At 68.2% G+C, this 112,597-nt stretch carries 103 protein-coding genes and 1 pseudogene (1 of these 104 running past the window's edge); 51 read left to right on the forward strand and 53 right to left on the reverse strand.

Annotated features, from left to right (window positions below; translation table 11 throughout):
* A protein-coding gene (aceE, locus tag ACSION_RS00265) for a pyruvate dehydrogenase (acetyl-transferring), homodimeric type (protein ID WP_435304341.1) crosses the window boundary here: on the reverse strand, window positions 1-2,337 show its 5' portion. The gene continues 357 nt to the left of window position 1, outside the view; 2,337 of the gene's 2,694 nt are visible here — the first part of the coding sequence; the start codon lies at window positions 2,335-2,337; its stop codon lies beyond the left edge, outside the window.
* 246 nt (window positions 2,338-2,583) lie between these two features.
* Here aceE and ACSION_RS00270 point away from each other — a divergent pair, with 246 nt between their 5' ends.
* From ACSION_RS00270 to ACSION_RS00285, 4 genes are all read left to right on the forward strand, one after another.
* Window positions 2,584-4,581, forward strand: a complete 1,998-nt coding sequence (locus tag ACSION_RS00270) for a SpoIIE family protein phosphatase (protein WP_435304342.1) — start codon at window positions 2,584-2,586, stop codon at window positions 4,579-4,581.
* Window positions 4,553-4,990 (forward strand): ATP-binding protein, encoded by a 438-nt coding sequence (locus ACSION_RS00275; RefSeq protein ID WP_435304343.1) that lies wholly within the window; start codon window positions 4,553-4,555, stop codon window positions 4,988-4,990. Before ACSION_RS00270 ends, ACSION_RS00275 begins: the two co-directional genes overlap by 29 nt.
* Complete coding sequence (locus ACSION_RS00280; protein ID WP_435304344.1) at window positions 4,987-5,373, forward strand: STAS domain-containing protein; 387 nt, start codon at window positions 4,987-4,989, stop codon at window positions 5,371-5,373. The genes ACSION_RS00275 and ACSION_RS00280 overlap by 4 nt, the downstream gene beginning before the upstream one ends.
* A gap of 103 nt (window positions 5,374-5,476) precedes the next feature.
* Window positions 5,477-5,860, forward strand: coding sequence for an STAS domain-containing protein (locus tag ACSION_RS00285; protein WP_435304345.1), 384 nt, complete (start codon window positions 5,477-5,479; stop codon window positions 5,858-5,860).
* Window positions 5,861-6,018: 158 nt separating this feature from the next.
* Here ACSION_RS00285 and ACSION_RS00290 read toward each other — a convergent pair whose 3' ends face one another.
* The 4 genes from ACSION_RS00290 to ACSION_RS00305 form a co-directional block, all read right to left on the reverse strand.
* Window positions 6,019-8,316, reverse strand: a complete 2,298-nt coding sequence (locus tag ACSION_RS00290; protein ID WP_435304346.1) for an NADP-dependent malic enzyme — start codon at window positions 8,314-8,316, stop codon at window positions 6,019-6,021.
* A 115-nt stretch (window positions 8,317-8,431) separates the two neighbouring features.
* Window positions 8,432-9,739 (reverse strand): hypothetical protein, encoded by a 1,308-nt coding sequence (locus tag ACSION_RS00295; protein ID WP_435304347.1) that lies wholly within the window; start codon window positions 9,737-9,739, stop codon window positions 8,432-8,434.
* Window positions 9,740-9,756: 17 nt separating this feature from the next.
* The gene (locus ACSION_RS00300; protein ID WP_435304348.1) at window positions 9,757-12,837 is read right to left on the reverse strand and encodes a TonB-dependent receptor domain-containing protein; all 3,081 of its coding nucleotides are present in this window, start codon (window positions 12,835-12,837) and stop codon (window positions 9,757-9,759) included.
* A gap of 38 nt (window positions 12,838-12,875) precedes the next feature.
* Window positions 12,876-14,231, reverse strand: coding sequence for a dicarboxylate/amino acid:cation symporter (locus ACSION_RS00305; protein ID WP_435304349.1), 1,356 nt, complete (start codon window positions 14,229-14,231; stop codon window positions 12,876-12,878).
* Window positions 14,232-14,369: 138 nt separating this feature from the next.
* Between ACSION_RS00305 and ACSION_RS00310 the strand changes: the two genes are divergently transcribed.
* Both ACSION_RS00310 and ACSION_RS00315 read left to right on the forward strand, forming a co-directional pair.
* Complete coding sequence (locus ACSION_RS00310) at window positions 14,370-17,012, forward strand: hybrid sensor histidine kinase/response regulator (RefSeq protein ID WP_435306626.1); 2,643 nt, start codon at window positions 14,370-14,372, stop codon at window positions 17,010-17,012.
* 22 nt (window positions 17,013-17,034) lie between these two features.
* On the forward strand, window positions 17,035-17,949 hold the full coding sequence (locus tag ACSION_RS00315; protein WP_435304350.1) for an AEC family transporter: 915 nt from the start codon (window positions 17,035-17,037) through the stop codon (window positions 17,947-17,949).
* A 1-nt stretch (window position 17,950) separates the two neighbouring features.
* On the opposite strand, the gene ACSION_RS00320 is transcribed toward ACSION_RS00315, so the two are convergent.
* On the reverse strand, window positions 17,951-18,595 hold the full coding sequence (locus ACSION_RS00320; protein WP_435304351.1) for a LuxR C-terminal-related transcriptional regulator: 645 nt from the start codon (window positions 18,593-18,595) through the stop codon (window positions 17,951-17,953).
* Between the two features lie 48 nt (window positions 18,596-18,643).
* A complete protein-coding gene (locus ACSION_RS00325; RefSeq protein ID WP_435304352.1) occupies window positions 18,644-19,879 on the reverse strand; it encodes a flavohemoglobin expression-modulating QEGLA motif protein in 1,236 nt (411 codons plus the stop codon).
* A 103-nt stretch (window positions 19,880-19,982) separates the two neighbouring features.
* On the opposite strand from ACSION_RS00325, the gene gltS reads away from it, so the two are divergent.
* On the forward strand, window positions 19,983-21,185 hold the full coding sequence (gene gltS / locus ACSION_RS00330; protein ID WP_435304353.1) for a sodium/glutamate symporter: 1,203 nt from the start codon (window positions 19,983-19,985) through the stop codon (window positions 21,183-21,185).
* Window positions 21,186-21,199: 14 nt separating this feature from the next.
* Here the strand turns inward: gltS and rsgA are convergent, their stop codons facing one another.
* Window positions 21,200-22,333 carry a ribosome small subunit-dependent GTPase A gene (gene rsgA, locus ACSION_RS00335; protein ID WP_435304354.1) on the reverse strand — a complete coding sequence of 378 codons (1,134 nt, stop codon included), beginning with the start codon at window positions 22,331-22,333 and terminating at the stop codon, window positions 21,200-21,202.
* Between the two features lie 91 nt (window positions 22,334-22,424).
* On the opposite strand from rsgA, the gene ACSION_RS00340 reads away from it, so the two are divergent.
* Window positions 22,425-23,705 carry a pyridoxal phosphate-dependent aminotransferase gene (locus ACSION_RS00340; protein WP_435304355.1) on the forward strand — a complete coding sequence of 427 codons (1,281 nt, stop codon included), beginning with the start codon at window positions 22,425-22,427 and terminating at the stop codon, window positions 23,703-23,705.
* Between the two features lie 95 nt (window positions 23,706-23,800).
* Window positions 23,801-24,454 (forward strand): SGNH/GDSL hydrolase family protein, encoded by a 654-nt coding sequence (locus ACSION_RS00345; protein WP_435304356.1) that lies wholly within the window; start codon window positions 23,801-23,803, stop codon window positions 24,452-24,454.
* A 3-nt stretch (window positions 24,455-24,457) separates the two neighbouring features.
* Here the strand turns inward: ACSION_RS00345 and ACSION_RS00350 are convergent, their stop codons facing one another.
* Window positions 24,458-25,270: a polysaccharide deacetylase family protein gene (locus ACSION_RS00350; RefSeq protein WP_435304357.1), complete on the reverse strand. Its 813-nt coding sequence runs from the start codon at window positions 25,268-25,270 to the stop codon at window positions 24,458-24,460.
* 65 nt (window positions 25,271-25,335) lie between these two features.
* Between ACSION_RS00350 and grxD the strand changes: the two genes are divergently transcribed.
* Window positions 25,336-26,265, forward strand: coding sequence for a Grx4 family monothiol glutaredoxin (gene grxD, locus ACSION_RS00355; RefSeq protein WP_435304358.1), 930 nt, complete (start codon window positions 25,336-25,338; stop codon window positions 26,263-26,265).
* A gap of 157 nt (window positions 26,266-26,422) precedes the next feature.
* On the opposite strand, the gene ACSION_RS00360 is transcribed toward grxD, so the two are convergent.
* From ACSION_RS00360 to ACSION_RS00370, 3 genes are all read right to left on the reverse strand, one after another.
* Entirely contained in the window at window positions 26,423-26,962 is a 540-nt protein-coding gene (locus tag ACSION_RS00360; protein ID WP_435304359.1) for a DUF924 family protein, read from the reverse strand.
* A 31-nt stretch (window positions 26,963-26,993) separates the two neighbouring features.
* Window positions 26,994-27,362 carry a VOC family protein gene (locus ACSION_RS00365; protein WP_435304360.1) on the reverse strand — a complete coding sequence of 123 codons (369 nt, stop codon included), beginning with the start codon at window positions 27,360-27,362 and terminating at the stop codon, window positions 26,994-26,996.
* Window positions 27,363-27,451: 89 nt separating this feature from the next.
* Window positions 27,452-28,228, reverse strand: a complete 777-nt coding sequence (locus ACSION_RS00370; protein WP_162335905.1) for an AMP nucleosidase — start codon at window positions 28,226-28,228, stop codon at window positions 27,452-27,454.
* Between the two features lie 113 nt (window positions 28,229-28,341).
* Between ACSION_RS00370 and ACSION_RS00375 the strand changes: the two genes are divergently transcribed.
* On the forward strand, window positions 28,342-29,763 hold the full coding sequence (locus ACSION_RS00375; protein ID WP_435304361.1) for an amidohydrolase: 1,422 nt from the start codon (window positions 28,342-28,344) through the stop codon (window positions 29,761-29,763).
* A complete protein-coding gene (locus ACSION_RS00380; RefSeq protein WP_435304362.1) occupies window positions 29,760-31,028 on the forward strand; it encodes an amidohydrolase family protein in 1,269 nt (422 codons plus the stop codon). The genes ACSION_RS00375 and ACSION_RS00380 overlap by 4 nt, the downstream gene beginning before the upstream one ends.
* 15 nt (window positions 31,029-31,043) lie before the next feature.
* Here the strand turns inward: ACSION_RS00380 and ACSION_RS00385 are convergent, their stop codons facing one another.
* The gene (locus ACSION_RS00385) at window positions 31,044-32,726 is read right to left on the reverse strand and encodes a sensor domain-containing diguanylate cyclase (RefSeq protein WP_435304363.1); all 1,683 of its coding nucleotides are present in this window, start codon (window positions 32,724-32,726) and stop codon (window positions 31,044-31,046) included.
* 261 nt (window positions 32,727-32,987) lie between these two features.
* Between ACSION_RS00385 and ACSION_RS00390 the strand changes: the two genes are divergently transcribed.
* Genes ACSION_RS00390 through ACSION_RS00400 form a run of 3 tightly spaced genes read left to right on the forward strand, consistent with a single transcriptional unit; the run spans window position 32,988 to window position 35,072 of the window.
* Complete coding sequence (locus tag ACSION_RS00390) at window positions 32,988-33,935, forward strand: DegV family protein (RefSeq protein WP_093488624.1); 948 nt, start codon at window positions 32,988-32,990, stop codon at window positions 33,933-33,935.
* A 55-nt stretch (window positions 33,936-33,990) separates the two neighbouring features.
* A complete protein-coding gene (locus ACSION_RS00395) occupies window positions 33,991-34,335 on the forward strand; it encodes a hypothetical protein (protein WP_093488626.1) in 345 nt (114 codons plus the stop codon).
* A complete protein-coding gene (locus ACSION_RS00400; protein ID WP_435304364.1) occupies window positions 34,332-35,072 on the forward strand; it encodes an ATP-binding protein in 741 nt (246 codons plus the stop codon). The genes ACSION_RS00395 and ACSION_RS00400 overlap by 4 nt, the downstream gene beginning before the upstream one ends.
* A gap of 8 nt (window positions 35,073-35,080) precedes the next feature.
* Here the strand turns inward: ACSION_RS00400 and fghA are convergent, their stop codons facing one another.
* From fghA to ACSION_RS00420, 4 genes are read right to left on the reverse strand one after another with little or no spacing between them, the layout of a single operon-like run.
* Window positions 35,081-35,911 (reverse strand): S-formylglutathione hydrolase, encoded by an 831-nt coding sequence (gene fghA / locus ACSION_RS00405; protein WP_435304365.1) that lies wholly within the window; start codon window positions 35,909-35,911, stop codon window positions 35,081-35,083.
* Between the two features lie 4 nt (window positions 35,912-35,915).
* A complete protein-coding gene (locus ACSION_RS00410; protein ID WP_435304366.1) occupies window positions 35,916-36,461 on the reverse strand; it encodes a GrpB family protein in 546 nt (181 codons plus the stop codon).
* Between the two features lie 8 nt (window positions 36,462-36,469).
* Window positions 36,470-37,579, reverse strand: a complete 1,110-nt coding sequence (locus ACSION_RS00415; RefSeq protein WP_435304367.1) for an S-(hydroxymethyl)glutathione dehydrogenase/class III alcohol dehydrogenase — start codon at window positions 37,577-37,579, stop codon at window positions 36,470-36,472.
* Between the two features lie 55 nt (window positions 37,580-37,634).
* Window positions 37,635-37,910: a metal/formaldehyde-sensitive transcriptional repressor gene (locus ACSION_RS00420; RefSeq protein WP_435306627.1), complete on the reverse strand. Its 276-nt coding sequence runs from the start codon at window positions 37,908-37,910 to the stop codon at window positions 37,635-37,637.
* 125 nt (window positions 37,911-38,035) lie between these two features.
* Here ACSION_RS00420 and ACSION_RS00425 point away from each other — a divergent pair, with 125 nt between their 5' ends.
* The 5 genes from ACSION_RS00425 to arsN2 are packed head-to-tail and all read left to right on the forward strand — an operon-like array spanning window position 38,036 to window position 40,353.
* Entirely contained in the window at window positions 38,036-38,374 is a 339-nt protein-coding gene (locus tag ACSION_RS00425; protein WP_435304368.1) for an ArsR/SmtB family transcription factor, read from the forward strand.
* On the forward strand, window positions 38,371-38,859 hold the full coding sequence (locus ACSION_RS00430) for an ArsI/CadI family heavy metal resistance metalloenzyme (RefSeq protein WP_435304369.1): 489 nt from the start codon (window positions 38,371-38,373) through the stop codon (window positions 38,857-38,859). The genes ACSION_RS00425 and ACSION_RS00430 overlap by 4 nt, the downstream gene beginning before the upstream one ends.
* Window positions 38,860-38,867: 8 nt before the next feature.
* The gene (locus ACSION_RS00435; RefSeq protein ID WP_435304370.1) at window positions 38,868-39,251 is read left to right on the forward strand and encodes an arsenate reductase ArsC; all 384 of its coding nucleotides are present in this window, start codon (window positions 38,868-38,870) and stop codon (window positions 39,249-39,251) included.
* Window positions 39,251-39,925, forward strand: a complete 675-nt coding sequence (locus ACSION_RS00440; RefSeq protein ID WP_435304371.1) for an aquaporin — start codon at window positions 39,251-39,253, stop codon at window positions 39,923-39,925. Before ACSION_RS00435 ends, ACSION_RS00440 begins: the two co-directional genes overlap by 1 nt.
* Window positions 39,922-40,353 carry an arsenic resistance N-acetyltransferase ArsN2 gene (arsN2, locus tag ACSION_RS00445; protein ID WP_435304372.1) on the forward strand — a complete coding sequence of 144 codons (432 nt, stop codon included), beginning with the start codon at window positions 39,922-39,924 and terminating at the stop codon, window positions 40,351-40,353. The genes ACSION_RS00440 and arsN2 overlap by 4 nt, the downstream gene beginning before the upstream one ends.
* A 21-nt stretch (window positions 40,354-40,374) precedes the next feature.
* Here the strand turns inward: arsN2 and ACSION_RS00450 are convergent, their stop codons facing one another.
* Both ACSION_RS00450 and ACSION_RS00455 read right to left on the reverse strand, forming a co-directional pair.
* On the reverse strand, window positions 40,375-41,673 hold the full coding sequence (locus ACSION_RS00450; protein WP_435304373.1) for an amidohydrolase family protein: 1,299 nt from the start codon (window positions 41,671-41,673) through the stop codon (window positions 40,375-40,377).
* An 89-nt stretch (window positions 41,674-41,762) separates the two neighbouring features.
* The gene (locus ACSION_RS00455; RefSeq protein WP_435304374.1) at window positions 41,763-43,127 is read right to left on the reverse strand and encodes a glutamate--cysteine ligase; all 1,365 of its coding nucleotides are present in this window, start codon (window positions 43,125-43,127) and stop codon (window positions 41,763-41,765) included.
* Window positions 43,128-43,309: 182 nt separating this feature from the next.
* Here ACSION_RS00455 and ACSION_RS00460 point away from each other — a divergent pair, with 182 nt between their 5' ends.
* Window positions 43,310-44,026, forward strand: a complete 717-nt coding sequence (locus ACSION_RS00460; protein ID WP_435304375.1) for a VIT1/CCC1 transporter family protein — start codon at window positions 43,310-43,312, stop codon at window positions 44,024-44,026.
* A gap of 3 nt (window positions 44,027-44,029) precedes the next feature.
* Here ACSION_RS00460 and yihA read toward each other — a convergent pair whose 3' ends face one another.
* On the reverse strand, window positions 44,030-44,629 hold the full coding sequence (yihA, locus tag ACSION_RS00465; RefSeq protein ID WP_435304376.1) for a ribosome biogenesis GTP-binding protein YihA/YsxC: 600 nt from the start codon (window positions 44,627-44,629) through the stop codon (window positions 44,030-44,032).
* Window positions 44,630-44,759: 130 nt separating this feature from the next.
* Here yihA and ACSION_RS00470 point away from each other — a divergent pair, with 130 nt between their 5' ends.
* From ACSION_RS00470 to ACSION_RS00485, 4 genes are all read left to right on the forward strand, one after another.
* Window positions 44,760-45,539 (forward strand): c-type cytochrome, encoded by a 780-nt coding sequence (locus tag ACSION_RS00470; protein ID WP_435304377.1) that lies wholly within the window; start codon window positions 44,760-44,762, stop codon window positions 45,537-45,539.
* 125 nt (window positions 45,540-45,664) lie between these two features.
* On the forward strand, window positions 45,665-46,321 hold the full coding sequence (locus ACSION_RS00475; protein WP_435306628.1) for a thiol:disulfide interchange protein DsbA/DsbL: 657 nt from the start codon (window positions 45,665-45,667) through the stop codon (window positions 46,319-46,321).
* A gap of 96 nt (window positions 46,322-46,417) precedes the next feature.
* Window positions 46,418-47,245, forward strand: coding sequence for a thiol:disulfide interchange protein DsbA/DsbL (locus ACSION_RS00480; RefSeq protein WP_435304378.1), 828 nt, complete (start codon window positions 46,418-46,420; stop codon window positions 47,243-47,245).
* A 23-nt stretch (window positions 47,246-47,268) separates the two neighbouring features.
* Window positions 47,269-48,045 carry an endonuclease/exonuclease/phosphatase family protein gene (locus ACSION_RS00485; protein ID WP_435304379.1) on the forward strand — a complete coding sequence of 259 codons (777 nt, stop codon included), beginning with the start codon at window positions 47,269-47,271 and terminating at the stop codon, window positions 48,043-48,045.
* A gap of 12 nt (window positions 48,046-48,057) precedes the next feature.
* On the opposite strand, the gene ACSION_RS00490 is transcribed toward ACSION_RS00485, so the two are convergent.
* On the reverse strand, window positions 48,058-49,398 hold the full coding sequence (locus ACSION_RS00490; RefSeq protein WP_435304380.1) for a putative bifunctional diguanylate cyclase/phosphodiesterase: 1,341 nt from the start codon (window positions 49,396-49,398) through the stop codon (window positions 48,058-48,060).
* 64 nt (window positions 49,399-49,462) lie between these two features.
* Entirely contained in the window at window positions 49,463-50,260 is a 798-nt protein-coding gene (locus tag ACSION_RS00495; protein WP_435304381.1) for a sulfite exporter TauE/SafE family protein, read from the reverse strand.
* A gap of 64 nt (window positions 50,261-50,324) precedes the next feature.
* On the opposite strand from ACSION_RS00495, the gene ACSION_RS00500 reads away from it, so the two are divergent.
* Together ACSION_RS00500 and ACSION_RS00505 are read left to right on the forward strand one after the other, a co-directional pair.
* Window positions 50,325-52,301: a transglycosylase SLT domain-containing protein gene (locus ACSION_RS00500; RefSeq protein WP_435304382.1), complete on the forward strand. Its 1,977-nt coding sequence runs from the start codon at window positions 50,325-50,327 to the stop codon at window positions 52,299-52,301.
* 28 nt (window positions 52,302-52,329) lie between these two features.
* The gene (locus ACSION_RS00505) at window positions 52,330-53,556 is read left to right on the forward strand and encodes a multifunctional CCA addition/repair protein (protein ID WP_435304383.1); all 1,227 of its coding nucleotides are present in this window, start codon (window positions 52,330-52,332) and stop codon (window positions 53,554-53,556) included.
* Between the two features lie 18 nt (window positions 53,557-53,574).
* Here the strand turns inward: ACSION_RS00505 and ACSION_RS00510 are convergent, their stop codons facing one another.
* Genes ACSION_RS00510 through ACSION_RS00520 form a run of 3 tightly spaced genes read right to left on the reverse strand, consistent with a single transcriptional unit; the run spans window position 53,575 to window position 56,235 of the window.
* Window positions 53,575-54,222, reverse strand: coding sequence for an MliC family protein (locus ACSION_RS00510; RefSeq protein WP_435304384.1), 648 nt, complete (start codon window positions 54,220-54,222; stop codon window positions 53,575-53,577).
* A 55-nt stretch (window positions 54,223-54,277) separates the two neighbouring features.
* Window positions 54,278-55,546, reverse strand: coding sequence for a sensor histidine kinase (locus tag ACSION_RS00515; protein WP_435304385.1), 1,269 nt, complete (start codon window positions 55,544-55,546; stop codon window positions 54,278-54,280).
* Window positions 55,543-56,235 (reverse strand): response regulator transcription factor, encoded by a 693-nt coding sequence (locus ACSION_RS00520; RefSeq protein ID WP_435304386.1) that lies wholly within the window; start codon window positions 56,233-56,235, stop codon window positions 55,543-55,545. Before ACSION_RS00520 ends, ACSION_RS00515 begins: the two co-directional genes overlap by 4 nt.
* A 137-nt stretch (window positions 56,236-56,372) precedes the next feature.
* On the opposite strand from ACSION_RS00520, the gene ACSION_RS00525 reads away from it, so the two are divergent.
* The 5 genes from ACSION_RS00525 (at window position 56,373) to ACSION_RS00545 (ending at window position 61,698) form a co-directional block, all read left to right on the forward strand.
* Entirely contained in the window at window positions 56,373-58,091 is a 1,719-nt protein-coding gene (locus ACSION_RS00525; RefSeq protein ID WP_435304387.1) for an ArnT family glycosyltransferase, read from the forward strand.
* A 129-nt stretch (window positions 58,092-58,220) separates the two neighbouring features.
* Window positions 58,221-58,940: a phosphatase PAP2 family protein gene (locus ACSION_RS00530; protein WP_435304388.1), complete on the forward strand. Its 720-nt coding sequence runs from the start codon at window positions 58,221-58,223 to the stop codon at window positions 58,938-58,940.
* The gene (locus ACSION_RS00535; protein ID WP_435304389.1) at window positions 58,937-60,604 is read left to right on the forward strand and encodes a phosphoethanolamine transferase; all 1,668 of its coding nucleotides are present in this window, start codon (window positions 58,937-58,939) and stop codon (window positions 60,602-60,604) included. The genes ACSION_RS00530 and ACSION_RS00535 overlap by 4 nt, the downstream gene beginning before the upstream one ends.
* A 24-nt stretch (window positions 60,605-60,628) precedes the next feature.
* Entirely contained in the window at window positions 60,629-61,363 is a 735-nt protein-coding gene (locus ACSION_RS00540) for a glycosyltransferase family 2 protein (RefSeq protein WP_435304390.1), read from the forward strand.
* Entirely contained in the window at window positions 61,360-61,698 is a 339-nt protein-coding gene (locus ACSION_RS00545) for a lipid-A-disaccharide synthase N-terminal domain-containing protein (RefSeq protein ID WP_435304391.1), read from the forward strand. Before ACSION_RS00540 ends, ACSION_RS00545 begins: the two co-directional genes overlap by 4 nt.
* On the opposite strand, the gene ACSION_RS00550 is transcribed toward ACSION_RS00545, so the two are convergent.
* From ACSION_RS00550 to ACSION_RS00575, 6 genes are all read right to left on the reverse strand, one after another.
* The gene (locus ACSION_RS00550; RefSeq protein WP_435306629.1) at window positions 61,699-62,769 is read right to left on the reverse strand and encodes a PQQ-dependent sugar dehydrogenase; all 1,071 of its coding nucleotides are present in this window, start codon (window positions 62,767-62,769) and stop codon (window positions 61,699-61,701) included.
* Between the two features lie 263 nt (window positions 62,770-63,032).
* Window positions 63,033-64,103 (reverse strand): acyltransferase family protein, encoded by a 1,071-nt coding sequence (locus ACSION_RS00555; RefSeq protein ID WP_435304392.1) that lies wholly within the window; start codon window positions 64,101-64,103, stop codon window positions 63,033-63,035.
* 10 nt (window positions 64,104-64,113) lie between these two features.
* Complete coding sequence (nagA, locus tag ACSION_RS00560; RefSeq protein ID WP_435304393.1) at window positions 64,114-65,259, reverse strand: N-acetylglucosamine-6-phosphate deacetylase; 1,146 nt, start codon at window positions 65,257-65,259, stop codon at window positions 64,114-64,116.
* Window positions 65,256-66,293, reverse strand: coding sequence for an SIS domain-containing protein (locus ACSION_RS00565; RefSeq protein WP_435304394.1), 1,038 nt, complete (start codon window positions 66,291-66,293; stop codon window positions 65,256-65,258). Before ACSION_RS00565 ends, nagA begins: the two co-directional genes overlap by 4 nt.
* Window positions 66,290-67,357: a LacI family DNA-binding transcriptional regulator gene (locus tag ACSION_RS00570; RefSeq protein ID WP_056880252.1), complete on the reverse strand. Its 1,068-nt coding sequence runs from the start codon at window positions 67,355-67,357 to the stop codon at window positions 66,290-66,292. Before ACSION_RS00570 ends, ACSION_RS00565 begins: the two co-directional genes overlap by 4 nt.
* A gap of 11 nt (window positions 67,358-67,368) precedes the next feature.
* Window positions 67,369-68,685, reverse strand: a complete 1,317-nt coding sequence (locus tag ACSION_RS00575) for a sugar MFS transporter (RefSeq protein WP_435304395.1) — start codon at window positions 68,683-68,685, stop codon at window positions 67,369-67,371.
* Between the two features lie 372 nt (window positions 68,686-69,057).
* Here ACSION_RS00575 and ACSION_RS00580 point away from each other — a divergent pair, with 372 nt between their 5' ends.
* From ACSION_RS00580 to ACSION_RS00590, 3 genes are all read left to right on the forward strand, one after another.
* Window positions 69,058-70,098: a glucokinase family protein gene (locus tag ACSION_RS00580; RefSeq protein ID WP_435304396.1), complete on the forward strand. Its 1,041-nt coding sequence runs from the start codon at window positions 69,058-69,060 to the stop codon at window positions 70,096-70,098.
* A gap of 114 nt (window positions 70,099-70,212) precedes the next feature.
* Entirely contained in the window at window positions 70,213-72,903 is a 2,691-nt protein-coding gene (locus tag ACSION_RS00585; protein WP_435304397.1) for a TonB-dependent receptor, read from the forward strand.
* A gap of 103 nt (window positions 72,904-73,006) precedes the next feature.
* Window positions 73,007-75,343: a family 20 glycosylhydrolase gene (locus tag ACSION_RS00590; protein ID WP_435304398.1), complete on the forward strand. Its 2,337-nt coding sequence runs from the start codon at window positions 73,007-73,009 to the stop codon at window positions 75,341-75,343.
* A 51-nt stretch (window positions 75,344-75,394) separates the two neighbouring features.
* On the opposite strand, the gene ACSION_RS00595 is transcribed toward ACSION_RS00590, so the two are convergent.
* Both ACSION_RS00595 and ACSION_RS00600 read right to left on the reverse strand, forming a co-directional pair.
* A complete protein-coding gene (locus tag ACSION_RS00595; protein WP_435306630.1) occupies window positions 75,395-75,820 on the reverse strand; it encodes a VanZ family protein in 426 nt (141 codons plus the stop codon).
* Window positions 75,808-76,992 (reverse strand): class I SAM-dependent methyltransferase, encoded by a 1,185-nt coding sequence (locus ACSION_RS00600; protein WP_435304399.1) that lies wholly within the window; start codon window positions 76,990-76,992, stop codon window positions 75,808-75,810. The genes ACSION_RS00595 and ACSION_RS00600 overlap by 13 nt, the downstream gene beginning before the upstream one ends.
* Before the next feature lie 119 nt (window positions 76,993-77,111).
* On the opposite strand from ACSION_RS00600, the gene ACSION_RS00605 reads away from it, so the two are divergent.
* Both ACSION_RS00605 and ACSION_RS00610 read left to right on the forward strand, forming a co-directional pair.
* Window positions 77,112-77,945 (forward strand): 20S proteasome subunit A/B, encoded by an 834-nt coding sequence (locus tag ACSION_RS00605; protein WP_093488690.1) that lies wholly within the window; start codon window positions 77,112-77,114, stop codon window positions 77,943-77,945.
* Between the two features lie 6 nt (window positions 77,946-77,951).
* Window positions 77,952-78,143 carry a hypothetical protein gene (locus tag ACSION_RS00610; RefSeq protein WP_435304400.1) on the forward strand — a complete coding sequence of 64 codons (192 nt, stop codon included), beginning with the start codon at window positions 77,952-77,954 and terminating at the stop codon, window positions 78,141-78,143.
* Window positions 78,144-78,148: 5 nt separating this feature from the next.
* Here the strand turns inward: ACSION_RS00610 and ACSION_RS00615 are convergent, their stop codons facing one another.
* Together ACSION_RS00615 and ACSION_RS00620 are read right to left on the reverse strand one after the other, a co-directional pair.
* Window positions 78,149-79,090, reverse strand: a complete 942-nt coding sequence (locus ACSION_RS00615; RefSeq protein ID WP_435304401.1) for an alpha-E domain-containing protein — start codon at window positions 79,088-79,090, stop codon at window positions 78,149-78,151.
* Window positions 79,090-80,547: a circularly permuted type 2 ATP-grasp protein gene (locus ACSION_RS00620; RefSeq protein WP_435304402.1), complete on the reverse strand. Its 1,458-nt coding sequence runs from the start codon at window positions 80,545-80,547 to the stop codon at window positions 79,090-79,092. The genes ACSION_RS00615 and ACSION_RS00620 overlap by 1 nt, the downstream gene beginning before the upstream one ends.
* 184 nt (window positions 80,548-80,731) lie before the next feature.
* Between ACSION_RS00620 and ACSION_RS00625 the strand changes: the two genes are divergently transcribed.
* On the forward strand, window positions 80,732-81,472 hold the full coding sequence (locus ACSION_RS00625) for a pteridine reductase (protein WP_435304403.1): 741 nt from the start codon (window positions 80,732-80,734) through the stop codon (window positions 81,470-81,472).
* Between the two features lie 4 nt (window positions 81,473-81,476).
* On the opposite strand, the gene folK is transcribed toward ACSION_RS00625, so the two are convergent.
* Genes folK through tsaD form a run of 3 tightly spaced genes read right to left on the reverse strand, consistent with a single transcriptional unit; the run spans window position 81,477 to window position 83,427 of the window.
* On the reverse strand, window positions 81,477-81,968 hold the full coding sequence (gene folK / locus ACSION_RS00630) for a 2-amino-4-hydroxy-6-hydroxymethyldihydropteridine diphosphokinase (protein ID WP_435304404.1): 492 nt from the start codon (window positions 81,966-81,968) through the stop codon (window positions 81,477-81,479).
* Between the two features lie 2 nt (window positions 81,969-81,970).
* Window positions 81,971-82,330: a dihydroneopterin aldolase gene (folB, locus tag ACSION_RS00635; RefSeq protein WP_056880159.1), complete on the reverse strand. Its 360-nt coding sequence runs from the start codon at window positions 82,328-82,330 to the stop codon at window positions 81,971-81,973.
* A gap of 56 nt (window positions 82,331-82,386) precedes the next feature.
* A complete protein-coding gene (gene tsaD / locus ACSION_RS00640) occupies window positions 82,387-83,427 on the reverse strand; it encodes a tRNA (adenosine(37)-N6)-threonylcarbamoyltransferase complex transferase subunit TsaD (RefSeq protein ID WP_435304405.1) in 1,041 nt (346 codons plus the stop codon).
* A 134-nt stretch (window positions 83,428-83,561) separates the two neighbouring features.
* On the opposite strand from tsaD, the gene rpsU reads away from it, so the two are divergent.
* The 4 genes from rpsU (at window position 83,562) to ACSION_RS00660 (ending at window position 85,839) form a co-directional block, all read left to right on the forward strand.
* On the forward strand, window positions 83,562-83,777 hold the full coding sequence (gene rpsU / locus ACSION_RS00645) for a 30S ribosomal protein S21 (protein ID WP_002808376.1): 216 nt from the start codon (window positions 83,562-83,564) through the stop codon (window positions 83,775-83,777).
* A 112-nt stretch (window positions 83,778-83,889) separates the two neighbouring features.
* The gene (locus ACSION_RS00650) at window positions 83,890-84,351 is read left to right on the forward strand and encodes a GatB/YqeY domain-containing protein (protein WP_093488706.1); all 462 of its coding nucleotides are present in this window, start codon (window positions 83,890-83,892) and stop codon (window positions 84,349-84,351) included.
* A gap of 41 nt (window positions 84,352-84,392) precedes the next feature.
* A complete protein-coding gene (locus ACSION_RS00655; protein ID WP_435304406.1) occupies window positions 84,393-84,887 on the forward strand; it encodes a GNAT family N-acetyltransferase in 495 nt (164 codons plus the stop codon).
* A 58-nt stretch (window positions 84,888-84,945) separates the two neighbouring features.
* Entirely contained in the window at window positions 84,946-85,839 is an 894-nt protein-coding gene (locus tag ACSION_RS00660; RefSeq protein WP_435304407.1) for a YihY/virulence factor BrkB family protein, read from the forward strand.
* A 3-nt stretch (window positions 85,840-85,842) separates the two neighbouring features.
* Here ACSION_RS00660 and dld read toward each other — a convergent pair whose 3' ends face one another.
* A complete protein-coding gene (gene dld, locus ACSION_RS00665) occupies window positions 85,843-87,531 on the reverse strand; it encodes a D-lactate dehydrogenase (protein WP_435306631.1) in 1,689 nt (562 codons plus the stop codon).
* Between the two features lie 71 nt (window positions 87,532-87,602).
* Here dld and dnaG point away from each other — a divergent pair, with 71 nt between their 5' ends.
* Window positions 87,603-89,333, forward strand: coding sequence for a DNA primase (dnaG, locus tag ACSION_RS00670; RefSeq protein ID WP_435304408.1), 1,731 nt, complete (start codon window positions 87,603-87,605; stop codon window positions 89,331-89,333).
* Between the two features lie 12 nt (window positions 89,334-89,345).
* The gene (locus ACSION_RS00675) at window positions 89,346-89,849 is read left to right on the forward strand and encodes a fused DSP-PTPase phosphatase/NAD kinase-like protein (RefSeq protein ID WP_435304409.1); all 504 of its coding nucleotides are present in this window, start codon (window positions 89,346-89,348) and stop codon (window positions 89,847-89,849) included.
* Between the two features lie 4 nt (window positions 89,850-89,853).
* Here the strand turns inward: ACSION_RS00675 and cyoE are convergent, their stop codons facing one another.
* The 4 genes from cyoE to ACSION_RS00695 are packed head-to-tail and all read right to left on the reverse strand — an operon-like array spanning window position 89,854 to window position 93,271.
* Complete coding sequence (cyoE, locus tag ACSION_RS00680) at window positions 89,854-90,762, reverse strand: heme o synthase (protein ID WP_435304410.1); 909 nt, start codon at window positions 90,760-90,762, stop codon at window positions 89,854-89,856.
* A gap of 1 nt (window position 90,763) precedes the next feature.
* Entirely contained in the window at window positions 90,764-91,924 is a 1,161-nt protein-coding gene (locus ACSION_RS00685) for a COX15/CtaA family protein (protein ID WP_435306632.1), read from the reverse strand.
* Window positions 91,925-91,949: 25 nt separating this feature from the next.
* Entirely contained in the window at window positions 91,950-92,522 is a 573-nt protein-coding gene (locus tag ACSION_RS00690; protein WP_435304411.1) for a hypothetical protein, read from the reverse strand.
* A gap of 26 nt (window positions 92,523-92,548) precedes the next feature.
* Window positions 92,549-93,271 (reverse strand): SURF1 family protein, encoded by a 723-nt coding sequence (locus ACSION_RS00695; RefSeq protein ID WP_435304412.1) that lies wholly within the window; start codon window positions 93,269-93,271, stop codon window positions 92,549-92,551.
* Between the two features lie 102 nt (window positions 93,272-93,373).
* On the opposite strand from ACSION_RS00695, the gene ACSION_RS00700 reads away from it, so the two are divergent.
* The gene (locus ACSION_RS00700) at window positions 93,374-93,595 is read left to right on the forward strand and encodes a twin transmembrane helix small protein (RefSeq protein ID WP_093488724.1); all 222 of its coding nucleotides are present in this window, start codon (window positions 93,374-93,376) and stop codon (window positions 93,593-93,595) included.
* A 96-nt stretch (window positions 93,596-93,691) separates the two neighbouring features.
* Here the strand turns inward: ACSION_RS00700 and ACSION_RS00705 are convergent, their stop codons facing one another.
* From ACSION_RS00705 to ACSION_RS00730, 6 genes are read right to left on the reverse strand one after another with little or no spacing between them, the layout of a single operon-like run.
* Window positions 93,692-94,570 (reverse strand): cytochrome c oxidase subunit 3, encoded by an 879-nt coding sequence (locus ACSION_RS00705; protein WP_435304413.1) that lies wholly within the window; start codon window positions 94,568-94,570, stop codon window positions 93,692-93,694.
* Between the two features lie 27 nt (window positions 94,571-94,597).
* Window positions 94,598-95,176: a cytochrome c oxidase assembly protein gene (locus ACSION_RS00710; RefSeq protein ID WP_435304414.1), complete on the reverse strand. Its 579-nt coding sequence runs from the start codon at window positions 95,174-95,176 to the stop codon at window positions 94,598-94,600.
* On the reverse strand, window positions 95,173-95,307 hold the full coding sequence (locus ACSION_RS00715; protein ID WP_255412347.1) for a hypothetical protein: 135 nt from the start codon (window positions 95,305-95,307) through the stop codon (window positions 95,173-95,175). Before ACSION_RS00715 ends, ACSION_RS00710 begins: the two co-directional genes overlap by 4 nt.
* A gap of 19 nt (window positions 95,308-95,326) precedes the next feature.
* Complete coding sequence (gene ctaD / locus ACSION_RS00720) at window positions 95,327-96,940, reverse strand: cytochrome c oxidase subunit I (RefSeq protein WP_093294544.1); 1,614 nt, start codon at window positions 96,938-96,940, stop codon at window positions 95,327-95,329.
* A gap of 35 nt (window positions 96,941-96,975) precedes the next feature.
* Entirely contained in the window at window positions 96,976-97,908 is a 933-nt protein-coding gene (gene coxB, locus ACSION_RS00725) for a cytochrome c oxidase subunit II (RefSeq protein WP_435304415.1), read from the reverse strand.
* A gap of 18 nt (window positions 97,909-97,926) precedes the next feature.
* Window positions 97,927-98,403 carry a DUF2244 domain-containing protein gene (locus ACSION_RS00730; protein WP_435304416.1) on the reverse strand — a complete coding sequence of 159 codons (477 nt, stop codon included), beginning with the start codon at window positions 98,401-98,403 and terminating at the stop codon, window positions 97,927-97,929.
* A 251-nt stretch (window positions 98,404-98,654) separates the two neighbouring features.
* Here ACSION_RS00730 and putA point away from each other — a divergent pair, with 251 nt between their 5' ends.
* The 3 genes from putA to ACSION_RS00745 all read left to right on the forward strand — a co-directional run bounded on the left by putA (window position 98,655) and on the right by ACSION_RS00745 (window position 104,238).
* Complete coding sequence (gene putA, locus ACSION_RS00735) at window positions 98,655-101,870, forward strand: bifunctional proline dehydrogenase/L-glutamate gamma-semialdehyde dehydrogenase PutA (RefSeq protein ID WP_435304417.1); 3,216 nt, start codon at window positions 98,655-98,657, stop codon at window positions 101,868-101,870.
* A gap of 243 nt (window positions 101,871-102,113) precedes the next feature.
* Complete coding sequence (locus ACSION_RS00740) at window positions 102,114-103,274, forward strand: diguanylate cyclase domain-containing protein (RefSeq protein WP_435304418.1); 1,161 nt, start codon at window positions 102,114-102,116, stop codon at window positions 103,272-103,274.
* A 13-nt stretch (window positions 103,275-103,287) separates the two neighbouring features.
* Window positions 103,288-104,238, forward strand: coding sequence for an SMP-30/gluconolactonase/LRE family protein (locus ACSION_RS00745; protein ID WP_435304419.1), 951 nt, complete (start codon window positions 103,288-103,290; stop codon window positions 104,236-104,238).
* A 61-nt stretch (window positions 104,239-104,299) separates the two neighbouring features.
* Here ACSION_RS00745 and ACSION_RS00750 read toward each other — a convergent pair whose 3' ends face one another.
* Window positions 104,300-105,682, reverse strand: a complete 1,383-nt coding sequence (locus ACSION_RS00750) for an OmpP1/FadL family transporter (RefSeq protein ID WP_435304420.1) — start codon at window positions 105,680-105,682, stop codon at window positions 104,300-104,302.
* Between the two features lie 224 nt (window positions 105,683-105,906).
* Between ACSION_RS00750 and ACSION_RS00755 the strand changes: the two genes are divergently transcribed.
* From ACSION_RS00755 to ACSION_RS00765, 3 genes are all read left to right on the forward strand, one after another.
* Entirely contained in the window at window positions 105,907-106,599 is a 693-nt protein-coding gene (locus tag ACSION_RS00755; protein WP_093488742.1) for a rhomboid family intramembrane serine protease, read from the forward strand.
* A 24-nt stretch (window positions 106,600-106,623) separates the two neighbouring features.
* Window positions 106,624-106,944 carry a DUF1820 family protein gene (locus ACSION_RS00760; RefSeq protein ID WP_435304421.1) on the forward strand — a complete coding sequence of 107 codons (321 nt, stop codon included), beginning with the start codon at window positions 106,624-106,626 and terminating at the stop codon, window positions 106,942-106,944.
* A gap of 93 nt (window positions 106,945-107,037) precedes the next feature.
* Window positions 107,038-108,303: a cation:proton antiporter gene (locus ACSION_RS00765; RefSeq protein ID WP_435304422.1), complete on the forward strand. Its 1,266-nt coding sequence runs from the start codon at window positions 107,038-107,040 to the stop codon at window positions 108,301-108,303.
* Window positions 108,304-108,315: 12 nt separating this feature from the next.
* On the opposite strand, the pseudogene ACSION_RS00770 reads toward ACSION_RS00765, so the two are convergent.
* The 3 genes and pseudogenes from ACSION_RS00770 to gpmI form a co-directional block, all read right to left on the reverse strand.
* A pseudogene (locus tag ACSION_RS00770) lies at window positions 108,316-109,659 on the reverse strand (S41 family peptidase); the annotation flags it as partial.
* A 115-nt stretch (window positions 109,660-109,774) separates the two neighbouring features.
* Window positions 109,775-111,031 (reverse strand): murein hydrolase activator EnvC family protein, encoded by a 1,257-nt coding sequence (locus ACSION_RS00775; RefSeq protein ID WP_435304423.1) that lies wholly within the window; start codon window positions 111,029-111,031, stop codon window positions 109,775-109,777.
* A complete protein-coding gene (gpmI, locus tag ACSION_RS00780) occupies window positions 111,031-112,578 on the reverse strand; it encodes a 2,3-bisphosphoglycerate-independent phosphoglycerate mutase (protein ID WP_435304424.1) in 1,548 nt (515 codons plus the stop codon). Before gpmI ends, ACSION_RS00775 begins: the two co-directional genes overlap by 1 nt.
* Between the last annotated feature and the right edge of the window lie 19 nt (window positions 112,579-112,597).

Consider the following 112,597-nt stretch of genomic DNA (forward strand, 5'->3'; position numbering starts at 1 on the left):
GTCGAAACCATCGCGACGCAGCTCGTTGAAGCTCGGGCAGGACCAGATGTCGGCGGTGACGCCGAAATCCTTGTCCAGCAGCTCGGCCGCCGCGATCGCCTCGCGCAGGATGGTGCCGCTGCCCATCAGCTGCACGCGCAGCTCGCCCTTCTTCGGCTTTCCGGCATCGGTGAGCAGGTACATGCCCTTGATGATGCCGTCGGCCGCGCCTGCCGGCATTTCCGGATGGCTGTAGTTCTCGTTCATCAGGGTGACGTAGTAGTACTCGTCCACCTGCTCCTGCAGCATCTTCTGCATGCCGTGCTGCAGGACCACCGCGACTTCGAAACCGAAGGTCGGGTCGTAGCTGCGCACGTTCGGGATGCTGCCGGCGATGACGTGGCTGAAACCGTCTTCGTGCTGCAGGCCTTCACCGTTGAGCGTCGTGCGGCCCGCGGTGCCGCCCAGCAGGAAGCCGCGCGTACGCATGTCCGCCGCCTGCCACGCGATGTCGCCGATGCGTTGGAAGCCGAACATCGAGTAGTAGATGTAGAACGGCAGCATCGGCACGTTGCTGACCGAATAGCTGGTACCCGCCGCCATCCACGACGACATCGCGCCCGGCTCGCTGATGCCCTGCTGCAGCACCTGGCCGGACTGGTCTTCGCGGTAGTACATCAGCTGGTCGGCATCGACCGGCTTGTACTTCTGGCCGAACGGCGCGTAGATGCCGATCTGGCGGAACATGCCTTCCATGCCGAACGTGCGCGCCTCGTCGGCGACGATCGGCACCAGGCGCGGGCCGACCTGCTTGTCGCGCAGCGCGATGTTCAGGCCCTGCACGAACGCCATCGTGGTGGAGATCTCGCGGTCGCCGGTGCTCTTCAGCAGGCGGTCGAACGCCTCGAGCTTCGGCGTCTCGAACGACTCGCTGGCCTTGCGGCGACGCTGCGGCAGGTAGCCGCCGAGCGCGGCGCGGCGCGACTTCAGGTACTGGATTTCCGGCGAGTCCTCGCCCGGGTGGTAGAACGGCACCTGCGCCGATTCTTCCAGCTGCTTGTCGCTGACCGGGATGTTGAAGCGGTCGCGGAACGTGCGGATGGCTTCGTCGTCCAGCTTCTTGGTCTGGTGGGTCGGGTTGAGCGATTCGCCCGCCGAGCCCATGCCGTAGCCCTTCACCGTCTTGGCCAGGATCACCGTGGGCATGCCCTTGGTGTTCACCGCCTCGTGGTAGGCCGCGTAGACCTTGTGCGGATCGTGGCCGCCGCGGTTGAGGCGCCAGATGTCGTCGTCGGACAGGTTGGCAACCATGGCCGCCGTCTCCGGGTACTTGCCGAAGAAGTTGTCGCGCGTGTACTTGCCGCCGAACGCCTTGCAGTTCTGGTACTCCCCGTCGACGGTTTCCATCATCAGCTTCTTCAGCACGCCGCTGGTGTCGCGCGCGATGAGCGGATCCCAGTAGCTGCCCCACAGCAGCTTGATGACATTCCAGCCGCCGCCGCGGAACACGCCTTCGAGTTCCTGGATGATCTTGCCGTTGCCGCGCACCGGGCCATCGAGGCGCTGCAGGTTGCAGTTGACGACGAAGATCAGGTTGTCGAGGCCTTCGCGGCCGGCCAGCGCGATCGCGCCGAGGGTTTCCGGCTCGTCGCTCTCACCGTCGCCGATGAAGCACCACACCTTGCGGTCGGACTTCTCGATCAGGCCGCGGTGCTCCAGGTACTTCATGAACTGCGCCTGGTAGATCGCCGCCAGCGGGCCCAGGCCCATCGAGACGGTCGGGGTCTGCCAGTAGTCCGGCATCAGCCACGGATGCGGGTAGGACGAGATGCCCTGGCCGTCGACTTCCATGCGGAAGTTGTCGAGCTGCTGCTCGTTGATGCGGCCTTCCAGGTACGAACGCGCGTAGATGCCCGGCGCGCTGTGGCCCTGGATGAACAGCAGGTCGCCCGGATGGTTCTCGCTCGGCGCGCGCCAGAAGTGGTTGAAGCCGACGTCGTACAGCGTCGCGCCGGAGGCGAAGCTGGCGATGTGGCCGCCGAGGTCGCCGGGCTTGCGGTTGGCGCGCACGACGGTGGCCATCGCGTTCCAGCGGATGATCGAACGGATGCGCCATTCCAGCGCGGCGTCACCGGGGCTCTTGGCCTCGTTCTGCGGCGCGATGGTGTTGACGTATTCGGTGGTCGGCGAGAACGGCAGGTAGGCGCCGGCGCGGCGGGTGACTTCCACCATGCCTTCGAGCAACTGGTGAGCACGCAGGGCGCCGTTCTTCTCGATCACCGCCTGCATGGAATCGATCCATTCGCGGGATTCCTGCGGGTCCGGATCGCTCTGCAACATCTCGTTCAACCAGTTCATTCCCACTCCTGTTGCGCCGCGCGTGGGGCGTGGCGTCGCCGATTCTTGTAGACCCTGAAGTGTAACGCACGCACCCCGCGGCAGACCTGGCTACGCAGGCGTATGGAACGGACACTACGTCGCTGTCCCGGGACAACAAAAGCACCAAAATAAGACCTTTGCCGTATTGCAACATTCCAGTGCGCTTATGATCGGCGCGGGGGAAGGCTCGGGGGCGGCATGCAAGACGCAGTGCCAGGGAACGTCGTGCCAGATGCTGCCGGTGCCTCGCACTGGCGCAGCAGCCTGCGCACGCGCATCGCCGTGTGGGCGGGCCTGGTGAACGTGGTGCTGCTGGTGCTGCTGGTGGTGGCGACGTCGTGGTACGCGCGGCGCATGATCCTGGACAACGCACGCCGCGATACCCAGGCCAGCGCGCAGGAAGCCGTGCAACGGCTGGACAACGCGATGCGCGTGGTCACCATCACCACGCACGGCATCTCCGACCTGGTCGGCTCGGCCAACCTTGCGCCCGACGAACTCACCGCCACGCTGCGCGCGATGGTCAAGGCCACGCCCGGCTGTGCCGGCGGCCTGCTGGTGCTGGAGCCGCGCACGCGCGACGACACGCCCTTCGCCCGCTATGTGGCGGCGAACGGACACGACCGCGACCTCGTCGCCGACGGTTATCCCTATCGCGACCAGGGCTGGTACCAGCGCACCGTGGCATCGCCCGGCGGCTGGTGGTCCGAGCCCTACCTCAACCAGACCGCGGGTGCGGTGTGGATGGTCACCTACAACATGCCGCTGCGCGAACCCGGCCGTGGTGCGCGCACCCGCGGCATGGTCAGCCTGGACCTGCCGCTGGCCAACCTGACCGACATGGTCGAGTCGCTGGCGAACCTGCCGGGTTGGCGGGTGACGCTGGTGGCCCCGGCCGGCACGCTGGCGCTCAATCCGGAGGTGGGGGTCGACCGGCTGGAAACGCTGGACGAGTACATCCGTCGCGCCGGTCGTGCCGACCTGCAGGAAGCGGCGCAGGCGGTCAGGCTGCGGCGCCCGCTTCAGCATGCGCACGTCGATGCCGTGACCGGCGAACGGCGCTACACCGTCGTGGAGCCGGTGGGCGACACGGGCTGGAACCTGCTGGTCGCGCAGTCGTACGACTTGATCACCGAGCGCCTCAACCAGGCCCTGTGGATGCTCGCCGCCGTGGGTACGCTGCTGGCACTGGTCTGCATGCTGGTGGTGCGCAAGCTGGCGCGCCACATCAGCCAGCCGGTGGAACGACTCTCGGCCTCCGCCGCACGCCTGGCCGAAGGCGACTACGCGATGCCCGTGCCCTACGTGGGCCGGCGCGACGAGGTCGGCCAGATGGCACGCACGCTGGAACACGCGCGCGGATCGATCCAGCAGCAGTTGCGCGAGATCGAGGACATGACGGCGGCGCGCCAGAAACTGGAGAGCGAGTTGTCCATCGCGCGCGAGATCCAGCAGGCGATGCTGCCGCCGGGCCGGGTGATCGACCGCGAGCAGAGCCACCTGGAAGCCTATGCGCGACTGGAACCGGCCAAGGCCGTGGGCGGCGATTTCTACAGCTTCATCGAGACCGGCACGGACGCGCTGTGGTTCGCCATCGGGGATGTCTCCGACAAGGGCGTGCCCGCGGCATTGTTCATGGCCCGCACGGTGACCGTGCTGGAAGTGGCGGCCAGCAGCCATGCCCGTCCCGACCGCGTGCTGGCCGAAGCCTCGCGCCGGCTGGTGCAGGGCAATGACGCGTGCATGTTCGCCACCGTGCTGTGCGGGCGCGTGGACGTGCGCACCGGCGAATGCGTGCTGGCCAGCGCCGGCCACGACGCGCCGTTGCTGCTGCATGCCGACGGGCGCCAGGAAACACTCCCGCTGCAACCCGGGCCGCCGCTGGGGTTCGAGGTCGGCGACGCTTTCCCGCTGTGGTCGGGCCAGTTGCCGGCCGGCACCACGTTGCTCGCATGGACCGACGGCATCACCGAGGCGTTCGACGCCGACAACGTCGCGTTCGGCCCGGAGCGCATCCCCGGCGCATTGCGCCCGGGTGCGAACGCACGCGAACAGTGCGAAGGGCTGATCGCGGCAGTTCACGCATTTACCGGCAGCGCACCGCAGTCGGACGACATCACGGCTTTGGCCATCCGCCGCCGGCTGGACAGCGCCCCCACTTCCCCCGAAGCTCCGCCATCACAGGAGACCGCGCATGCAGATGCGACTGTTCATTCCCCGTGAGCACGCCCGTGTCGACGACCTCAACGCGTCGCTCGAAGCCGTGCTGGCCAACAACGGCGTCAGCCGCGCGATCCAGGGCGATGTGCGCCTGATCGTCGAGGAGCTGGCCAGCAATGCGATCGAGCACGGCGACCTCGCCCGCGTCGATACCGAGGAGCACGAGTTGTGCGTGGACATCGGCATCCGCGACCACCTGCTGACGCTCGAATTCCGCGAGAGCGGTGTTCCGTTCAATCCGCTCGACCAGCCACCCCCCGATCTGGACGCCGATATCCTCGACCGCCCCACCGGCGGCCTGGGACTGCACCTGGTGCGGCAGGTGTCGGAAGACGCCCACTACGAGCGCGTCGGCAACTACAACGTGCTGCGGCTGACGCTGCGCATCCCCACCGAGGAGACCGCACCATGAGCCTGGGCATCGACATCCTGCCGCCGGGCAAGGGCAGCCAGCGCGTGGCCGTCAGCGGCCGCCTGGACACGCACACCTACGAAGACCTGGACGTAGCGCTCGCGCCGATGCTGTCGCGCCAGCTGCACTCGCTGGTGCTGGACCTCTCGGGGCTGGAGTACATCAGCAGCGCGGGCATCCGCTCCATCTTCAAGGCCCGCAAGACACTGGCCCCGCACGGCGGCAAGGTGCTGCTGGTGAACCCGCAGCCGCAGATCCAGAAGGTGCTGGACATGGTCAAGGCGGTGCCGCTGAACGAGATCTTCTCGTCGACGGCCGAAGCCGATGCCTACCTGGACGCGATGCAGCGCAAGGTCCTGCAGGCCGGCGAGGACGACGACTGACAGACACGGGCCGCGTCGTCTCACTTTTGCTTTACGATCCGACCTCCCTCCCCTCCATACCCGGGTCGCCCCCACCCGGCACATCCGTTGCACGAGATGCCCGATGACATTGGAGATTGAGGTCTACCCGCCGGTGAACGGCAACCAGTACGTGCTGCTCAGCGGCCGGCTGGACACGCTCAGCTACGCGCAGCTCGACGAAGCGCTGGCGCCGATGCTGGCGGCGCGTCCGCAGGCGCTGGTGCTGGACCTCGCCCACCTGGACTACATCAGCAGCGCCGGCGTGCGCAGCATCCTGAAGGCGCGCAAAGCCCTGGCGCCGCATGAAGGCCGCCTGCTGGTGGTGCATCCGCAGGAACAGATCCGCAAGGTGATCGAGATCGTGCAGGCCGTGCCGATGGATGAGATCTTCGAATCCACCGCCGATGCGGACGCCTACCTGGATGCGCTGCAGCGGCGGATCCTCGATGGCGAGGAAGAGAACTGACAGGCAAGAAGAATGTGGGATGTGGGAGCGACGTAAGTCGCGATGAGGCTTTACCTGTAGCCCATCGCGACTTACGTCGCTCCCACACCTGAAGTCCTGGATACCGACCAAGAAAAAGCCCCGCATGCGGGGCTTTTTCTCTCCAGGGCTCAGACCGATCAGCCCGGTCCGCTGCGCTCGGCTTCGCGCTGCTGGCGGATCTGCGCATCCACCGCGGCGATCGCGGTCATGTTGATCACGCGACGCGGCGTGGCGCTGGTGGTCAGGATGTGCACCGGCCGCGAAATGCCCATCAGGATCGGGCCGATCGCCACGCCGTCGGTGACCACGCGCACCATGTTGTAGGCGATGTTGGCGGCATCCAGGTTGGGCATGACGAACAGGTTGGCGCGACCGGTCAGCGTGCTGCCCGGCATCATCCGGCTGCGCAGCACTTCGTCCCACGCGGTGTCGCCCTGCATTTCGCCGTCCACGTTGAGGTCGGGCTTGCGCTTGAGCAGCAGCTCGCGCACGCGACGCATCTTGATCGAACCCGGCGTCTCGTGGCTGCCGAAGTTGGAGTGCGACAACAGCGCGATGCGCGGCTCGATGCCGAACAGCTTCAGGCGGTACGCCGCCTGCAGCGTGGCCTCGGCGATCTGCTCGGCGGTCGGGTCGTCCTGCACGTGCGTGTCCAGGAAGAAGTACGCGCCCTGGTTGTTGATCACGCCGGTCATCGCCGAGGTGGACTGCACGCCAGGGTCCAGCGGGATCACGCTGCGCACGTAGCCGAGCTTCTTGTGGAAGCGGCCGACCAGGCCGGTGATCATCGCGTCGGCTTCGCCACGCGCCACCATCACCGCGGCGATCAGCGTGGGCCTCGAGCGCATCAGGTTCTTCGCCGCCGCCGGCGTCACGCCGCGGCGCGCCGTCAGCGCATGGTAGTGCTGCCAGTAGTCGTTGAAGCGCGGGTCGTCGTCCTGGTTGGTCACTTCGAAGTCGACGCCGGCGCGCATGCGCAGGCTGAGGCGCTGGATGCGCGCATCGATCACGTCCGGGCGGCCGATCAGGATCGGGAACGCAAGGCCTTCGTCGATCACCGTCTGCACGGCGCGCAGCACGGTCTCTTCCTCGCCTTCGGCATAGACCACGCGCTTCTTGTCGGCACGCGCGCGGTCGTACACCGGCTTCATCATCAGGCTGGTGCGGTAGACGAACTGGCCCAGCTTCTCGCGGTAGGCCCACATGTCCGGGATCGGGCGCAGCGCCACGCCGGAGTCCATCGCCGCCTGCGCGACCGCGGCGGCCACTTCCACCAGCAGACGCGGATCGAACGGACGCGGGATCAGGTATTCGGGGCCGAAGCAGGGCACGTCGTCGCCGTAGGCCGAACCCAGGTCGGAGGCCTCGCGCCGCGCCAGCTTGGCGATGGCGTGCACGCAGGCGACCTTCATGTCTTCGTTGATGACGGTAGCACCGACATCGAGCGCGCCACGGAAGATGTACGGGAAGCAGAGCGCGTTGTTGACCTGGTTCGGGTAATCGCTGCGTCCGGTGCCGATGATGACGTCCGGGCGCACGGCCTTCGCATCGGCCGGCAGGATTTCCGGATTCGGGTTGGCCAGCGCCAGGATGATGGGCTTGTCCGCCATCGTGGCGACCATCTCCGGCTTGAGGATGCCGCCGGCCGACAGGCCCAGGAAGATGTCCGCGCCGTCGACGATCTCGGCCAGCGAACGCTTGCCGGTGTCGCGCGCATACCGCGCCTTGTCCGGGTCCAGGTGCGGGCGGCCGCTGTAGATCACGCCGTCGCGGTCGAAGGCGAGGATGTTCTCCGGCTTCAGGCCCAACGCCACGAGCATGTCCAGGCAGGCGATGCCGGCCGCGCCGGCGCCGCTGGTGGCCAGCTTCACGTCGCCGATCTTCTTGCCGACCACTTCCAGCGCGTTGACCACGGCCGCGCCGACGATGATCGCGGTGCCGTGCTGGTCGTCGTGGAAGACCGGGATCTTCATCCGCTCGCGCAGCTTGCGCTCGACGATGAAGCACTCCGGCGCCTTGATGTCTTCCAGGTTGATGCCGCCGAAGGTCGGCTCCAGCGAGGCGATGATCTCGACCAGCTTGTCCGGATCGGTCTCGTTGATCTCGATGTCGAATACGTCGATGCCGGCGAACTTCTGGAACAGCACGCCCTTGCCTTCCATCACCGGCTTGCCGGCCAGCGCGCCGATGTTGCCCAGGCCCAGCACGGCGGTGCCGTTGGTGACCACGGCCACCAGGTTGCCGCGCGCGGTGAGCTCGCTGGCGGTGTTCGGGTCCTCGACGATGGCCTCGCAGGCGTAGGCCACGCCCGGGGAGTAAGCCAGGGCCAGGTCGCGCTGGGTCAGCATCGGCTTGGTCGGAGCGACCTTGATCTTGCCGGGCGGGGACAGCCGGTGGTACTCGAGCGCGGCCTGCTTGAAATCGTCGTTCGTCATCGCGGAAACGGTGCCTGTGGTGAAGGCGGGGGAGCGGCAATTCTACCCGGTCCCCGCCGGGGCCGGATTCCGCGGAATGCGGCGCTGCGTCACGCCGTGCGCGCGAACGTCCCGCTCAGGGTGTCATGAAGCGGCAAGCATCGCGTGGCGGCGACGCGCGGCCGCAGGTCTCGCCGAACGCGCTGGGCGCGGGCTTCTCGCCGGTGTCCAGCCAATGCTCCAGCACCTGCAATACGGTGGTGTAGGTCGCATCCTGCAGGCGGCTGTGGTCCTGCTCGTCGGTCAGCGCCTGCAACAGCAGGTGGCTGCGTCCGGCGGCGGCGACGGTCGTCGCGTACGCGGCGTCGGCTTCGTAGGACACGGTGGGATCGTGGCGCGCATGCACCGTCACCGTCGGCAGCACGATCAACCCGGACAGGTCGGCGTCGTAGGCCAGGGCGGCCACCGCAGCGGGGTCGGCACGGAAGCGCTCCACGCCCGCATTCAAGGCGGTGTCGTCGTGCGACCCGCGATAGACGGTGGCGCTGTTGTCGAACGGATTGCGGCCGCCGAGGCGCTTCTGCACCACGTCCTGGAAATGGAACGTGCCCCACGCCAGGTGCGCGACCAGTTGCTTCTCGGCCACGCCGGTGACCGCGAGGATGTCGCGCAGGTTCGCTGCCTGCGCGGCCGTGCGCTTGCCGGCGGGAAGCTCGACGCCCGTGCACGCGTTCACGCGCGCGCGCAACTCGTCGCGCGTCATGCGGGCGTCGGCCGGCAAGCCCTGCCAGAGCGGATACTGCACTTCGCCCTTCGCCGGATGGTTGCGGCAGTAGTACTGGTACACCGCGCGCAGGTCGGCACGGAACCCGTAGCCGCGCGTGCCGCCATACAGCATGCCGTTGGTGCTCAGCACGCCGTCGTAGTTCGCGCGCCCGTCGATCTCCAGCGCGTACAGCTCGGCCGCTTTCGCCGCCACGTTGCCGCCCCACGACTGGCCATGCAGCAGCGTGCGCTCCGGCCGGCCCCAACGCGCCCAGAACACGCGCCGGCTGTGTTCCACGTCGGCCGCCGCCATGCGCACACCGTAACCGCCGCGACGATACGTGGTGCCGACCCAGGCATAGCCTTCGCGCACCATCACCGCGAAGCGATCCAGGTCCTCCGCCGAATCACCCGCCTTCGGCGCGCCCAGGCGCGGCCCGCCGTGCGCATGCACGATGAGCCGTTTGTTCCAGGCCTCGGGCATCGCGACCAGCAGCCATGCGCCCTGCGCATCGCGCCCTTCGTGGCACGCGACCCTGGTCCCGACGGACGCAGGACACGGCACGGGGGCGAACGCCACGTCGGTGTCGGCCGCTGTCGCCGCCTGCACGGCGGGCGCCGATGCGCCCAGGCAGGCGGCGAGCAGGAGGCCGCGCCAACGGCGGTGCGAAGATCGCATGGCGGGGGGCATCTTCCTCAGAACGACCGGCTGATATTGACGTAGAAGTAGCGGCCCCACGGATTGTGCAGCGAACCACGGTAGCCGCCATCGGCCAGCGCCGGACCTTCGTCGGTCAGGTCGCGCACGCCCAGGCGCAGCGCGGTGCCGTCGGGGAAGCGGTATTGCCCGTACAGATTGTGGAACAGACGGTCCTCTACCACCCACGGATCGCCCGAGGCGCCCAGCAGCTGCGGCTGTTCGAACGAGCTCATGTACTGCGCGGAGTAACCGACGCGCCACGGGCCCTTGTTCCAGGTCAGCGAACCGCTGGCGCGCCATTCGGGTCGGCCGTTCTGGCCGATCAGCTGGCTCGGGTCCGGCAGCGGCGTCAGCGGATCGATGGTGCCGGCCGCGCGCGCGGCGTACAGCGCGTTGACGATGTCGCCCGGGTCGCGGGTGAATTCCAGCAGCTTGGTGGCGTTGAGGCTGGCCGAGAAGCTGCCGAAGCGCGTGCGGCGCAGCGACCAGTCCATGCCGATGTCCAGGCCGCCGGCGGTCTGCGGCTGCAGGTTGATGAAGCGGTCGTTGATCGCGATGACCTGGCCGACCGGATCGATGCCGGTGCCCGCGAAGAAGTCGATGTCTTCCTGGGTGGGATCGGCACGCACGACCAGCGGATTGCTGCCGCCTTCCACCCGGTTGAGGTAGTCCAGCGTCAGCGCGGTCTGCGCGCCGAGCAGGCCGACGATCTGCTCCTGCTTGATCTTCCAGCGATCGACGGTGAAGGTGAAGTTGCCGAAGCGCTCGGGGATGAAGGTCGGCTGGAACACCACGCCGTAAGAGGTGTTGGTGCTCTCTTCCGGTTCCAGGTCCGGGTTGCCGGCCACCAGCAGCGAGGCGCCCGCCGTGTTCTGCCCGCAGGCACTGAACGACGCGATACGACCGGCGCGCAGGTCGGCTTCGCAGCGGATGTGGTCCACGCCACTGGCCAGGCGAGAGTACTGGGTGGCGTTGGTCTGCTCCAGGTTCGGCGCACGGAAGCCTTCGGAGTACGAACCGCGCAGGCGCACGCCTTCCACCACGTCCCACGCCAGCGCGACCTTGGGCTTGGCCACCGAACCGAAGTCGGAATAGTGCTCGTAGCGGCCAGCCAGCTGCATGTCCAGGCGATGCACCAGCGGGATGTCCATGTCGGCCGAGACCAACGGCACCGCGAACTCCACGTAGGCCGAGCCGACGTTGCGCGAGCCGCGGGTGTCGGGGTTCGGGCTGACCGCGGCCACGTTGCTGAGGTTGGTCTCGCCGGTGACCATGTCGGTGAAGGTGTAGGTGCCGTCGAGGTTGGCGTCGCGGTCGTCTTCCTGCGTCTCGCGGCGTGCTTCTGCGCCGAAGGCAACGCCCACTTCACCGGCCGGCAAGGCGAACAGGTCCGCGCGGCTCATCTTGAAGTCGGCCATGGTCAGCGTGGTACGCGACTTGCGCACGAGGTCGAACACGATGGCGTCGATCGCCGCCTGCGAACTGGGCGAGCAGTCGCTGTGCGTCGGCGTGTCCACGCAGCCGCCGCTGAACGGGTTGTACGCATCGGGCGTGGCCAACGCGAGCTGCTGCTGCAGCGCGGTCATGTTGATGTTCGGCGAGCGATCCTTGGCTTCGGCTTCGGAGTACAGCAGCGCGGTTTCCCAGTTCCAGCCGTTCCACTCGCCACGCAGGCCCGCCAGGAAACGCGCCTGGTAGTTCTCCACGCGCACGCGCTGGAAGCCGGTGTCGACGTAGCGGTAGTTGCTCATCTGCACGGGCAGGCCGGCGGCGGGCACGTTGGTCAGGCCGGGCAGGCGGTTCGGGTTCGGCGTGCCATCCGGCAGCGTGGTCGCGCCGAAGGGATTCCAGTAATTGCTGGCGGGAATCCACAGGCTGTTGAGGTTCACCACCGGCGGCTGCAGCGCTTCGCTGACGGCCTGGTAGTAGCCCACTTCGCCAAACGCTTCCACGCCGTTGTCGAGCGAATAGTGGCCGGTGAGGTAGGCATTGAAGCGCTCCACCGACGGCCGCACCGTGGTGCCGTAGCGCGTGTCGTAGCGCATCTCGCGGTTGGTGGTGTTGAAGTTGTGGTTGCCGCTGGCCAGGCAGAGATCGTTGCCAAGACTGACGCCGCACCCGAAGCTCGACGGCTGCACGCGGAACGCGCCCGCCGTGTTCGTCACCGCCACGCCGTTGGAGCGGATCACCGCGCGCGGGCCCACGGTCAGGCGCGCCCACGGCGTGTGCGAGGAACGGCCATCCAGCGCAGTGAGACCGGCGAAGTCCGGGTAGTCGGCGAACAGCGCGCGCAGGTCGTCGGTGGAGGTGAATTCCTGGTCCGCCGCCATCAGCTCGGAGCGGTCGGTGTAGTTCAGGAACACCGACACGTTGCCGCGATCGAAGTTCTTGCCGGCGAAGACGTTCGTCTCGAACTCGTTCATGCCGGTGCCTTCCGCGGTGCCGTAGCGCGCACTGGCGCTGACGCCGTCGAAATCGGTCTGCAGCACGGTGTTGACCACGCCGGCCACCGCGTCGGCGCCGTAGATGGCCGCCGCGCCATCCAGCAGGATCTCCATGCGGTCGAGGCCGGAGACGGGGATCGCGTTGGAATTGAAACTCTGCACCGGCACCGTGCCGGTATCGGACGTGCCCTGGCTGGTCGGGTGCTGCACCAGGCGGCGCCCGTTGAGCAGCACCAGCGTGTTGCCGACGCCGAGCGAACGCAGGTTCACCGAATTGACGTCGCCGCGCGCCGCATTGCTGGTCTGCGGATTGTTCGAGGCATCGAACAGCACGTCGCCCATCTGCGGGATGGTGCGCATCAGCTCGTCGCCGGAGATCGCACCGGCGGCATCGATCTGTTCCGCACCGACCACCAGCACTGGCAGCGCATCGGTGGTGGCCGCGCCCTGGATGTGCGAGCCCACCACGACCACCTTGTCCAGGGTCTTGGCATCGTCGGCGGGCGCGGCTTCGGCCTGCGGCGCGGGCGCGGCCGGAGCTGGCGCGTCCTGGGCCGCGGCGGCATGGATCACGGCCAGCAAGGCCAGGGTAAGACCGCTCCGCAATGGGGCGGCGCGTCGGTTGGTATGCATCGTTCAGTCCCTCCTCTGAAGACGTGGTGTGGCCGGCGTCAGTCGGCCGTGAGTCGTGTCGGGTCGCCCGGGCCTGCGGCCGGATCGGGCGCGGCGGCGATCGGTGCGGACGGCCCGCCCAGCGCGCGCGCCAGCGCATCGCGGTCGAGCGCGTTCTCCCAGCGCGCGACCACCAGCGTGGCCACCGCGTTGCCGGTGAAGTTGGTCAGCGAGCGGCACTCGCTCATGAAACGGTCGATGCCCAGGATCAGCGCCATGCCGGCGACCGGCACTTCCGGCACCACCGCCAGCGTGGCGGCCAGCGTGATGAAGCCGGCGCCGGTAACGCCGGCGGCGCCCTTCGAGCTCAGCATCGCGACCAGCAGCAGCATGATCTGGTGGCCGAGGCTCAGCTCGGTGTTGGTGGCCTGCGCGATGAACAGCGCGGCCAGCGTCATGTAGATGTTGGTGCCGTCCAGGTTGAACGAATAGCCGGTGGGCACCACCAGGCCGACGACGGACTTCGCCGCACCGGCGCGCTCCATCTTCTCCATCAGCGACGGCAGCGCGGATTCGGACGAGGACGTGCCGAGCACCAGCAGCAGTTCGGCCTTGAGGTAGCGGATCAGGCGGAAGATCGAGAAGCCGCACCACCACGACACCAAGCCGAGGATCACGATCACGAACAGCAGCGAGGTGAGGTAGAACGAACTGACCAGCCACGCCAGGTTGACCAGCATGCCGACGCCGTACTTGCCGATGGTGAAGGCGATGGCGCCGAAGGCACCGATCGGCGCGGCGCGCATCAGGATGTGCACCAGGCGGAACACCGGCGCGGTCAGCGCCTCCAGCAGGTTCAGCACCGGGCGGCCCTTCTCGCCGACCAGCGCCAGCGACAGGCCGAACAGCACCGCCACGAACAGCACCTGCAGGATGTTGTCGCCCACCAGCGGGCTGACCAGCGTCTTCGGGATGATGTCCATAAGGAAGCCGACCAGCGACAGCTCGTGCGATTTCTGCACGTAGTCGTTGACCGCCGACTGGTCCAGGTCGGCCGGGTTGATGTTCATGCCGGCGCCGGGCTGCACCACGTGCGCGACGACCATGCCGACCACGAGCGCCAGCGTGGAGAAGAACAGGAAGTACACCATCGCCTTGGCGAACACCCGGCCCACGGTGCGCAGGTGGGTCATGCCGGCGATGCCGGTGACGATGGTCAGGAAGATCACCGGCGCGATGATCATCTTCACCAGCTTGATGAAGGCATCGCCCAGCGGCTTCATCGATTCGGCCAGCGCCGGCTCGAAGTGGCCCAGCGTCGCGCCCAGCACGATGGCCACGATCACCTGGAAGTACAGCTGCTTGTACAGCGGCTGCTTCGGCGGTGGCAGGACGGGCGCTTCGGCCAGGTGCATGGGATGGCTCCGGGAACGGACAGGACGCCGCCCACATCGGCGGCCGGCATGTTGTACCCCCGCTTCGCCGCGACACCGATAACCTATTGGTACTAGCCCACGTCCTTGGGGCGGCGCCCCCGTAGACTGACCGCCATGCTGCGCACGCGCCGCCACCGCCAGACCCTGCTCGTCGTACTGCTCACCGTGGGCGGCGCGATGCTGGCGATGGCGATGGCCTACCGCTGGGCCGGTGCGCGCGCGTTGCGCGACGAAACCGCCCAGCTGCATCGCCAACTGGACCTGCATTCGCAGGCGCTGCAGCAACGCATCGACCGCTACCGCACGCTGCCGCAGGTGCTGGCCCAGGACCCGGACCTGCGCCAGGCGCTCGCCGCGCCGGTGGACGATGCGCGCCGCAATGCGCTCAACCAGCGCCTGGAAAACGCCAACAGCGTGACCCGCTCCTCCACGCTCACCCTGATCGACCGCCGCGGCATCGCGCTGGCGGCGAGCAACTGGCGCGAACCCACCAGCAACGTCGGCGAGGACTACAGCTTCCGTCCCTACGTGCAGCAAGCGCTGCGCGACGGCCGCGGCCAGTTCTACGGCATCGGCCTGACCACGGGCGAGCCCGGCTATTTCCTGTCGCAGGCCATCACCGGACCCGATGGACAGGTGGCCGGCCTGGTCGTCATCAAGATCGAACTGGACGCGCTGGAACAGGAATGGCTGCAGACGCCGGACATCGTCCTGGTCAGCGATGCGCACGACGTGATCTTCCTCGCCAGCCGCGACGAGTGGCGTTACCGCACGCTGCGCACGCTTACCGAGACCGACCGGCGCGAACTCACCACCACCCGCCAGTACGCACGCCAGCAGCTCTCCCCGCTGCGCGTGCAGGCGCTGCCTTCGGATGCAGGCGACACGCGTCGCGTGCGCTTGCTGGACCCGGCGCTGGCCGATCCGGTGCTGTGGCAATCGATGGCGCTGCCCGAAGAAGGCTGGCACCTGCACCTGCTGCACGACGCGTCGGCCACCGTCGCGGCCGCGCGCACCGCGGCGATCGCGGCCGGTGGCGGGTGGCTGGCGCTGTCGTTCCTGGTGTTGTTCATGCAGCAGCGTCGCCGCCTGGCCGTGCTGCGCCAACGCAGCCGCGCCGAACTGGAAGCCGTGCTGCAGCAGCACGCGCAGGAACTGCGCACCGCGCAGGACGGCATCGTCGAAGCCGCGCGCTCGGCCGATGCCGGACTCAGCCGCAGCCTGGAGCACCTGCCACAGGGCGTGGTGATCATCGATGCCGACCTGCGCCTGGTGGCGTGGAACTCGCGCTACATGGACCTGTTCCGGTTCCCGCCCGACCTGATCCACGTCGGACGGCCGATCGAGGACGTGTTCCGCTTCAACGCGCGGCGCGGCCTGCTCGGGCCGGGTCCGGTGGAAGACGCGATCCAGCGCCGACTGGAGCATCTGCGCAGTGGCAAGCCGCACATGCGCGAGAGCGAGAAGGACGACGGCGTGGTGCTGGAGATCCGCGGCAACCCGCTGCCGGATGGCGGTTTCGTCACCAGCTATGCCGACATCACCAGCTACAAGAACGCCGCGCGCGAACTGCGTTCGCTGGCGGACGCGCTCGAGCATCGCGTGGAAGAACGCACGCGCGCGCTCGCCGATGCGACCCAGGCAGCGGAGAGCGCCAACCGCTACAAGACGCGCTTCGTGGCCTCGGCGGTGCACGACCTGCTGCAACCGCTCAACGCCGCCCGCATGTTCGTCTCCGCGTTGCGCGGTCGGCTGGCGGACGAGGAAGCGCGCCGCATCGCCGACCACGTGGACAACGCGCTGGTCGCGCAGGACGCCATCCTCAACAGCCTGCTGGACATCGCGCGGCTGGAATCCGGCGCGCTCCCGACGCGCGTGCGCGACTTCGCGCTCGCGCCGCTGCTGGAAACACTGGCGCGCGAGTTCGGCATCGTGGCCGCGGATCGCGGGCTGCGGCTGGACAGCGTGCCCACCCGCGCCATCGTGCGCAGCGACGAAGCGCTGCTGCGGCGCATCCTGCAGAACTTCCTGTCCAACGCGATCCGCTACACCCCACGCGGCCGGGTGCTGCTCGGCGTGCGGCGGTTCCCGCAGGGCGTTCGCATCGAAGTGCACGACCAGGGCCCCGGCATCCCGGAGAGTCTGCAGGCGGAAATCTTCGAGGAATTCCGCCGGCTCGGCGACGGTGTGGTGAACGATCGCGGCGCCGGCCTGGGCCTGGCGATCGTGGAACGCATCGGCCGGCTGCTCGGGCACCGCATCGGCCTGCGCTCGCAGCTGGGACGCGGCAGCGTGTTCTGGGTGGAACTGCCACGGGGCGCCGCTGGTGCGGCGACCCTGGAACCGGCATTCCCCATCGTCGAAAGCGACGACGGTTCGCCCTTGCGCGGCCGCCGGGTATGGTGCATCGACGACGACCCGCGCGTCTGCGAAGCCACGCGCGCGTTGCTGCACCGCTGGGAATGCGAGGTGCCGTTGGCCGCCGGACCCGCCGAGGCGCTGGCCGCTGCAATCCCCGGACAAGCGCCGGACCTGCTGCTGCTCGACGTGCGCCTGGGCGACACCGACGGGCCGACGGTCTACACCGCGCTGTGCGAACGCTGGGCGGCCTCGCCACCGGTGATCCTGGTCACCGCCGAGCGCGACGATGCCCTGCGCGCGCTTGCGCAGGCCTACGGCTGGGGCTTCCTGTCCAAACCCGTGAAGCCCGCGGCGCTGCGCGCGCTGATGACCCAACTGCACGTGCGGCGCGCACGATGAGGACCACCGCCATGGCATCGCGATGCTGACCTACGTCATCCCCGTCCTCGCCATCGTGCTGCTGGGCGCCGCGCTACGGCGGATGCGCAGCGTCCCCGACGGGCTGTTCCCTGCCATGGAGTGGTTTTCCTTCTACGTGGCCTTCCCGGCGTTGCTCTTCGTCGGCACGGCACGGCTGAAGCTGTCCGCCGCCGATGCGCTCGATCTGTCGCTGGCAGCCCTGCTGCCGACGCTGCTGCTGACGGCGGTGGTCCTGCTGGCACTGCAGGCCGCGCCGCAGCTGTCCGGCCCCAGCCGCTCCTCCGTCGTGCAGGGCACAGTACGGCCGAGCAGCTACTTCGGGCTGGCCGTGGCGGCGCTGCTGTTCCCGCCCGAGACCACCACGATGGTGATGCTGGCGCTGGCGATCTGCCTGCCGGTGGTCAACGTCATCGCCGTGGTCGCGCTGGCGTGGTGGGGCAGCGGCGACGCCAGCGCGCGCGGCATCGCACGTGCGCTGGCACGCAACCCCATCATCCTGGCCACGCTGGCCGGCCTGCTGTTCAACCTCAGCGGCCTGCCGCTGCCGGTACCGCTGGCCGCGGCGCTCGACATCCTCGCCGATGCCGCGTTGGCGCTCGGCCTGCTGTGCGTGGGTGGCGGCCTGCAGTTCCAGCGCGATCACCTTCGCCCTGCGCTGTTGGGCGCGACGTCGGCGCTGAAGTTGCTCGCACTGCCCGTGCTCGCCGTGCTCGTGTGCCGATGGCTGGATGCCAGCGCGCCCGTGACGACCGCGGCCTGCTTCTACGCCGCGCTGCCGACCGCCTCCAATGCCTACATCATGGCGCGACAGATGGGTGGCGATGCCCCGCTGATGGCGTCGCTGGTGACGTGGCAGACGCTGCTGGCCGCCGCGACCGTGCCGCTGGCGATGCAGTTGCCGCGCTGGCTGGGCTGACTCACTCGGCCGGCGGCGCTTCCGGCTCCAGCGATTTCACCAGCACCGCTGCCTGGGTGCGGCTGTGGCATTCCAGCTTCTTCAGGATCGCGGTGACGTGCACTTTCACCGTGTTCTCGGCCAGGCCGAGTTCGTGCGCGATCTGCTTGTTGAGCAAGCCGTCGGCCAGGCACAGCAGCACGCGGAACTGCTGCGGGGTGAGCTGCGCCAGGCGGGCCGCGAGCGCGGCGTCATGCTCTGAGCGCTCCGCCGTCAACGGCGGAAACCAGGCCCCACCCTCCAGCACCGCGACCACCGCTTCGCCGATGGTGTCGGCGGGCGAGGACTTGGGAATGAAACCGGCCGCGCCGAACTGCTGCGCGCGGCGGATCACCCGCGGATGTTCGTTCGACGAGATCACCACCACCGGCACTTCGGGATGCTCGCCGCGCACATGCAACAGCGCCGAGAAGCCATGCGCGCCCGGCATGGTCAGGTCGAGCAGGACCAGGTCGGTGTCCGGGCGCTGGTCCAGGGCCTGGCCCAGCGCGGTGGCGCCAGCCGCTTCCGTCACCGTTGCGGCCGGCAGCGCCTCGCGCAGTGCGTGGATCACCGCATTGCGGAACAGCGGGTGGTCGTCGGCGACAAGGATGGCGGGCGCACTCATGCCGCCAGTGTGCCATCCGGCGCGGATGCGGCGGTTAGCACTTTGTGGCTAGTCGGCCGACAGGCGATCCAGGCGGATGCGGTTGGCGAACAACGAGAACGCCAGCATGCCGGCCAGTCCACTGGCACGGCTCACCCAGCGCGGCAACCAGCGCGGCGGCGCCAGCACGCCGGATTCGAACAGCGGTTCGAAGCCCGCCACGTCCTCCAGCGTCATCTTGCCGGCGAACAACCGGCGGCACAGACGCAGCCGGTCCTGCTGCAGCGAATGCCGGAAGAACGTGTGCACGCCGACCAGCCCGCGCAGGTACACCGTGTCCTTGGTGAACGCCGCGCCGCCGTTCGTGGGCACGCCGCGGAACACGCGCTGCGCCGACGAGAAGCTCTCGGCCGGGTTCTGTCCGGCGTCGGCGAAGTAGCGGAACACCTCGACGAAGTCCGCGCCGGCCAACGCCATCGCCACCGCCTCGATGCGCAGGCTGATGCGCTTCATCCGCTCGATGTCGATGCTGCCGGTGATCTGTTCGGCGAACGTCGCCAGCCCTTCCTGCGTGGCGGTCACGCGCGGCGAAGACAACGCCAGGCTCGGCAGGTGCACCTGCTCGCGCCCGTTGAGCGCGGTCAGCGAATGCACCAGCGCCTCGTGCTGCAGCAATTGGCGCCGGTCGTAGTCGCTGAAAGCCGCGCCATGGCGCAGGCGGATGCGGGTGGCGCCGGCAGCGGCTTTCGCGATCAGCGTGGGGTCGAGCTCGACGGTGATGACGCGGCCATCGAAGAAATCATCGAGGTCCGCCTGCAACTGCAGCTGCAGCGCCGTGGCGGAAACCGGAATCTGTTCTTCCGGCGCCAGCAGCTCGTGGTCCAGGTCGTTGGCGATGGTGATGAAATGCCGCGCCGCATCGCGCGTGGTGGGCCCGTCTCCTGGCAGGCATTCCTCGGGGGTACCGAACAGCGCGATGGAGTGGTCGGTCACCCGCGGCGAACCCAGCGATTCCAGCAACTGCGCGGCAATGTCCCAGCTGTGCACGGATTCGCGCAGGTAGCGGCCCAAGGGATGGGAGGCGTCCGCCGCCGCTGACACGGCGGCCAGTTCGCGCCGCGCATCGCCGAAGTCCAGCCGCGGGTAGTCGATCACCGGCAACACGGGCTGGCCACGGGCCACGCCCGCCAGGAACGGCGCCTGCGCGTCGGCGGGCCAACTGGCCAGGCTCAGCAGCTTGATCCCGCGCACAGCCTTGACCAGGCGCGCGTCGAGCGCGGCGTGATGGACGATGTCGGCCTGCATGGTGCCCTCCCTCCGGCCACTGTAGCCCAGCGCGCGGGGCCATCGTCACAAGCGGCCGCGCCTGCACTATGCTCGGCACTCTTCCATCGGTTGCGGGGGCAGCATGCTGGAACTCGATGCGGTACAGACACTGGCCTTCGCCGGCCTGGCGCTCTTCCTCGGTTACGCCCTCTGCCGCTTCATCCCCGTGCTGTCCCGCTACAACCTGCCCGCGCCTGTCATCGGCGGCCTGGCCGTGGCCCTGGCCGTGCTGGTCGCGCGCAACCGCGACGTCACCCTGTTCACGCTGGACACCAGCCTGCAGGCGCCGTTGATGATCGCCTTCTTCACCACCATCGGCGTCAACGCCAGCGTCTCGCTGCTGCGCATCAGCGGGCGACAGGTGGTCATCTTCCTCTTGCTGGCCACCGGCTTCGCCGTCGTGCAGAACCTGCTCGGCATGGCGGTGGCGTTGGGCTTCGGCCTGCATCCGTTGTTCGGCGTGCTGGCCGGCTCCACCACGCTGACCGGCGGCCCGGCCACCGGCCTGGCGTTCGCGCCGCTGTTCGAACAGGCCGGCGTCACGGGCGCCGAATCCATCGCGGTCGCCTCGGCGATGGCCGGCATCATCTGCGGCGGCCTGCTCGGCGGCCCGGTGAGCACGGTGCTGATCCGCCGCCACAAGCTGTATGGCGGAGTGAAGCTGGGCGCACCGGACGAATCCGCCGCCGAACCCGCCGGTGCGCGCGACCAGCCCGATTTCGCCACCCGCGAATCCGATGCACTGAAGAGCGTGGTGGTCATCCTGGTGGCGATGTGGCTGGGCGCGGGCGTCAGCGCCGGGCTGAGCGCCGCCGGCCTGACCCTGCCCGCCTACGTCGGCGCGATGATGGTCGGCGCACTGATCCGCTGGATCGACGACCGCACCGGCTGGATCCGCCTGCCGGTGGCCACCACCGACCTGATCGGCAATGTCTGCCTGGCGCTGTTCCTGGCGGTGGCGCTGATGAACCTCAAGCTCTGGGAGCTGTCCGGGCTGGCGGCACCGCTGCTGGTGAACCTCGCCCTGCAGGTGATCGTGGTCGCCCTGTTCTGCGTCGTGGTCTTCCGGGTGATGGGTCGCGACTACGATGCCGCGGTGATGGGCGGCGGCTTCATCGGCTTCATGCTCGGCACCACGGCCAACGCGATGGCGGTGATGCGCACGCTGGTCGAACGCTACGGCATGGCGCCGCGCGCGTTCCTCGTCGCGCCGCTGGTCGGCGCGTTCTTCATCGACTTCACCAACGCGCTGATCATCACCGGGTTCATCAATCTCTGGGATTGAGGCCAGCGACGGCGTTATCGCTTTCCGTACTTGTCGGTGAGACGTTTGTTCAACGCCTTGTTCTGCACCTTGGCGTTCGCCTTGTCGGCCAGGCGCGACGCCAGCTTGTCGGCGGCGGCGGCGACTTCGTCGCGCAGCTTGAGGTAGTTGAGGAAGCGGCCTTCGTCCAACTCCTCGCGCTCGATCGCCGCGCGCACCGCGCAGCCGGGTTCGCGGTCGTGCGAGCAGTCGCGGAACTTGCACTGCTCGGCCAGCGCCTCGATGTCGGCGAAGCCGCCGTCGGCCAGGTCTTCCTCGCCGGTGGGCTTGAGCTCGCGCATGCCGGGCGTGTCGATCAGGCACGCGCCCGCCGGCAGCGGGATCAGCGCGCGGAACGTGGTGGTGTGGCGGCCGCGCGAATCGCTCTCGCGCACTTCGCCGGTCTTCATGCGCTCGTCGCCGAGCAGGGTGTTGGTCAGCGTCGACTTGCCGGCGCCCGACGAGCCCACCAGCACGACGGTATGCCCGGGCTCCAGCCACGGCGCGAGTTGCGCCACGCTGGACGCGTCCTTCGCGTTGACGGTGAACACCGGCACGCCCTGCGCGGTGAGATCGGCCAGCACCTCGACCGCATCGTCGGCGTACTCGGTGCGGTCGGCCTTGGTCAGCACGACGACCGGCTGCGCACCGCCACCGCCGACCAACAGCAGGTAGCGCTCGATGCGGCGCGGATTGAAGTCGGCATCCAGGCCGCAGACGATGAACACCGTATCGATGTTCGCCGCGATCACCTGCTGGTGGTAATGCTCGCCGGCCGCGCCGCGCTTGATGCCGGTATGCCGCGGCAGCAGCGCGACGATGCGCGGGCGCTTCGACGTCGCGTCTTCCAGCAACACCCAATCGCCGACGGCGGGACGCTCGTGGGCGGGAAACCGCGGGCGCTGCCACTCCGGCAGCGACTCGGCCTTCACGCCGTCGCCGGGCGCCATGGCGACCACGTAGCCGGAGCGGTGCTGCTCGCTCACCCGTGCCGGGGTCGCGGCCGGGTGCGCGGCCATGGCGTCCCGCCATGCGGCATCCGTCGGTTCCCCCGTGTACGGCCAGCCGATGGCGCGCAGAAGGGTGACGTCGGACACGCTGGGGACGGGGGTTTCGGGCATGGCGCGCATTCTAGACGGGGGCTGAAGCCGGCGGGGCCGGGCAGGCTAAATATCCGTTAAGCTGGCCCTCCTTCCACTTTGTGCCCCCTGCGGTCCCGCCATGTCCACCCCGCCCGTCAAACCGCTCGCCACGCGCGAACGCCTGTCCGAAGTCCGCTACGAAATCCGGGGCGAACTGGCACGGCGAGCCCGCGAGCTGGAGGCCCAGGGGCAGAAGCTGATCAAGCTCAACATCGGCAACCCGGGCGCCTTCGGTTTCCGTGCGCCGGAGCATCTGCAGCGCGCGATCGCCGACGACATGGGCCGCACCGATCCGTACACGCACCAGCAGGGCCTGCCCTCGGCGCGCGATGCGATCGCCGCGGCATACGCCAAGCGCGGTACGCCGGACGCGCACCCGGACCGCGTGTTCGTGGGCAACGGCGTGTCGGAACTGATCGACCTGTCGCTGCGTGCGCTGCTGAACCCCGGCGACGAAGTGCTGGTGCCCTCGCCCGACTATCCGCTGTGGTCGGCCGCCACCATCCTCAACGACGGACGCCCGGTGTACTACCGCTGCGATCCGGAGAACGACTTCCAGCCCGATCCGAACGAGATCGAGCAACTGATCAGTTCGCGCACCCGCGCCATCGTGCTGATCAATCCGAACAATCCCACCGGCGCCACGTACTCGCGCGAATTGCTGGAGCGCATCGTGGCGATCGCCGCGAAGCACCGCCTGCTGCTGATGGTCGACGAGATCTACGACCAGGTGCTGTACGACGGCGCGACCTTCGTTCCGGTCGCACCGATGGCGGGCGACGTGCCGTGCATCACTTTCAGCGGCCTGAGCAAGGTGCATCGCGCCTGCGGCTGGCGCGTGGGCTGGGGCGTGGTGTCCGGCCACGGCGACGTGGTGCGCGACTTCCTGCATGCGATGGACCTGCTCAGCGCGCTGCGCCTGTGCGCGAACGTGCCCGGCCAGTACGCCATCGACGCCGCGGTCAACGGCCCCGACACCATCAGTGTGCTGTGCGCACCCGGCGGCCGCCTGTACGAAACCCGTCGCGCGGTGATCGACGCCTGCGACGCCAGCCCGCACCTGGAGCTGGTCAACCCGGCCGGTGCGCTGTACGCGTTCCCGGCGGTGGTCGGCGATGCCGCCAAGGGTTTCGACGACCATGCGTTCGCGCTGGAACTCATGGAAACCGAAGGCGTGCTGGTCGTGCCGGGCTCCAGTTTCAACGTGCCGTACCGCCACCACTTCCGCGTCACCCTGCTGCCGGAAGCGGCCACGATGCGCGAAGTCTTCGCCCGCATCGACCGCGCCCTGTCGCGCCGCGCCGAGGCCGCCACCAAGGTGGTGCCGATCAAGGGCAAGTCGCGGCCGGCAGCGGCGTAAGCCGCAGTGCCGTTGTGGGAGCGACGTAAGTCGCGAACGGATATCACGTTCGTCCATCGCGACTTACGTCGCTCCCACATTCAGGGTATGCGTCAATGACGACGATTTCGGCCCAGCACACCACCGCCCTCACCACCGAGCTGCGTTACCTCGCGCTCGGCGATTCCTACACGATCGGCGAAGCCGTGGATGAGGCAGGCCGCTGGCCGATGCAGCTGGCGCGCCTGCTGCGCATGGAAGGCGTGCTGGTCGGCGACCCGCGCATCATCGCCACCACCGGCTGGACCACCGACGAGCTCGACGCCGCGATCACCGCCGCCGAGCCGCTGGGCCAGCACGACTTCGTCACCCTGCTGATCGGCGTCAACAACCAGTACCGCGGCCGCGACGTGGAGGAATACCGCACGCAGTTCGCCGCGCTGCTGTGGCGCGCGATCGGCTTCGCCGGCGGACGGCCCGATCGCGTACTGGTGCTGTCGATTCCCGATTGGGGCGTGACCCCGTTCGGCGCGCAGTCGGGCCGCGATATCGAGCAGATCGCGCGCGAACTGGATGCCTACAACACCGCTGCACGCACCGTCTGCGCGCAACGCGATGTCGCCTTCGTCGACATCACGCCGGTCAGCCGTGCACGTGGCAGCGAAGCCACGATGGTGGCGGAGGACGGCCTGCATCCGTCGGCGGCGATGTACACGGAGTGGACGCGGCTCGCGTTCCCGGTGGCGCACCACCTGTTGGCCGGCCGCTAGGCGTCAGGCCACCGCGACCGCGGGCATGCGCAGGCCTTCGGGCTCCGGCACCACCGTGCGGTAGCCCTGCGCCTCCAGCCACGCCAGCAACTGCGCCAGGATCGCCACGTTGTGGCCATGCGTCGCGCCTTCGTGCAGCAGCACGATGGCGCCGGGCGTGATGTCGCGGGTGATGCGCGCGAGCACCTTGCCGGGCTCGCAGTCGACGCCGTCGAAGCCGCGCGCGCTCCACGCCACGCGGGCAAGGCCATGCTTCTTCAGCGACAGCCCCACGAACGGATTGGTCATGCCGACGACGCTACGGAACCAGCGCGGGGTTTCACCGGTGATCGCGGTGAGGATCGATTGGTTGCGGCCGATCTGGTCTTCCATGGCGCCGGGCCCCAGGCGCCAGAACCGCGTGTCCGGATGCGAGGCGCTGTGGTTGCCGATGCCGTGGCCGCGGTCGCGGATGGCCTGCACCACGGCCGGCTGTGCCTGCGCGCGTTCGCCGACCACGAAGAAGGTGGCCTTGGCGCGGTGCCGGTCCAGCAGGTCCAGCATCGCCGCCGTGTCGTCGGACGGACCGTCGTCGATGGTCAGCCAGACCACCCGTTCGTCCGTCGGCAACCGCGACAGCGCCGGGCACAGCAAGGTGGCGCGCGGGTACAGCGTGGCCCAGACCACGGCCAGGTGGGTCGCCAGCATGGCGGGCAGGCCCACGGCCCAGCCCCAGCGCCACCACAGCCAGGCCACGCCTACTTGCGACAGCGCCAGCAGGCCCAATATCAGTCCGGGACGACGCGGCGGACGATGCAGTGTTCCTGTCGTGCTCATGCCCCATGATGCCACGGGGCGTAAAATCCCTTCTTCAGAGCCCTTCACGCATTCCGGTACCCGACATGTCCCTCGACCCCGCCCTGCGCTCGCGCATCGAATCCCTCCTGCAGTCCAATCGCGTGGTCCTCTTCATGAAGGGCCAGCCGACCATGCCGCAGTGCGGCTTCTCGGCCAAGGCGGTGGGCGCGCTGTCGGCGCTCGGCGTGGACTACGCCCACGTCAACGTACTGGCCGACCAGGAGATCCGCGAAGGCATCAAGGCCTACAGCGACTGGCCGACCATCCCGCAGCTCTACATCGACGGCGAACTGGTCGGCGGCAGCGACATCATCGAGCAGATGACCAACTCCGGCGAACTGGCCTCGCTGCTCGGCCTGCAGGCCCCGGACCGTACGCCGCCGGCGATCACCATCACCCCGGCCGCCGCCGAGATGCTGCAGAACGCCGTGGCCGATGCCGGCCCGGGCGCTTCGCTGGCCTTGTCGATCAACGCGCAGTTCCAGCCGAACTTCCAGCTTGCGCAGTTCGACGCGAACGCCATCGCCAGCGAGTCCAATGGCGTGCGCGTGCAGTTCGACCTGGCCAGTGCGCGTCGTGCCGACGGCATCACCATCGACTGGGTCGATGACATCCGCGGCAAGGGCCTGGCGATCGACAACCCGAATGCGCCGAAGCCGGTGCAGGCGCTGTCGCCGATGGATGCCGATGCGAAGGTCCGCGCCAGCGAAGTGCTGCTGGTCGACGTGCGCCCCGCCGACGAACGCGCCATCGCCTCGGTGAAGTTGCCGTTCAAGACCTTCGACGGCAACGGCCGTGCCGAGCTGGAAGCGCTCCCGAAGGACACGGCCCTCGCCTTCCTGTGCCGCAGCGGCGGCCGCAGCCAGCAGGCGGCGGAAGAGTTCCGCGCGCTCGGCTTCTCGAACGTCTACAACATCACCGGCGGCATCAACGCCTGGGCCGACGATGTGGACGGCACGATCAGCAAGTACTGACGCGCATCGCTGCAGAAACGAAAAGGCGGGCCTCGGCCCGCCTTTTTTTGTGGGATGCCATCAGCGGTCTCGTAGGGTGGGCCCTGGCCCACCGACACGGATGTCGAACCACATACGGCGCCATGCAATGCACCGGCGGGCCGAGGCCCGCCCTACGTCATCCCTTGAACCCGCCGCCAGCCAGGTAGTCGCGCTCTTCCTGCGTCGTGGTGCGCCCCATCGCCTCGTTGCGATGCGGGAAGCGGCCGAAGCGCGCGATCAAGTCGTAGTGCAGCTGCGCGTACTTCATGTAGTTCTCGTCGCCGGAGGCACGGAACAGGTCCAGCGATCGCTGCTGGTCGTCCAACGCCTCGGAATGCTCGAACGGCATGTAGAAGAAGATCTTCAGCACGGGATCGACCTGCGTATCGAAGCCCGCCTCGATGGCGCGCGCGGCGTAATGCCTCGCCAGCCCGTCGGTGGCGTAGGAATGCGCGCTTTCGCGGAAGCAATTGCGCGGAAACTGGTCCAGCAAGAGGATCAACGCCAGCGCCCCTTCGGCATCGCCCATCCAGCCCTCCAGCTCACGCCGTGCCGCACGGAAGTGCAGCCCACGGAAGCGCTGGTCGAACTCAGCGTCGAACGCGTCGTCATTGGCGAACCACTTTTCGTAGCCCGCATTCTTCCAGAAGGTGATGACGTCGTTGGATTCGTTCATGCGCTACCTCAAGTTCGGAGGGCGATGGGCATTAACCCGGAAGGACATGCCCGATCCGCCACAGCACACCGGTCGGATCGATCAGGGTGAAGTCGCGGATGCCCCATGGCCGATCATCCGGCGGACTGAGGCGGACGGAGAACCGGTCGACGACGCCGGACGCTTCGACATTCCGGTGCCAGTCGTCCGCATTCTCGACCAGCAGGTGCATGACGAAATTCTCCGCATGCTCGCGCAGGTAGAACTGCGACAACAGGAACGCCGTCTTGCCGTGTTGGACATAGGCCAGGTCATCCGACTCCATCGACACTCCGAAACCCAGCGCCTCGTAGAACGCGATGGACTCGGCCAGATCCCGCGCGGGAACGAAGGCCTTCATCTCGACCGTTTCAAGATTCATGCACTCCCTCCCGCGTGGGCTCTCCTTGGAACAGCCATCGTCTCAGCGGCAACGTTCAGTGGAGATGATCAACGCCCGACCGATGCGCTTCACTCGTCGAACCGCAAATGCCGCACCGACTTGCCATTCCGGCGGATGAGCTTCAGCGCTTCGATGCCGACGGTGATGTGGTTCTCGACGAACGACGAGCTGACCTTGGCGTCGCTGGCTTCGGTCTTCACGCCTTCCGGAATCATCGGTTGGTCGCTGACCAGCAACAGCGCGCCGCAGGGAATGCGGTTGGCGAAGCCTGCGGCGAAGACGGTGGCGGTCTCCATGTCGATGGCCATGCAGCGCATCGCGCGCAGGCGCTCCTTGAAGGCGAGGTCGTGTTCCCACACGCGGCGGTTAGTGGTGTACACCGTGCCGGTCCAGTAGTCGTGGCCGAGGTCGCGGATCATCGTGGACACCGCACGCTGCAGCGCGAACGCGGGCAGTGCCGGCACTTCCGGCAGCAGGTAATCGTTGCTGGTGCCTTCGCCGCGGATCGCCGCGATCGGCAGCACCAGGTCGCCCAGTTCGTTCTTGCGCTTCAACCCGCCGCACTTGCCGAGGAACAGCACCGCCTTCGGCATGATGGCCGAGAGCAGGTCCATCATCGTCGCCGCGTTCGGGCTGCCCATGCCGAAGTTGATCATGGTGATGCCGTCGGCGGTGGCGCTGGCCATCGGCCGGTCCAGGCCGACGATGGGCGCGCCGGTCAGCTGCGAAAAGACGTTGAGGTAGCCGCCGAAGTTGGTCAGCAGCACATGCTCGCCGAACTGGTCCAGGGGCACGCCGGTGTAGCGCGGCAGCCAGTTGTCGACGATTTCGTTCTTGTCCTTCATGGAAGCCTCTTTTTCTTGTTGTTGTCCGGCAATTCTGGCACGACTGCGGCACCTGCACTTGGCAGCGCACGCCGTCGCCGGTTAGGGTCGGTGTGTCTTCCAGGGGATACATCATGCGAACCACCTTGCTGGCCGGGCTGATCCTGGCCTCGCTGGGCGGCAGTGCGCTTGCCGCCACGCCCGCCTCCCGCTTCACCCAGGACCCGTACCCGAGCACGTACCGTGCGGTCCCGTCCGGCCCCGTGCTGCTGGCCAACGCGACGGTGCTGACCGGCACCGGCGAGCGCCTCGACGGCACCGACGTGCTGCTGGCCGACGGCAAGGTCGTGGCGGTGGGCCGCGGCCTGTCCGCGCCCGATGGCGCGACCCGCATCGACGCGACCGGCAAGTGGGTCACGCCCGGCCTGATCGACGTGCACTCACACCTGGGCGTCTATCCCAGCCCCGGGGTAAAGGCGCACAGCGACGGCAACGAGATGACCGCGCCGGTGACGGCGAACGTCTGGGCCGAGCATTCGATCTGGGCGCAGGACCCGGGCTTCCACACGGCGCTGGCCGGCGGCGTGACCTCGCTGCAGGTGCTGCCGGGCTCGGCCAACCTGGTGGGCGGGCGCGGCGTGACGCTGAAGAACGTCGCCTCCACCAGCTACCAGGGCATGAAGTTCCCCGGCGCACCGTGGGGTCTGAAGATGGCCTGCGGCGAGAACCCCAAGCGCGTCTACGGCGGCAAGAGCGGCCCGGCCACGCGCATGGGCAACGTGGCGGGCTATCGCGCGGCCTTCATCGATGCCGCCGAGTACCTGAAGAAGAATGCCCCGAAGGCGCAGCAGCCCAAGAAGAAGCGCTGGTGGGAGCGCGCCAGCGGCGGCGAAGGCACGGACAGCGGCGGCGATGCCGGCGGCAAGCGCGACCTGAAGCTGGACACGCTGGCCGGCGCGATCAACGGCGAGATCCTGGTACACATCCACTGCTACCGCGCGGACGAGATGGCGACGATGCTCGACCTGGCGAAGGAGTTCGGCTTCAAGATCGCCGCGTTCCACCATGGCGTGGAAGCCTACAAGCTGGCCGACCGGCTGGCGCAGGAGAACGTCTGCGGCGCGCTGTGGGCCGACTGGTGGGGCTTCAAGATGGAGGCCTTCGACGGCATCCAGGAAAACATCGCGATCGTGGACCGGCCGGCCAACAGCTGCGCGATCGTGCATTCGGATTCGGACGAAGGCATCCAACGCCTCAACCAGGAAGCGGCGAAGGTGATGGCGAACGCGCATCGCGCCGGCATGGGCGACATCGCGCCGGAGCGCGCGATCCGCTGGGTGACCAGCAACGCCGCCAAGGCGCTGGGCATCGCCGACAGGACCGGCACGCTGGAGGCCGGCAAGATGGCCGACGTGGTGGTGTGGAACCAGAACCCCTTCAGCGTGTACGCGAAGGCCGAGCAGGTCTACATCGACGGCGCGCGTCTCTACGACCGCAACGACCGCAGCAGGCAACCGGTCTCCGACTTCATGCTCGGCCAGGAGGTGACGCCATGAGCCGTCGTTCGATCCTCCGCACCGGCGCGCTGGCGCTGGCGCTGGCCGCCGCGCTTCCTGCCATCGCGCAGGACGTGCTGATCCGCAATGCCACGGTGCATACCGCCGGTGCGCAAGGCACGTTGAAGAACGCGGACGTGCTGGTGCGCAACGGCGTGGTCCAGGCGGTCGGCACCGGCCTGGCCGCACCCGCCGCCGCGACGGTGGTCGACGCCGAGGGCCGCCCGCTGACGCCGGCGTTCTTCGGCGGCATCACCGAGATCGGCATCGAGGAAGTCTCCGGCGAATCCTCGACGGTCGACGCCGCGGTCACGCTCGAAGACCAGCCGATGCGGCCGGAGTTCGACGTGACGCTCGCCTACAACCCGGCCTCGATCGTGATCCCGGTGGCACGCGTGGAAGGCATCGGTTTCACCCTGCTGGCGGCCTCGACGGGCGGCTCCTTCATCGCCGGCCAGGGTGGCGTGGTGCGGCTGGACGGCAGCGCCGATCCGGTCGGGCCGCGTGCGTTGTTCGTACGACTGGGCAGCGGCACCGCGGAGCTGGCCGGCAAGTCGCGCGCCGCGCACTGGATGCTGCTGGACCAGATGGTGGCCGAAGCGCGCGGCCGCGTGTCGGTGGATTCGCCGCATGCGCTGCTGACACCCGCGGGCCGCGCCACGCTGGCGCGCTACCTGGCCGGCAATGGCCGCATCGTGGTGGCGGTGAACCGCGCTGCCGACATCCGCCAGCTGCTGCGCTGGGCGCAACGCGAGAACGTGCGCATCGCCATCGCCGGCGGTGCGGAGGCGTGGAAGCTGGCGCCGCAGCTGGCGCAGGCCAAGGTGCCCGTGTTCGTCGATGCGCTGGCCGACCTGCCATCGGACTTCGACCAGATCGGCGCGACGCTCGAGAACGCCGCACGGCTGGATGCGGCCGGCGTGAGCGTCAGCTTCTCGCAGGCGGGCGATGCGTCGCACAACGCGCGGAAGGTGCGCCAGCTCGCCGGCAACGCGGTGGCCAACGGCTTGCCTTGGGAGGACGGCCTCGCCGGCCTGACCCGCGTGCCGGCGGAGACCTTCGGCGTGGGCGACCGCGTCGGCACCATCGCCCCGGGCAAGCTGGCCGACCTGGTGTTGTGGAGCGGTGATCCGCTGGACGTGGCGAGCACGGCGCAGCAGGTCTGGCTGGGCGGCCGCGCGATACCGATGCGTTCGCGCCAGACCGAATTGCGCGACCGCTACCTGCAGCAGGCGGGCCCGCTGCCGCGCGCGTACTCGAAGTAGTTCGAACGCGGTGGTTCAGTCGACGGAGGCGCCTTCGGGCGCCTTCGCTTTTTCCGCATCGTGGCAGGGCGCGTCCTCGGCCACCACGCGGTCGCCGCCGGCCCGCTTGGCCACGTACATCGCCTGGTCCGCACGCGCAATCAACGACGCCACCGAATCCCCATCGCGCGCCTGCGCCGCGCCGATGCTGGCCGTCAGATCGACCTCGACGCCCTCGACCCGCGCGCAGTCGCGACGGATGCGCGCGGCCACCTGCTCGGCGATGCGCACGGCCACCGCCAGTTCGACGCCGGAAAGCACCAGCACGAACTCCTCGCCACCCAGGCGGCCAAGCTGGTCGCCGTACTGGAACTGCTCGCTCACCGCGCGCGTCACCGCGCGCAGGCAGGCATCGCCGAGCGCGTGGCCATGGCGGTCGTTGACCTGCTTGAAGTGATCGAGGTCGATGAACAACAGCGAGGCGGGAATGCGCTCGCGTTCGCGTTCGATCAATGCCCAGTCGAGGCGGTGCTCGATACCGCCGCGATTGAGCACGCCGGTCAGTCCATCGCGCTCGGCGTGCTGCTTCGCGCTGTCGCGCTCGCGACGGAACGTCAGCATGCGGTCGGCCAGGCCCAGGGCCAGCACCACCGCGGTGAACGCCAGCACCCAAGGCAATCCGTATTCGAGCCACGGCTCCGCACGCTCGCCACCACTGAAACGCAGGGCGCGCCACATGGTGAACACCAACAACGGCACCCAGGCGATCAGCACATAGGCCGCGTGCTTCTGCCCGCGCACCCATGCCACCACCAGGGTGACGAGCGCGACGGCATTGGTCATCAGGAACACCGCATTGGCCACGTCGGGAAACCAGGCCTTGTCCGCCGGCCAAGGCAGTACCAGCAGCACCAGCGTGGCGGCACAACCGTAGACGCCGACGGCCCGCATCAGCAGGCTCAAACGTGGCGCGACGCGACGAAGGCTGGCGTAGTCCTGCCACAGATAGACCAGCAGGATGGTGGCGACGGTGCCCGACGCCCAGATGCCCTGGGCACCAAAGCGGGCCAGCGCGTCCAGCCCCGGCCACGCATAAGCCTCCCCGTAGGAGCACAGCGCGTAGATCAGCTGGAACAGCATGGCACCGGCGTACAGCAGATAGACACGCTCGCGCAGCATCGCCCAGAACAGCAGCACCGCCAGCGATACGCCGAGCACCGCGCCGATCGCCGGCATCACCAGACGCAGGTGGCGCAGGTCGGCGGCGGCATAACGCGGCCGCGATTCGACGGCGACATGCAGCGGGTAGCGGGCGCCTTCGACCCGCACGTACACAGGACCATCGCCCGCGAGGGGGAATACGAGCGCGCGACGCGTGTACTGGGGATCCAGGTCCTGGCGGAACACGTCCTGGGTACGCGGCGCGCCGTCCGGTGTGTCGAGCACGGTCACGCGCGCGGTGTACGGGTGGTAGACCACCAGCAGCGGTTCGGCCACGCCGGGCCGAGGCTGCACGCGCCACTGCCCGTTGCCGATCACGCGCACGCCATCGTCGTCGCCTTCGAAGCGACGTTCCGAGAAGAGCCCGGCACGCTGTCCGGCCTGCTGCTCCAGCGCCAATGGCTGGATCCGGTCGATCCGCGCGATGTTTTCCCCAAACGCGGCGGACGCGGGCAGCAGGGCCAAAAGCAGTAGTAGCGACCACCACCCCTGTTTCATGTTGCCCCTTGCTTTCCGGCGGAGTGTCGGACCCGACCGCACGGCGGGCAAGCCCAGCCGGGGCGTTAATGTGATGATGGTCACATTAATTCCGCGATTTATTAAGCATCGGTGACGGGACCTGCAGCGCGTTCCGACTGTGGCGCAAGTCGTGGAAAGGTGATTTATTTCACACTTCACGCGTTTACGCGGCGACGGCCTGCCGGTTGTCGGCTAGCGTGGCGGGCCGAGGGAGATGCGACGGATGCCGGGAGGGGCAAAATGCGCATAGGGATAGTCGTGGATTCAGCGTGCGACCTGCCGCTGGAGTACCTGCAGCAACACAACATCGTCATCCTGCCGATCACGGTGCGGATCGGCGAAGCCGTACTCGCCGACCATCGCGACGAACAGGCGACGCTGAGCTTCCTGCACGCGCACGTCGCCGAGCGCGGCCACGAGGCCGAGACCACGCCGTTCACGGTCAACCAGATCCGGGACCTGTTCCTGGGCCAGCTGGTGATCGATTACGACCACGTGTTCTGCATGACGATCACGAAGACGCGTTCGCCGATCCACGACAACGCGATGCAGGCCAGCTTCGCCATCCTCAACGACTACAAGCCGGTGCGGCAGGCGGCGGGCCACAACTCCCCGTTCGCCCTGCGGGTGATCGACACGCAGAACCTGTTCGCGGCGCAAGGCATCACCGCGGTGGAAGCCGTGCGCATGCGCGAGGCCGGCGCCAACGTGCAGCAGATCCGCGTACGCCTGGAGGAACTGGCGCAGAACACGCACGGCTACATGATCCCGCGCGACCTGTATTACCTGCGCAACCGCGCGCGCACCAAGGGCGACCGCAGCGTGGGCCTGTTGAGCGCGGCACTGGGCAGCGCGCTGGACATCAAGCCGGTGCTGTACGGCCACGCGGGCAATACGGAGCCGGTGGCCAAGATCAAGGGCTTCGACAATGCAGTCGAGCAGATGTTCAAGTTCACCGGCAACCGCGTCATGGCCGGCCTGATGACGCCCACCGTGTGCCTGAGCTACGGCGGCGAACTGTCGGAACTGCGCGCCCTGCCGGGCTACCAGCGCCTGCGGGACATCTGCGAGAACAACAAGGTCGAGGTGTTCGAAAGCGTCATGAGCCTCACCGGCATGGTGAACGTGGGCAAGGGCGCCGTCGTGGCCGCCTTCGCCGCACCGCCCGCGCCGTTCAAGGCCACATAACGACGGCCTAACGCGGCGGGGCTACGCTATGCCCCTGGCTTTAACCGGGGGCGCCATGGCGGTCCGCTACTACATCAGTCTGCCCACTCCCGCCCGCGCACGCGGCGGGGATCCGGCGTTCAGTTTCGATGCGCACGGCGCCGAGGAATTCGCGGCGCAACTGCAGCACGCGCTGCGTACGAGCAGCCTGTTCGAGCGCTGGCGCGCACGCCAGGACGATCCCGATGAGGTCGACCCGGGCCTCGGCGTCGTGGATCCCGATGCCACGGTGGCTGGCCAGCAGGACGACCTCAGCATCCTGCTGGTGGCGCGTTCCTCCATTCCCGGCCATGTCCTGAAGCATCGCCTGCGCTTGCTTGCCGGCGGCGCCTGGGAACTGCGCGACGTCGCCGCGGCTTGAATTGCCGCACGCCCGTCCTGCTGGCCTGGAGCGGCGGCAAGGACGCCGCCTGGACGCTGCACGTGTTGCGGCAACGCGATGATGTCGATGTCGTCGGCCTGCTGACGACGGTCACGCGCGAGTACGAACGCGTATCGATGCAGGGCATCCGCCGCAGCGTGCTGCATGCGCAGGCGCGCGCGACCGGCCTGCCGCTGCTGGAAGCGATGATTCCCGCGCAGTGCTCGAACACCGACTACGAACACGCCATGGCCGATGCCATCGCCCAGGCGCAGGATCGTTGGCCGGGGCTGCGCACGATGGCGTTCGGCGATCTGTTCCTTGAAGACATCCGCGCCTACCGCGTGGCGAACCTGGCGCGCGTGGGCTGGGACGTCGTCACGCCGCTGTTCGGCCGCGGCACGGCATTGCTGGCGCGAGAGATGATCGACGGCGGACTGCGCGCGCCGTTGTGCTGTGTCGATACGCAGCAGTTGGATGCCGGCTTCGCAGGTCGCGACTTCGATCGTGGCTTGCTCGCCGAGTTGCCTGCCCGGATCGATGCCTGCGGCGAGAACGGCGAGTTCCACACCTGCGTATCGGCCGGACCGATGTTCGATGCGCCCCTCGCGCTCACGCAGGGCGACACCGAACTGCGCGATGGGCGCTTCGCGTTCACCGACTACGCGCTAGCGGCTGCTACGTCGGGTGGGCCTCGGCCCACCATCGCACATACGAGCGGATCATCGGCGGGCTGAAGCCCGCCCTACGCCTTCAAGGCCGCAGCATGGTGCGCGATGTGGTCGCCGATGAAGCTGGCGATGAAGTAGTAGCTGTGGTCGTAGCCGGGCTGCAACCGCAGCGTCAGCGGGTGGCCGGCCTCGGCAGCGGCGGCCTGCAGCAATTCGGGCTTCAGCTGGCCCTGCAGGAATTCATCCGCGTCGCCCTGGTCGACGAGCAACGGCAGCTTTTCCTGCGCGCGCCTTATCAGTTCGACCGTGTCGTAGGCCTTCCATGCGTCGCGATCGTCGCCCAGGTAGGCGGTGAACGCCTTCTGTCCCCACGGCACCTGCGAAGGCGCGACGATCGGCGAGAACGCCGAGGCGCTGCGATAGCGTCCGGGATTCTTCAGCGCGAGGGTCAGTGCGCCATGCCCGCCCATCGAATGTCCGCTGATCGCGCGCCGGTCGCTGGCCGCCGGATCGGCTTCAACCCAGGCCGGCAACTCGTCGACGATGTAGTCGTACATGCGGTAGTGCGAGGCCCACGGTGCCTGCGTCGCGTTGACGTAGAAACCCGCGCCTTTACCCAGGTCGTAACCGTCGGCGTCGGCGACGTCTTCACCGCGCGGACTGGTATCCGGTGCGACGAGGATGATCCCGTGCTCGGCGGCGTAGCGTTGTGCACCGGCCTTGGTGATGAAGTTCTGCTCGGTGCAGGTCAGGCCGCTGAGCCAGTACAGCACCGGGCAGGGTCCCTGCTCGGCCTGCGGCGGGAGGTAGACGCCTACCGTCATGTCGCAGCCGAGCACCTCGGAGCGGTGGCGATAGACGTCCTGCCAGCCGCCGAAGCAGGCACGGTGTTCGAGGCGTTGCATAGTCTTACTCCATCGTAGGCAAGGTAGAGGTCCGGGCGCGCAGTGCGCGCGCCTCGACATCGCGGATCCAGTCGGCCTTGCACGCGCTGTAGGCACGCGAGTCGTCCGGATGAAGGCGCTGGCAGCGCATCTTCTCTGTCGCGTACTCGGCCGCGAGCGCGGCGTCGCGACGCAGGAAGTCGCGAAACGCGAGATGCCGCAGGATCTCACGGTCGCCCTCGGCATAGGCATGCAGTTGCACGAGTCGTCCGCCCGTCAGCGGATCGTCCTTCCGGCAATAGCGGCGACCCGGCAAGCCGAACTCGCCGCACCACTCGTATCCCAGCGCTTCCACACCGGCACGGTGCGCCTCCAGCGCCGACAGCCCGCGCACGACGGGTATCAGGTCGATGACCGGCTTGGCAGGCATGCCGGGGATCGACGTCGACCCGATGTGATGCACGACCACCAGGATGTCGCCGAGGACTTCGCGCAGACGGGTTTCCTCGGCCTGGGCGCGCTCCGCCCAGGCTGGATCATGCGGCAGCAGTTCGACGCCCGTCGCTGACACGCCAAGGCTCAGTAGTGCACTACGGAGCGGATCGACTTGCCTTCATGCATCAGGTCGAAGGCCTCGTTGATGTCGTCCAGCGGCATGGTGTGGGTCACGAACGGGGCGAGTTCGATATCGCCCTTCATCGCATCCTCGACCATGCCGGGCAACTGCGAGCGACCCTTCACGCCGCCGAAGGCGGTGCCCATCCACTTGCGGCCGGTCACCAGTTGGAACGGACGCGTGCTGATTTCCTGGCCTGCACCGGCCACGCCGATGATGACGCTCTGGCCCCAGCCGCGGTGCGCGCACTCTAGCGCGGCGCGCATGACGTTGACGTTGCCGATGCATTCGAAAGAATGATCCACGCCCCAGCCCGTCATCTCGACGACGACCTGCTGGATCGGCTTGTCGAAGTCCTTCGGGTTGATGCAATCGGTGGCGCCGAACTGCGTCGCCATCTCGAACTTCGAAGGATTGGTATCGATGGCGATGATGCGGCCCGCCTTGGCCTGGCGCGCGCCCTGGATCACCGCCAGGCCGATGCCGCCGAGGCCGAACACCGCGACCGAGTCGCCCGCCTGGACCTTGGCGGTGTTGTGCACGGCGCCGATGCCGGTGGTGACGCCGCAGCCGAGCAGGCACACGTGTTCCGGGTTCGCGTCGGGATTGACCTTGGCCAGCGACACTTCGGCCACGACGGTGTATTCGCTGAAGGTCGAGCAACCCATGTAGTGGTAGATCGGCTGGCCTTCGTAGGAGAAACGCGAGGTACCGTCCGGCATCACGCCCTTGCCCTGGGTGGCACGCACCGACGTGCACAGGTTGGTCTTGCCGCTCTTGCAGAACAGGCACTCGCCGCATTCGGCGGTGTAGAGCGGGATGACATGGTCGCCCGGCTTCACGCTGGTCACGCCCTCGCCCACTTCGACCACGATGCCCGCGCCTTCATGGCCCAGCACGACCGGGAACAGCCCTTCCGGATCGTCGCCGGACAGCGTGAACGCATCGGTGTGGCAGACGCCCGTGTGGGTGATCTTCACCAGCACTTCGCCTTTCCGGGGCGGGGCGACGTCGATCTCGACGATCTTCAGCGGTTCGCCTGCGGCGAAGGCGACGGCGGCACGGGATTTCATGGGACAACTCCTGCAAGACAAGTGAAAGTGAAACGGGTGGTGCGCGGTGCGCGGGTTATTTCAGGTAGGAGCGCACCAGGCCCGCCATCTCGGTGACCCGCGCCTGTCGCTGCGCGTCGGACTGCGCGGGCTGGCCGAACTCCTCGCGGATGTGCGCCTCCATGACCTCGGACATCAGGCCGTTGACCGCACCGCGGATCGCCGCGATCTGCTGCAGCACCGGGCCGCATTCGGCGCCGGCTTCCAGCGCGCGCTCCAGCGCTTCGGTCTGGCCGCGGATGCGGCGTACGCGGGCAAGGACGCGCTTCTTCTCATGGGCGGAGTGCGGCATGGCGATCAGGCTCATATCCAATACTGGGGTATAGTATATGGATCGCGAACGGTCTACCAACGCCTGCCGGCACAACGGCGACGCGGCGTTCTTGACGGGATCAATAATTCCTATATTCTGGAATTATGGAAACAAAGACCGCACTGAAAGCCCTGGCTGCTCTGGGCCACGAATCCCGCCTCGCCGCGTTCCGTGCCCTCGTCCAGGCCGGACCCGAGGGGTTGGCCGTCGGCGAGTTGCGCGAAAGCCTGGACTTGCCTCCGGCCACGCTGACCGCGCACCTCAACGTGCTGCGCGCCTGCGCCCTGGTCAGCGACCAGCGCGAGGGTCGGGTGATCCGGGTGCGGGCCAACTATCTGCAGATGAACGGCCTGATCGGCTACCTCACCGAGAACTGCTGCGGCGGCGTCGCCTCGTGCGCCCCCGCGCCCTCCTGCAAGCCCACGAAGAAGGCCGCGCCATGAACCGATTCCATGTCCATCTGAACGTCCAGGACCTGCCCGCCAGCATCCGCTTCTACCGCGCGCTGTTCGCCGCCGAACCCACGGTCGTCAAACCCGACTACGCGAAGTGGATGCTGGAAGACCCCCGGATCAACTTCGCCATCTCGAACACCGGGCGTGCGCCCGGCATCGACCACCTCGGCTTGCAGGCCGAGGACACCGAGGGCCTCCGCGCCCTGGGCCAGCGCCTCGATGCCGCGGGTGGCAGCGTGGTGCCGGAAGAAGCCACGATCTGCTGCTACGCCACGTCGGACAAAGCCTGGACGGAAGACCCGCAGGGAACGCGCTGGGAGACCTTCCATACCTTCGGCGATGCCACCACCTACCACGCGGGCGACGCCGCCTGCGCCACGGACGGCGCCCGCTGCACGCCGGACCCGCATGCGATGCCGACGATGCCCGCACAGGGCACCTCGTGCTGCGCACCCCGATCCGGTTGTTGCTGAGCATGGGCATGCCACGCATCCTCTTCGTCTGCGTCGAGAACTCGAACCGCAGCCAGATGGCCGAAGCCTTCGCGCACCTGTTGGGCGGCAACCGCATCGAAGCCTTCAGTGCCGGCTCACGCCCCTCCGGCCATATCAATCCGAAGGCGATCCGTTTCATGGGTGAACTGGGATACGACCTCGACGCGCAGGCCTCGAAGTCGCTGGATGAGGTGGACGGCGAGTTCGACGCAGTGATCACGATGGGCTGCGGCGACAACTGTCCGTGGATCCCGGCGAAGCGGCGCGAAGACTGGGGCTTGCCCGATCCGCGCGACATGGACGACGACGGGTACCGCGCGGTGCGTGATGACATCGGGCGCCGGGTGCAGGCCCTGCTGGCGTCGCTGTGATGCAGCGCGCATGGTTGGCCGAGGGCCTCGGTACGTCGTTGCTGCTGGCGACGGTGGTCGGCTCCGGGATCATGGGCCAGGCGCTGAGCCCGGATAACCTGGCGGTCGCGTTGCTCGCGAATGCGGCAGCGACGGCAGGCGCGCTGTATGTGCTGGTCACGGTGCTCGGGCCGATCTCCGGTGCACACTTCAATCCCGCCGTCACGTTGGCCATGAGACTGCAGGGCAGCCTCGATACGCGCACCGCCGCCGCCTACGTGCTCGCACAGTGCGCAGGCGCGCTCGCGGGCGTGATGCTCGCGCATGCGATGTTCGATCTGCCGCTGCTCCAGCCCGGCGTCCGCGCGCGCACCGGCAGCGCGCAGTGGCTCAGCGAAGGCGTGGCCACGTTCGGCCTGCTGCTGACGATCCTGCTCGGCCTGCGCCATCGCGCGCAGGCGATTCCGGCCCTGGTGGCGGGCTACATCTTCGCCGCTTACTGGTTCATCGCCAGCACGTCGTTCGCCAATCCCGCGGTGACGCTCGCGCGCGCGCTGACGCAGACATTCGCCGGCATCCGTCCGCTGGATGCGCCGGCCTTCATCGCTGCCCAGCTGCTCGGTACCGCGCTGGCGCTGCTCGCCGCCCGCACACTGCTCGTGCCCGCCGCCACGCCTTCGCCGGAACCGCCATGAGCACGATACGCCCCGCCAACGGCGCGGACCTGCCCCGCATTGCCGCTCTGCTCGACGCGGAGGCACTGCCGACCACGGACCTGACGACCTCTCGGATCGCGTTCTTGATCGACGAGGACCACGCGGGTCTGGTGGCCGCCATCGGCCTGGAGCAGCACGCCGATACCGGCCTGCTGCGATCGCTGGTGGTCGCGCCTGCGCATCGCGGCGCGGGGCACGCACGACGACTTGTCGAGGCCCTCGAAGCCCAGGCGCGCGCATGCGGCATCCGTGACCTGGTGTTGCTGACGCAGACGGCGGCCCCGTTCTTCGCCCGCGCGGGCTATGCCGTCATCACGCGCGGCAATGCGCCACGCGCCGTCCAGGACAGCGCGGAGTTCCGCGCGCTGTGCCCGGCATCGGCCACCTGCATGCACAAGGTGCTCTGAGCACGGCTGAGCGCCGCACGATCACTTCACCCGCTGGCCGTGTTTGACCACGATGTCGACCCGCTGCAGCAGGGCGACCTGCTTCAGTACGTCGCCCTTCACCGCGATGATGTCGGCGTACTTGCCCTCGGTGACGGTGCCGTAGTCCTTGTCGGCCTTCATCGCCACCGCCGGCCAGTACGTGGCGGCGCGAATGGCGTCGATCGCCGGCACGCCGAGCTTGTTGACCCACACGTCGAGCTCGTTCCAGGTGCTGCCGCTGTGGAACTTCATCGGGATGCCGGAATCGGTGCCGATCAGCAGCATCGCCCCGCTCTCGCGCAGCTGCTGGAACTTGCGCTGCAAGGTCGGCCACCGCTGAGGCGTCTGCTGGAAGTAGCTGATGCGCTCAGGATGTTCGAGCGACTGCTTGATGTCGTCGATGATCGCGGGCGTCAGACCCACGTGCCAGTCGGTGCCGTCGATGAACTCGTGGTTCTTGACCGTGTAGGGAAAGTTGTAGAGCCCCTCGATGGTGGGCGTCCAGAACAGCGGGCCCGAGGCCATGTTGCCGGTGCGCTCGCGCAGTGTGGCGATCACGTCCGGCGGATATTCCGGCGAGGCCGCCAGCCCGGTGTGTTCGAAGCAATCCACGCCGAACTTCAAGCCGCGGCGGATCTCTTCCGGCCGGTGCGCATGCGCAACGACGGGAAGCCCATGCTTGTGGGCTTCGTCGACGATGGCGGCGAGCTCGGCATCGCTCATGCCGTCCTGGTCGATCAGCTTGACGACGTCCACGCCGGCTTGCGCGATGCGCTTGATCTTCGCGCGCGCGTCGGCAGGCGAATCCACGCCCCAGCGGAACTGCTCGGTGCCGGGATAGGGCTTCTTCTGGATGAAGGGTCCCGACACGAACAACGTGGGACCGGGGATGCGGCCGGTGTTGATCGCGTCGCGCACCGCGATGCTGTCTTCCAGCGGACCGCCCAGGTCACGCGCGCCGGTGACGCCTGCCAGCAGCAGCTGCTTGGCCGACGACGGCATGATCACATCGCGGAACTGGGCGGGATAGGTCTTGTCCCAATGCTCGTAGTCGGCGTGCCCATTGATCATCAGGTGCACGTGCATGTCCCACAGGCCGGGCAACACCGTCATGCCTTCCGTGGAGATGACCGTCGCGTCCGCAGGCACCGGCAACGTCTTCACCGTACCGACGGCGACGATGCGTTGACCCTCGATCAGGATGACGCTGTCGCGGATCGGATCACTGAGCGTGCCGTCGACCAGCGTGCCGCCCACCATCGCGACGCGCTGCGCCTGCGCAAGCGGCGCGAGCGCCAAGCAGACCGCGATGCTGCATGCCTTCCACCCTGTTGCCGCCCGCATCGGCCTTCCCCTGCATGGAAAGGCCCAGCCTAACCCGGGTCGGGTCAGTACGCGAATTCGCGGAACACGCGATCGATGTCGCCTTGCCAGGGGCCATTGAACAGCGCGAGCTTGCGCTCGGCCGAGGTCTCGTTGGCCTCGACGATCTCCACCAGCGCATCGAGGAAGCCGGCTTCGTCCACGCCCTTGCTGTTGAGGCGCGCGCGACGCTGCAGGCCGCCGATGGCGATCTTCACCGCCTCGCGGGCCAGATCGCGGACGCTGCCGTCGCGGAAGGGCAGCTTCAGCGCATGCTTCGGCACGCCGTCGCGCAACGCGTGGCGCTCGGCCAGCGAGAAGTCCTTGACCAGGTCCCACGCCGCATCGAGCGCGGCATCGTCGTACAGCAGGCCCACCCAGAACGCGGGCAACGCGCAAATGCGGTTCCAAGGACCGCTGTCCGCGCCGCGCATCTCCAGGAACTTCTTCATCCGCACTTCCGGGAAGGCGGTGGTCATGTGGTCCGACCAGTCGCGCAGCGTGGGCAGCGCACCCGGCAGCACATCCAGCTCTCCACGCAGGAACTTTCGGAACGACTTGCCGCTGGCATCGTGGTAGATGCCGTCGCGGTAGGAGAAATACATGGGCACGTCGAGCAGGTAGTCGACGTAGCGCTCGTAACCGAAACCGTCCTCGAAGACGAAGTCCAGCATGCCGGTGCGGTCGCCGTCGGTGTCGGTCCAGATGTGCGAACGGTAGCTCTGGTAGCCGTTCGGCTTGCCCTCGGTGAACGGCGAGTCGGCAAACAGCGCCGTGGCCACCGGCTGCAGCGCCAGCGACACGCGGAACTTCTTCACCATGTCCGCTTCGCTGGCGTAGTCCAGGTTGACCTGCACCGTGCAGGTGCGCGTCATCATGTCCAGGCCGAGCTGGCCGACCTTGGGCATGTACGACTTCATGATCTGGTAGCGGCCCTTCGGCATCCACGGCATTTCGTCGCGGCGCCACTTGGGCTGGAAGCCCATGCCGAGGAAGCCGAGCTGCAGTTCGTCGGCGACCTGCTTCACTTCCTTCAAGTGCGTGCCGACTTCGACGCAGGTTTCGTGGATCGTCTCCAGCGCCGCGCCCGACAGCTCCAACTGGCCCGCCGGCTCCAGGGTGACCGAGGCGCCATCCTTCGACAGTGCGATCACGCGTCCCTTCTCTTCGACAGCTTCCCAGCCGAAGCGGGTGAGGCCCTTCAGCAGGGCCTCGATGCCGCGATCGCCATCGAAGGTCGGCGGCCGCAGGTCGTCGAGACGGAAGCCGAACTTCTCGTGCTCGGTGCCGATGCGCCAGTCGCTGCGCGGCTTCTCGCCGGACGCGACATAGGCCACCAGCTGCGCGCGGTCGGTAATGGGCGTGTCGGCGACGTGGCTGGGGCTGGACAAGGGCGGAACTCGCGAAAGGGGAGACGCAATGTCGGGTCGCAGCCTTCCATTGCAAGGCCGGCACTATAACGTGACCGTGCGCACGCGATCGTTGCCATGGGAACGCCGCAGCGTCCCATCCATGCACGCGAAGCGCGTGTGCCCGCTCGACGCGGGCCGCGGCGCTCGCCTACGCTGCGCGCATGCCGCGTCACGCCCGTACTGCTGTCCCGCGCCATCGCGAACTGCACCGCACCGACCGGGTCGGCTGGCTGCGGGCGGCCGTGCTCGGCGCCAACGACGGGATCGTCTCGGTCTCGGGGCTGGTCGTGGGCGTGGCCGCCAGCGGCGCAGCACCCTCGACGATCCTGCTGACCGGCGTGGCCGGACTCGTGGCCGGCGCCATGTCGATGGCGGCCGGCGAGTATGTCTCGGTCCAGTCGCAGGCCGACGCGGAAGCAGCGGACCTCGCCGTCGAGAAGCGCGAGTTGCACGAGATGCCCGATGGCGAGCTCGCCGAGCTGACCCAGATCTATGTCGGCCGTGGATTGGAGCCGGCGCTCGCACGACAGGTGGCGGAGCAGCTCACGGCGCACGACGCACTTGCTGCGCACATGCGCGACGAGTTGGGGATCACCGAGGCCCTGCGCGCGCGGCCGGTGCAGGCGGCGCTGGCGTCGGCAGCGGCTTTCACCGTGGGCGCGCTATTGCCGATCGCCACGACCCTGCTGGCCCCCGCCGACAAGGTGGCCATCGTCACCACCCTGGCGACGGTGGCGGGCCTGCTGGTGTCCGGCGGCCTGGCCGCGCGCGTGGGCGGCGCGCCAGTGTTGCGCGGCGCGTGGCGGGTGGGCTTCTGGGGCGCGATGGCGATGGCGGCGGCCGCGCTGGTGGGCCGCCTGTTCCACGTCTCGGTCTGACGACTACAGACCCAGCCAGTCGCCCACGATCATGCGGGCCTCGTCGACGCCTTGCTTGGACTCGGCCGAGAACGTCTGCACGCTGACGGTGTCGCCGAACGCGGAGAACAGCTCCTTCTTCACCGCCTGCAGCGCATTGCCCTGCTGGCCACGCCCCAGCTTGTCGGCCTTGGTCAGCAGCGCGTGGGCCGGCAGGCCCCGCTGGACCGCATACCCCAGCATCTGCCGGTCGTAGTCCTTCAGCGGATGGCGGATGTCCATGACGACCACCAGCCCCTTCAGCGCCTCGCGGGTACGGAAATAGCGATCGATGAAGGCCTGCCAGTGGGCCTGCAGGTCCTGCGGCACCTTGGCGTAGCCGTAGCCGGGCAGGTCGACCAGGTAGCGTTCGGGCTGGACCTGGAAGAACACCAGCTGCTGCGTGCGGCCGGGCGTCTTGGAGACCCGCGCCAACCGGTTGTGGTTGACCAGCGCATTGAGGGCACTGGACTTGCCGGCGTTGGAACGGCCGGCGAAGGCCACTTCGAAGCCGCCATCCTCCGGCAACTGGCGCGGGGTGTGGGCGGAGAGCAGGTAAGTGGCGGAATTCAGGGGGTTCGACATGGCGATAGGATCGCACGGTGGCGGGCCGGATACCGTTTGAATTGACCGCGAGCGGCCGCCGCGACGATAATTCGCGGGTTTCGCGGCCCCTCCGGGCGTCGCCATCAGTCAAAGGTTTCGGAGCTTTAGCATGCGCCACGCTCGCGTTATGGGACTTGCCGGATTGGCCGTACTGGCCGTGGGCGCAGTCGCTTTTGCACAGACCACGGTGGTCCCCGTGCCGGACAATGCCCCGGTCGAGACCGCGCCGCTGGACATCAATCTCGCCAAGACCACCTGGGGCGACGCCAAGGCCGGCCAGACCAAGGCGGCCGCCTGCGCGGCCTGCCACGGCGCCGACGGCAACCCCAGCGACCCGCAGTACCCCCGCATCGCCGGCCAGAGCGAGCGCTACATCGCCCAGCAGCTGGCGCTGTTCGCCTCGGGCGAGCGCAACACCGGCATGGCGATGGTGATGGCGCCGTTCGCCCAGACCCTCAACGCGCAGGACATGCGCGACGTGGGCGCCTACTTCGCCACCCAGAAGTCGGGCGCCGGCCTGGCCGATGACAGCGTCATCGCCGACGGCACCTACCAGGGCATGAAGTTCTACGAAGTCGGCCAGCAGCTGTACCGCAACGGCGACGCCAAGCGCGGCGTACCGGCCTGCCTGGCGTGCCATGGCCCGACCGGTGCCGGCAACCCGGGCCCGGCCTACCCGCACATCGGCGGCCAGATGCAGGACTACACCGTGCGTCGCCTGACCGAGTACAAGGCCGGCACGACCACTATCAAGGACCCGGCCCACTTCAACATCATGGCCCAGGTCGCCGGCCCGCTGACCGAGCAGGAAATCCAGGCGCTCGCCAGCTACCTGCAAGGCCTGCACGCACGCGCCGACGACGTCGCCGCCGCCAAGGCCAGCAAGTAATCCCGGACTTCCGCCGCCCGCTGCGGCCGGAAGTGCAAGCTCCTGTTCATCGCGCCGGCCCCACCATGGCCGGCGTTTCTTTTTCCGCGCCCCGCCACGCGCCGGGGCCAGCACGAAGCTGGAGAATCCCGATGGCGTCCCGTCTGCTGCCTGTCCTGATCACCCTGCTGGCCCTGGTGCCGGCCGTCGCTCTGGCCGCCCCGCCGGCCCCCGCGCCGCTGGTCGAGGGCGAGGACTACGTGGTGATCGAGAACGGCACCCCCTACGCCCCGCTCAACGGAAAAGTCGAGGTGGTGGAGGTATTCGGCTACACCTGCGTGCACTGCGCCCACTTCGAACCCACGCTCGCGGCGTGGAAGAAGACCTTGCCCAAGGACGTGCGCCTGACCCCGGTGCCGGCGGCTTTCGGCGGCTACTGGATCCCGTATGCCCGCGCCTTCTTCGCCGCCCGCCAGCTCGGTGTGCAGGAACGCACCCATCAGGCGATCTTCGATGCCCTGCACAAGACCGGCGCACTGCCCATCCAGAACGCGTCGGCCGACGAGATCGCCGCGTTCTACGCCACCCAAGGCGTGGACAAGGCGAAGTTCAGCGCCGCGCTGCGCGGCGAACAGGTCGACCAGCAGCTCGAGCGCGCCCGCGCGTGGGCGATGGCCGCCGACATCGACGGCACGCCGACCATGATTGTCAACGGGAAGTATCGCGTGATCGGCGGGCGCACCTATACCGACATGCTGAAGATCGTCGACCGCCTGGTGGCACGCGAGCGCACCCGCAAGTGATGACGCCGTCATGGCAGCCCCGCCGGGGCCCATGCAGAATGTGATGTTCCCGCCCCTCGTGGCAGCCCATTTTCCCGATACCTTGGAGTCCGCGCGATGAAATCCCGCCACGTCCTGATGCTGTCCCTGCTGTTGCCGATCCTGGCGGCCTGCGGACCCAAGCCCTCCACCGATACCTCGCCGACCGGCGACGCCGCGGCTCCTGCGGCGCCGGCTGCCGAGGCCGCTCCGGGCACGGACGCCGCACCTGCGCCGGCCGATGCCAGCACGCCTGCGGGTGCGCCGGCCGCCACCGAGGCCACCGCGGCTGCGCCGAACACCAACCCGATCGTTCCGCCGCAGGGCCCGGCGCCGGTCGCCGGCACCGACTACGAAGAGATCGCCAGCGGCCAGCCGTATGCGCCGCTCAACGGCCAGATCGAAGTGGCCGAAGTCTTCGGTTACGTCTGCCCCGCCTGTGGCGCCTTCGCGCCCCGCATGGCCGCATGGAAGGCCAAGCAGCCGGCCGACGTTCGCGTCGCCTACGTGCCGGTCGCGTTCGCCAAGGCGTGGGAACCCTATGCCAAGGCGTACTACGCGGCGGAAGCGAAGGGCTTGGTCGACAAGACCCACGACGCCGTGTTTGCCGCCATCCACCTGCAGCGCACGCTGCCGGGCGAAGGCAAGCCGCCGGCCGACCCGGCCGAGATCGCGAAGTTCTACGCCAGCTATGGCGCGAATCCTCAGGAGTTCGTGGCCCTGATGAACAGCTTCGGCACCAACGCCAAGATCGGCCGCGGCATGCAGCTGGCGCAGAAGTGGGGCGTGACCAGCACCCCGACCATCGTCGTCAACGGCAAGTACCGCGTGACCGGCGGCCGCACCTGGGACGACGTGCTGCGCATCACCGACCACCTGGTCGCGATGGAACGCGCCAAGCGCTGAACCCCTCGGAAGCCCCCACTTCCATGACCGGATCCGCTTCTCCCGCCGCGCGCCGGCTGCGCGTGCTGAGCGCCAACATCCAGGCAGGCTCCAGCACGCGCCGCTACAGCGACTACGTGACCCGCAGCTGGTCGCATGCGCTGCCGGCCGGCAACAAGCGCGGGAGCCTGGACCTGATCGCGCAGCTGGCCGGCGAGCACGACATCGTCGGCCTGCAGGAAGCGGACCCCGGTAGCCTGCGCTCGGGCTTCACCAACCAGACGCACTACCTGGCCGAGCGTGCCGGCTTCGACTACTGGACGCACCAGCCCAACCGCAACGTGGCGCGCGTGGCCGGCAGCGCGAACGGATTGCTGAGCAAACTCGAGCCCGTGGAAGTGACCGACCACAGCCTGCCCGGGCGCATCAGCGGCCGCGGCGTGCTGATGGCGCGTTTCGGCGAGGGCGATGAAGGATTGACGGTGGCCGTCGCGCATCTTTCGCTCGGCGCCAACTCGCGGCGCTCGCAGCTGGCCTTCATCGGCGAACTGCTGTCGGGCCATCCGCACGCGGTGCTGATGGGCGATTTCAACTGCATGCCCGACACACCGGAAATGGAGCTGCTCTACAGCCGCACGCGCCTGCGCCCGCCCGCGGTATGCGTGCCCACGTTCCCGAGCTGGCGACCGCAGCGCGCCATCGACCACATCCTGGTCAGCGATGGGTTGCAGGCGGACAACGCGCGAGCGATGCCGGCCGCCAACTCCGATCACCTCGCACTGGCGATGGACATCGACGTGCCGGACATCGCGCTGCGCTGAGCTGGTCCGGCGCTACGGCGCCACCATGCGACGGTTGAAGGCCTCGACCTCCATCGGTCGGCCGAACATGTAGCCCTGGAACAGGCGACAACCTTGCTCTCCCAGCAGGACGAACTGCTCCTGCTGCTCGATGCCTTCGGCGATCACGTCGATGCCCAGGTCTTGCCCAAGCTGGAGCAGGTTGCGGGTGATGCTGGCGGCCTGCGTATCCCGGACGATCCCCCGCGTGAACGCCCGATCGATCTTCATCTCGGCGAAAGGCAGCTCCCGCAGGTACGAGAGCGAGGAGTGGCCCGCACCGAAGTCGTCGAGTGAAAAACGCACGCCGTTGGCGTGCAGCGCGCGCATCTTGCCCGCGGCGTCCTCCATGTCGTGGACGAGTACGCTTTCGGTCAATTCGAGGGTCAGCCGTCCCGCGCCGATGCCGGAGCGCGCCATGGCATCGGCCACCTGCTGCACGAAATCCGGCTGACGCAGCTGCAACGCACTGATGTTGACCGACAAGCGCAACGCGCGCAGCGATGGATCGGTCTCCCATGCCCGCAGCTGGGCGCAGGCCGCCTGCAATATCCATTGCCCCAGCGGCAGGATGAAGCCTGTTCCCTCGGCCGCCAACATGAAGTCGTGCGGACGGATGACGCCGCGTCGGGCATCCCGCCAGCGCAGCAGGGCCTCCGCGCCGACGACCCGGCCCTCGCCATCGACCTGCGGCTGGTAGAACAGCTCGAAGCGACGTTGCGACAACGCATCACGCAGCTCGCGATGAAGCGCCCGATGCTCGGCGAGGTCGCTCTCCGCCAGACGCACCACCACCAGGAAGGAGACGACGACCGTCGCCAGGTTGATCCAGATGCCGGTCCGCCGGACCTCTTCGCTGATCGCATACGGAGACGTGCCGAGCGGCGTCGCTGCGAACAGCATGAAGAGCGCCAACAGTCCGAGCACGGCGCCATAGCGCAACCCGGGCGGCTCGGCGCGGAACACGTGGTGCGCGCAGAGGGCGAGCACCAACAGGAAGAGATGACTGGTCCGTGGAATCGCCGCGGTCGATACGTCGAGGAACACGGAGAAGAAGCACAGCACGAGGGCGAGGCCGATGAAGGCGATCCACGAGGCCGCACGCGTCCGGCGCCGGCGGGCCATGACGATCACCACGCCACCGAGAAGCGCCATCGCCAGTTCCGCCCCCGCGACGGCCCAGGCGCCGCGCAAGGCGAAGAACACCCCCCAGCCCACGCCCAGGGCGCCGACGATCACGCCGGTCGCCATCAGCAGGTTGAACGCGCGCCGCCGACGCCGGTGCTCTGCCGCGTTCGCCCAGTATCTAGAACCGTTGTCGACCGGTGCTTCCATGCGCTGCGGGTACCCCCTCGCCTTCGCATCCTACTCCTGCAACCTCGGACTTCGACGGGGTGGCTCAACCGCTGGCCAGGATCGCGATGCCCATGATGATCATGAAGGCGGCGAACACCCGCTTCAGCGCCTTGCCCCCGATGCGATGGGCGAGCCGCGTTCCCCAGGGCGCAGCCAGCACGGAGGCGATCGCCACGCCGATGGCGGCGGGCAGGTAGATATAACCCACGGCGTGCGCGGGCAACGCGCCCGGCGGCGCATGCAGCGCGTACCCCGCAGCACTCGCAATCCCGATGGCCACGCCGCATGCGCTCGACGTACCGACGGCCCGCACAGGCTGTACGCCGCGCGCCACCAGCAACGGCACCGTCATGCTGCCACCGCCGATGCCGACCACGGCCGACACCGCGCCCACGACCGATCCCGCAGCGCTCATCCAGGGCCCGCGTGGCGCGGGCACGCCGCGCCCTTCCGGATGCGCGTGGCCACCCAGCACCATCTGCGCGCCAGCGATGAAGCAGTAGCCCGCGACGATCCAGCGCAACACGTTGTCGTCGAGGTACACGGCCAGTCCGCTGCCGACCCAGCCGCCCAGCAACAGCCCCGGCACCATCCACGCGACCGTCGGCCACAGCACGCTGCCGCGACGGTGATGCGCGTATGCGGACGAGGCGGCTGTCAGCACAATGCTCGCCAAGGAGCTGGCCAGCGCCGCATGCATCGCGGCCTCCTTGGGCACGCCATGCAACGGCAGGATCCACGCAAGCGCGCCGACCAGCACAAGGCCGCCGCCGATCCCCAATAAACCGGCGAGCACGCCCGCCAATACGCCCAGCAACGGAAACATCCACACGCCTTCCACGCGATCTCGCTCCTCGCAGTCCCTGTCTACAGGGACGTTCAGCCGGCATCGGTATAGTCCCGGCATGGTCCGTATTTCGTATTTCATCGTACTCGCTGCCGCCCTCGGAACGGGCATGGCGTGCGGCGCGCGCGCGCAAACCGCCGATCCGCAGCGCGCCCAGGTCATGGCCGCACTGGAGGCCGCCGAGGCTGGCCGGCTCGACCCCGCACAATCGGCCGCGCTGGTGCGCCATCCGTTGTACGGCTGGATCGAGTTCGCTTCGCTGCGCCGCGATCCCGACGCCATCACCACGACGCAGGCGCAGGACTTCCTGCGGCGCTACGACGGGCAGGCGGTGGCCTCGCAGTTGCGTTCACTGTGGCTGGCCGCGCTGGCGCGTCGCCAGGACTGGCCGACGTTCCTGGCGGCGTGGAAGCCGACCGACAGCATCGCGCTGCAGTGCGCCCATCTGGCCGCACGCCAGGCCACCGGCCGGACCGATGCGGCGTGGACCGAACAGGCGCAGGCGCTCTGGCGCAAGGGTGCGAAGTCGCTCCCCGATGGCTGCGACCCCGTCTTCACCGTGCTGGCCAGCCAGGGTGGGCTGCCGGCCGCACTGAGGTGGGAGCGGATCGAAGCCGCGGCGGCGGAGCGCCAGACCGGCGTGATGCGCACTGCCGCGCGCGGCCTGCCCGCCGACGAAGCCGCGCAGGCCAACGACTACGCCGCGTTCATCGACGCCATCAACACGCGCGCCCTCACCTGGCCGAAGACCGACCGCAGCCGACGCATGGCGGCGTACGGACTGGCGAAGCTCGCACAGAACGATCCCGATACCGCCGAGCGCCTGCTGCCGCAGTACGCGGATGCGCTGGGCATGGGCGAAGCCGAACGCGGACAGGTGCTGTACCAGATCGCGTTGTGGACCGTGGCCTCGTACGGTCCCGATTCCGCGCGTCGCCTGGGCAACGTCCCCGAGTCCGCGTACGACGAACGCCTGCACGAATGGCGCGTGCGTGAAGCGCTGTCGCGCGGCGACTGGCCTGCGGCGCTGGTCGCGCTGCGGAAGATGCCGACCTCGCAGCGTTCGGATTCGCGCTGGCGCTACTTCGAGGCGCGCATGGCGGAGAAGACCGGCGACAACGCCACCGCGCAACGCCTGTTCCGCGAAACAGCGGGCAATCCGACCTTCCACGGCTTCCTCGCCGCGGACCGCGTCAACCAGCCGTACGCGCTGTGCGCCTGGATTCCGAACGATCCGGCAACGGCCAAGCAAGCAGTCGCGCAAGAGCCCGCCATCCAGCGCGCGATGGCGCTGTGGCAGTTGGACCGACCGGGCTGGGCGACGGCCGAATGGAACGACGCACTGTCGCGTTTCGACGACACCCAGCGGCGCATCGCAGTGGAAGTGGCCCGCGACAACGGCTGGTTCGACCGTGCCGTGTTCTCGCTGGGCAGCGTGCGCGGCGAGAGCCGGCCCGACGAGCAGCGGCTGTACGAACTGCGATTCCCGCTGCATCACGGCGACACCATCCGGCGCGAAGCCGCCAAGCATGCGATCGACCCCGCGTGGGTCGCCGCCGAGATCCGCGCCGAGAGCATCTTCAATCCCAAGGCCCGCTCCGGCGCCAACGCGATGGGCCTGATGCAGGTGTTGCCCGGCACGGGCGCGGGCGTGGCGCAGCGGCTGGGCATTCCCTATGCCGGGGCGTCCAGCCTGTACGACTCGGATACCAACATCGCGATCGGCACCGCCTACCTGCGCGAGATGGAAGACAAGTACGGTGTGCCCTACATCGCCATCGCCGCGTACAACGCCGGACCCGCGCCGACCGCCCGCTGGCAGTCGCAGCGCCCGGGTTTCGACCCCGACATCTGGATCGAGACCATCAGCTACAAGGAAACACGCGAGTACGTGGCGCGTGTGCTGGCCTTCAGCGTGCTCTACGACTGGCGCCTCAACGGCAATGCGTTGCCGGTGACCGACCGGATGATGGGTCGCGTGCAGGCCAAGCGGAAAGCGTTCACCTGCCCCACCGCGCAGATGCCGAAGAGCTGAGCAGGGTCCTCGCCGCTATCATGGCGGCATGAAGACCTATCTCGTCGGCGGCGCGGTACGCGACCGGTTGCTGGGCCTGCCGCCCGGCGACCGCGACTGGGTCGTCGTCGGCGCCACTCAGGCGGAGATGGAAGCGCAAGGCTTCAAGGCCGTGGGTCGCGACTTCCCGGTGTTCCTGCATCCGGACACGAGCGAGGAGCATGCGCTGGCGCGCACCGAGCGCAAGAACGGGCGCGGCTACCGCGGCTTCGTCGTCGATGCCGATCCGTCGGTGACGCTGGAGGAAGACCTGCAGCGGCGCGACTTCACCCTCAATGCGATCGCGCAGGCGGACGACGGCGCGCTCGTCGACCCGTACGGCGGCGCCCGCGATATCGAGGCGCGCGTGCTGCGCCACGTGGGCCCGGCCTTCGTCGAAGATCCGTTGCGCGTGCTGCGCGCGGCGCGCTTCATGGCGCGATTCGCGCCGCTGGGTTTCTCCATCGCACCGGACACGATGGCGCTGATGCGCACGATGGTCGACAGCGGCGAACTCGATGCGCTGGTGCCCGAGCGCGTGTGGCAGGAGCTGCGGCGCGCCTTGGCCTCGACACGGCCCTCGGCTTTCCTGTCCACGTTGCGCGACTGCGGCGCGCTGGCCGTGGTGCTGCCCGAAGTGGATGCGCTGTACGGCGTGCCACAGCGCGCGGAGTACCACCCCGAGGTGGATACTGGCGTGCACCAGCAGATGGTCAGCGACATGGCGGCACGGCTGGCGCCGGGCGACGCGCGGATCGGTTTCGCGGCGCTGGCGCACGACCTCGGCAAGGCGTTGACGCCGGCCGACGTGCTGCCCAAACACATCGGCCACGAACATGCCGGCGTGAAGCCGGTGATGGCGCTGTGCGAACGTTTGAAAGTGCCGGTCGACCACCGCGAACTGGCGGTGATGGCCTGCCGCGAACACCTCAACGTGCACCGGATCGACGAGCTGCGCGATGCCACCGTCGTGGAGCTGCTCACCCGCTGCGATGCGTTCCGCCGGCCGGAACGCATTCCGTGGCTGGCGACGGTGTGCGAAGCCGACAAGCGCGGCCGTGGCGGCAACGAAGACGCCGACTACCCGCAGGGCCGCACCCTGGCGCGCCTGCACGAGGCGACGCTGCGCGTCAGCGCCCGGGATGTAGCGCGCGAGGGCATGAGCGGCCCGGAGATCGGCGAGGCCGTGCGCGAAGCCCGCGTCCGCGCGGTGCACGAGGCGCGGCGGAAAGCCTGATCCACTCGCAGGAGGCGATCAGGCCAGTGGACGGCAACTCAGCTTGTTGCCGAAGAAATCCACGCTGGCTTCGCCCTGGTGCTCCCAATACTCCACACCGGCACGGCCGTACTTGGCGCCGCTGGCGGCCGGTTGCGGGAACACGATGGCTTCGTCGTTGCCCCAGGCCATCACGGCCGCCTGCGGATCGATGTCGTGGTAGTACGTCATCGTGAAGGGCTTGGCGTTGTCGCTGCAGCGGTACTTCACGATTTTCGGAACGGCGGCATCGGGCACCTGCATCGCCAGTTCGACCAGTCGCGTCTTGTAGGCCTCCAGTACGCAGGTGCGCGCATCGTCGGCTTTCCAGCATTCATCGCGGCCCTTCGCCCAGCCCCGCTGCACGGCAGGGTCGGGTGCCGGCAATGCGGCGTAGCGCGTGGCCAGCGTACGGTCGAGCGCGGCCAGCTCCGCGTCGCCGCAGACCTGCTTCTCCGCCGCGGAAGCGGCCTTCGCGCAGTCGAACGAGGGCGGCGCCATCGCCGGCGCGGCGGCATCGGCGGCGGGCGGATCGACGTCGACGGCGGGAGAAGCGGCGGGCGCCGGATCGGCACCGACCGGCGCAGGCGCTTCGCGCGCGCACGCGGCCAGCAGAACGAGACTGCACAGCAGCACGGGCTTCTTCACGGACGTCCTCCTGCAAGCGAAAGCAGCATGCTAGCGCCCAACGCGTGAAGCCGGCTCAGCGGGAGAGGCGCAGCCGACTGATGGTGCCGCGACCCGGTGCGGACTGGATGGACAGAGTCCAGCCGAGGTGCTCGCACAACCGTGCCAACAGGTCCAGGCCGATGCCGCCGCCCTCGCGGCTGCCGCCGCGCGCCATCTGTGCGTAGATGCGGCTGATGTCTTCCGGCGTCATGCCGTGGCCGGGGTCCTCCAGCGTGACCGTGGCGTCGGCGTCGAGCCGCACGTGGATCTCGCCGCGGTCGCTGTTCTCGATGGCGTTGCGCAGCAGGTTGCCGATGGCGGCTTGCACGATGTGCAGCGGCGCGGCCACGCTGGAGGGCACCAAGGCATCGATGACGATCGTCAGGTCTTTGCCCTGCATCAGGTGCTGGTGGTCTTCGATGATGTCCGGCAGCAGCTCGTGCAGCAGCACCACGTCGTTGTTGCGGGACAGGCGCGCGGGATCCTTCGCCAGCGTCAGCAGCAGCGCGATCATGCGCTCGACGTCGCGCGCGGTGCGATGGATGCGCTGCACCTGTTGGCGTGCGGGCATGGGCAGGTCGGGCTGGTCCAGCGCAAGCTCGCTGGCGCCGGCGATGATGGCGATGGGCGTGCGGAGTTCGTGGCTGGTGGTGTCGATGAAGACGCGCTCGCGCTCGATGAACGCTTCGTGGCGGCGGAGGTAATCGTTCAGCGCATTGGCGATCACCACCAGTTCGGTGGTCGCTTTCTCCGACACGGCGATCCGCTGGCCCATGCGGTCGGGGGACAAGGCGCCGATGTCGCCGGCAAGTTGGGTCAGCGGGCGCAGCGAGCGCCGCAGGCCCCACGCCACCGACAGGCCCATCAGCAGCACCAGCGTCACCGCCAGGCCGAACACGATCAGCGTGAGCGTGTCTTCCTGCGATTCGAGCTCGGTGATGTCCAGCACCAGCGTGTACTTCACGCCCTCGACGGTGCGCACGAGCACGAGCACTTCGCGATCGCCCATCACCAGCTCGTCGTGGATACCTTCCGGCAGGCCGACCACTTCGCGCGGCAACGGGCGCGTGTCGGTGGAGGTGTACAACTGAAGATCATCCGTATCGCTCCAGCGGTAACGCGGATCGTCGGCGGTGCGCTGCAGGTGGTGCTCCAGTTCGGTCTTCAGCAGCGAATCCCAGACCAGCCGCTCGGCGATCTCGTTGACCAGGAACCCATGCAGCATCACCGCCACGGTCAGCAGCAGGGCGTAGCCGCCCAGCCACATCAGGATGTGCGAACGCAGGCTGCGCCGGGAAATCATGGCGAGGCCGCCTCGTGCGGCACGGCGATCCGGTAGCCGGTACGCGGCAGCGTCTGGATGAGCTTCACCGGGAACGGGCCGTCCACGCTGCGCCGCAACTCGTAGATATGGGAGCGCAGCATGTCGCCATCGGGCGGATGGTCGCCCCACAGCGCGTGCTCCAGTTGCTGGCGGGTGACGGCAGCGGGGCTGGCCTGCATCAGCGTCTCGAGCAGCTTGCGGCACGCGGGATAGAGATGCAGCGGCTGGCCGGCGCGGGAGGCTTCCAGCGTCGCGAGGTCCAGCTTCAGGTCGTGCACTTCCAGCACCTTGCGGCGCTGCCGTCCGTGCACGCGCGCCATCAGCGCCTCCAGCCGCACTTCCAGCTCGGGCAGGGCGAAGGGCTTGGTCAGGTAGTCGTCCGCCCCGGCGCGGAAGCCGGCGATCTTGTCCGGCAATTCGTCGCGCGCGGTCAGCATGATCACCGGCACGTCGGAGCCATGCTCTTCGCGCAGGCGGCGCAGGACCTCCGGTCCTTCCAGCCGCGGCAGCATCCAGTCCAGCACGATGGCGTCGTAGACCTGGGTGCTGGCCAGGTGCAGGCCAGTGATGCCATCGGGTGCCGCGTCCAGCGTGTGGCCGCGCGCCTCGAAGTAATCGAAGAGGTTCGCCACCAGGCTCCGGTTGTCTTCGATGACCAGCAGCCGCATCGGCAGGGGCTCGCGTGCGCGGGAAAGGGCCGGCAGCATCGCAGGCCGGATGTCGAAGCGCCGTCGGAGTTCCGACGGTTCTCTTACGCCCCATGATCCACCATCATGCGTCCCGCTGCAGGCCACCGCGACCGCCGATGACCCCGATGCACCTCCGCAACGCTCCCCGTTGGCAGACCCCGCTGCTGCTCCTGCTGATGGTCTGGGCACTGCTGGCCGGGCTGGGCCTGCGCGAGCCGATGCCGGCCGACGAGCCGCGCTTCGTGCTGGCGGCGCGCACGATGATCGAGACCGGGCAGTGGTTGTTCCCGCACCGGGGCATCGAGTTGTATGCGGAAAAGCCGCCCACCTTCATGTGGCTGCAGGCGGCGAGCTATCTTGTGGTGCGCAGCTGGCAGGTGGCGTTCCTGCTGCCTTCGCTGCTCGCCGCGCTGCTGACGCTGTGGCTGACGGGCGACCTGGCGCGGCGGTTGTGGGGCCGGCACACCATGCCGTACGCGGTGTTCGGCCTGTTCGTCTGCCTGCAGTTCGTCCTGCAGGCGAAGCGGGCGCAGATCGACATGGTGCTGGTGGGCATGACCACGCTGTCGCTGTGGGCCCTGCTGCGCTATCTGCTGGAGAAGCCGAGCCCCTGGTTGCTCGCACTGGGTACGTTCTCCGCGGGGCTGGGCACGGTGACCAAGGGCGTGGGCTTCCTGCCGCTGCTGGTGTTGCTGCCCTGGCTGTGGGTACGGCTGAAGTCGCGGCAGACGCTGCCGCCGCATCGTGGCCTGCATGCGTTGGCCGGTGTGGCCGGCTTCATCGCCGGTGCCGGGGTATGGCTGGTGCCGATGCTGTCGGTCGCGCTCACGTCGACGGATCCCGCGCTGCACACGTATGCGCGCGAGATGCTGTTCAAGCAGACCGGCACGCGCTACGCCAATGCCTGGCACCACGTGAAGCCGGCCTGGTACTACCTGCAGACGATGCTGACGCTGTGGCTGCCCGGCGTACTGCTCGCGCCGTGGCTGCTGCCGGCGTGGTGGCGACGGCTGAAGCGCGTCGACGCGCGCCATGCGCTGCTGCTGGGCTGGGCGCTGCTGGTGCTGGTGTTCTTCAGCGCCAGCCCGGGCAAGCGCGAGGTCTACATCTTCCCGATGCTGCCGGCCCTCGCCGTGGCGGCCGCACCGTTGTTGCCCGCCTTGCTGCGGCGACGCGCGGTGCGCGCGATGCTGTGGTCCTACGTGGGGGTGCTGGTGCTGGTGGCGGGCGGCCTGGGCGCGTGGCTGCTGACAGCATCGCCCGACCATGTGCAGTCGCTGGTCGAGGGCCGCGGCATGGACATGGCCACCGTCGGCCAGCTGGGCCGGTGGTTGGTGGGCTTCGCGATCGTCGGGGTGATCACGATGTTCGCCGTGGCGCGCGCATCCCGGCACCGCGTGGCGGTCGCGCTGGTCACCGTGACCGCCGCCTTGTGGACGGCGTACGGCTTGGGCTTCATGCCCGCGCTGAGCCCGGACAGTTCCGCGCGCGCGCTGATGCAGCGCGTGGGCCAGCGGATCGGGCCCGACGCCGAACTGGCCATGCTGGGCTGGCGCGAACAGCACCTGCTACAGGCGGACCGCCCCGTGACCGACTTCGGCTTCAAGCAACCGTGGGTGGACCAGTGGCAGCACGCGCATGCGTGGCTGCTGGAAGCGCCCGACCGTCGCTGGCTGTTCCTGCGCAAGGAGGCGATCGGGCCCTGCCTCGATCCGGCGAAGGTGATCGACATCGGCGCATCGAACCGGCGCGAATGGATCCTCGCTCCCGGCGACGCCTGGATCGCGGGCTGCGACGTGCCCGCGGACTGGTCCGCCGACGTCAGCGAAGACTGAACCTCGAACAACGGTGCGCGCGCGCGAGAATCATTCGCGCGCGCTTTAACGGGCTTCCGACGGAAGTCCTACCGCGCTACGACATCGCGACCACCAGCATGCGCAGGCCCTTCTCCACGCCTGTCCTGCATGTCGGTCTCACCCTCCCTTGCCCTTCCTTCTTCCCGCAGCGATCTCTCGCGACTGTTCCTGGTTTCGATGGCGTCGCTGCTGCTCGCCTGGTGGGCCGCGCGACAGATCGACCTGCATTGGGCGACACGCCTGTTCCAGTGGGAAGGCGGCGCCTGGGCGCTCAAGCGCAGCGTATGGATGGAGACCGTCCTGCATCTCGGCGGACGTCGGCTGAGCCAGGTGGCGTGGGCGGGCCTGCTGGTCGCCACGCTGTGGCGCTGGCGTTCGCCCGACGCGACGTGGACGCGGCCGGCCGCGCGTCTGCTGCTGGCGGTCTTCGCCTCCATCGCCTGCGTGGCGGCACTGAAATCGCTGACGCACATGGACTGCCCGTGGGACCTCGCGGGCCTCGGCGGGCAACGCCCCTACGTGGGATTGTTCGAGGCGCGTCCGGCGTCGATGGGGCCGGCGGCCTGCTTCCCCGCCGCGCATGCCGCAGGGGGTTACGCCTGGGTCGCGCTGTATTTCTTCTTCCTGCATGTGGCACCCCGCTGGCGCCATGCGGGCTTGGGCATCGGCCTGCTCGCAGGCATCGTGTTCGGCCTCGCGCAGCAGCTGCGGGGTGCGCACTTCCTGTCGCATGACGTCGCCAGCCTGGCGGTCTGCTGGGCGGTCGCCTGCACGATCGAATGGCTCCACGAACGCGGCGCGTGGACGACGGCGGAGACGCAGGCATGAACGCGGCGACCCTCCCCGAGAGTCCGCTCGTTCGCGCCTGGCAGCGGGTGCGTCCCCTCGTCCTGGCGCGGCCTTGGGTGGGGACCGAAACGCTGATCCTCGTGGCCTGTCTGTACTTCAGCCTGTTCGCCAACGCCGTGTTCTGGCGCGCGGCGGTACCGCAACCGCTGGCGCAGGGCGCCTGGACGCTTTCGCTGTTCCTTCTCGTGACCGCCGTGCACGGCGTGTGGCTGTCGCTGCTGGTCTGGCGGCGCACCGCGCGCATCGTGCTGTCGCTGCTCGTGGTCACCGCTGCGCTGGCGGGCCACTACATGGCCGCATACGGGATCTATATCGACGCCGACATGGTGCGCAACGTGTTGCACACCGACTGGCGCGAAGCCAGCGAACTCGCGGGCGGCGACGCACTGCTGCCGCTGCTCGCCGCCCTGCCCGCGCTGGTGGTGATCTGGCGCGTGCGCCTGCGCGAGCGCACCTGGGCGCGCACGCTCGGCCTGCGTGCCGCGCTGCTCGCCGGCATGGCCGCCATCGCCCTGGCCGGGGTGCTGCCGGTCACCCAGCAGCTCACTGCCTTCCTGCGCAACCAGCGCGAGGTCCGCTACCTGGTCACGCCGGCCAACGTGCTGGTCTCGCTGGCGAAGGTGGTCAGCGAAGAGCCGCCGGGACGCGCGCGCGTGCAACTGCCGATCGGCGAGGACGCCGTGCGGGCGCCCGGCGCAGGCATGCGCAAGCCGCGGCTGCTGGTGCTGGTGGTGGGTGAAACCGCACGCGCCGCGAACTGGGGCCTCAACGGCTACGCCAGGCAGACCACGCCCGAGCTGGCACAGCGAAGCGTGTTGAATTTCCCGCATGTCACCGCCTGCGGCAGCAGCACCGAGGTCTCGCTGCCGTGCATGTTCTCGCCCTACGGCCGTGCCCACTACGACGAGAAGGCGATCCGTGGCCACCAGTCGGTGCTGCACGTGCTACAGCGCGCCGGCGTCGCCACGCTGTGGCGCGACAACCAATCCGGCTGCAAGGGCGTCTGCGCGGGCTTGCCGGTGGAAGACATGCACGCCCGTACCGATGCGGGTCTGTGCAACGGCACGCGCTGCCACGACGGCATCCTGCTGCAAGGCTTGGCCGAGGCGGCACACCGACAGACCGGCGACCAGGTGATCGTGCTGCACATGCTGGGCAACCACGGACCGACCTATTTCGAACGCTACCCCTCGGCCTTCCAACGGTTCACGCCGGTATGCGAGACCTCGGACCTCGGTCGCTGCAGCCGGGAGCAGATCGTCAATGCGTACGACAACGCGCTCGGTTACACGGACCATGTGTTGGCCGGCGCCATCGACGAACTGGCCGAGGTGCCCGGTTACGACACCGCGCTGCTCTACGTGTCGGACCATGGCGAATCGCTCGGTGAGAAAGGGCTCTACCTGCACGGCATGCCCTATTCGATCGCCCCCCGCGAGCAGTTGGAGGTCCCGATGGTGGCCTGGTTTTCCGAGGGTTGGCGCGCATCGGCAGGGCTGGACGCGGGCTGCCTGCGCCGCGTGGCCGCCGCCCCGCACAGCCATGACGACCTGTTCCATACGCTGCTGGGGCTCGCCGACGTGCGGACCGCGCTGTACCAGCCGGACCACGACATTTTCCTGACCTGCCGGGCCGGACAATAATCCGCTGTCTCAGTGAGGTCTGACATGACGGCCCTTTCCATCGTGATCCCGGTGTTCAACGAGCGCGGCAATATCGGCCCGCTCGTGCAGGAAGTGGTGCAGCACCTGCGCGGGCGCGTGCCGTTCGACATCGTCTGCGTCGACGACCAGTCCGATGACGACACCCGCGACGTGCTCACCGCGCTGAAGGCCGAAGTACCGGAGTTGCGCGTGCTGGTGCACCAGCGCCGCAGCGGGCAGAGCACCGCCATCCGCACCGGCGTAAAGCACGCGCTGTCGCCGTGGATCGCCACGCTCGACGGTGATGGCCAGAATGATCCGGCCGACATCCCCAAGCTGTTGGCCGCGCGCGACGAGGGCGATGCACAGACCCGCCTGTACGCCGGTTGGCGCGTGGACCGCAAGGACACCGCCAGCAAGCGCTGGGCGTCGCGCTGGGCGAACGGGATCCGCCAGCGCCTGCTGCGCGACGACACGCCCGACACCGGTTGCGGCATCAAATTGTTCGAACGCGCGGCCTTCCTCGACCTGCCCTACTTCGACCATATGCACCGCTACCTGCCGGCGCTGATGCAGCGCGCGGGCTGGAGGACGGTCAGCGTGCCGGTCTCCCACCGGCCGCGCGGTTCGGGCCAGTCCAAGTACACCAACCTGGGACGCGCGCTGGTCGGCATCAAGGACCTGATGGGCGTGTCGTGGTTGATCCAGCGCAGCCGCATCACCGCGGTGAGCGAAATCGGCACGGGGCGCAAGCCATGAGCGTGATGAACCAGGAAATCGTCTGGCTGGGTTGGACCGGCCTGCACATGACGCCGTGGAAGTTGATCGGCCTGACCGGCGCGGCGATGTTCGGCGGTCGCTGGCTGGTGCAGTTCGTCGCCTCGCGACGCGCGCGCCGCCCAGTGATCCCGCGCCTGTTCTGGTACATGAGCCTGGTCGGCAGCCTGATGGCGCTGAGCTACTTCCTGTTCTCGTCGAAGCAGGACGCGGTGGGCGTACTGCAGAACCTGCTGCCGGCCTTCACCGCGGCCTACAGCCTGTACCTGGACATCCGCCACACCCGCCAGCAGCAGGAAGCCGGAAGCGCGTCCTGATCAACTGCGGTTGGGCGTCAGCTTCAACAACCGCCCGCTACCGCCGTCCTCGAGCAGCCACAGCGCACCGTCCGGCCCCTGCTCGACTTCGCGGATGCGCCGCCCCATCGGGTAGCGGCGCGCTTCGCGCGCCTGCGTGCCGTCGAACTCGATCTCGATCAGCGCCTGCGAGGCCAGGCCGCCAATGAAGCCCTTGCCCCGGTACCAGGGGAACAGATTGCCCGAGTAGATGACGAAGCCCGCCGGCGCGATCACCGGATTCCAGAACGCCTCGGGCGCGTTGAATTCCGGGCGCGTCGGGTGGTCCGGGATGGGCGTGCCGTCGTAGTGGTCGCCATTGGAGACGATCGGCCAGCCGTAGTTGCTGCCGCGCTCGATCAGGTTGAGTTCGTCGCCGCCGGCCGGCCCCATTTCATGCGTCCATAGCCGGCCCGCATTGTCGAACGCGATGCCCAGCAAATTGCGGTGGCCCAGCGTCCACACCTGCGCCGCGATCCCGCCCTGCGCCGCGAACGGATTGTCCGGCGGCACGCTGCCATCGTCGTTGAGGCGAATCAGTTTGCCGAGCGTGGACTGCAGATCCTGCGCAGGCGTCATCGCCTGCCGGTCGCTCGATGTCACCCACAGCTTGCCATCGGCACCGAAGGCGAGCCGATGGCCGTAGTGGGCATCGCCACTGACCTTGGGCGTCTGCCGCCAGATGACCTGGAGGTTGGACAGGCTGCCGCCGTTCCCGCTGGCATCGAGTGTCAGCGTTGCGCGCGCCACGGCCGCACCGCGGGTGCCGCCACTGCCGGCCTCCGCATAGCTGATGTACACCCATCGATTGTCGGCGAAGCGCGGATGCAGCAGCACGTCGCCGAACCCGCCCTGGCCTCCGTAAGCGACGGCCGGCACGCCGGTGACCTGCCCCACCTGGCCCGTGGCCACGTTGGCCAGCCGCAGCGTTCCGCCTTTCTCCGTAACCAACAGGCGACCGTCGGGCAGGAAGGTCATCGCCCACGGTTCGTTGAAGGTGGCGACGGGCGTGCTGGTGAAGGGTGGGTTGGGCACGGCGCGCGGCGGCGACATGCCCCCTGCGACGCGCTGCACGCCCGGCAACGTCGCGGGCGCCTGGCCATGCGGCGCCAACGCGATTCCCGCGGCTGTCGTCGCCCTGGGTGTGGACGAAACCACGATGCGTGCACCGTTCTCGTCGACCGTGGCGCGCTGGCAGGACGCCAGGCAGACCACACAGGCAAGCAGCAACGGCATCTTCATGCGGGCGGCTCCGGTAGGGGTGATCGCCGTTGTACGCCGGCCGGGCGAAGAAAAGCGTGATGGCCGCCGGGCGTTCAGACCTTCAGGTACCAGCCCCGCCGGTCCATCGCCCACACGACCAGCCACCACACGCCCACGAACGACAGCGCGAACGCCAGCGACGGCAGGTACGGCCCGAAACGGGGCGCCATCCAGTCGGCGAATCCGACCCGGTACAACGGCTCCATCCATCCGAGCGCGAGCAGTGCGTACGTCATCACAGCGGCGCCGACATAGGCGGCGATGGCGTTCGCGCCGAAGCGTCGTCCCACGGCCGGCCAACCCTGCCGGTCCACCGCCGCATGGGCGAGCGCCAGCGCAAGCCATGCGCAGCCGGCGGTGAACAGCGCATACGACGAGGTCCACAGCGCCTTGTTCAACGGAAGCACGCTGCTCCATGCCAGGCCGATGGCCACGGCCGCCATGCCGGCCAGCACCAGCGTGCGAAGCGCGCCGCCCCGCAACCAGGCGCCGGCCCGCACGCCGAACAGCGTGGTGGCGATGGCCGGCAACGTGCTCAGCAACCCCTCGGGATCCTGCCCGCGTGCGAGCGACGCATCCCACTGGTACAGCCATGGCGCGAACAACGCCGTGTCGATGCGGGCCGGAAGATTCGTGTAGCCCGCATAGCCGGACGGCGCCAGCAATGCCCAGTAGCCGAGCAGGACCGCGCCGATCAATGCCCATTGCAGGCGAGGCTTCACGTACAGCGCGATCAGGCCGGCAGCAGCGAAACACAGGCCGATCCGCTGCAGCACGCCCCAGGGTCGGAAATGCGGACGGTCCAGCATCAGGTACGCCAGCAGGTGCAACGCCAGGCCGAGCGCGACGATCTTCGCCGCGCGCCACAGCAGCGCGCGCACCAGTGCGTCGCGCGCCACGCCTGCCTCGGCACGCGGCACGATGCCCAGCGAAATCGATACGCCGACGATGAAGAGGAAGAACGGGAACACCAGGTCGGTCGGCGTCACGCCATGCCATTCCGCATGCAGCAGCGGCGCGTAGACATGCGACCAGTCGCCCGGCGTGTTGACCAGCAGCATCGCGGCGACCGTCAGGCCGCGCAGTGCATCGACGGACGCGAACCGGGCCGGAGCGACGCTCATGCGCGCGGGATCAGGCGCCGCCGATCCACGTGCCGACGATCTGCAGGTCGGCGTCCAGCGCCACCAGGTCGGCGTGGTAACCGGGCGCGATACGGCCGTGCGTCCCGCCCAGGCCGAGGACATCGGCGGGATAGGTGGACGCCATGCGCGCGGCTTCGTCCAGCGGCAGGCCGAGTAGCCGCACGCAGTTGCGCACGGCGGTGATCATGTCCAACGCCGAACCCGCCAGCGCGCCGGCTGCATTGCGCACCACGCCGTCGACGGCGGTGATGGTTTCGCCATACAGATCGAACGACGGGTCGTCCGAACCGACCATCGGCATCGCGTCGGTGACCAGGACCACCTTGCCGCGCGGCTTGGCCGCCAACGCGACGCGCAAGCTGGCCGGATGCACGTGCACGCCATCGACGATCACGCCGCACCAGCAGCCGTCGTCCTCCAGCGCAGCACCGACCGCGCCTGGTTCGCGGCCCTGCAACGGCGACATCGCGTTGTAGAGATGGGTGAAGCCCGACACGCCCGCATCGATGCCGGCGCGGATCTGTTCGTAGCTGCCTGCCGTGTGGCCGGCGACGACGATCGCACCGCGTGCCACCAAGGCGCGAATGATGTCGGTCGGCACCTGTTCGGGCGCCAGCGTCAGCAGGGTCACGCCGTTGTCGAGCGACGTCGCCATCGCGATCTCGTCCACACCGGGCACGCGGAACTTCGCCGCATCATGCGTGCCCTTGCGCGCGGGCGCGATGTACGGGCCTTCCAGGTGGATGCCGAGCACGCCCGGCACGCCCTGTGCGATGGCGTCGCGTGTCGCCGAGATCGCGCGCGCCATCACGTCGGCATCGTCGCTGATCAAGGTCGGCAACAGGCCGGTCGTGCCGAAGCGCCGGTGCGCCTGCGCGATCGTGCGGATCGCGTCCACCGTGGCGTCGTTGTTGAACAGCGCGCCACCGCCACCGTTGACCTGCGCATCGATGAAGCCGGGCAGCAACGTCGCGCCGTGAAGATCGTGCCGCACCGCATCTGACGGGATCGCATCATCCGCGACCAGGTCGGCGATGCGGCCGTCCTGCATCAGTACCGCCAGGCCTTCGACGAATCCGTCCGGCGTCAGCACGCGGGCGTTGCACAGGACGATGGCGGCGCTCGTCGCGTTCATACCGTTTCAGTGACCTTGTTGAGGTGCGGCGGCACATCCGGATTGTGGCCGCGACGCAGCGCGAGCGCATTGATCGCCCGGTAGAAACTCTGGATGGTCAGCAGCGGGGCGCACGCCGGGTGCGGTGCCTCGACCAGCGGCAGGTCGCCCTGGCGCGACGCCACCCACACCTGCGCACCGCGGCCGCGGAATTCCTGCGCCAGCGCCAGTGTGCCGGCTTCGGTTTCATCCGGCTGGGCGAAGCAGAGCACCGGGAAGCCCGGACCGACCAGCGCCATCGGCCCGTGCTTCACTTCCGCCGAACTGTAGGCCTCGGCGTGCAGGCCGCAGGTTTCCTTGAACTTCAATGCGGCTTCCTGCGCGGCGGCGAGGCCCAGGCCTCGTCCCAGCACGAACAGGTTGTGCGCCCCCACCAATCCGTCGGTCAGCGGCGACCAGTCCGCCTGCCACGCGCGTCGCAGCGCGTCGGGCAAGGCATCGGCGGCGGCATGCAGCGGCGCCTCGTCCTTCCAGTACGCGGCCAGCTGCAGGATCGCCGCGAGCGAACCCAGGTAGCTCTTGGTCGCCGCCACGCTGCGCTCGGGACCGGCGCGCAATGGCAGCACGGTGTCGGCGAGTTGCGCCAGCGGCGAGTCTTCCACGTTCACCAGTGCGACCACGCGTGCGCCGGCCTCCTTGGCCGCGCTTGCGTTGCGCAGCAGGTCCGGGCTCTTGCCCGACTGCGAGATCACCACGTACAGCGCATCGGCCAATCGCTGCTTCGCTTCGTACACCGATCCCACCGACGGCGACGCCGACGCGGTGACCACGCCGAGCTGCGTCTCGAACAGATACTTCGCATACGTCGCCGCATGATCGGAACTGCCGCGCGCGCAGGTCACCACGAACGGTGGAGGATTACGGCGCAGGTCTTCCGCCAGCGCCTTCACCGTCGCGGCATTGCGCGTGTACTGGTCGGCGACGATGTCGGCGGTCTGGGCCGCCTCCTGGTGCATCAGGGTGTCGGAAGGCGCGGGCAACGGCGTGTCGGTCATGGCGAGAGGGGTTCGGGTCGGTCCGCGCGCGGCCGGACCGGCGCGGTGGAACCGCGCACGACCAACTGCGGCACGAAGCCCTGGTTGTGCACGGCGGTGGGATGGTCGTCGTAGGCGTCCTGGCGCAGGCCGGCGATCAGCAGGCGCGCCGCCTGCTTGGCGATGTCCTGCGTGGCCTGCTTGGCGGTGGTCAGCGGCGGCCACGACTGCTTGGAGAACGGGCTGTCCTCGAAACCGGCGATGGACAGGTCGTAAGGCACGTTCATGCCGGCCGACTTCGCCGCCGCCAGCACGCCGGCCGCGATTTCATCGTTGGAACCGAAGATCGCGGTGGGCGGTTCGCGCAGCGCCAGCAGGCGGCGCGCGCCACGGAAACCGTCGTCGAAGGTGTAGTCGCCCGGCACGACGAGATGCTTGTCGAGGGTGATGCCGTAGTCCTTCAACGCTTTCTCGTAACCGGCATAGCGCTCGGTACTCGACCGGTGCGCCAGTCCGCCCCACAGGAAGCCGATGCGCTGGTGGCCGAGCTGGATCAGGTGTTCGGTGATCTCGTAGGCGGCATCGCGGTCGTCGACATAGACGCACGGCAAGCCGTCTTCCGGATCTTCGGTCGCGGCGATGATGCGCACCAGCTTCACCCCGCGAGCGGCCAGCGCCGTCACCAGGTCGGCGCGTTCGGACATCGGCGCGGTCAGCACCAGCCCGGCCAGGCGCGAACGCTGGACGAATTCCACCAGTTCCTCGGCCAGCAACGGCGAAGTGGAATCCACCGGATGGATCTGCAGGCCGAAGCCGGTCTCCTTGCAGGCGGCCAGCACGCCGTTCTGCACGCCGATGATGTGGTACGGGTTGGGGTTGTCGTAGACCAGCCCGATCACGAACGGCGTGCCGCTGCGCAGGTTGCGCGCGGACTGGTCCGGTTCGTAGTCCAGTTCGGCGATGGCGTGCAGCACGCGCGCACGCGTGCCCTGCAGCACCGACGGCTCGTTGTTGATGACCCGGGACACGGTCTTCAGCGAGACCTTCGCGCGTTCGGCGACGTCCTTGATGGTGGGTCGGCGCATGGGCGTTTCCGTCATGGAGGCGAGTCCACCATGATGCCGCGTTCCGGCACGGCCGTCGCCAGCCGCGCCCGGCCCACCCGGTGCCCGGCCAGCGCGTAGTACAGGATGTACAGGTAGCCCGGCACCGCGAGCCCGGCGAACACGACCTGGAAGTCGTAGTGCTGCTTCAGCACCGCGAACAGCTGCGGCAGGATCGCTCCGCCGGCGATGCCCATGATCAGCAGCGCCGATCCGGTCTCGGTATGCCGGCCCAGGCCCTTGATCGCCAGGGGGAAGATCGCCGGCCACATCATCGCGTTGGCGAAGCCCAGCGCAGCGACGAAGCCGACCGACACATAGCCGTGCGTCAGCAGCGCGCCGAGGGCGAACAGCACGCCCAGCGTGGCGGAGATGGCCAGGTAGCGTTCCTGCGACACGAAGCGCGGGATCACCGCCAATCCGACCAGGTAACCGGCCAACATCGCGAACAACGTGTAGGTGGTGAACAGCTTGGTCTGGTCCAGCGGCAGACCGAAGCCCCTTCCATAGGTGCCGATCGCGTCGCCCGCCAACACCTCCACCCCCACGTAGAGGAACAGGCACAGCACGCCCAGCCACAGGTGCGGGAAGTGCGACAGGCCACGTTCGCCATCGGCGGCATCGGTCGCGGGCGCGGCGTTGACCTCGGAGGGCTTCACCTCCGGCAGCGGCGAGAACAGGATGCCGATGGCGACCACGACCAGGAGGCCGGCCATCACCAGGTACGGCAGGTGGATCTTCGCCGCGAACGCGTCCAGCAGCGCCGCCTTGGCGACGGGATCGGCCGCCTCGACCTGCGCCGCGAGGTCGCCCACGCCGTGCAGTACCAGCGTACCGATCACTATCGGCGCCAGCATGCCGGCGATCTTGTTGCAGATGCCCATCAGCGCGATGCGCTGCGCGGCGCTTTCGATGGGGCCGAGGATGCTGACGTAGGGGTTCACCGCCGTCTGCAGCAGCGCCAGGCCGCCACCGATCACGAACAGGCCAGCCAGCGCGCCGGGATACCAGCGCTGGGTGGAGAACTCGCCGAACATCGCCGCCCCCACCGCCATCACGAACAGGCTGGCGGCCAGCCCCTTCTTCATGCCGGTGCGCTTGAGCAGCGCCGCGGCAGGCAACGCGAGGAAGAAGTACGACAGGTAGAACACCATCAGCACGAGGAAGGCATTCACCTCGTCCAGATCGAAGGCGAGCTGCACGAAGGTGATCAGCGGGCCGTTGATCCAGGTGAAGAACCCGATGATGAAGAACAGCACGCCGACGATGGCGAGCGAGCGGAGCGGGGTGGTTCCAGCAGCGGTACTCATGCAATCCCCTCGATCTGGGACGCCGCACCTGCGCGCGGCATCGGGAACAACGTTGTCAAAGTCATAAGACGACCCATCGGAACAATGAGATCTCGAACCGGCTTTGCACCCCTTCTGTGAGTGCACCGGCATCGTGCACCGCAGCATCAAGTCTTGCGGGACTTCCCCGCTTTTCGCCTTTTTATTCAACTATTAACGACATCAATGCGCGCAATTCGATACTGAATACGAGCATTGTTGTCGATTCCGCGCATTGCCTCGCCCGCCGGACAGCTATTTCATGACAGAGTCTTGACAACGTTGTCAAACACTTTCCACACTCCGGCCATATCGGGATGACGGGGTCCCGGCCGCGAACATGTGGGGAGACGTGTGGTCGCCATTGCCAATCCATTGCCGACAGATGCCAGCCACGCGGGGCACGACGCCTTCATCGCGGCGGACGTCGGTGGCACCCATGTCCGCATCGGCCTGGTGCGCGGCAGCGGCGACGCCGGGATGCCGGTCCAGGTGCTGGAGTACCGCAAGTACGCCTGCGCCGACCATGCCGGCCTGGGCGACATCGTCCAGGACTTCCTGCACCACCTGGGCCTCGACCACGGGCGCGTCACCCGCGGCGTGATCGCCAGCGCCGGCTATGCGCTGGAAGACGGCACCGTCATCACCAACAACCTGCCCTGGCGCTTGTCGCTGGCGGAACTGCGCACACAGCTCGGTTTCGATGACGTCCGCCTGGTCAACGACTTCGAAGCGGTGGCGCATGCCGCCGCGCAGGTGGACGCCAGCCAGGTGCTGCAGCTCACCGGCCCGGCCATCGCACCGACCCGCGGCCCCACGCTGATCCTCGGCCCGGGCACCGGCCTGGGCGCGGCGGTCTGGATCCCGGTCGGCGCGCGCGCGGTGGTGCTGGCCACCGAAGCCGGCCAGGCCGCGCTCACCGCCGGCAACGCGCTCGAGATGGCACTGCTGGCCGAGATGCTGAAGACCCGCACGCACGTGCCGGTCGAACAGGCGCTGTCCGGCCCCGGTTTGTTGAACCTGCATGCCGCGCTGTGCGCCGTGCGCGGCGCCGCGCCTTCGGCCTACACGCATCCGGGCCAGGTCACGGCCGCCGCACTGTCGGGCGACGACCCGCTGGCGCGCGAAAGCCTCGACGTGTTCTGCGGCCTGCTCGGCAGCGTCGTCGGCGACATGGCGCTGCTGTACGGCGTGCAGGGCGGGGTGTACCTCGCCGGCGGGATCCTGCCGAAGATCCGCGAATTCCTGATCCAGAGCAGTTTCGTCGCGCGATTCCTCAACAAGGGATCGATGCGCGAGGCGCTCGAACGCATCCCCGTGAAGCTGGTGGAACACGGGCAGCTGGGGGTGGTGGGTGCCGCCAAGTGGTACCTGGAGCAACACCAGGACGATTGAAATGGAAGCGCCGGGACAGGCGTGGCGTCGATTGCAGTAAAGGCTTCAAGCACGGCGGAGCAAGCGCGAGCAAGACCTGCCGAAACTCAAACAATGAATGATGGGAGAGACATCATGAATTACCGCAGATCCATCCTTTCCGCCGCCATCGTGACCTGTCTGGGTGTGGTGGCGCAGGCGCAGGCGCAGGACGCTCAACCGACCGAAACGCAGGCCACCGACCTCGATACCGTGGTGGTCACCGGCATCCGCGGCAGCATCGAGAAGGCGCTCGACGCCAAGCGCGATGCCGCCACGCACGTCGAAGTCGTCACCGCCGAAGACATCGGCAAGTTGCCGGCCAAGAACGTGGCCGACACGCTGCGCCAGCTGCCGGGCGTCAACATCGCCTCGTCGAGCGCGAGCGAAGGCGGCTTCGACGAAGCCGACCGCGTCAGCCTGCGCGGCACCAATCCGAGCCTCACGCAGACCCTGGTCAACGGCCACACCATCGGCACCGGCGACTGGTTCGTGCTCAGCCAGGTGGGCAACGTCGGCCGCAGCGTGAGCTATTCGCTGTATCCGTCCGAGATCGTCGACCGCGTCGTGGTGCACAAGACCTCCGAAGCGAAGCTGGTCGAAGGCGGCACCGCCGGTTCGGTGAACATCATCACCCGCCGTCCGCTGCAGTTCGCCGAACCGCTGACGATCCAGGGCTCCCTCGGCGCGGTGCACTCCGACTTGCCGGGCGACACCAAGCCGCAGCTCGATGCCCTGCTGAACTGGCGCAACGACGAAGGCACCGCCGGCATGTTGTTCCAGGTGTTCAACGAGGAGCGCAGCCTGCGCCGCGATGGCCAGGAAGTGGTGGGCGGCTACGGCACCATCACCTCGACCAATCCCGACCTGAATGGCGTGCTCTACCCCAACCTGCTGGGTGCCGCCTTGTTCGAACAGGTGCGCAAGCGCCAGGGCGGCGTGGCCAACATCGAAGCCAAGGTCACCGACAACCTGACCTTGAACGTGAACGCGTTCTACTCGCGGCTGAAGGCGGACAACTACAACCGCAACTACATGATGTGGGCCAGTCAGTTCGTCAATTCGCAGACGCCGACCAGCTACACCGTCGAGAACGGCGTGCTGACCAGCGCCACCTACGCGCCGGTCACGTCCGGTACGGTCACGCCCTACGGCGTTTACGACATGATCTCCCGCCCTGGCGCGGTCTCGACCTCGAAGTACATCGCGCTCGACGCCGAATGGAATGCCAGCGATGCGCTGAAATTCGTGTTCCAACTCGGCTCCACCAAGGGCAACGGCAGCAGCCCCACCCAGGACGTGCTGGAAACCGGCGTCGCCGGCAACGCCGGCGCGAGCTGGAGCATGAATGGCGTGGGCAGCCCGATCGACTGGTCGCTGGGCGGCACCAACACGGCCGCGAACCACCTGCCGCAGAACGGCTGGATCTTCGGCGCGCAGGGCATCGACGTGCTCGACAAGGAAGACTGGGCTTCGGCGGACGGCCAGTTCTTCTTCCAGTCCGACGTGCTGTCCTCGCTGGACTTCGGCTATCGCTTCGCGACGCACGAGCGCAGCAACGACTTCTCGCTCGCCAAGGGCCCGAACTGGGCCAGCAACTGGACCGACATCAACGCCTATCCGGCGGCGGGCGGCGCGTACCCGGGCGATTTCGGCGTCGGCGGCAACGTCCCGTCGGGCATCTGGTACTACACGCCTGCGCAGCTTGCGGAACTCAATGCCCGCTTCGCCAACCGCAACAACCCCGAGCGCTTCTACTTCTCGGACGTGTACGGCGTTGAGGAAGACATCAACGCGGTGTATGCCCAGTTGAACTTCCAGGGCGATCGCTGGAGCGGTAATGCCGGCCTGCGTTATGTGCAGACGGAAACCGACGTGAGCTACAACCAGGCGCTGGCGGTCAACTCCGGCATCCCCGGTGCGATCACCGGCTCGGCGTTCGGCGATTACCTGCCGGTCGTGGTGAACAACGACTACAACGAGCTGCTGCCCAGCGTGAACTTCAAGTTCGAGCTGACCGACAACCTGGTGGCCCGTGTGTCCGGCAGCAAGACCATGACCCGTCCGGACTTCTCGGCGCTGGCCGGCTCGCTGACGCTCAACGACCTGACCCACGAAGGCAGCGGCGGCAATCCGAACCTCGATCCGCTGGTGTCGACCAACTTCGATGCTTCGATCGAGTGGTACTTCGCTCCGCGCGCCCTGCTTGCCGCCAGCGTGTTCTCGATGGACATGGATGGCTACGTCGATTTCGGCAACGTCATCGTCCAGTACAAGGACCAGCAGGCCAGCCAGGCTGCCGGCACGGACGTCTACAGCGACTACCTGGTGTCGATCCCGGTCAACTCGAACGGCAAGGCCCGCGGCGTGGAGCTGACTTACGAGCAGCCGATCGGCGACAACTTCGGCATCAACGCCAACTACACCTACGTGGATGGCGAGGCCGACGGCGGCAAGCCGCTCAACGGGACCTCCGAGAACACCTACAACCTGTCGGGCTGGTACGAGAACGACCGCTTCAACGCCCGCGTGAACTACAGCTATCGCAGCTCGTTCTACGCCGGCGTCAGCCGCGCCGACAACTTCTACCAGGATGACTTCGCCACGGTGTCGGCCTCGCTGGGCTTCAAGGCCACCGACTGGCTGACGATCAGCCTGGACGGCCTGAACCTCAACAACCCGAAGCTGAAGTACTACACCGAGAACGACGCGGTGCCGGGCTACCTGCCGCATGCGTTCTACAGCAACGGCCGCCAGTACTACCTGAACTTCCGCTTCAAGTTCTGATCGCGTCATCGATGTAAGGGAACACTCTCCCTCTGCGGGCCTGGATTTGTCCGGGCCCGCTTTTTTTTGGCACTCTTCCGCTCGTTCGCCCACGAGGATTCCGATGAAACGACCCTTCCTCCGTCGCGCCCTGGCCGGCATGGCCCTCACCCTGCTGGTCCTGGCCGGCTGTGCCAGGACAGGCAGCGATGCCGGCACCGCGTCCGCATCGGCGCCCATCACGCCGGCCCTGATTCCCGCGCCCGCCACGCTGCAGACGGGCGAGGGCCGCTTCGTCATCGATGACCAGACCCAGGTATTCGCCGCGGGTGAACCGGCGACGCGCGTTGCACAACAGTTCGTCGCCTACCTGACGTCGGCGGGCGGTCCCGCACTGCCGGCCGCGCAGGCCGACGGCAAGGGCGTGATCCGCTTCGTGCTGGAAGCGGGCGGCGCGAACGATGCCTCGCCCGAGGCCTATACGCTGGACATCACGCCCGAAGGCGCCACGGTGAAGGCGCGCGACGAACGTGGCCTGTTCTACGGCGCGGTGACGCTGTGGCAGCTCGCCACCCAGGGCGACAAGGGCGGCGTCACGCTGCCCGCGCTGCATATCGAGGACGCACCGCGCTTCGCCTGGCGCGGCTTCATGCTGGACCCGGCGCGCCACTTCCAGACCGTGGACGACGTCAAGAAGGTCATCGATGCGATGGCCCTGCACAAGCTCAACACGCTGCACTGGCACCTGACCGACGATCAGGGCTGGCGCATCGAGATCAAGCAGTACCCGAAGCTCACCGAGATCGGTGGCTGCCGCATTCCCGCCGGCGACGGCGGCAAGGATCCGAAGACTGGCGAACCGCGCCCGTACTGCGGCTTCTACACGCAGGACCAGATCCGCGACGTGGTGAAGTACGCCGCCGAGCGCCACATCACCGTGGTGCCCGAGATCAACGTCCCGGGCCATGCGACCGCGGCGATCTCCGCCTATCCGGAACTCGGCTCGATCGACACGCCGCTGGTGCCGTCGAACGAGTGGGGCGTGTTCCCCAACCTGGTCAACGTCGAGGAGGGCACGATCACCTTCCTCGAGAACGTGCTGGGCGAAGTGGTGCAGTTGTTCCCGGGCACCTACGTGCACATCGGTGGCGACGAAGCGGTGAAGGACCAGTGGGAAGCCTCCGCGCGTGAGCAAGCTCGGATGCAGGCCGTCGGCGCGAAGACCGAGATGGACCTGCAGGGCTATCTGGTCGAGCGTCTGGAGAAGTACCTCGCCGGACACGGCAAGCGCCTGATCGGCTGGGACGAGATCCTCGAAGCCAAGCTGCCGCCGGAAGCCACGGTGATGTCGTGGCGCGGCATCGAAGGCGGCTTGAAGGCCGCGCGCCAGGGTCATGACGTGGTGATGTCGCCGTCGAACAAGACCTACCTCGACTATCTGCAGACCGCCTCGCCGAACGAACCGCCGGGACGCCCCGCGCTGATCACGCTGCAGGACGTCTATGCGTTCGAGCCGGTGCCGCCGGAGCTGGAAGAGAGCCAGCGCCACCACATCCTCGGCCTGCAGGCCAACTTGTGGACCGAGCACACGCGCACGTTCGCGCGCCTGCAGCACAACGCGTTCCCGCGCCTGGCCGCGGTGGCGGAGACCGGCTGGACGCCGGCGGCGAAGAAAGACTTCGGCGACTTCACGAAACGCCTGCCTGCGCAGCTGAAGCGCTACGACGCGATCGGACTGGGTTACGCGAAGACGCCGTTCGAAGCGATGATCGCAACCGAAGATGATCGCAAGGCGGGCACCGTGAAAGTCACGCTGTCGAATCCGCTGGGCTATGCCGTGCACTACACGACGGATGGCAGCGAACCGACCTCGTCGTCCAAGGCCTTCGCGGCACCGCTTGATCTGAAGACGCCGGTCACCGTGCGTGCGGCGGCCTTCGCCGAGGGCCGCGCGCTGGCACCGGCGGCCACGTTCGAGCTGACGCCCGCTGCGCTGCTCACGCGCACCGATGAAGCGATGGCCGTGTGCCCGGATGCCGGTCGCCTGCTGCTGCGCCTGGAAGACGATGGCCCGGCCGATGGCGAGCGCGCGATCTTCAACGCGACGATCTTCTACCCGTGCTGGCAGTGGAACCAGGCCGACCTGGACGGCATCGCATCGATCAAGGTGCGGGCCGGCCGCATCCCGTACTACTTCCAGCTGGCGCACGACGAGCCGCACCGCACGTTCGAACCCGCGAAGTCGCCGCTGGGCGAACTGGAAATCCTCGGGGGCGGCTGCAAGGGCACGGTGCTGGCGACGGTCCCGCTGCCGGCGGCGCCGAATGCCGACGGCTTCCTGGACCTGGATGCGCCCCTGCCCGCCGGCACCACGGGCAAGCAGGACCTGTGCGTGCGCTTCACCGGCGACACGCGCCCGCAGATGTGGGTGCTGGACCGCATCACCCTGCAGCCGCGCTGAATCACGGCGCACTCAAAAAAAAAGCCGGGCAATGCCCGGCTTTTTCTTTCCCTACGATGCGCGCCGCGGGCGGAACCGTGTATCGAACGCCAGCAGCATGCCGCGCAAGGGCGTAAACAACGTCGCCACACCGGCAAGCACGCCGAGCGTATTGGCCAAGGCGTCGCGCGGATCGGCCATGCGCGTGGTGGTCAGCGCACCCTGGGCGAACTCCAGGCCCACGCCCATCAGCACCAGCAACACCGCCACCACGATGCACCCGCGCCGCGAGGCGAACAGTTGCATCGCCGACAACGACAGCACCCCGTAAGCCAGGAAGTGCTCGACCTTGTCGCCCCCTTCCGGCACCGGCGGCAGACGGCTGAGGTTCGCCAGCGACAGCACCATCACGATGGTGACCGCGAGCAGCCACAGGCCCAGCCACAGGCGTGGGCGCCGGAACGGACGCAACGCGAACAGGGCGCTCACAGGCGCCAGCTCAGGTCGTTGAACAGGAACGCGGTACCGAACTCGACGTCGTTCGAGAAACCCATCACCTGGAAGCGCTCGCCCATCTCGCTGGGCAACGTCAGCCGCTTGGCCTCGTTGCGCAGGCGCAGCAGCGTGGTTTCGTCCGCGCGCTGCTGCGCTTCATCCAGTCGCTCCTGCAGGCCGTTGCCCAGCAGGAAATTCGCCTGCGTGGTGTAGCCGGCCAGATCGAAGCCCGCATTCGTACCGGCTTCGGCCAGCGCCGTGAAATCCACCGACGCCGTGATGTCCTGCAGGCCCGGCCACAGATACGCGTCGTTGTGCACGCGATGCCGGTAGTAAGCGCGCAACGTGCCGTCGTCGCGATCGGCCTGGTAGAACTCGCGGCGCGGGTAGCCGTAGTCGGCGAACAGCATCGCACCCCGATCCAGCCCCCCCATCACCGCCTGCACCCAGTACGGCAGCTGCGGCAATAGCTCGGACCGGTAGCCGTCCGGGAACGGTTGTCCCAGGTAGCGTTCGACATGGCGCACCGCGGCGGCCAGCAAGGCATCGGCCGGACGATCGGTGCGGATGAAGCGGCCCTCGCCGTCCAACGCCACGCCTTCCTCGAATACTTCGCCATCGCGCAGCGTGAAGCGCGGCGTAGGCAACGCATCGACGACTTCGTTGGCGAACAGCACCCCGCTCCAGGTTTCCGACGGCGGCGCATCCAGCCATTCGATCAGGTCGAACACCGGCGGAATCAGCCGACGCCCCAACCGCTCACGCTGGCGTTCGCGCAGGTCCGCGCTGGGCTCGAGGATGCCGTAGCGCGCGGGCAGCGCGTCCAGTTCGAGCAACCGCTTGAGCACGATCTCGGCGAACGCGCCGCTGCCGCCACCGATCTCGACGAACTCGGCCTGCGGCCCGATCTGTTGCAGCACCGGTGCCACCGCCTGCGCCACGCAGCTGGCGAACAGCGGGCCCAGTTCCGGCGCGGTGGTGAAATCGCCCGCCTCGCCGAACTTGGTGCTGCCCGCGCTGTAGTAGCCCAAACCGGGCGCGTAGAGGCTGCGTTCCATGAAGCGCGAGAACGGAATGCTGCCGCCCTCGGCGGCGATCTCGCTGCGGATGAAAGCGGCAAGGCGTTCGCTGTGGGCGCGCGCCTCGTCGTCGGGAAGGGGAAGATCGGCCTGCATGGCGCACCGGGAGCGGAAATCCCGGTCATTGTACGGGCCGTCTAACACTGGGATGGCGGCCCTAGCCAACCCCCGGAGTGGCGCATAGAATCGTGGTGCACAGCAGCAACGGACACGCCATGACCTATTGCGTCGGTATCGAAGTCAACGACGGCCTGGTCTTCGCCGCGGACACCCGCACCAGCGCCTCGTTCGACGACGTGCGCGTGTACCGCAAGATGCACGTGTTCGAATGGCCGGGCGACCGCGTCTTCGTCATCATGTCAGCCGGCAATCTGGCGACGACGCAGCTGACCATCTCGCGGCTGCAGCGCGACGCGGACGACCCCAACGCCAAGCACAGCCTGAAGACGTTCTCGCATCTCTACGAAGTGGCGGAATATGTCGGCGACACGCTCGTCGCCAGCCAGGTCAAGATGAACGACGAGGCCCAGCAGAGCGGCGTCAACGTGCAATCCACGCTGATCCTCGGCGGCCAGATCGCCGGCGAGCGCCCGGGCCTGTACATGATCTATCCGCTCGGCAACTGCATCGCGACTTCCCCGGAGACGCCGTACCTGCAGATCGGCGAATCGAAGTACGGCAAGCCGATCCTCGACCGCATCATCCGTCCCGAGACGCCGCTGGAAGACGCCGCGCGGTGCGCGCTGGTATCGCTGGACTCCACCATCCGCTCCAACCTGTCCGTCGGCATGCCGGTGGACATGGCGCTGCTGCGCAGCGGCGACCTGAAGATCACCCAGAAGATGCGCCTGGAAGCCGACACGCCGCTGTACGCCGAGATCCACGACACGTGGTCGCGCAAACTGGAGGCGGCGGTGCACAGCCTGCCCCGCTTCCCGTGGGAGCCGCAGGGCGAGCGCGAGCCCGCTCCCGCCAGCATGCCTGCCATGCCGCCACGCCGCGCACCGTCGCGACAGGATCCGGGCGACGCGCAGGGACAGCAGCAGTAGCGAGCGATGGCCGCGAACGACCTGAAGCCCTGGGTCGTCGCGATGCTCGTGTTTTGCGCGGGCCTCGGCCTCACCGTCTTCAGCCTGGCCTGGTGGATACCGCCGCCCTGGCGGGTCGTGGCGGGTATCGCGGGGGTGCTGATCGCGAGCAAGCTCGCCGCCATCTCCGCCGCCGCGTGGCGTACCCGCCACGACTGACGGCATCAGCCGTGGAAGTACCCTTCCGCGATGGCGTCATGCAACGCGCCCAGATGCACCTGGATCTGATCCATGAACTGCGCGGGATTGCGCGTCGCGAGGACGGCAGGGTCGGCGTTGCGGGTCAGGCCGATGACACGGTTGAGGTGACGGTCCACGCCGGGACGCGGCGGCATCGTCGGCAACACGCTCTGCACGCGCGACAGGCAGAAGTGCACGCTGCGCGGGAACTCGTTGTTTTGCAGCAGGAACCGCAGCGCCAGTTCGGCGGTGACGCGCTGGCGCACGTGCCGACGGAACATCTGGTAGCCGGCCAGCGAGCGCAGCACGCTCATCCATTGCATGTTCTGGAACGCCTCGCGGTCGTCCTCGTTGCGCGGCGTCACCAGACCGGATGCACCGGCGTCCATGATGCGCGTGGTCATGTCGGCCTGCTCCAGGCCCGTGCCCAGGCGCAGGAACTGGTACCCGATGTCGCGGCTGACGTTGGCGCTCAACAGGCCCGACACCTTGAGGCAACCGTCGACGATGCGCTGCAGGAATTCCAACCGGTACCGCCGGCTGAGGCTGCGTTCGCCCTGCGCAGCGATGTAGAGATGCAGGTCGTTGATCGCCTCCCACACATCCTGCGGCAGCGTATCGCGGATGCTGCGCAGGATCTCGCGGGCCGAATCCACCGAGGTGCGCAGCGAGGACGGATTGCGCTCGTCCAGCAGGAGGAAACGGATCACGTCCGCATCGCCCGCCGCTTCCGCCGTCGTTGGATAGCATTGTTCGAAGCACTCGCCCGCGCCGACCGTGTCGATCATCGGCCGCCACGCGAAGCGCACGGAGCGCGGCATGTCGAGCTGGAGCTGGCTGCCTACGCCCACCAGGCGCGCGGTGTTCTCGGCCCGCCGCACGTAGCGGCTGAACCAGTACAGGTTGTCGGCGACGCGCGACAGCATCAGCCTTCCTCCCCGTCGTCGTCGGACAGGTCCACCACCCACGTGTCCTTGGCGCCGCCGCCCTGCGACGAGTTCACCACCAGCGAGCCCTTCACCATCGCCACGCGCGTCAGGCCACCCGTGGTGACGTAGGTGTCCTGGCGCGACAGCACGAACGGACGCAGGTCGATGTGGCGAGGCGCCGGCCCCTGCTTGGTGACGATGGGCGCGGTGGACAGCGCCAGCGTCGGCTGCGCCATGTAGTTGCGCGGATTCGCTTCGATCAGCGCCTTGAATTTCTCCCGCTGGCGCTTGGTGGAACGCGGACCGATCAGCATGCCGTAGCCACCCGATTCGTTGGCCGGCTTCACCACCAGCTTCTCGATGTTCTCCAGCACGTACTTGCGCTCCTTCGCGTTGTGGCAGAGGTAGCTGGGTACGTTCGGCAGGATGGGGTCCTCGTCCAGGTAGTACTTGATCATCTTCGGCACGTAGGCGAAGACCACCTTGTCGTCGGCCACGCCCGCGCCCGGCGCATTGGCCAGTGCCACCTTGCCCGCGCGCCAGCTACGGATCAGCCCGGGTACGCCGAGCACGGAGTCGGGGTGGAACACGTCGGGATCGATGAAGAGGTCGTCCACGCGGCGGTACACCACGTCCACCCGCTTGGGGCCGTACACGGTGCGCATGTAGGTGCAGTCGTCGTCGGCGACGAACAGGTCGCTGCCTTCGACCAGCTCGATGCCCATCGCCTGGGCCAGGTACGCGTGTTCGAAGTAGGCACTGTTGAACACACCCGGCGTCAGCAGCGCGATCACCGGCGTATCGCCCGGGCGCGGCGACAACGCGGCGAGCGTGTCGTACAGCTGGCTGGGGTATTCGTCCACCGGCAGGATCGAACTGGTCTCGAACAACTCCGGGAACACGCGCTTGGCCACCATGCGGTTTTCCAGCATGTAGCTCACGCCGGACGGGATGCGCAGGTTGTCCTCCAGCGCGTACAGCGTGCCATCGCCGTCGCGCACCAGGTCCGAGCCGCAGATGTGCGCCCACACGCCGAGCGGCGGCGCGATGCCGACGCACTGCTCGCGGAAGTTCACCGAATCCTTCAGCAGCATCGCCGGGAACACCTTGTCCTTGACGATCTGCTGCTTGCCGTAGATGTCGCCGATGAACAGGTTCAGCGCGCGCATGCGCTGCTTCAGGCCGGCTTCGGTACGTTGCCACTCGCTGAGCGGGATGATGCGCGGGATCAGGTCGAACGGTAGCGTGCGGTCGACGTTGCGGCCGTCGGAGTACACGGTGAAGGTGATGCCCTGCACGCGCGCCACCACGTCGGCGGCAAGCTGGCGTTCGGCGATTTCGCGGCCGGAGAGCCCGGCCAGGTATTCCACCAGGCGGCGCGCGGCCGGTCGCGGCCGTCCATCGGCCTGGATCAGTTCGTCAAAGGTCGTGGTGCGGTACTTCGCCCAGTCCATTCGCCCTTTCCACTGTCCCCGGCCGGCACATCCGGCGAGGGGTGATGCGTCGCAACATGCACGGTCGGCGTGCGCGCCGTCAAGCATTCGCGCGGCGACATGCTCGACTCACATCCATCGGCATCGCTTTGCGCCATTCCGGTGCAAAGCAGGGACAATGTCGGCCTCTGCACGGGAGCCCGCCATGTCCGCCACGCGTCGCGTCGTCCTGATCACCGGTGCCGCCCGCCGTGTCGGCGCGGCGATCGCGCGCCGCCTGCATGTCGACGGCCACGACCTGGCGCTGCATTACCGCGCGTCATCCTCCGACATGCAGGCACTGGTGGACGAACTGGAGTCGGCCCGTCCCGGCAGCACGCTGGCACTGCAGGCCGAGCTGGCCGACTTCGATCGCTTGCCCGAGCTCGTCGCAAGGACGGTCGGCCACTACGGTCGCCTCGATGCCTTGGTCAACAATGCATCGGCGTTCTATCCGACGCCCGCCGGCATGGCCACGCCGGCGCAGTGGGACGAACTGTTCGCCGTGAATGCGCGCGCACCGTTCTTCCTCGCGCAGGCGGCGGCGGCGCACTTGAAGGCGGCGCGCGGCGCCATCGTCAACATCGCCGACATCTATGCCGAGCGTCCGCGCGCGGACCTGGCGGTCTACGCCGCTTCGAAGGCCGCACTGCTCGCGATCACGCGCGGGCTCGCTGTTTCGATGGGCCCCGACGTGCGCGTGAATGCGGTCTCGCCCGGCGCGATCCTGTGGCCCGATGGCGGTATCGACCCGGCGCTGCAGGCGAAGCTGCTCGCGCAGACGCCGCTGGGCCGAATCGGCGAGCCCGCCGATATCGCCGCAACGGTCGCCTGGCTGCTGAGCGACGCGGCCAGCTACGTGACCGGGCAAACCCTCCACGTGGATGGCGGCCGCGCCCTGGGTTGAGGCGTCAGCCGGCGTCGATCGCCACGGGTTCGGGCGGCGACATGCGATCGGGATGCGCGCCCCACAAGGCCTGCAACGTCATGCCGTTGCGCGGATCGATCTTGTCGGGCGCGATGTCCGCCAACGGCAGCAGCACGAACGCATGCTTCAGTTCATCGCGCGGCAGGCGCAGATTGCCCGGGGCCTGCAGCACCAGGTCGTCGTAGAAGACGATGTCGATATCCAGCGTACGGTCGGAGAAGCGCGGCCCACTGCGATCGCGGCCGTGCGCATCCTCGAGCGCATGCAGCCAATCGTTGAGCGCGAACGGGTCGAGGTCGCTCTCGATCACCGCAGCGGCATTGAGGAAGTCGGTGCCATCGAAGCCGACCGAGCGCGTGCGATACACCGGCGACAGGCGCACGTCACCGAATCGCGTGCGGAGGGCATCGATGGCGACCCGCAGGTGGTGTTCGGGCGCCACATTGCTGCCCAGGCTGAGGTAGGCGAGACCCACGGTCAGTCTGGCCGCGTGCCGCGTTCGATCAGCACGCCGACGTTGCGTGCGCCGGTAACGGCACCGGGCTTGCTGAGCTTGAGCCGCACCCAGGCCACCCCGAACTCGTCGCGGATGATGCCGGCGCAGCGCTCGGCCAGCGTCTCGACCAGCCCGAAGTTCGCTTCTTCGACGAACGAGATCAGCCGCTTGGACACGGCCTTGTAGTCCAGCGTGTGCGCGATGTCGTCGCTGGCGGCCGGCACGCGGTTGTCGAAGGCCATTTCCACGTCCAGCGCCACGGTCTGACGGATGCCGCGCTCCCAGTCGTAGATGCCGATGACGGTCTCGATGCGCAGGTCTTCGATGAAAACGATGTCCATGACGGGCTACAGATGACGGAATGCGCGCATGGTAACGGCAAACCGCGACAGCTCCGTCATCCCGCGCGCGCGGTCACCTGCGGCAATGTGGCCATGTCCCAACGCGGTGTGACCTTCACCTCCGGCGTCTCGTGCTGACCGGCCTCCAGCCGCAGCGCGCCGGCGAAGGCGATCATCGCGCCGTTGTCGGTGCACAGCGAAGGACGCGGGAAGCACGCGCGGCCGCCTCGCTTGGCGGCGATCTCCTGCAACTTCGCGCGCAGCCGCTTGTTGGCGCCCACGCCGCCGGCGACGACGATGATGTCGCTGCCCGCCGCGTCCAGCGCGCGCTCGCACTTGATCGCCAGCGTATCGACCACGGCATCTTCGAACCCGCGCGCGATGTCGGCGCGCGTCTGCGCCGCCTGGTCGCTGTCGCGCCAGGCCAGCAACACCTGTGTCTTCAGGCCGGAGAAACTGAAGTCCAGCCCGGGACGGTCGGTCATCGGCCGGGCGAACCTGAACCGGCCGGGTGTGCCCTGCTCGGCCAGCGCGGCCAACTGGGGGCCGCCGGGGTACGGCAGGCCCATCATCTTGGCGGTCTTGTCGAAGGCTTCGCCCGCCGCGTCGTCCAGGGTTTCGCCGAGCAGGCGGTAGCGCCCGATCGCATCCACGGCCACCAGCTGGGTATGGCCGCCGGACACCAGCAGCGCCACGAACGGGGGCTCGGGCGGGTTGTCTTCCATCAGCGGGGCCAGCAGGTGGCCTTCCATGTGATGGACCGCCACGGCCGGCACGTCCAGCGCCCACGCCAGCGACCGGGCCACGCCGGCGCCCACCAGCAGGGCACCGACCAGCCCCGGGCCGGCCGTGTAGGCCACGCCCTCCAGGTCCCCGGTCTCCAGCCCGGCCTCGGCCAAGGTCTGCCGGATCAGCGGCAGCAGCTTGCGCACGTGGTCTCGGCTGGCCAGTTCCGGGACCACGCCGCCGTATTCGGCATGCAGGGCGATCTGGCTGTAGACCGCATGGGCCCGCAGGCCGGCGGCGCCGGACAGGCCGGTGTCGTAGACGGCCACGCCGGTTTCGTCGCAGCTGGTTTCGATGCCGAGGACTTTCATGGGAACGATGTGGGGTCCGGGAGGGGGAGGGGCAAGCCGGCAGGTGGCCGGGGTGGGTTGCAGCGACGGCTCCGGTCGCTATAATACGCGGCTCACCCGGCGTGCCCGGGCCGTTTAGACCACCGAGATTACGTATGCCCAGCGTCAAAGTCCGCGAAAACGAGCCGTTTGAGTTTGCGCTGCGTCGCTTCAAGCGCACCTGCGAAAAGGCCGGCGTCCTGGCCGAAACCCGCAAGCGCGAGTTCTACGAGAAGCCGACCCAGGAGCGCAAGCGCAAGGCCGCTGCTGCGGTGAAGCGTCAGCTGCGTCGCAGCTCGCGCGACGTCACCAAGCGCCAGCGCCTGTACTGAGCCGCGTCGCTTCGCAAGAAGCCGGCACGCGCGAGCGTCGCCGGCTTTTTGTGTTTTTGGCGTCCCACGGCTCCCCCCGTGCCACGCCCTCCCCGTTCCCCCGGAGCACACCATGTCCCTGAAACAGCAGCTCACCGATGACATGAAGGCCGCGATGAAGGCCGGCGAGAAGGACCGCCTGGCGGTCATCCGCCTGATCAACGCCGCCATCAAGCAGCGTGAAGTGGACGAGCGCATCGAGCTGGATGACGCCGCCGTGCTGGCCGTGCTGGAAAAGATGGTCAAGCAGCGCAAGGACTCGGTCAGCCAGTTCGAAGCCGCCAACCGTGAGGATCTGGCGGCCATCGAGCGCGCCGAGCTGGTCGTGATCGATACCTACCTGCCGGCCAAGCTGGGTGAAGCCGAGATCCTGGCCGCCATCGAGGCGGCCGTCGCCAGCATCACCCTTGAAAGCGGCGGCGCACCCGGCCCGGCCGACATGGGCAAGCTGATGGGCGTGCTGAAGCCGCGCCTCGCCGGCCAGGCCGACATGGGCCAGGTCTCCGCGCTGATCAAGAAGAAGCTGGCGGGCTGAGCCAGACCGCCCCGGGAACGTCTCCATGGCATCCTGACGCCATGGAGACCCCCTCGATCACGCTGCGCCCGGCCACCCGCGCCGACATCCCGCAGATCCTCGATTTCATCCGCGGCCTGGCCGAGTACGAAAAGCTCGCCCACGAGGCCGTCGCCACGCCGGCGCTGCTGGAAACGCACCTGTTCGGCGCACGGCCTGCGGCCGAAGTCGTCATCGCCGAGGCCGACGGCACGCCGGCCGGCTTCGCCCTGTTCTTCCACAGCTTCTCGACCTTCCTTGGGCAGCCGGGGCTGTACCTGGAAGATCTCTTCGTCTATCCCCGTTACCGCAGCCTGGGGCTGGGCAAACGCCTGATGGTGCACCTGGCGCGGCTTGCGCTGGAACGCGGCTGCGGGCGCTTCGAATGGTCGGTGCTGGACTGGAACACGCCGGCCATCGACTTCTACCGCCGCCTGGGCGCCACCGGCATGGACGAATGGACCGTGCAGCGCGTCAGTGGCGACGCCTTGCGCGCGCTGGCCGACGCATCCCCGTAAACGTCCTCACCACGCCGCGCTAACGAAGCGCTGACACGCCACGGGCCACCCTCGGCCCATGCACACGCCTGCCCGCCTTCCCGCGATCCGGAAACGCCTGCAGCACCTCGGTGCGCGCGCCGAGCGCAGCCTGCCCGTGGCGTTGCTGCGCCGCTTCATCGACACCGACCTGATGACGCAGGCGGCATCGCTCTCGTTCTACGCGCTGCTGTCGCTGGCGCCGTTGCTGATCCTGCTGCTGTGGCTGACCGCCTCGCTCTACCCGCCTGCGCAACAGTCGCTGCTGGACCAGATCGCCCAGCTCGCGGGCCCCGATGCCGCCGCCGTCGCCGAGACGGTGATCCGCAACGCCGACGCGCGCCCTGACATCGGTTCGCTGGCAGGCCTGTGGAGCACCGGCCTGTTGCTGGTCGGCGCCACCGTCGTGTTCGCCCAGTTGCAGGGCGCGTTGAACCTGATCTTCCGCACCGACGCGCAACGCCTGAACGGACTGGTGGCGTGGTTGAAGAAGCGGGTGTTCTCGCTGGGCGTGGTGCTGGCGATCGGCTTCCTGCTGATCGTGTCGATGATCGCCACCACGGCGCTGCAGGTGGCCTTCGCACGCCTGCCGTCGTTGCTGCCGGCGCTCGGTTACGGCAGCACCCTGCTGCTGTACGCGCTCGCTTTCGCCTTCTTCTACCACTACCTGCCGGACCGTCGCGTGGCGTGGTCGCGCGCCTTCCTGGGCGGCGCGATCACGGCCCTGCTGTTCGCAGGCGGACGGTACCTGATCGGCTTCTACCTGGCCGAAGCGGCGCCCGGGAGCGCTTATGGCTCGATGGGCGCGTTGGTATTGCTGCTGGTCTGGATCTACTACGCCAGCGTGGTGTTCTTCGCCGGTGCGCTGATCACGGCGGTGATCGACGAACGCCAGCGCGCCCGCACGTTGGCCAGGGCGCAGGCCGCGGCCTGAACATCATTCCCCCCAGTCGGCGCGCTTGCTGGTCTGGCCGATGCCGGGATTGAAGGTATTGGTGGGGTCCAGCGTGCGATAGAACGCCGCGAGCGCCGGCTTGGCCGGATAGAGATGGCCGACGTTGTGTTCGGCCGGATACTCGGCGCCGCGCGCATCCAGCAGCTTCCAGAGCGCATGCTCCACCGCAAGCGGATCCGTTCCCCGCCGCACGATGTAGTCCTGGTGGAAGACGTGGCAGAAGAAGTGCCCGTAGTAGAGACGCGCGACCATCGTGTCGGCCAGCGCGGCAGGCAGGGTTTCCACCCAGTCGCGGTCGTCGCGGCGAAGGGCGACATCGAGCGCGACGATGTCCTCCACCTCCGTGCGATGCACCTCGCGGTAGCGCACGGCGGCACCGGCCACGGCGAAGCGGTGCAGGAACGCCTTGCGCCCTTCGTCGGCATCGCAGGCGAAGAACGAGCCTTCGTGGTGGGCGAAGAAGCGTTCGAGGAAATCGTGCGTGGTGCCTGCGTCCCGCGCCGACACCTTGAGCAGCAGATGATGTTCGTAGCGCGCGCGGAAATCGCGCAGGCGCGGCGGAAGATGATCGGGCAGCCATCCGGATACGGTCTGCAGCACGCGGTCGGTCAGGCCGCGCAGGCCCCAGCGTTCGCACCAGCCGTCGATGCGGCTCTTCAGCGCGAACGCCGCCGGTACGCGATCGGTGCCGAAGCGGTCGATCAACAGGAACGTGTCCTTGCCATACCGGTCGCCGATGTCGAAGGCATCGCGATGGAGGTATTCGCCCGAGATCGGCAGGCGTTCGGCCGCGGTCAGCAGATGCCGGCGCACGCCGGTGAGGTCGTCGGGATCGTTGCTACCGATGTAGAAGACCGATGCGTCGTCCTTCTCGAACGTATCCAGCCGCACCGCGAACACCGCCAGCCGGCCCGCGCAACCGGACGCCTCGTGCAGGCGTGCCGCATCGGCGTTGTAGCGCGCCGGCGTGCCTGCATCGACCTGGCGCACGTGGGCCGCATAGTGCGGGTCGGACGCAGCGCGCGCGGCGTCGTGGACCACGTCCGCCGGCGCATAGTCGCCGGCCTGCAGGCGGGTCAGGATTTCTTCCGGCGTGTCGCCGAGCGCGATGCCCAGGTGGTTGACCAGCCGCAGCACGCCGTCGCCGCCGCGCTGCGCATACAGCGCCAGTTCCGTGTACGCCGGACCACGACGCACCAGCGCACCACCGGAGTTGTTGCACACGCCGCCCAGCACGGACGCACCGATGCACGACGAGCCGATCACCGAATGCGGCTCGCGTCCCAGCGGTGCGAGCGCCTTCTCCAGCACGTCCAAGGTCGCGCCCGGTAGGCAGACCACCTGGCGGCCGCCGTCGATCACCTGCACGCCGGCCAGCCGCTGCGTGCTGACCAGCACGATGCCGCGGTCGTAGCCGTCGCCATCCGGCGTCGAGCCGCCGGTGAGGCCGGTGTTCGCCGCCTGCATCAGGACGATACGGTCCGCCTGCACGGCGGCTTCCAGGACGCGCCACAACGCGAGCAGCGTGCCGGGACGCACGACGGCCAGTACCGGGCCGTCGCCGAAGCGGTAGCCTTTGCGGTAGCGGCGCGTCGCCCGCGCGCCGGTCAGTACGTGCGCCGCGCCCACGGCCTCGCGCAGGCGGGCCAGCAGGGCTTCGTCGGACGGCATCGTTGCAGGCATGGCCGCATGGTAGCGCGCGATCCCGGCGACCCGGCCGGGCGTGGCATCCTATGCGACCCATGGCCCGCATCCCCGACGCCTTCATCGACGAACTGCTCGCCCGGACGGATATCGTCGAGGTGGTGGGCGCGCGCGTCCCGCTGAAGCGCCAGGGCAAGGAATATTCGGCCTGCTGCCCGTTCCACGACGAGCGCTCGCCGTCGTTCACGGTCTCGCCGACCAAGCAGTTCTACCACTGCTTCGGCTGCGGCGCGCACGGTACGGCGTTGTCGTTCCTGATGAACTACGACCGCCTCGAGTTCCTCGACGCGGTGGAAGAGCTGGCGCGCCGCAACGGCATGGAAGTGCCGCGCGAGACCCAGCAGCGCAACGAGAACAACGACACCAAGGACCTCTTCAATGCCCTGGAAGCGGCCGCACGCTTCTTCCAGCGCAACCTCGACGGTAGCGAGAAGGCGAAGACCTACCTCGATGGCCGCGGCGTGGACGCGGCGATCCGCACGCAGTTCATGATCGGCTATGCACCGGATGGCTACTCGGCATTGAAGGATGCGCTGGGCACCGACGAGCGCCGGATGAAGTTGCTCGATCGCGCCGGCCTGTTTTCGAAGAACGACCGCGGCCATGTCTACGACAAGTTCCGCGACCGGGTGATGTTCCCCATCCACGACCGACGCGGCCGCGTGATCGCCTTCGGCGGTCGCGTGCTGCAGAAGGACGACGGCCCCAAGTACCTCAACTCGCCCGAGACCGCGCTGTTCCACAAGGGTCGCGAACTCTACGGCCTGTGGCAGGTGAAGCAGGCCAACCAGAAGATCGCGCGCCTGGTGGTGGTGGAGGGCTACATGGACGTGGTCTCGCTGTTCCAGTTCGGGGTGAAGGAAGCCGTCGCCACGCTGGGCACGGCGACCACGCCGGAACACGCCGAGCTGCTGTTCCGCAATGCGCCCGACGTGTACTTCTGTTTCGACGGCGATGCCGCGGGCCAGCGTGCCGCGTGGCGCGCACTGGAATCGGTGCTGCCGCGCATGAAGGACGGACGCCAGGCGTTCTTCCTGTTCCTTCCCGATGGCGAGGACCCCGACACCATCGTGCGGCAGGAAGGCGCGACGGGCTTCGACGCGCGCCTGCAGCAGGCGATGCCATTGTCGGAGTTCTTTTTCCAGGAACTGGGCAAGGACATCAAACTCTCCACGCTCGACGGAAAGGCCCGCCTGGCCGAGCGCGCGCGCCCGCTGCTGGCGCAGATTCCCGATGGTGCCTTCGGCGACCTGATGCGGCAGCAACTGACCGTGGTGACCGGCGTGGGCGCAGGCAACGCCGCCGCGCCGGCACCGGCCGCGCCAGCGCGTCGTCCCGCTGCCACGAGCCCGGGCCAGAAACCCAGCCTTGTCCGCCACATCATCGTGCGCCTGCTGCACAAGCCTGCGCTCGCGCTAGCGATCGAATCCACGCATGGCTTCTCTGCCTTGCGCCTGCCCGGCATGGACCTGCTGCTGGAACTGATCGCGCTGGTCCACGCGCGTCCCGACATCACCACCGGTGTATTGCTGGAACATTTCGCCGAACGGGATGAAGCAGCCGCTTTGCAGAAGCTGGCGATGCAGGATCTTCCCGGCGACGAGGAAAGCTGGCGGCTCGAACTGCTCGACGCCGCCGTGCAGCTGGAGAAGCAGATGCTGCAGCAGCGCCTGGACGAACTGCAGGCCAAGCAGCGCAACGTCGGGCTCGACGAAGCCGACAAGTACGAACTGCGCACCCTGTTGCAGGCCCGCATCGGTCGTCATTGAGAGGAGCGTCGCATGAGCCGTCTGGTCCGTTTACTGTCCGCCTTCCTGCTCGCCGCGTGCGTCACTACCGCCCTGGCAGGCGAGTTCACCCAGCCACGTCCCGGCCTGCATACCGGCGGGCAGCCGACCCTCGAAGAGCTGAAGCGACTCAAGGACGACGGCGTGCGCACGGTGATCGACCTGCGCGGCCCGCAGGAAGACCGCGGCTATGACGAGGCGCGCGAAGTCGAAGCGTTAGGCATGAGCTACATCGCGCTGCCGATCAGCGGCAAGGAAGACATCAGCGCGGAGAAGGCCCAGGCCCTGCACGCTTTGCTGCAAGGCCGCGAGGGCGAAGTGCTGCTGCATTGCGCGTCCGGCAATCGTGTCGGCGCGCTGCTCGCGCTGGGCGCGGCGCAGCTGGATGGCCTGTCCGCGGATGAAGCCCTGGCCCTGGGTCGTTCCGCCGGACTGAAATCGCTGGAACCGGTGGTGGTGGAGCAGCTCGCCACGCCTGTCCCGGCGGAGTCGAACTAAGGCGTTAGACCATCGCCGGCCGCAGCAGCGGCATCACCCAGTGGTCGGCGAGCAGGAACGCGAACAGCGCCATCAGGTAGACGATGGAATAGTTGAACACGCGCATGGCGAAGAACTCGTCAGGCGGATTCAGCAGGCGCCACGCGTACCAGAGGAACACCGAACCCAGCACCAGCGCGCCGCCCAGGTAGAAGAACCCGCTCATGCCGAACACCACCGGCAACACGGTCACTTCCACCAGCAGCACGGTGTAGAACAGGATCTGCCAGCGCGTATACGTCACGCCGTGCGTCACCGGCAGCATCGGCACCAGCGCGCGCGCGTAGTCTTCGCGACGGAAGATCGCCAGCGCCCAGAAATGCGGCGGCGTCCACACGAAGATGATCAGCACCAACAGCAGCGCATGCGGCCAGTCCCACTCGCCCTGCATGCCGGTCATCGTGGCCCAGCCCAGCAGCGGCGGCGCCGCGCCGGCGATGCCGCCGATGACGATGTTCTGCGGCGTCGCGCGCTTCAGGAACACCGTGTACACCACGGCGTAACCGATCAGCGAAGCGAACGTCAGGATCGCCGTGATCGTGTTGACCCACAGCACGAGGATCGCCATCGACAGCGCCGCCAGCACCAGCGCGAAGACCAGCGCCTGCCACGGCTTCACCTGGCCCTGCACCAGCGGGCGCCACGAGGTGCGCGCCATCTTGGCGTCGATGCGCGTGTCCAGGAGCTGGTTGATCGCCGCAGCGCTGGAGGCCGCCAGCCAGATGCCGAGGAAACCGAGCGCCCCGCGCACCAGCTGCGCGCCATCGGGCAGGCCATCGATCGCGAGGAACATGCCGACGATCGCGGTGAACACGATCAGCGCCACCACGCGCGGCTTGGTCAGGTCCCAGTACTGGCGGTAAGTGGAGGCCATGTCAGTCGGGCTTGCGCAGGCGGGCGACCAGCGACACCATCGTGAACAACAGCAGCACCGCGCCGGCGTTGTGCGCGACCGCGACCGGCAGCGGCAGGTTGAGCTTCACGTTGAGGATGCCAAGCGTGACCTGCGCGCACACCAGCACCGCCAGTGTCAGCGACCAGCTGCGCATGCCCGGCGTGCGGAACAGGCGCAGTGCCAGCGCCAGCACGTAGAGCGCGACGATCACCGCCATGATGCGGTGGGTCAGCTGGATCGCGATGCGCGAGGCGCCATCGAGCACGCCACCTTCATAGTCCACGCCGATCCCGCGCCATAGCACGAAGCCTTCGCGGAAATCCGCCGGCGGCGCCCACTGGCCGACGCACTTCGGGAAATCCAGGCCGCAGGCCAGCGCGGCGTAGTTGGCGCTCACCCAACCGCCCAGCGCGATCTGCACGCCGAGCAGCACCAGGCCGCCGATCAGCCAGCGCCGCAGCACCGTGCTGTCCGCCAGGGTGATCGGGCGATCGGTGGCGCGCCAGGCCATCCACACCAGCAGCGAGAACGTGGTCAGGCCGCCGAGCAGGTGACCCATCACGACGATGGGTTTCAACAGCCACGTCACCGTCCACATGCCGAGCAACGCCTGGAAGATGATCACCGCCAGCGTCAGCGTCGCCGCGCGTGCCAGGTCGATGTTCGACCAGCGCAGGGCCGCGAACAGCAGGATCGCTTCCCCCAGGATCGCCAGCGCGGATGCCGCGCCGTGTTCGCCGTGCATGTACAGCGGAATCGCGGCACCTACGAGGCCTGCGGCCACCAGGATCTGCGCCATGCCCCAGCGCCGGCGACGTGCGGCCAGCAGCGCGAGGACCAGCACCAGCACGCCAAGCGATGCGGCGAGATGGCGATGGACCTGTTCGCGCCATGCCTTGTGGGTTTCGAACGGACGGATCTCGCTGGCCACGTGCGAAGCTGCTTCATCGACCGCCTGCGGCCATGCCGCGCGGCCGTAGCAGGTCGGCCAGTCAGGGCAACTCAGGCCGGCGTCGGACAGACGCACGAAGGCGCCGAACACGACGACGCACAGCGTCAGTGCCACCGCCAGCCAGGCGATGCGATGGAAGTGTCTGTAGATCACGGGGCGCGCGATCTCGGGACGGTCGTTGGAAGTCATCATGGTCAGGGAGCGTGCGTGCGGCTCAGATCAGCTTGAGCAGCTTGGAAACGTCGGTGCGCAGGTGGCCGGGGTCGAAGCCGGGCGCGTAGCGCAGGATCACGAAGCCGTGCGGATCGATCACGTAGACCGGCACGCCGGCCGGATCGTCCACCTGCGGCAACGCGGCACGCAGCGGATCGTCGGCGCGGACAACGCGCAGTGCCGAGTGGCGCGGCGCACCGTCGGGATACGCACCGATCCAGAGGATGTCGACGTCGTCGGCGTTGTGGCCGAACAACTGCCAGACCTTGTCGAGGTCGTTGGCCAGCGTCAGGCATGCCTGCGCGCAGTTGGCGGGAGGTGCGACGACGATGCGCCAACCGCGCTCGGCGGGGTTCCAGTCGTAGCGGCTGCCGTCGGCCAGCACGGGCACGATGGCGCGCGCGTCGGCGGGTGGCTGCAGCATCTGGCCGTGGTTCTTGTGCCCGGCCGGCTGCCAGCCGGCGAAGCGCAGCACGCCGGCGCCGAACACGGTGCCGAAGAACAAGGCGAACAGGCCGACCAGCATCCAGCGCCCGCGGCGCCGCTGGGCGGGATCGAACGAATTGGAGTCCATGCCGTTATTTTCTCACGCCGCGCCGCTCAATGCCCCTGCCGGGCGGCACGCCGGGACCGCCAGGTCAGTACCAGCGCAGTGATGAACACGGCAGCGGCCAGTCCGAACCACTGCACGGCGTAGCCGATGTGGCGCTCCGGCGGCAGCGTGTTGGGCAGGATGTCGAGGTCGCGGGCATAGCCCAGCGGTCGGTCCGGGTCGAGCTTCAGCACGCGCGGCGCCAACGCCGGCAGCCCCAGGGCCTCCTTCAGCGCATCCCGCTGCAGCGCGATGACCAGCAGGCTGCCGTCGGGTTGGGTGCTCGGCGCAGCGTGGGCAATGCCTTCCGACGGCGGCGGCACCAGCAGGCCGGCGACGCGCAGGTCGTTCGGTGGCAGCGGGATCTCCGGCATCCGGCGATCGCCCGGGATCGGCAGCCATCCCAGTTCGACCAACACCGGCGCGCCACCGCCCGCCGGCAGGAAGACACGGTACGCACGCACACCGGCCTGGCGGTCGCGGGTCTGGTTGTCGAGCAGGATGGCGGGACGTGGCGCGAAGCGGCCGTGGCCCTCGGCCCAGTCGTAGCGGTTCGCGCGCCCCTCGTCCGCGGCGATGGCCAGCGGCTGCGGCTGGCGCTCGGCCAGCACGCGCGCGGTTTCGGCCAGCATGGCGTGCTTCTGGTCCGCCCGTCCCAGCTGCCAGGCGCCCAGGCTGCCGAACAGCGACATCGCCAGCACGGCCAGGGTCCAGCCGATCGGCAGCGGCATGCGCCGGCTCACGGGCTGCGTCCGAATGTCGCACCCACCACGGGCCCACCGCGGCGGAGCGATAATGCGCACCTCACCGCTGCGGCACCTCTCGAGGACGCCATGAACGATTCGCTTAAAACCCTGCTGATCATCGCCTTCCTCATCGTCATCGTGTGGAACCTCGGCGCGGGCCTGTACTACATGCTGGTGGACAAGAGCGACAGCAAGCGCACGGTCAACGCGCTGACCCGCCGTATCGCCCTGTCCGTCGGACTGATCCTGCTGGTGATCCTGGCCATCAAGATGGGCTGGATCCAGCCGCACGGTGTCAATCCCGGCTGATCACGCATTGTCCCGCGCGCCACCGGCCGCGCCAACCGTGAAGAAAAGAAAAAGGGCCGGCAATGCCGGCCCTTTCTTCTTTCGGCTCGCCCGTGCTTACAGCACGTAGACGAACAGGAACAGGCCCAGCCAGACCACGTCCACGAAGTGCCAGTACCACGCGACGGCTTCGAAACCGAAATGGTTGTCCTTGCTGAAGTGACCCTTCGCGCAACGGAACCAGATGATCGCCAGCATGATGGTGCCCAGCGTCACGTGCATGCCGTGGAAGCCGGTCAGCATGAAGAACGTGGAACCGTAGATGCCGGAGCCCAGCGTCAGGTTCAGTTCCTTGTAGGCGTGGATGTACTCTTCGGCCTGGTAGAACAGGAACGTGCAACCCAGCAGCACGGTGGCGCCCAGCCAGATCAGCAGCTGCTTGCGGTTGCCGGCCTTCAGCGCATGGTGCGCGATGGTGATGGTCACGCCCGAGGTCAGCAGGATCAGCGTATTGATCAGCGGCAGGCCCCAGGCCGGGATGGTCTGGAACTGGCCACCGACCTGGCCCGGACCCGCGCTCGGCCACGCGGCCGAGAAGCCTTCCCACAGCAGGCTGTTGGTCATCACGCCGTCGCCTTCGCCGCCCAGCCACGGCAACGCCAGCGTGCGGGCATAGAACAGCGCGCCGAAGAAGGCCGCGAAGAACATCACTTCCGAGAAGATGAACCACACCATGCCCATGCGGAACGACACGTCCACCTGGCGGTTGTAGTGGCCGCTGACCGACTCGCGGATCACGTCGCCGAACCACATGAACAGCGTGGCGCACAGCATCACGACGCCGGCGTAGAACGCCCACATGCCCCAGGCGGAATCATTGAGCCAGTTGGCCACGCCCACCATGGTGACGAACATGGCGATGGAACCCACGAACGGCCACTTGGAGCTGTGCGGCACGAAGTAGATGTTGGCGTCTGGCGAATGGGTTTGTCCCATGGCGTGGCTTCCGGTTGCTAAACGTGATCAGGGTGCCGCGAGCGGCGAGGGCGATGCGTTGCCCGTGCCGATCTGCGCGGTCAGTGCATCGTTCTTGAAGAAGGTATACGACAGGGTGATCGTCTTCACTTCCGCCGGCAGGTCTTGGTCCACGATGAAGCGGACCGGCATGTCGCGGCTTTCGCCGGCCTGCAGGGTCTGGGCGGTGAAGCAGAAGCACTCGGTCTTGGTGAAATAGCCCGACGCGCGCGCCGGCGCCACGGACGGCACCGCGCTGCCCACGATCGGGCGCTCGCTGTCGTTGCGGGCGAAATACTTGGCTTCGTACAGCTCGCCGGGCACGACCTGCATGGTCAGCTGCTCGGGATGGAAAGCCCACGGCAACTTGGAGTTCACGCCGCCGTCGAACTGCACGGTGACCGTGCGCTTGGCCTTGGCGGCGGCGACCGCCGCGGCCTGGCCCGGGCCCTGCTCCAGGCGGATGCCGAACACCTTCTCGCACGCGATGCGGTACAGCGGCACCAGCGAGAAGGTCAGCACGAACACGGCCACGGCCACGCCCACCAGCTTGAACAGCCCCGCCGAATTGGACTTCGCGGCAGTCATGCGCTGAGCACCGCGCGGGCGATGAACGCCACGAAGATCGCGAGCGCGATCCCGCCGATCACCCACGCGGTCCGCAGCACCGCCTTGCGGCGGCGCGCGAGTTCCTCAGGAGTCAGCGCGGGGGCGTTCATGCGGTACGGCTCAACGATCTCAGTGGGTCACGTCGCCGTGCGCCAGGTCGCCATCCTTGATGACCGGCGGGACGGTGAAGGTGTGGTGCGGCGCCGGCGACGGCACGGTCCACTCCAGGCCCTTGGCGTTTTCCCACGCACGCGCCTCGGCCTTCTTGCCGTTGCGCAGCGAGGCCCACAGGATCGCGGCCATCATGAACGGCGTGGCGAACATGCCGAACGCGCCGATCGAGCTGATCAGGTTCCAGTCCGCGAACACCGGGTTGTAGTCCGGGATGCGGCGCGGCATGCCGGCCAGGCCCAGGAAGTGCTGCGGGAAGAACAGCAGGTTGACGAACACGATCGTCCACCAGAAATGGAACTTGCCCCAGAACTCGTTGTACATGCGGCCGGTCCACTTCGGCCACCAGTAGTAGGTCGCCGCGATGATGGAGAACAGCGCGCCGGTCACCAGCACGTAGTGGAAGTGCGCCACCACGAAGTAGGTGTCGTGGTACTGGAAGTCCGCCGGCACGATCGCCAGCATCAGGCCGGAGAAGCCACCGATGCTGAAGAGGATCACGAAGCCCACGGCCCACAGCATCGGCGTTTCGAAGGACAGCGAGCCCTTCCACATCGTGCTGACCCAGTTGAACACCTTCACGCCGGTCGGGATCGCGATCAGCATGGTGGCGAACATGAAGTAGATTTCGCCACCCAGCGGCATGCCCACCGTGAACATGTGGTGCGCCCACACGATGAACGACAGGAATGCGATCGAGGCGGTCGCGTACACCATGGCCTGGTAGCCGAACAGCGGCTTGCGGCTGAAGGTCGGGATGATTTCCGACACCACGCCGAACGCCGGCAGGATCATGATGTAGACCTCGGGGTGACCGAAGAACCAGAAGATGTGCTGGTACATCACCGGGTCGCCGCCGCCGGCCGCGTTGAAGAAGCTGGTGCCGAAGAACTTGTCGGTCAGCAGCATGGTGACGGCACCGGCGAGCACGGGCATCACGGCGATCAGCAGGAACGCGGTGATCAGCCAGGTCCAGCAGAAGATCGGCATCTTCAGCAGGTCCAGGCCCGGGGCGCGCATGTTCAGCACGGTGGCGATGATGTTGATCGCGCCCATGATCGAGCTGACGCCCATCATGTGGATGGCGAAGATGGTGAACGCCACGTTCGCGCCGCCCTGCAGCGACAGCGGCGGGTACAGCGTCCAGCCACCGGCCGGGGCGCCGCCCGGCAGGAACAGCGTGCCCAGCAGCAGGGTGAAGGCGAACGGCATGATCCAGAAGGACCAGTTGTTCATGCGCGGCAGCGCCATGTCAGGCGCGCCGACCTGCAGCGGGATCATCCAGTTGGCCAGGCCGACGAAGGCCGGCATCACGCCGCCGAAGATCATGACCAGCGCGTGCACCGTGGTCATCTGGTTGAAGAACTCGGGCGTGACCAGCTGCAGGCCCGGCACCATCAGTTCGGCGCGAATCACCACCGACATGCCTGCGCCGATGATGAACATGATGAAGCTGAAGATCAGGTAGAGAGTACCGATGTCCTTGTGGTTCGTGGAGAAGAACCACCGCTCGATGAAGCTCTGCTGGTGACCGTGGTGATCGTCGTGATGATCGACGGCGGAGTTGGCCATGTGCTTACTCTCTTGAAGCTAATTCGGACGGTCGATCAACCCTGCGCCGACGGCGCGGGGGTCTCGGCGGCGGGGGCGGTCTCGGCGGCCGGCACGGCGTCGGCCGGTGCGGCTTCCACGGGTGCGGCGACGGGCGCGGGCTCGGCGGCGGGGGCGGGCTTCTTCGAAGCCAGCCACTGCTCGAACTCGGCCTTCGGCACGGCCTTCACCACGATCGGCATGAAGCCATGGTCCTTGCCGCACAGCTCGGCGCACTGGCCACGGTAGATGCCGGGTTCCTTGATGTCGGTCCAGGCCTCGTTGACGATGCCGGGGATCGCGTCCTGCTTCCAGCCCAGCGCGGGCACCCACCAGGCGTGGATGACGTCGTCGGCGGTGATCACGAAACGGATCTTGGTGTCGGTCGGCAGCACCAGCTGGTTGTCGACGTCCAGCAGGTAGTGCGGGTTCTTGGCCAGGTCGGGCTTCTCGCCGCTCTGGCGGATGCGGTCGGACTCACGGTCCAGGCGGCTGGTGAACGCGACGTCCTCGCCCAGGTACTCGTACTTCCACATCCACTGGTAGCCAGTGACCTTGACGGTCATCTCGGCATTGCGGGTGTCGTACATGGCGATCAGCTTGGCGGTCGCCGGCCAGGCCATGACCACCAGGATCAGCACCGGGATGACGGTCCAGATGATCTCGGCCGTGGTGTTGTGGCTGAACTGCGCGGCCACCGCACCCTTGGACTTGCGGAACTTGAACATCGCATAGCCCATCGCGCCGAACACGATGACGCCGATCACGATGCAGACCCACAGCGCCACCATGTGCGCGTCGTAGGCGTGCTGGGACGAGGCGGTGACGCCCTTGCCCATGTTCAGCTGCCACGGCTTCGGGTCGGCCGACTGCGCCCAGGCCAGCGCCGGCATCGCCAGCAGCGAGCACGCCGTCACCAACCGCTTCCACATCCCATTCACTTGCGTCATTGCCTAGACCCCAATGCGTCATCGGTTGCGGCCACTCGCGGCCGCCAGTAAATCCTGCAACGTGTCCGCCAGCTCCCGGCGTTCGGCCGGTCCCAGGAAGTCGCCGACCTGGACCTGCCTCCCACTGGATGCCAGCGAAATCCTTTCGCCTTCCCGCTCGATGCTCAGGCGTACCCAGTACGGGTGTGCCCGGAACACCGCCCCGGACCGGGAGGTACTCACCTCCACGGCATCCGGCCCGATATGGATGTCCTCGCTCCGTTCGCCACTGCGCCACAGCGCGCGCAGCGCCGTGGCCACGATGGCCGAATGGAGCAATGCAAAGGCCGGCGCGAAGGCATTGCCTCCCCACCAGCCCAGCATGGCGACGATCCACATCGCACCCGACAGTGCCGCGAACAACATCACGAACTGGCGGCGCGACAGCGCCCTCGGCGGCCGTAGCCGTAGCCACGCGCCGTGTCCGTCCCACGCTGACGGCACCACTTCGATCATGTCGTCCGCCACACGGTTGAGGCTGCGGAAAACCGTTAAATGGTAGCTCCCGACACACTTTGCGGCAAGTTTCATTGATCCAGGACAAGGCGCCCGGCCCCGTCGCACGCGCCTCGCCGCACGTCGGAAGCGACGTTCCGCGACCCGCGTCACTACGGGGCGCGCGCCGGTTCAGGACGGGCACGCCGGGCATATCCGGGCCGCGCGCGCAGCCCTAAACTAGTGGACTGCCTTTGGACTGCCCTGCCGTCATGTCGACCCCGTCACCGCTCCCCTCGCCAGCCGCCCCGCCGACCGGCGGCATCGTCGCCCCCGAACTCCCCGCCTCGCCGCCGGCCCTGCGCGCCGCGATCACGGCCGCCTGGTTGCGCGACGAGACCGAACACGTCCGTGAACTGCTGGAGCAGGCCCGCTTGCCGGCCGCCGAGCAGGCCCAGGCCCAGCAACTGGCCGCGGACCTCGTGAAGCGGGTCCGCGCCCGCGCCCAGGACCAGGGGGCGATCGAGGCCTTCATGCGCCAGTACGACCTCGGCAGCGAGGAAGGCGTGCTGCTGATGTGCGTGGCCGAAGCGCTGCTGCGCATTCCGGACCAGGAGACCGCCGACAAGCTGATCCGCGACAAGCTGGGCGACGCCGACTGGGAAAAGCATCTGGGCCAGAGCGACTCGGTGCTGGTGAACGCCTCCACCTGGGGCCTGATGCTGACCGGCAAGCTGGTCAACCTGAACGACCTGACCCGCGCCGACGTGCCGGGCGCCTTCAAGCGTCTGGTCGGCCGCGTGGGCGAGCCGGTCATCCGGCTAGCGGTGCGCCAGGCCATGCGGATCATGGGGCACCAGTTCGTCATGGGCCGCACCATCGACGAAGCGCTGTCGCGCAGCCGCAAGGGCGACAACGCCGACTACCGCTATTCGTTCGACATGCTGGGCGAGGGCGCGCTGACCACGAAGGACGCCGCCCGCTATCTGGAAGCCTACCGCCAGGCGATCCATGCGATCGGCCGCACCGGTCCGTTCGCGGACGTGCTCGCCGCACCCAGCATCTCGATCAAGCTGTCCGCGCTGCACCCGCGCTACGAACATGCCAAGCGCGCGCGGGTGATGCGCGAGCTCGCGCCGGCGATCCTCGAACTGGCGCAGCTGGCCAAGTCGTACGGCATCGGCTTCACCATCGATGCCGAAGAGGCCGACCGCCTGGAGCTATCGCTGGACCTCATCGAGGCGACCTTCTCCGACGCCTCGCTGGCCGGCTGGGAGGGTTACGGACTGGCCGTGCAGGCCTACCAGAAGCGCACGCCTTACGTGATCGACTTCCTCGCCGACCTCGCCCGCCGCGCCGGTCGCCGCATGCCGGTGCGCCTGGTGAAGGGCGCGTACTGGGATGCCGAGATCAAGCGCGCGCAGATCGATGGCCATCCGGGCTACCCGGTGTTCACCCGCAAGCCGAACACCGACGTGTCCTACCTGGCCAACGCCCGCCGCATGCTCGACCACGGCGACGCGCTGTACCCGATGTTCGCCACCCACAACGCGCAGACGATCGCCGCCATCCGCTCGATCGCGCAGGGCCGGCCGTACGAACACCAGAAGCTGCACGGCATGGGCGACGACCTGTACGCCGAAGTGGTGCCGAAGCACCGTCTCGACACGCCGTGCCGCGTCTACGCGCCGGTCGGCTCCCACGAGGACCTGCTGCCGTACCTGGTGCGCCGCCTGCTCGAGAACGGCGCCAACAGCAGCTTCGTCAACCGCATCACCGACGAGAACGTCGCCATCGAGGACCTCGTGCGCGACCCGGTGCAGACGGTGTCCGAATTCGATTCCATCCCGCATCCGCGCATCCCGCTGCCGGTCGATCTTTTCCGGAGCCAGCCGGCTCCCATCGCCTCTTCTGACAGGAACAACTCCATGGGCGCCAACCTCGCCAACGACAACGACCTGCGCGCGCTGGCCGAGCGCATCAACGCGGCGGTCAGGCCGTGGCGCGCGGCGCCGTTGGTGCCGGGCGCCGTCGTGGCCAGCGCCGCGCTGCCGGTGACCAATCCGGCCGACCGCCGCCAGGCCGTCGGCGAATGGCAGCCCGCCGACAGCGCCGCTGTCGAGAAGGCGTTGGCGAACGCGGTAGCCGCGCAGCCGGCCTGGGACCGCACGCCGGCCGCCAGCCGCGCTGCGATCCTCGAGCACGCCGCCAACCTGCTGGAACAGCGCCTGCCCGAGTACATCGCGCTCTGCGTGAAGGAAGCGGGCAAGACCATCCCCGACGGTGTCGCCGAAGTGCGCGAAGCGGTCGACTTCCTGCGCTACTACGCCGCGCAGGCGCGCGCGCAGTTCGGTGCGCCGGAACAGCTGCCCGGCCCGACCGGCGAATCCAACCAGTTGCAGCTGCAGGGTCGCGGCGTGTTCGTCTGCATCAGCCCGTGGAACTTCCCGCTGGCAATCTTCCTGGGCCAGGTCAGCGCCGCGCTCGCCGCCGGCAACAGCGTGATCGCCAAGCCGGCCGAACAGACCAACCTGATCGGCCACGCGGCGGTGAAGTTGCTGCACGAGGCCGGCATTCCCGAGGCGGTGCTGCAGTTCCTGCCCGGCGACGGCGCCACGGTCGGCGCTGCGCTGACGAAAGACCCGCGCGTGGCCGGTGTCGCGTTCACCGGCTCCACCGACACCGCGCGCGCGATCAACCGCGCGCTGGCTGGCCGCGACGCCGGCCCGATCGCCACGCTGATCGCCGAGACCGGCGGCCAGAACGCCTTCATCGCCGACTCGTCCGCGCTGCCGGAGCAGCTGGTGAAGGACGCGATGGGCTCGGCCTTCACCTCCGCCGGCCAGCGCTGCTCGGCCGCGCGCGTGCTGTTCGTGCAGGACGACATCGCCGACAAGGTCATGACCATGCTCGCCGGTGCGATGGACGAATTGAAGATCGGCGATCCGGGCTTGCTGTCGACCGACGTCGGCCCGGTGATCGATGCCGACGCGCTGAAGATCCTCGACGACCACGCCGTGCGCATGGCGGGCGAAGCGCGCCTGATCAAGCAGGCGAACGCGGGCGACGATACCGCGCACGGCACGTTCTTCGCGCCGCGCGCGTGGGAGCTGAAGTCGCTCGACCAACTGCACAAGGAAATCTTCGGGCCGGCGCTGCACGTGGTGCGCTGGAAAGCCGACCAGCTGGACGCCGTGATCGACCAGATCAATGCCACCGGCTACGGACTGACCCTGGGCGTGCATTCGCGCATCGACGAGACCATCGACCGCATCGCCGCGCGGGTGAAGGTGGGCAACGTCTACGTCAACCGCAACCAGATCGGCGCCGTGGTCGGCGTGCAGCCGTTCGGCGGCCAGGGCCTGTCGGGCACGGGCCCGAAGGCCGGCGGCCCGCACTACCTGCCGCGCTTCGCCACCGAGAAGACGGTGACGGTCAACACCACGGCAGCCGGCGGCAACGCCTCGCTGCTGACCCTCGGCGACTGATCCGTTCGCGGACCGGCCCGCCGCTGCTCTCCAAGCCCCGCTCCGGCGGGGCTTTTTTTTTGCGCCATGACCAACCGCACTGAATCATGTGCGCCGATGGGGCGAAGCTGTGGCTGCGCGCGATGCCATCGCTGAACCTTCGCCCCATGCGGACGGGCATCGGCTGCGCTGCGCTGCCGGATCGCGGCGCATCCTGCGTTTAGCCCAAGACAGGGAGCTCCACGGCCATCACGGCCCCACTGCATGACGACCGATTTCTACAACCTGCTGTTGACCGACTGTGCGCTGGCGGCCGTGCTGCTGGCGCTTTTCCTGTACGTGGGGCGCGTCTCGCGCGGCGTGCGCGGCATCGCCACCTGGGGCGTGGCGCACTTCCTCTACTCGCTGGGTGCCGCGATGCTCGACGGCACCGCGCAGGAACTTGTGCTCGCGGGCAACGACACGCTCGCGCACTGGACGGCCGGCGTCGGCGGTTTGCTGGCGTGCGCCGGCCTGGTCGGCCTGGCCTGGTCGATCATCCAGTTCGTGCAGCAGCGGCCGCTCGCGCTGTGGGAGCGGGCGCTGCTGCCGGTCTGCATCGGCTTCTCGCTGGCCGGCTGGGTGCTGCGCGGCACGGTGGATGCGCAGGGCGCGGCGATGAGCGCCACCGAGGTGATCGTGCTTGCCGTGATGATCCGGCACCTGCTGGTGCTGCGCCGCGCGCCGGACCATGTGCCTGCGCGCCTGATGATCGCCGGCAGCCTGATGCTGCTGTGGCTCTACGGCAGCGACCTGCTGGCCGCATTGACCGGAACGTACGGGCCCAATCCGATCTGGGTGAACCTGGATCTCTCGATCTGGTACCTGCTCAATTTCTGCATGCTGATGCTCGCCAGCTTCCGTGCCGCCGAACCCCTGCGGCGCGGCGCGCTCTTCGACCCGCTGACCGGCGCATTGAACCGCCGCGGCCTGGACAACGAGCTGGAAGCGCGCGGTGCCTGGCACGCTGCCGAACACGGGCTTGCGGTGATCGCACTGGACCTGGACCACTTCAAGGCGGTCAACGACGACCACGGACACGAGGCAGGCGACCTGGTACTGCAGCGCTTCTCCGACGTGGTACGCGGCTGCATCCGCAACGACGATCTGTTCGCCCGCCTCGGTGGCGAGGAGTTCATGCTGGTGCTGCGCGATACGCACGCGGAAACGGCGCATGCGCTGGCCGAGCGCATCCGCCAACAGGTCATGGCGCTGGAGTTCTCGCCGATCGGCGCGGCTTTCCGGGTCACCGTCAGCCTGGGCATCTCCTTCACGGCGGACCGGCACGCGCAGTACGACACGCTGATGCGGCTTGCCGACGAGGCGCTTTACGCCGCCAAGCACAAGGGACGCAATCGGATCGAGGTACGCTGGCATCCTGCCTGACCGGAGGACCGCCATGCCGCTGCACCGCCTCACCCTTGCCCTGCTCGCGCTGTGCGGGACGATCACCGCAAACGCATCGGCGCAGCATGCCGCGTGCCCCGCGGACCCGGGCACCGCGCCGCGCGGCGCGCTGACCGCTGCACGCGTGTCGGTCGCGACGCCCGGCGATGCGCAGGACCGCCTTTACGAAGGCCCGGTGTGGCGCGATGGCGCGCTCTATCTGTCGGACTTCGTCCACAACGGCACGTTTCCTTCGCGCATCCGGCGCTTCACGCCGCCCGACCGGTGGGAAACCGTGCTGCAGGACAGCGGTAGCAATGGCCTGGCGCTCGATCGGGAAGGTTCGCTCATCGCCGCGACCCACGACCGCAAGCAGGTCGCCCGCGTGGACCTTGAGCATGGGACGCGCACGGCGCTCGTCTCGACGTTCGATGGCGAGCCATTCAACTCCCCGAACGACCTGGTGATGGCGGCCGACGGCACGCTTTATTTCACCGACCCGGACTACCAGCGCAAGGCGGCGCCCGGCGGACAGCCACTGACCCGCGTCTATCGCCACCGCAACGGCACCACCACGGTCGTTGACGACGCATTGCGCAATCCCAACGGCATCGCGTTGTCGCCGGACGGCCGCACGCTCTACGTGGCGGGCGGCGCCACCGATGGCGACGTGCTACGCGCGTATCCGGTGGTCGACGGCGGACCCGCCCCGGGTCGCGACCTGGCCCGCATCTTCGGCGGGGACGGGCTAGCCGTGGATTGCCTGGGCAACATCTACGTCACCGAGCACGGCGAGCGACGCGTGCGCGTGTTTTCGCCCACGGGCGAGGTGCTGGCGACCATCCGCGTCGACGCCAACATCACCAATGCCGCGTTCGGCGGCGCCGATCGTCGCACCCTCTTCCTCACCGGCGCGGCGAGCTTGTGGTCGATCGATCTGGACGTCGCCGGCCTGCCGTACTGAGGGCCTGAAAAGAAAAACCCCGCCGAAGCGGGGTTTTTCATCGGACTGATGCGCGAGGCGATCAGAACTTGTACTGCATCGACACGCCGTACAGGTCGGCGCCGCCGTCGAATTCGCCGACCAGACGCGCGCGCGTGCTGGTGGTCAGGTCGACTTCCGGCGTATCGACGATGTCGATCTTGACGTAGCTGGCGTTGAGCTCGAAGTGCTCGGACAGCGCCCAGGTCAGGCCCAGCGAATACCACATGCGGTCCTGGTCGGGCAGGCGCGGGGTGCGGTACGGACGGCTCACGGGGGAGTCGTCGCGCGCCACGCCGGCGCGGAAGGTGAACGCGTCGCTGAACTTGTATTCGCCGCCCACCGAGTAGAACCAGTTCTCGCCCCAGTTGTACTCTTCGGCCGAATCCGGCTGGCCCGGATTGTCGAACTCAATGCGGATTTCCTGCAGCGAGGTCCAGTCGGTGCGGCTGGCTTCGGCCATCACGGTGAAGCGGTCGGTGGCGTAGTACGTGGCGCTGAAGGTGTCCACGGTGGGCGTGGTCAGCTTGGCCAGTGCGCCGCCGTCCAGGAACAGCGGACGGGTCAGCGGGTTGGCATCGAACGCGGTACGCACGTTGGCCGGCACGGTGAAGTCGCCCTGGCCTTCCAGTTCGTGGTCGATCTCCGAGCGGTGCGAGTAACCCAGCGACAGCTTGTCGGTCGGGCGCCAGTTCACGCCGAAGATCCAGCCGATGCCATTGTCGGTACCGTTGACGTGGGCCAGGCCGTCGTTGCGCTGCGGGCCGTAGGGCGAGCCGGGCGTGAGGCAGGCGGTCGGGTTCTGGCTGCAGATGATGGTGCCGAAGTCGACAGCCTGCGACAGGGTCACGTCGGCGTGTTCGTAGATCAGGCCGGCGCCGATCGAGAAGCGATCGCTCAACTCCAGCGAAGCCGCCAGGGTCAGGTCGACGATCTTCACGTCCGATTCGAGCGCGTGGTAGCGACCCTTCCAGCCGTTGTCGTACTCGGTCTTCAGGCCGAACGGCGCGCTGATCATGGCGCCGATGGTCAGGTACTCGAAATCGCCGCTCAGCGGCAGGATGAAGGACGCGGCCGGCACGGCGGCCACGTCACCGGCGTCGCCACCGTTGCCGCCGGTCAGCGGCTGCTGGAACGGGGTGCCGGTGGCGGCGGTGCCGCTGCCGGTGAATTCGTAGGACAGGTCGATCGCGGTGACGTCGGCCTGCAGGGTGCGCTCGGTGAAGGTGGACATGACGGCCGGGTTGTTGACCACGACCGAGGCGTCGCCCTTGGCGGAGGCCGCACCGGCCATCGCACGACCCTGGGCCTTGACGCTGTTTTCCTTCAACTGGAAGGCGGCGGCATGCACGTCGCCGTAGGCCAGCGCGGCGGTGATGCCGAGGGCCAGCGCGGACACGCGGGTGAGGTTCTTAGCAAATTCCATCAGTGTTCTCTCCGGAGACGTGGGTAATAGTCGTCTGCGTCGTCGAAGGCCGTGGTGTGTGGTCCACCTTTTCAGCCTGCCGGAAGCCCCTCCCGACATACGACGCCGTATGCAGTATACCCGCTAACCAAACACTAACAATCCACCGTAAGTGCTTGCCCCTATTCAGTTTCGTTGCGTCGCACCATGGGCAGCGGAGGGGGCAGCCGGTACAGTGCCCGCGCATGTTCGTTTCCATACCGTCCCGCCAGAAACCGTCGGTCCGCTGGGCCACGCCTGCGCTGGCCATCGTGCTGCTGGCCGCCTTCGTCTGGGCGTGGCTGCAGGGGGGCGCCGCACAGGGTCACCTCCGGACCGAATGGGGGGCGCTCACCGGCGGCATGGTCGCGCCCGAGGTCTGGCTGGCGTCATTGCAACGCGGCACCGTGCTGCGCCTGTTCACGGCACTGTTCCTGCACGCCGACTGGGCCCATCTGGCGGGCAACCTGGTGTTCCTGCTGATCTTCGGACTGCCCGCGGAACGGGCGATGGGGGCGTGGCGCTTCCTGCTGCTGTTCCTCATCGGTGGCGCCGTGGCCAACGTGGCCGCGGTGCTCAGCATCGATGCGCCTGACCGCGTGGTGATCGGCGCCAGCGGTGCGGTGTCGGCGGTGATCGGGGCTTACCTCGCCCTGTTCCCCACCGCCCAGCTCGGCGTGGTGGTGCCGCTGGGTCTGTTCTGGGAAGTGGTGAAAGCGCCCGCCTCCGTGCTGATCGGCGTGTGGGCGCTGTTGCAGGTGGTGTTCGCCTACACCGGCCCCACGTTCGGCACCGTGGCGTGGCCGGCGCATATCGCCGGCTTCCTCTTCGGCGTGGTGTTCGCGCTGTTCGTGCGTGCCGCGATCGCCCGGCGCATGCGCAAGCGGCAGGGTTACTGAGCGGCGACGCCTATAATCGACCCCATGAAGACCACGCTCTACAAGATCACCTTCCACAACCACACCAAGGTCTACGAACTGTACGCACGCAAGGTGGCGGCCAGCGGCCTGTGGGGCTTTACCGAAGTGTCGGAGCTGGTATTCGACGTGCACGAGGGACTGGTGGTCGATCCCACCGAAGAGCGCCTGCGCGACGAATTCGGCGGCACGCGCGTGCTGCACCTGCCGATGCAGAGCATCATCCGGGTGGAAGAAGTCGAACGGAAAGGCCAGTCCGCCATCCGCGATGCGGCCACCGGCGAGAAGGTCGTGACGCCGTTCCCGATGCCGGCCAAGCCGCGCTGAGCCCCGTCGCGCCCGCCTGCCGGCGTCCGATTTGACCCCGCGAGCGCACGCGCGATCGCCTCTATGATGGCGCGTCACGCATAGGGCGCCGGGATGTCCACCTCACAGTTGTCGGTCTATTTCTTCCTGCAGGCGGGCCTGATCATCCTGGCCTGCCGTCTCGTCGGGAAACTCGCCCAGCGCATCGGCCAGCCGCAAGTGGTGGGCGAGATGATCGCCGGCGTCATGCTGGGGCCTTCCTTGTTCGGCGCGGTGCTGCCGGATGCGCAGGCCGCCCTCTTTCCGAAGGACACTCTGGACATGCTGTACGTCGGCGGCCAAGTCGGCGTGGGCATGTACATGTTCCTGGTGGGCACGGAGTTCCAGGCCGACCACATCCGCACGCGCTATCGCAGCGCGATGGCGGTGTCGTGGGCCGGCATCGCGGTACCGTTCGTGCTGGCGTTCGCGCTGGCGCCGTGGCTGCAGGATGCACCGGGCCTGTTCGCCGACAACGCACGCTTCCTCGAAGTCGCCCTCTTCCTCGGCGCCGCCATCGCGATCACCGCGTTCCCGATGCTGGCGCGCATCATCCACGAGCGCGGCCTGGCCGGCACGCCGCTCGGCACGCTGGCGCTCACCGCGGGCGCGATGGACGATGCGGCGGCGTGGTGCATCCTCGCGATCGTGCTGGCGAGCTTCGGCGGCAGTTGGAACCAGGCGTGGCTGGCGATCGGGGGCGGCATCGCGTACGTCGCCTTCATGCTGTTGGCCGGGCGCCGGCTGCTCGCACCGTTGGCCGCGCAGGTTCCGGCGGAAGGCCCGTTGCCCACGCCGGTATTCGCCTGGGTGATGGCGGCGTTCTTCCTCTGCGCGTGGGCGATGGATGCGATCGGCATCCACGCGGTGTTCGGCGGCTTCATCCTCGGCATCTGCCTGCCGCGCGGCGCGCTGACCGAGCGCCTGCGCGAGCGCCTGCAAGGCATGGTGGTGGTCGTCCTGCTGCCGCTGTTCTTCACCTATTCCGGCTTGAAGACCCAGCTCTCCGTGCTGCTCGACCCCGCGATCCTGGTGCCCGCCATCGCGATCCTGCTCGCCTCGTTCGGCGGCAAGGCGATCGCCTGCTGGGCCGCGGCACGGTTGTCGGGCGAATCGCCGCGCGATGCCAAGGCGATCGGCGCCCTGATGAACGCGCGCGGCCTGATGGAACTCATCATCATCAACATCGGCCTGCAGGCCGGCATCATCAAGCCCGGCCTGTTCACCATCCTGGTGATCATGGCGATCCTGACCACGCTGATGGCCACGCCGCTGTTCAATCGCATCATGCGCGACCGCAACGCCTCGGCGGCACCCGCGCCGGGCGCATCGGCCGGTTGACGCGACGGGTCAGCGCGAAGTCGTCGCAGGCTTCGCGCGCGCGGTCACGGCGATCTTCTTGAGCTCCACCAGCGCGGCCTTGATCGGCGCCTCGCCATCGAGCACATCGCCCGGCGTGTAACCGGCCTGGCCTTCGTCGTCGCCACGCAGGTGGCCCGGCAGCGTGGCCTCGGTGATGTACAGCTGGCCGTCCTGGCCGACGATGGCATCGGGCGTGCCGCCTTCCGGCTTGACGACCACGTCGGGGACGATGCCGCTGGCCTGGATCGATTTGCCGCTGGGCGTGTAATAGCGCGCGGTGGTCAGCTTGACCGAATCGCCGTTGTCCAACGGCAACACCGTCTGCACCGAGCCCTTGCCGAACGTGCGGCTGCCGACCACGCGTGCGCGATCGTTGTCGCGCAGTGCGCCGGCGAGCACTTCCGACGCACTGGCCGAGCCCGCATCCACCAGCACGACGATGGGTGCGCCGGAAAGGCGGTCGCCCGGCGTGGCATCGAACTTGGAATCGCTGATCGACAAGCGCCCACGCGTACTGACGATGTTGCCCTTCTCCAGCAGTTCGTCGGCCACCTGCACGGCGGCGAGCAACAAGCCGCCGGGATTGCTGCGCAGGTCGAGCACCAGCCCGCGCAGCGGGCCCTTCGCCTGCAGCGTGTCCAGCTGCTTCTGGAAATCGGCAGCGGTGTCAGTCTGGAATGCACTGATGCGCACATAGCCATAGCCGGGTTCGAGCAACCGGCCGCGCACGCTGGTCACCCGGATCGTGTCGCGCACGAGGGTGACGTCGAACGGCTTGGGCGTGCCGTCGCGAACGATGGTCAGGGTGATCTTGCTGCCGGGCGCGCCACGCAGCGGCTCCATGCCGTCGTCGGCGCTGATCGGCTTGCCGTCGATGGCGGTGATGACGTCGCCGGACTTGATGCCGGCCTTCGCCGCCGGCGTGTCGTCGATCGGCGACACCACCAGCAGGGTGCGGTCGGCTTGCTGCTGCAGTTCCACGCCGATGCCTTCGTAGGCGCCGCTGGCCTGCTCGTCGAACGCGTCGGAATCCTGCTTGTCGAAATAGGTACTGTGCGGATCGAGGTCGAGCAGCAGCCCGCGGATGGCGGACTGCATCAGCTTCTTGTCTTCCACCGGTTCCACGTACGCTTCCTTCACCGCATTGAACACGGCGACGTAGCGGCGGATCTCCTCCAGCGGCACTTTCGACGGCGCGTTCTCGGCGGCATCCGGGTCGTCGCTGGGCGCGACCACCGGCGGCCCGTCCGCCTGCGGCGCCTGCTGTTGCGCCGACGCGGGCAACGCCGCGAGCAATGCAACGGTCAGGAGGGCCAGGGGAAGACGCTGCAGCATGCGGAAACTCCGGGAGAGGCTTCTAGGGACTCCACGCCGGGCGCGAAGTTCACCCGATTATGCGTGAACCCGTGCCGGCCGGATGTTCAAGCCGGGTTACGGCGGCCGGCGGCGTTCATCGCCGCTGCAGCCACGATGCCGGATCGACCGGTTGGCCATTGCGCCGCAATTCGAAGTACAGCGCCGCCTGTCCCTGTCCGCCCGAGGTGCCCACGCGGGCCACCGCATCGCCGCGCTTCACCCGGTCGCCGCTGTCCTTCAGCAGGCTGTCGTTGTGCGCGTACAGGCTCATGTAGCCGTTGCCGTGGTCGAGGATCAGGATCAGGCCGTAGCCAGTCATCCACTCGGAGAACACGACGGTGCCGTCGGCCACCGCGGTGACGGTCGTGCCGGCCGGCGCGCCGATCAGCACGCCGGTGCTGGTGCGCCCGTCGGGCATGCGTCCGCCATAGCGCGCCAGCAGGCTGCCGGACACGGGCCACCCCAGGCCACCGACCTTCAACGGCGGTGCCGACGCCACGACGGGCCGTGCAGGCGTGTTGTCGCGCGCCGCGCGGGCGCCGCTGCCGGCGTTCTCGCGCTTCTTCGCCGCAGCGGCTTCGGCCGCGGCGCGGCGCGCAGCGGCACGGCGTTCGGCCTCCGCACGGGCGGCCGCGGCGCGCAGGTTCTTCAACAGCGTTTCCAGCGAACGCGCATCCTGGCCCAGCGCCTTCTCTTTCGCCGCACGGTCCTGGAAGCGCTCGTCGAGGTCGGCGACCAGGCTTGCGCGGGTCTTGCGATCCTTTTCCAGCTGCGCGACTTCGCCGCGTTGACGTGTGCGCGCGGCATCGAGTTCCGCACTGCGTGCGGCGATCTCGCGCTCCACTTCGTCGAGCGATGCCAAGTCGGTGGTCAGCGTATCGATCCGGCGCGTCTGGTCGCGCTGCACGTAGCGGTGGTACGCCAACAAGCGGTTGGCGTCGGCCACGCGATCCTGCGACAGCAGCACCTTCAACGGCGCGTCTTCGCCCTGCTGGTAAGCCGCGCGGACCAGGTCGGTCAGCTGCCCGCGCTGGCGGTCGCGTTGCGCCGTCAGCGTGTCGCGCCGCTGTTGCAGCTCGGCCAGGGCGGCGGCTTCCTTGCGCATCGCGGCTTCGGTGTCGGCGAGCGAGCGGGACGTGCGGCCGACCTTTTCATCGGCGTCGCGCAACTGGCGCGAGGCCGCACCACGTTCGCCTTCCAGCTTGCGGCGTTCCTGCGCGATCGATTTCAGTTCGCTGCGCACGCGCTCGAGCTTGCGCTCGGTCTCGCGCGACGTCTGTGCCGGCGCGGACGCGGCCGCGACCACCGCCAGCACGGCGGCGGACAGCGCGACGCGCCAGGAATGCGCCATCAGCCGACGATCAGGCTGCGGCCGCTCATGTCGGCCGGTTGCGGCAGGCCCAGCAGGGCCAGCAGCGTGGGGGCAACGTCGCGCAGGGCACCGCCGCTGCGCAGCGTGGCCGCGTGCTCGCCGACATACACCAGCGGCACAGGGCCCACGGTGTGCGCGGTGTGCGGTTGTCCCGTGGCGGGGTCGCGCATCATTTCAAGGTTGCCGTGGTCGGCGGTGATGATCATCGCGCCACCGGCGGCGCGCACCGCGGCGTCGACCTCGCCGATCGCCTTGTCCACTGCCTGCGCCGCCAGGATCGCGGCCTGCAGGTCGCCGCTGTGGCCGACCATGTCGGGATTGGCGATGTTGCAGATGATCGCGTCGAAGCGGCCCGAGCCGATCGCCGCCACCAGCTTCTCGGTCAGTTCGGGGCAGCTCATTTCCGGCTGCAGGTCGTAGGTCGCGACCTTCGGGCTCGGCACCAGGATGCGTTCCTCGCCAGCGAACATGTCTTCGCGGCCGCCGCTGAAGAAGAACGTCACGTGCGCGTACTTCTCGGTCTCGGCGATGCGCAGCTGGGTGAGGCCGTGCTCGGCCAGCAGCTCGCCGAAGGTCTCGCGCAGGTCGTCCGGCGCGAATGCCACCGGCGCCGGCAGCTTGGCGTCGTACTCGGTCAGGCAGACGTAACGCGCCAGGGCCGGCACGCGCCGCTCGAAGCCGTCGAACGCCGGCGACACGAACGCCGCGGTCAGCTGGCGCGCGCGGTCGGCGCGGAAATTCATGAACACCACCGCATCGCCATCGGCCATCGGCGTTGCGCCGTCGATGACGGTGGGCAGCACGAACTCGTCGTTCTCGCCGCGCGCATACGCGGCTTCCAGCGCGGCGACGCCGCTGGCGGCATGGTGCTCGCTCTTCGCATCGACCATCGCATCCCACGCCAGCCGCACGCGGTCCCAGCGCTTGTCGCGGTCCATCGCGTAGTAGCGCCCGCTGACCGAGGCGATGTGCGCATTGCCGAGCTTCGTGCACAGGTCCTGGAGCGCACGCAGGCTGGGCTCGGCCGACTTCGGCGGCGTGTCGCGGCCATCGAGGAAAGCGTGCACCGCCACCCGCGGCACGCCCTGGCGCTTGGCCAGTTCGAGCATCGCGAAGATGTGCAGTTCATGGCTGTGCACGCCACCCGGCGACAGCAGGCCGAACACGTGCAGGGTCTTGCCGTCGGCCTTGGCCGCGTCGCACGCGGCGACCAGTTCGGCATTGGTGAAGAAGCTGCCATCCTCGATCGCGGCGTCGATCCGGGTCAGGTCCTGGTAGACGATGCGGCCCGCGCCCAGGTTCATGTGGCCCACTTCCGAATTGCCCATCTGACCGTCCGGCAGGCCGACATGGCGGCCTTCGGTATGGATCAACGTGTGCGGCGCGGTGGCCAGCAGGCGGCGCCAGTTCGGCAGATCGGCCTGCGCCAGCGCGTTGTCGGCGGGATCTTCACGGTGCCCCCAGCCATCCAGGATCAACAATACGACGGGCTTGGGGCGCTTCACGGACGGGGCAGATGCGGACACGGGGGAGATTCCAGTGACT

It is taken from the genome of Pseudoxanthomonas sp. LjRoot125 (genome assembly GCF_964252705.1).
GTDB lineage: Bacteria > Pseudomonadota > Gammaproteobacteria > Xanthomonadales > Xanthomonadaceae > Pseudoxanthomonas_A.

Coding starts and splice junctions, on each gene's coding strand:
- ACSION_RS00275 (WP_435304343.1), top strand. CDS start 4,553: ATGCAGATGCGACTGTTCATTCCCCGTGAGCACGCCCGTGTCGACGAC.
- ACSION_RS00280 (WP_435304344.1), top strand. CDS start 4,987: ATGAGCCTGGGCATCGACATCCTGCCGCCGGGCAAGGGCAGCCAGCGC.
- ACSION_RS00285 (WP_435304345.1), top strand. CDS start 5,477: ATGACATTGGAGATTGAGGTCTACCCGCCGGTGAACGGCAACCAGTAC.
- ACSION_RS00290 (WP_435304346.1), bottom strand. CDS start 8,316: ATGACGAACGACGATTTCAAGCAGGCCGCGCTCGAGTACCACCGGCTG.
- ACSION_RS00295 (WP_435304347.1), bottom strand. CDS start 9,739: ATGCGATCTTCGCACCGCCGTTGGCGCGGCCTCCTGCTCGCCGCCTGC.
- ACSION_RS00300 (WP_435304348.1), bottom strand. CDS start 12,837: ATGCATACCAACCGACGCGCCGCCCCATTGCGGAGCGGTCTTACCCTG.
- ACSION_RS00305 (WP_435304349.1), bottom strand. CDS start 14,231: ATGCACCTGGCCGAAGCGCCCGTCCTGCCACCGCCGAAGCAGCCGCTG.
- ACSION_RS00315 (WP_435304350.1), top strand. CDS start 17,035: ATGCTGACCTACGTCATCCCCGTCCTCGCCATCGTGCTGCTGGGCGCC.
- ACSION_RS00320 (WP_435304351.1), bottom strand. CDS start 18,595: ATGAGTGCGCCCGCCATCCTTGTCGCCGACGACCACCCGCTGTTCCGC.
- ACSION_RS00325 (WP_435304352.1), bottom strand. CDS start 19,879: ATGCAGGCCGACATCGTCCATCACGCCGCGCTCGACGCGCGCCTGGTC.
- gltS (WP_435304353.1), top strand. CDS start 19,983: ATGCTGGAACTCGATGCGGTACAGACACTGGCCTTCGCCGGCCTGGCG.
- rsgA (WP_435304354.1), bottom strand. CDS start 22,333: ATGCGCGCCATGCCCGAAACCCCCGTCCCCAGCGTGTCCGACGTCACC.
- ACSION_RS00340 (WP_435304355.1), top strand. CDS start 22,425: ATGTCCACCCCGCCCGTCAAACCGCTCGCCACGCGCGAACGCCTGTCC.
- ACSION_RS00345 (WP_435304356.1), top strand. CDS start 23,801: ATGACGACGATTTCGGCCCAGCACACCACCGCCCTCACCACCGAGCTG.
- ACSION_RS00350 (WP_435304357.1), bottom strand. CDS start 25,270: ATGAGCACGACAGGAACACTGCATCGTCCGCCGCGTCGTCCCGGACTG.
- grxD (WP_435304358.1), top strand. CDS start 25,336: ATGTCCCTCGACCCCGCCCTGCGCTCGCGCATCGAATCCCTCCTGCAG.
- ACSION_RS00360 (WP_435304359.1), bottom strand. CDS start 26,962: ATGAACGAATCCAACGACGTCATCACCTTCTGGAAGAATGCGGGCTAC.
- ACSION_RS00365 (WP_435304360.1), bottom strand. CDS start 27,362: ATGAATCTTGAAACGGTCGAGATGAAGGCCTTCGTTCCCGCGCGGGAT.
- ACSION_RS00370 (WP_162335905.1), bottom strand. CDS start 28,228: ATGAAGGACAAGAACGAAATCGTCGACAACTGGCTGCCGCGCTACACC.
- ACSION_RS00375 (WP_435304361.1), top strand. CDS start 28,342: ATGCGAACCACCTTGCTGGCCGGGCTGATCCTGGCCTCGCTGGGCGGC.
- ACSION_RS00380 (WP_435304362.1), top strand. CDS start 29,760: ATGAGCCGTCGTTCGATCCTCCGCACCGGCGCGCTGGCGCTGGCGCTG.
- ACSION_RS00385 (WP_435304363.1), bottom strand. CDS start 32,726: ATGAAACAGGGGTGGTGGTCGCTACTACTGCTTTTGGCCCTGCTGCCC.
- ACSION_RS00390 (WP_093488624.1), top strand. CDS start 32,988: ATGCGCATAGGGATAGTCGTGGATTCAGCGTGCGACCTGCCGCTGGAG.
- ACSION_RS00395 (WP_093488626.1), top strand. CDS start 33,991: ATGGCGGTCCGCTACTACATCAGTCTGCCCACTCCCGCCCGCGCACGC.
- fghA (WP_435304365.1), bottom strand. CDS start 35,911: ATGCAACGCCTCGAACACCGTGCCTGCTTCGGCGGCTGGCAGGACGTC.
- ACSION_RS00415 (WP_435304367.1), bottom strand. CDS start 37,579: ATGAAATCCCGTGCCGCCGTCGCCTTCGCCGCAGGCGAACCGCTGAAG.
- ACSION_RS00420 (WP_435306627.1), bottom strand. CDS start 37,910: ATGCCGCACTCCGCCCATGAGAAGAAGCGCGTCCTTGCCCGCGTACGC.
- ACSION_RS00425 (WP_435304368.1), top strand. CDS start 38,036: ATGGAAACAAAGACCGCACTGAAAGCCCTGGCTGCTCTGGGCCACGAA.
- ACSION_RS00430 (WP_435304369.1), top strand. CDS start 38,371: ATGAACCGATTCCATGTCCATCTGAACGTCCAGGACCTGCCCGCCAGC.
- ACSION_RS00435 (WP_435304370.1), top strand. CDS start 38,868: ATGCCACGCATCCTCTTCGTCTGCGTCGAGAACTCGAACCGCAGCCAG.
- ACSION_RS00440 (WP_435304371.1), top strand. CDS start 39,251: ATGCAGCGCGCATGGTTGGCCGAGGGCCTCGGTACGTCGTTGCTGCTG.
- arsN2 (WP_435304372.1), top strand. CDS start 39,922: ATGAGCACGATACGCCCCGCCAACGGCGCGGACCTGCCCCGCATTGCC.
- ACSION_RS00460 (WP_435304375.1), top strand. CDS start 43,310: ATGCCGCGTCACGCCCGTACTGCTGTCCCGCGCCATCGCGAACTGCAC.
- yihA (WP_435304376.1), bottom strand. CDS start 44,629: ATGTCGAACCCCCTGAATTCCGCCACTTACCTGCTCTCCGCCCACACC.
- ACSION_RS00470 (WP_435304377.1), top strand. CDS start 44,760: ATGCGCCACGCTCGCGTTATGGGACTTGCCGGATTGGCCGTACTGGCC.
- ACSION_RS00480 (WP_435304378.1), top strand. CDS start 46,418: ATGAAATCCCGCCACGTCCTGATGCTGTCCCTGCTGTTGCCGATCCTG.
- ACSION_RS00485 (WP_435304379.1), top strand. CDS start 47,269: ATGACCGGATCCGCTTCTCCCGCCGCGCGCCGGCTGCGCGTGCTGAGC.
- ACSION_RS00490 (WP_435304380.1), bottom strand. CDS start 49,398: ATGGAAGCACCGGTCGACAACGGTTCTAGATACTGGGCGAACGCGGCA.
- ACSION_RS00500 (WP_435304382.1), top strand. CDS start 50,325: ATGGTCCGTATTTCGTATTTCATCGTACTCGCTGCCGCCCTCGGAACG.
- ACSION_RS00505 (WP_435304383.1), top strand. CDS start 52,330: ATGAAGACCTATCTCGTCGGCGGCGCGGTACGCGACCGGTTGCTGGGC.
- ACSION_RS00515 (WP_435304385.1), bottom strand. CDS start 55,546: ATGATTTCCCGGCGCAGCCTGCGTTCGCACATCCTGATGTGGCTGGGC.
- ACSION_RS00520 (WP_435304386.1), bottom strand. CDS start 56,235: ATGCGGCTGCTGGTCATCGAAGACAACCGGAGCCTGGTGGCGAACCTC.
- ACSION_RS00525 (WP_435304387.1), top strand. CDS start 56,373: ATGACCCCGATGCACCTCCGCAACGCTCCCCGTTGGCAGACCCCGCTG.
- ACSION_RS00530 (WP_435304388.1), top strand. CDS start 58,221: ATGTCGGTCTCACCCTCCCTTGCCCTTCCTTCTTCCCGCAGCGATCTC.
- ACSION_RS00535 (WP_435304389.1), top strand. CDS start 58,937: ATGAACGCGGCGACCCTCCCCGAGAGTCCGCTCGTTCGCGCCTGGCAG.
- ACSION_RS00540 (WP_435304390.1), top strand. CDS start 60,629: ATGACGGCCCTTTCCATCGTGATCCCGGTGTTCAACGAGCGCGGCAAT.
- ACSION_RS00545 (WP_435304391.1), top strand. CDS start 61,360: ATGAGCGTGATGAACCAGGAAATCGTCTGGCTGGGTTGGACCGGCCTG.
- ACSION_RS00550 (WP_435306629.1), bottom strand. CDS start 62,769: ATGTCGCCGCCGCGCGCCGTGCCCAACCCACCCTTCACCAGCACGCCC.
- ACSION_RS00555 (WP_435304392.1), bottom strand. CDS start 64,103: ATGAGCGTCGCTCCGGCCCGGTTCGCGTCCGTCGATGCACTGCGCGGC.
- nagA (WP_435304393.1), bottom strand. CDS start 65,259: ATGAACGCGACGAGCGCCGCCATCGTCCTGTGCAACGCCCGCGTGCTG.
- ACSION_RS00565 (WP_435304394.1), bottom strand. CDS start 66,293: ATGACCGACACGCCGTTGCCCGCGCCTTCCGACACCCTGATGCACCAG.
- ACSION_RS00570 (WP_056880252.1), bottom strand. CDS start 67,357: ATGCGCCGACCCACCATCAAGGACGTCGCCGAACGCGCGAAGGTCTCG.
- ACSION_RS00575 (WP_435304395.1), bottom strand. CDS start 68,685: ATGAGTACCGCTGCTGGAACCACCCCGCTCCGCTCGCTCGCCATCGTC.
- ACSION_RS00585 (WP_435304397.1), top strand. CDS start 70,213: ATGAATTACCGCAGATCCATCCTTTCCGCCGCCATCGTGACCTGTCTG.
- ACSION_RS00590 (WP_435304398.1), top strand. CDS start 73,007: ATGAAACGACCCTTCCTCCGTCGCGCCCTGGCCGGCATGGCCCTCACC.
- ACSION_RS00600 (WP_435304399.1), bottom strand. CDS start 76,992: ATGCAGGCCGATCTTCCCCTTCCCGACGACGAGGCGCGCGCCCACAGC.
- ACSION_RS00605 (WP_093488690.1), top strand. CDS start 77,112: ATGACCTATTGCGTCGGTATCGAAGTCAACGACGGCCTGGTCTTCGCC.
- ACSION_RS00610 (WP_435304400.1), top strand. CDS start 77,952: ATGGCCGCGAACGACCTGAAGCCCTGGGTCGTCGCGATGCTCGTGTTT.
- ACSION_RS00615 (WP_435304401.1), bottom strand. CDS start 79,090: ATGCTGTCGCGCGTCGCCGACAACCTGTACTGGTTCAGCCGCTACGTG.
- ACSION_RS00620 (WP_435304402.1), bottom strand. CDS start 80,547: ATGGACTGGGCGAAGTACCGCACCACGACCTTTGACGAACTGATCCAG.
- ACSION_RS00625 (WP_435304403.1), top strand. CDS start 80,732: ATGTCCGCCACGCGTCGCGTCGTCCTGATCACCGGTGCCGCCCGCCGT.
- folB (WP_056880159.1), bottom strand. CDS start 82,330: ATGGACATCGTTTTCATCGAAGACCTGCGCATCGAGACCGTCATCGGC.
- tsaD (WP_435304405.1), bottom strand. CDS start 83,427: ATGAAAGTCCTCGGCATCGAAACCAGCTGCGACGAAACCGGCGTGGCC.
- rpsU (WP_002808376.1), top strand. CDS start 83,562: ATGCCCAGCGTCAAAGTCCGCGAAAACGAGCCGTTTGAGTTTGCGCTG.
- ACSION_RS00650 (WP_093488706.1), top strand. CDS start 83,890: ATGTCCCTGAAACAGCAGCTCACCGATGACATGAAGGCCGCGATGAAG.
- ACSION_RS00655 (WP_435304406.1), top strand. CDS start 84,393: ATGGAGACCCCCTCGATCACGCTGCGCCCGGCCACCCGCGCCGACATC.
- ACSION_RS00660 (WP_435304407.1), top strand. CDS start 84,946: ATGCACACGCCTGCCCGCCTTCCCGCGATCCGGAAACGCCTGCAGCAC.
- dld (WP_435306631.1), bottom strand. CDS start 87,531: ATGCCGTCCGACGAAGCCCTGCTGGCCCGCCTGCGCGAGGCCGTGGGC.
- dnaG (WP_435304408.1), top strand. CDS start 87,603: ATGGCCCGCATCCCCGACGCCTTCATCGACGAACTGCTCGCCCGGACG.
- ACSION_RS00675 (WP_435304409.1), top strand. CDS start 89,346: ATGAGCCGTCTGGTCCGTTTACTGTCCGCCTTCCTGCTCGCCGCGTGC.
- cyoE (WP_435304410.1), bottom strand. CDS start 90,762: ATGGCCTCCACTTACCGCCAGTACTGGGACCTGACCAAGCCGCGCGTG.
- ACSION_RS00685 (WP_435306632.1), bottom strand. CDS start 91,924: ATGACTTCCAACGACCGTCCCGAGATCGCGCGCCCCGTGATCTACAGA.
- ACSION_RS00690 (WP_435304411.1), bottom strand. CDS start 92,522: ATGGACTCCAATTCGTTCGATCCCGCCCAGCGGCGCCGCGGGCGCTGG.
- ACSION_RS00695 (WP_435304412.1), bottom strand. CDS start 93,271: ATGCCGCTGCCGATCGGCTGGACCCTGGCCGTGCTGGCGATGTCGCTG.
- ACSION_RS00700 (WP_093488724.1), top strand. CDS start 93,374: ATGAACGATTCGCTTAAAACCCTGCTGATCATCGCCTTCCTCATCGTC.
- ACSION_RS00705 (WP_435304413.1), bottom strand. CDS start 94,570: ATGGGACAAACCCATTCGCCAGACGCCAACATCTACTTCGTGCCGCAC.
- ACSION_RS00710 (WP_435304414.1), bottom strand. CDS start 95,176: ATGACTGCCGCGAAGTCCAATTCGGCGGGGCTGTTCAAGCTGGTGGGC.
- ACSION_RS00715 (WP_255412347.1), bottom strand. CDS start 95,307: ATGAACGCCCCCGCGCTGACTCCTGAGGAACTCGCGCGCCGCCGCAAG.
- ctaD (WP_093294544.1), bottom strand. CDS start 96,940: ATGGCCAACTCCGCCGTCGATCATCACGACGATCACCACGGTCACCAG.
- coxB (WP_435304415.1), bottom strand. CDS start 97,908: ATGACGCAAGTGAATGGGATGTGGAAGCGGTTGGTGACGGCGTGCTCG.
- ACSION_RS00730 (WP_435304416.1), bottom strand. CDS start 98,403: ATGATCGAAGTGGTGCCGTCAGCGTGGGACGGACACGGCGCGTGGCTA.
- putA (WP_435304417.1), top strand. CDS start 98,655: ATGTCGACCCCGTCACCGCTCCCCTCGCCAGCCGCCCCGCCGACCGGC.
- ACSION_RS00740 (WP_435304418.1), top strand. CDS start 102,114: ATGACGACCGATTTCTACAACCTGCTGTTGACCGACTGTGCGCTGGCG.
- ACSION_RS00745 (WP_435304419.1), top strand. CDS start 103,288: ATGCCGCTGCACCGCCTCACCCTTGCCCTGCTCGCGCTGTGCGGGACG.
- ACSION_RS00750 (WP_435304420.1), bottom strand. CDS start 105,682: ATGGAATTTGCTAAGAACCTCACCCGCGTGTCCGCGCTGGCCCTCGGC.
- ACSION_RS00755 (WP_093488742.1), top strand. CDS start 105,907: ATGTTCGTTTCCATACCGTCCCGCCAGAAACCGTCGGTCCGCTGGGCC.
- ACSION_RS00760 (WP_435304421.1), top strand. CDS start 106,624: ATGAAGACCACGCTCTACAAGATCACCTTCCACAACCACACCAAGGTC.
- ACSION_RS00765 (WP_435304422.1), top strand. CDS start 107,038: ATGTCCACCTCACAGTTGTCGGTCTATTTCTTCCTGCAGGCGGGCCTG.
- ACSION_RS00775 (WP_435304423.1), bottom strand. CDS start 111,031: ATGGCGCATTCCTGGCGCGTCGCGCTGTCCGCCGCCGTGCTGGCGGTG.